Source organism: Palleronia pontilimi (assembly GCF_016412875.1).
GTDB classification, from domain to species: domain Bacteria; phylum Pseudomonadota; class Alphaproteobacteria; order Rhodobacterales; family Rhodobacteraceae; genus Palleronia; species Palleronia pontilimi.
The window spans coordinates 1-111,455 of sequence record NZ_JAEKPD010000008.1; the positions used below are offsets into that span (position 1 = coordinate 1).

Annotated in this window: 111 protein-coding genes and 3 tRNA genes (1 of these 114 running past the window's edge); 69 read left to right on the forward strand and 45 right to left on the reverse strand. The window is 67.4% G+C overall.

Annotation, left to right across the window (positions count from 1 at the left end):
- The first annotated feature begins 189 nt into the window (after positions 1-189).
- On the forward strand, positions 190-1,209 hold the full coding sequence (locus tag ILP92_RS18835) for a tyrosine-type recombinase/integrase (protein WP_198916029.1): 1,020 nt from the start codon (positions 190-192) through the stop codon (positions 1,207-1,209).
- A gap of 224 nt (positions 1,210-1,433) precedes the next feature.
- On the opposite strand, the gene ILP92_RS08840 is transcribed toward ILP92_RS18835, so the two are convergent.
- A tRNA-Ser gene (locus tag ILP92_RS08840) sits at positions 1,434-1,523 on the reverse strand.
- A gap of 173 nt (positions 1,524-1,696) precedes the next feature.
- On the opposite strand from ILP92_RS08840, the gene ILP92_RS08845 reads away from it, so the two are divergent.
- The 9 genes from ILP92_RS08845 (at position 1,697) to ILP92_RS08885 (ending at position 9,360) form a co-directional block, all read left to right on the forward strand.
- Entirely contained in the window at positions 1,697-2,518 is an 822-nt protein-coding gene (locus ILP92_RS08845; RefSeq protein WP_198916030.1) for a DUF2059 domain-containing protein, read from the forward strand.
- Positions 2,519-2,699: 181 nt separating this feature from the next.
- Positions 2,700-3,416, forward strand: coding sequence for a 50S ribosomal protein L21 (locus ILP92_RS08850; RefSeq protein WP_198916031.1), 717 nt, complete (start codon positions 2,700-2,702; stop codon positions 3,414-3,416).
- Positions 3,417-3,429: 13 nt separating this feature from the next.
- Positions 3,430-3,699 (forward strand): 50S ribosomal protein L27, encoded by a 270-nt coding sequence (gene rpmA / locus ILP92_RS08855; RefSeq protein WP_198916032.1) that lies wholly within the window; start codon positions 3,430-3,432, stop codon positions 3,697-3,699.
- Positions 3,700-3,812: 113 nt separating this feature from the next.
- Positions 3,813-4,412, forward strand: coding sequence for a LysE family translocator (locus ILP92_RS08860; RefSeq protein WP_198916033.1), 600 nt, complete (start codon positions 3,813-3,815; stop codon positions 4,410-4,412).
- Positions 4,409-4,933, forward strand: coding sequence for a GNAT family N-acetyltransferase (locus tag ILP92_RS08865; protein WP_198916034.1), 525 nt, complete (start codon positions 4,409-4,411; stop codon positions 4,931-4,933). The genes ILP92_RS08860 and ILP92_RS08865 overlap by 4 nt, the downstream gene beginning before the upstream one ends.
- A gap of 3 nt (positions 4,934-4,936) precedes the next feature.
- A complete protein-coding gene (locus ILP92_RS08870; RefSeq protein WP_198916035.1) occupies positions 4,937-5,947 on the forward strand; it encodes a GNAT family N-acetyltransferase in 1,011 nt (336 codons plus the stop codon).
- Positions 5,944-6,978, forward strand: a complete 1,035-nt coding sequence (gene obgE, locus ILP92_RS08875) for a GTPase ObgE (protein ID WP_198916036.1) — start codon at positions 5,944-5,946, stop codon at positions 6,976-6,978. The genes ILP92_RS08870 and obgE overlap by 4 nt, the downstream gene beginning before the upstream one ends.
- The gene (gene proB / locus ILP92_RS08880) at positions 6,966-8,084 is read left to right on the forward strand and encodes a glutamate 5-kinase (protein ID WP_198916037.1); all 1,119 of its coding nucleotides are present in this window, start codon (positions 6,966-6,968) and stop codon (positions 8,082-8,084) included. The genes obgE and proB overlap by 13 nt, the downstream gene beginning before the upstream one ends.
- Before the next feature lie 10 nt (positions 8,085-8,094).
- Positions 8,095-9,360 carry a glutamate-5-semialdehyde dehydrogenase gene (locus tag ILP92_RS08885; RefSeq protein WP_198916038.1) on the forward strand — a complete coding sequence of 422 codons (1,266 nt, stop codon included), beginning with the start codon at positions 8,095-8,097 and terminating at the stop codon, positions 9,358-9,360.
- Between the two features lie 4 nt (positions 9,361-9,364).
- On the opposite strand, the gene ILP92_RS08890 is transcribed toward ILP92_RS08885, so the two are convergent.
- A complete protein-coding gene (locus ILP92_RS08890) occupies positions 9,365-9,961 on the reverse strand; it encodes a histidine phosphotransferase family protein (protein ID WP_198916039.1) in 597 nt (198 codons plus the stop codon).
- Between the two features lie 36 nt (positions 9,962-9,997).
- On the opposite strand from ILP92_RS08890, the gene ILP92_RS08895 reads away from it, so the two are divergent.
- The 3 genes from ILP92_RS08895 to olsA all read left to right on the forward strand — a co-directional run bounded on the left by ILP92_RS08895 (position 9,998) and on the right by olsA (position 11,902).
- Positions 9,998-10,174, forward strand: coding sequence for a DUF3553 domain-containing protein (locus tag ILP92_RS08895; protein ID WP_198916040.1), 177 nt, complete (start codon positions 9,998-10,000; stop codon positions 10,172-10,174).
- Positions 10,175-10,322: 148 nt separating this feature from the next.
- On the forward strand, positions 10,323-11,087 hold the full coding sequence (olsB, locus tag ILP92_RS08900) for an L-ornithine N(alpha)-acyltransferase (RefSeq protein WP_198916271.1): 765 nt from the start codon (positions 10,323-10,325) through the stop codon (positions 11,085-11,087).
- Positions 11,084-11,902: a lyso-ornithine lipid O-acyltransferase gene (olsA, locus tag ILP92_RS08905; protein WP_198916041.1), complete on the forward strand. Its 819-nt coding sequence runs from the start codon at positions 11,084-11,086 to the stop codon at positions 11,900-11,902. The genes olsB and olsA overlap by 4 nt, the downstream gene beginning before the upstream one ends.
- On the opposite strand, the gene ILP92_RS08910 is transcribed toward olsA, so the two are convergent.
- Positions 11,894-12,508 (reverse strand): thiamine phosphate synthase, encoded by a 615-nt coding sequence (locus ILP92_RS08910; RefSeq protein ID WP_198916042.1) that lies wholly within the window; start codon positions 12,506-12,508, stop codon positions 11,894-11,896. The two genes, olsA and ILP92_RS08910, sit on opposite strands and share 9 nt — an antisense overlap.
- Before the next feature lie 90 nt (positions 12,509-12,598).
- Here ILP92_RS08910 and ILP92_RS08915 point away from each other — a divergent pair, with 90 nt between their 5' ends.
- From ILP92_RS08915 to ILP92_RS08925, 3 genes are read left to right on the forward strand one after another with little or no spacing between them, the layout of a single operon-like run.
- A complete protein-coding gene (locus ILP92_RS08915; protein ID WP_198916043.1) occupies positions 12,599-13,339 on the forward strand; it encodes an RNA methyltransferase in 741 nt (246 codons plus the stop codon).
- Positions 13,340-13,393: 54 nt separating this feature from the next.
- Positions 13,394-14,545, forward strand: a complete 1,152-nt coding sequence (gene ctaA, locus ILP92_RS08920; protein ID WP_198916044.1) for a heme A synthase — start codon at positions 13,394-13,396, stop codon at positions 14,543-14,545.
- Positions 14,542-16,011: a carboxypeptidase M32 gene (locus ILP92_RS08925; RefSeq protein WP_198916045.1), complete on the forward strand. Its 1,470-nt coding sequence runs from the start codon at positions 14,542-14,544 to the stop codon at positions 16,009-16,011. The genes ctaA and ILP92_RS08925 overlap by 4 nt, the downstream gene beginning before the upstream one ends.
- On the opposite strand, the gene ILP92_RS08930 is transcribed toward ILP92_RS08925, so the two are convergent.
- The 5 genes from ILP92_RS08930 to ILP92_RS18710 are packed head-to-tail and all read right to left on the reverse strand — an operon-like array spanning position 16,008 to position 20,680.
- Positions 16,008-16,763 (reverse strand): glycerophosphodiester phosphodiesterase family protein, encoded by a 756-nt coding sequence (locus ILP92_RS08930; RefSeq protein WP_198916046.1) that lies wholly within the window; start codon positions 16,761-16,763, stop codon positions 16,008-16,010. The two genes, ILP92_RS08925 and ILP92_RS08930, sit on opposite strands and share 4 nt — an antisense overlap.
- Positions 16,763-18,052: an HlyC/CorC family transporter gene (locus ILP92_RS08935; protein WP_198916047.1), complete on the reverse strand. Its 1,290-nt coding sequence runs from the start codon at positions 18,050-18,052 to the stop codon at positions 16,763-16,765. Before ILP92_RS08935 ends, ILP92_RS08930 begins: the two co-directional genes overlap by 1 nt.
- A 60-nt stretch (positions 18,053-18,112) precedes the next feature.
- A complete protein-coding gene (locus ILP92_RS08940) occupies positions 18,113-19,045 on the reverse strand; it encodes a site-specific tyrosine recombinase XerD (protein WP_198916048.1) in 933 nt (310 codons plus the stop codon).
- The gene (locus ILP92_RS08945; protein WP_198916049.1) at positions 19,042-20,556 is read right to left on the reverse strand and encodes a hypothetical protein; all 1,515 of its coding nucleotides are present in this window, start codon (positions 20,554-20,556) and stop codon (positions 19,042-19,044) included. Before ILP92_RS08945 ends, ILP92_RS08940 begins: the two co-directional genes overlap by 4 nt.
- Positions 20,546-20,680 (reverse strand): hypothetical protein, encoded by a 135-nt coding sequence (locus ILP92_RS18710; RefSeq protein ID WP_268968526.1) that lies wholly within the window; start codon positions 20,678-20,680, stop codon positions 20,546-20,548. The genes ILP92_RS08945 and ILP92_RS18710 overlap by 11 nt, the downstream gene beginning before the upstream one ends.
- A 132-nt stretch (positions 20,681-20,812) precedes the next feature.
- Here ILP92_RS18710 and ILP92_RS08950 point away from each other — a divergent pair, with 132 nt between their 5' ends.
- Both ILP92_RS08950 and aroB read left to right on the forward strand, forming a co-directional pair.
- The gene (locus ILP92_RS08950) at positions 20,813-21,367 is read left to right on the forward strand and encodes a shikimate kinase (RefSeq protein WP_198916050.1); all 555 of its coding nucleotides are present in this window, start codon (positions 20,813-20,815) and stop codon (positions 21,365-21,367) included.
- A complete protein-coding gene (gene aroB, locus ILP92_RS08955) occupies positions 21,364-22,473 on the forward strand; it encodes a 3-dehydroquinate synthase (RefSeq protein ID WP_198916051.1) in 1,110 nt (369 codons plus the stop codon). Before ILP92_RS08950 ends, aroB begins: the two co-directional genes overlap by 4 nt.
- Positions 22,474-22,512: 39 nt before the next feature.
- On the opposite strand, the gene ssb is transcribed toward aroB, so the two are convergent.
- Positions 22,513-23,019, reverse strand: a complete 507-nt coding sequence (gene ssb / locus ILP92_RS08960; protein ID WP_198916052.1) for a single-stranded DNA-binding protein — start codon at positions 23,017-23,019, stop codon at positions 22,513-22,515.
- A gap of 180 nt (positions 23,020-23,199) precedes the next feature.
- Between ssb and ILP92_RS08965 the strand changes: the two genes are divergently transcribed.
- Complete coding sequence (locus tag ILP92_RS08965) at positions 23,200-23,802, forward strand: lytic transglycosylase domain-containing protein (RefSeq protein WP_198916053.1); 603 nt, start codon at positions 23,200-23,202, stop codon at positions 23,800-23,802.
- Here the strand turns inward: ILP92_RS08965 and ILP92_RS08970 are convergent.
- The 7 genes from ILP92_RS08970 to miaA form a co-directional block, all read right to left on the reverse strand.
- The gene (locus tag ILP92_RS08970; protein ID WP_198916054.1) at positions 23,799-24,638 is read right to left on the reverse strand and encodes a DUF1206 domain-containing protein; all 840 of its coding nucleotides are present in this window, start codon (positions 24,636-24,638) and stop codon (positions 23,799-23,801) included. The two genes, ILP92_RS08965 and ILP92_RS08970, sit on opposite strands and share 4 nt — an antisense overlap.
- A 57-nt stretch (positions 24,639-24,695) precedes the next feature.
- Positions 24,696-26,780 (reverse strand): dipeptide ABC transporter ATP-binding protein, encoded by a 2,085-nt coding sequence (locus tag ILP92_RS08975; protein WP_198916055.1) that lies wholly within the window; start codon positions 26,778-26,780, stop codon positions 24,696-24,698.
- A 68-nt stretch (positions 26,781-26,848) separates the two neighbouring features.
- Entirely contained in the window at positions 26,849-28,054 is a 1,206-nt protein-coding gene (locus tag ILP92_RS08980; RefSeq protein WP_198916056.1) for an ABC transporter permease, read from the reverse strand.
- A 10-nt stretch (positions 28,055-28,064) separates the two neighbouring features.
- Positions 28,065-29,111: an ABC transporter permease gene (locus ILP92_RS08985; RefSeq protein ID WP_198916057.1), complete on the reverse strand. Its 1,047-nt coding sequence runs from the start codon at positions 29,109-29,111 to the stop codon at positions 28,065-28,067.
- 103 nt (positions 29,112-29,214) lie between these two features.
- Complete coding sequence (locus ILP92_RS08990; RefSeq protein WP_198916058.1) at positions 29,215-30,876, reverse strand: ABC transporter substrate-binding protein; 1,662 nt, start codon at positions 30,874-30,876, stop codon at positions 29,215-29,217.
- Positions 30,877-31,076: 200 nt separating this feature from the next.
- Entirely contained in the window at positions 31,077-31,883 is an 807-nt protein-coding gene (locus ILP92_RS08995; protein WP_198916059.1) for a helix-turn-helix transcriptional regulator, read from the reverse strand.
- Between the two features lie 93 nt (positions 31,884-31,976).
- Positions 31,977-32,846, reverse strand: a complete 870-nt coding sequence (gene miaA / locus ILP92_RS09000; protein ID WP_198916060.1) for a tRNA (adenosine(37)-N6)-dimethylallyltransferase MiaA — start codon at positions 32,844-32,846, stop codon at positions 31,977-31,979.
- Positions 32,847-32,924: 78 nt separating this feature from the next.
- Here miaA and pyrH point away from each other — a divergent pair, with 78 nt between their 5' ends.
- The 13 genes from pyrH (at position 32,925) to lpxB (ending at position 45,194) form a co-directional block, all read left to right on the forward strand.
- Positions 32,925-33,656, forward strand: a complete 732-nt coding sequence (gene pyrH, locus ILP92_RS09005) for a UMP kinase (protein WP_198916272.1) — start codon at positions 32,925-32,927, stop codon at positions 33,654-33,656.
- A gap of 236 nt (positions 33,657-33,892) precedes the next feature.
- Positions 33,893-34,456 (forward strand): ribosome recycling factor, encoded by a 564-nt coding sequence (gene frr, locus ILP92_RS09010; protein WP_198916061.1) that lies wholly within the window; start codon positions 33,893-33,895, stop codon positions 34,454-34,456.
- A 189-nt stretch (positions 34,457-34,645) separates the two neighbouring features.
- The gene (uppS, locus tag ILP92_RS09015) at positions 34,646-35,371 is read left to right on the forward strand and encodes a polyprenyl diphosphate synthase (RefSeq protein ID WP_198916062.1); all 726 of its coding nucleotides are present in this window, start codon (positions 34,646-34,648) and stop codon (positions 35,369-35,371) included.
- Positions 35,368-36,162 (forward strand): phosphatidate cytidylyltransferase, encoded by a 795-nt coding sequence (locus ILP92_RS09020; protein WP_198916063.1) that lies wholly within the window; start codon positions 35,368-35,370, stop codon positions 36,160-36,162. The genes uppS and ILP92_RS09020 overlap by 4 nt, the downstream gene beginning before the upstream one ends.
- Positions 36,162-37,325, forward strand: a complete 1,164-nt coding sequence (dxr, locus tag ILP92_RS09025) for a 1-deoxy-D-xylulose-5-phosphate reductoisomerase (RefSeq protein ID WP_198916064.1) — start codon at positions 36,162-36,164, stop codon at positions 37,323-37,325. The genes ILP92_RS09020 and dxr overlap by 1 nt, the downstream gene beginning before the upstream one ends.
- Positions 37,326-37,349: 24 nt before the next feature.
- Entirely contained in the window at positions 37,350-38,702 is a 1,353-nt protein-coding gene (rseP, locus tag ILP92_RS09030) for an RIP metalloprotease RseP (protein WP_198916065.1), read from the forward strand.
- Positions 38,703-38,791: 89 nt separating this feature from the next.
- A complete protein-coding gene (locus ILP92_RS18715; RefSeq protein WP_268968519.1) occupies positions 38,792-38,917 on the forward strand; it encodes a hypothetical protein in 126 nt (41 codons plus the stop codon).
- Between the two features lie 147 nt (positions 38,918-39,064).
- Positions 39,065-41,401: an outer membrane protein assembly factor BamA gene (gene bamA, locus ILP92_RS09035; RefSeq protein ID WP_235971285.1), complete on the forward strand. Its 2,337-nt coding sequence runs from the start codon at positions 39,065-39,067 to the stop codon at positions 41,399-41,401.
- Positions 41,376-41,966 carry an OmpH/Skp family outer membrane protein gene (locus ILP92_RS09040; protein WP_198916066.1) on the forward strand — a complete coding sequence of 197 codons (591 nt, stop codon included), beginning with the start codon at positions 41,376-41,378 and terminating at the stop codon, positions 41,964-41,966. Before bamA ends, ILP92_RS09040 begins: the two co-directional genes overlap by 26 nt.
- A gap of 78 nt (positions 41,967-42,044) precedes the next feature.
- Complete coding sequence (gene fabZ / locus ILP92_RS09045; RefSeq protein WP_198916067.1) at positions 42,045-42,491, forward strand: 3-hydroxyacyl-ACP dehydratase FabZ; 447 nt, start codon at positions 42,045-42,047, stop codon at positions 42,489-42,491.
- Positions 42,488-43,285 (forward strand): acyl-ACP--UDP-N-acetylglucosamine O-acyltransferase, encoded by a 798-nt coding sequence (gene lpxA / locus ILP92_RS09050; RefSeq protein ID WP_198916068.1) that lies wholly within the window; start codon positions 42,488-42,490, stop codon positions 43,283-43,285. Before fabZ ends, lpxA begins: the two co-directional genes overlap by 4 nt.
- A complete protein-coding gene (locus ILP92_RS09055) occupies positions 43,282-44,082 on the forward strand; it encodes an LpxI family protein (protein WP_198916069.1) in 801 nt (266 codons plus the stop codon). The genes lpxA and ILP92_RS09055 overlap by 4 nt, the downstream gene beginning before the upstream one ends.
- Positions 44,079-45,194 (forward strand): lipid-A-disaccharide synthase, encoded by a 1,116-nt coding sequence (lpxB, locus tag ILP92_RS09060; RefSeq protein ID WP_198916070.1) that lies wholly within the window; start codon positions 44,079-44,081, stop codon positions 45,192-45,194. Before ILP92_RS09055 ends, lpxB begins: the two co-directional genes overlap by 4 nt.
- Before the next feature lie 81 nt (positions 45,195-45,275).
- Here lpxB and trpE read toward each other — a convergent pair whose 3' ends face one another.
- From trpE to hemB, 5 genes are all read right to left on the reverse strand, one after another.
- The gene (gene trpE / locus ILP92_RS09065) at positions 45,276-46,787 is read right to left on the reverse strand and encodes an anthranilate synthase component I (RefSeq protein ID WP_198916071.1); all 1,512 of its coding nucleotides are present in this window, start codon (positions 46,785-46,787) and stop codon (positions 45,276-45,278) included.
- Positions 46,787-48,652, reverse strand: a complete 1,866-nt coding sequence (locus ILP92_RS09070) for a peptidylprolyl isomerase (protein WP_198916072.1) — start codon at positions 48,650-48,652, stop codon at positions 46,787-46,789. Before ILP92_RS09070 ends, trpE begins: the two co-directional genes overlap by 1 nt.
- Before the next feature lie 77 nt (positions 48,653-48,729).
- Entirely contained in the window at positions 48,730-49,290 is a 561-nt protein-coding gene (locus tag ILP92_RS09075) for a lipid-binding SYLF domain-containing protein (RefSeq protein WP_198916073.1), read from the reverse strand.
- A gap of 124 nt (positions 49,291-49,414) precedes the next feature.
- Positions 49,415-50,749: a WD40 repeat domain-containing protein gene (locus ILP92_RS09080; protein WP_198916074.1), complete on the reverse strand. Its 1,335-nt coding sequence runs from the start codon at positions 50,747-50,749 to the stop codon at positions 49,415-49,417.
- 68 nt (positions 50,750-50,817) lie between these two features.
- Positions 50,818-51,810, reverse strand: a complete 993-nt coding sequence (gene hemB, locus ILP92_RS09085; RefSeq protein WP_198916075.1) for a porphobilinogen synthase — start codon at positions 51,808-51,810, stop codon at positions 50,818-50,820.
- Between the two features lie 106 nt (positions 51,811-51,916).
- Between hemB and ILP92_RS09090 the strand changes: the two genes are divergently transcribed.
- Entirely contained in the window at positions 51,917-52,444 is a 528-nt protein-coding gene (locus tag ILP92_RS09090; RefSeq protein WP_198916076.1) for a component of SufBCD complex, read from the forward strand.
- A 26-nt stretch (positions 52,445-52,470) separates the two neighbouring features.
- On the opposite strand, the gene ILP92_RS09095 is transcribed toward ILP92_RS09090, so the two are convergent.
- Entirely contained in the window at positions 52,471-52,647 is a 177-nt protein-coding gene (locus ILP92_RS09095; protein ID WP_198916077.1) for a hypothetical protein, read from the reverse strand.
- The gene (gene hpt / locus ILP92_RS09100) at positions 52,644-53,198 is read right to left on the reverse strand and encodes a hypoxanthine phosphoribosyltransferase (protein ID WP_198916078.1); all 555 of its coding nucleotides are present in this window, start codon (positions 53,196-53,198) and stop codon (positions 52,644-52,646) included. Before hpt ends, ILP92_RS09095 begins: the two co-directional genes overlap by 4 nt.
- A 66-nt stretch (positions 53,199-53,264) precedes the next feature.
- On the opposite strand from hpt, the gene ILP92_RS09105 reads away from it, so the two are divergent.
- Positions 53,265-53,723, forward strand: coding sequence for a type II toxin-antitoxin system RatA family toxin (locus ILP92_RS09105; protein ID WP_198916079.1), 459 nt, complete (start codon positions 53,265-53,267; stop codon positions 53,721-53,723).
- A gap of 93 nt (positions 53,724-53,816) precedes the next feature.
- Positions 53,817-54,317 carry a hypothetical protein gene (locus tag ILP92_RS09110; RefSeq protein ID WP_198916080.1) on the forward strand — a complete coding sequence of 167 codons (501 nt, stop codon included), beginning with the start codon at positions 53,817-53,819 and terminating at the stop codon, positions 54,315-54,317.
- Between the two features lie 75 nt (positions 54,318-54,392).
- Here the strand turns inward: ILP92_RS09110 and ILP92_RS09115 are convergent, their stop codons facing one another.
- The 4 genes from ILP92_RS09115 to ILP92_RS09130 form a co-directional block, all read right to left on the reverse strand.
- Positions 54,393-55,571 carry an ammonium transporter gene (locus ILP92_RS09115; protein ID WP_198916081.1) on the reverse strand — a complete coding sequence of 393 codons (1,179 nt, stop codon included), beginning with the start codon at positions 55,569-55,571 and terminating at the stop codon, positions 54,393-54,395.
- A gap of 167 nt (positions 55,572-55,738) precedes the next feature.
- The gene (locus ILP92_RS09120; RefSeq protein WP_198916082.1) at positions 55,739-56,215 is read right to left on the reverse strand and encodes a CinA family protein; all 477 of its coding nucleotides are present in this window, start codon (positions 56,213-56,215) and stop codon (positions 55,739-55,741) included.
- Entirely contained in the window at positions 56,212-56,700 is a 489-nt protein-coding gene (locus tag ILP92_RS09125; RefSeq protein WP_198916083.1) for a phosphatidylglycerophosphatase A family protein, read from the reverse strand. The genes ILP92_RS09120 and ILP92_RS09125 overlap by 4 nt, the downstream gene beginning before the upstream one ends.
- Positions 56,697-57,857, reverse strand: a complete 1,161-nt coding sequence (locus ILP92_RS09130; protein ID WP_198916084.1) for a bifunctional 2-C-methyl-D-erythritol 4-phosphate cytidylyltransferase/2-C-methyl-D-erythritol 2,4-cyclodiphosphate synthase — start codon at positions 57,855-57,857, stop codon at positions 56,697-56,699. Before ILP92_RS09130 ends, ILP92_RS09125 begins: the two co-directional genes overlap by 4 nt.
- A gap of 205 nt (positions 57,858-58,062) precedes the next feature.
- Between ILP92_RS09130 and dusB the strand changes: the two genes are divergently transcribed.
- From dusB to ILP92_RS09185, 11 genes are all read left to right on the forward strand, one after another.
- Positions 58,063-59,034 (forward strand): tRNA dihydrouridine synthase DusB, encoded by a 972-nt coding sequence (gene dusB, locus ILP92_RS09135; protein ID WP_198916085.1) that lies wholly within the window; start codon positions 58,063-58,065, stop codon positions 59,032-59,034.
- Entirely contained in the window at positions 59,031-60,107 is a 1,077-nt protein-coding gene (locus ILP92_RS09140; RefSeq protein WP_198916086.1) for a two-component system sensor histidine kinase NtrB, read from the forward strand. Before dusB ends, ILP92_RS09140 begins: the two co-directional genes overlap by 4 nt.
- Positions 60,108-60,122: 15 nt before the next feature.
- Positions 60,123-61,493, forward strand: coding sequence for a response regulator (locus ILP92_RS09145; protein ID WP_198916087.1), 1,371 nt, complete (start codon positions 60,123-60,125; stop codon positions 61,491-61,493).
- 100 nt (positions 61,494-61,593) lie between these two features.
- On the forward strand, positions 61,594-63,870 hold the full coding sequence (locus tag ILP92_RS09150) for a sensor histidine kinase NtrY-like (protein WP_198916088.1): 2,277 nt from the start codon (positions 61,594-61,596) through the stop codon (positions 63,868-63,870).
- Positions 63,870-65,276, forward strand: coding sequence for a nitrogen assimilation response regulator NtrX (ntrX, locus tag ILP92_RS09155; protein ID WP_214650006.1), 1,407 nt, complete (start codon positions 63,870-63,872; stop codon positions 65,274-65,276). Before ILP92_RS09150 ends, ntrX begins: the two co-directional genes overlap by 1 nt.
- A 3-nt stretch (positions 65,277-65,279) precedes the next feature.
- The gene (locus tag ILP92_RS09160; protein WP_198916089.1) at positions 65,280-66,134 is read left to right on the forward strand and encodes an alpha/beta fold hydrolase; all 855 of its coding nucleotides are present in this window, start codon (positions 65,280-65,282) and stop codon (positions 66,132-66,134) included.
- Positions 66,135-66,192: 58 nt separating this feature from the next.
- The gene (trkA, locus tag ILP92_RS09165) at positions 66,193-67,569 is read left to right on the forward strand and encodes a Trk system potassium transporter TrkA (protein ID WP_198916090.1); all 1,377 of its coding nucleotides are present in this window, start codon (positions 66,193-66,195) and stop codon (positions 67,567-67,569) included.
- Between the two features lies 1 nt (position 67,570).
- Positions 67,571-69,079, forward strand: coding sequence for a TrkH family potassium uptake protein (locus ILP92_RS09170; RefSeq protein WP_198916091.1), 1,509 nt, complete (start codon positions 67,571-67,573; stop codon positions 69,077-69,079).
- A gap of 126 nt (positions 69,080-69,205) precedes the next feature.
- Positions 69,206-69,445: an RNA chaperone Hfq gene (gene hfq, locus ILP92_RS09175; RefSeq protein WP_198916092.1), complete on the forward strand. Its 240-nt coding sequence runs from the start codon at positions 69,206-69,208 to the stop codon at positions 69,443-69,445.
- A gap of 31 nt (positions 69,446-69,476) precedes the next feature.
- Positions 69,477-70,730 carry a GTPase HflX gene (hflX, locus tag ILP92_RS09180; RefSeq protein WP_235971286.1) on the forward strand — a complete coding sequence of 418 codons (1,254 nt, stop codon included), beginning with the start codon at positions 69,477-69,479 and terminating at the stop codon, positions 70,728-70,730.
- Between the two features lie 179 nt (positions 70,731-70,909).
- On the forward strand, positions 70,910-71,335 hold the full coding sequence (locus tag ILP92_RS09185) for a PaaI family thioesterase (protein WP_198916093.1): 426 nt from the start codon (positions 70,910-70,912) through the stop codon (positions 71,333-71,335).
- Here ILP92_RS09185 and ILP92_RS09190 read toward each other — a convergent pair.
- The 5 genes from ILP92_RS09190 to ILP92_RS09210 are packed head-to-tail and all read right to left on the reverse strand — an operon-like array spanning position 71,308 to position 75,198.
- Positions 71,308-72,108, reverse strand: coding sequence for a pyrroline-5-carboxylate reductase family protein (locus tag ILP92_RS09190; RefSeq protein ID WP_198916094.1), 801 nt, complete (start codon positions 72,106-72,108; stop codon positions 71,308-71,310). The two genes, ILP92_RS09185 and ILP92_RS09190, sit on opposite strands and share 28 nt — an antisense overlap.
- A complete protein-coding gene (ocd, locus tag ILP92_RS09195; RefSeq protein ID WP_198916095.1) occupies positions 72,105-73,154 on the reverse strand; it encodes an ornithine cyclodeaminase in 1,050 nt (349 codons plus the stop codon). The genes ILP92_RS09190 and ocd overlap by 4 nt, the downstream gene beginning before the upstream one ends.
- A gap of 1 nt (position 73,155) precedes the next feature.
- Positions 73,156-74,073 (reverse strand): arginase, encoded by a 918-nt coding sequence (rocF, locus tag ILP92_RS09200; RefSeq protein WP_198916096.1) that lies wholly within the window; start codon positions 74,071-74,073, stop codon positions 73,156-73,158.
- Positions 74,074-74,131: 58 nt separating this feature from the next.
- Positions 74,132-74,623: a disulfide bond formation protein B gene (locus ILP92_RS09205; RefSeq protein ID WP_198916097.1), complete on the reverse strand. Its 492-nt coding sequence runs from the start codon at positions 74,621-74,623 to the stop codon at positions 74,132-74,134.
- Positions 74,620-75,198: a YqaA family protein gene (locus ILP92_RS09210; protein WP_198916098.1), complete on the reverse strand. Its 579-nt coding sequence runs from the start codon at positions 75,196-75,198 to the stop codon at positions 74,620-74,622. Before ILP92_RS09210 ends, ILP92_RS09205 begins: the two co-directional genes overlap by 4 nt.
- Positions 75,199-75,302: 104 nt before the next feature.
- Here ILP92_RS09210 and ypfJ point away from each other — a divergent pair, with 104 nt between their 5' ends.
- Positions 75,303-76,163 carry a KPN_02809 family neutral zinc metallopeptidase gene (gene ypfJ / locus ILP92_RS09215; protein WP_198916099.1) on the forward strand — a complete coding sequence of 287 codons (861 nt, stop codon included), beginning with the start codon at positions 75,303-75,305 and terminating at the stop codon, positions 76,161-76,163.
- A 10-nt stretch (positions 76,164-76,173) separates the two neighbouring features.
- Here ypfJ and ILP92_RS09220 read toward each other — a convergent pair whose 3' ends face one another.
- Positions 76,174-76,635, reverse strand: a complete 462-nt coding sequence (locus ILP92_RS09220) for an NUDIX hydrolase (protein WP_198916276.1) — start codon at positions 76,633-76,635, stop codon at positions 76,174-76,176.
- Positions 76,636-76,714: 79 nt separating this feature from the next.
- On the opposite strand from ILP92_RS09220, the gene ILP92_RS09225 reads away from it, so the two are divergent.
- From ILP92_RS09225 to ILP92_RS09270, 8 genes are all read left to right on the forward strand, one after another.
- Positions 76,715-76,800 (forward strand) — tRNA-Leu (locus tag ILP92_RS09225).
- Between the two features lie 56 nt (positions 76,801-76,856).
- Positions 76,857-76,943: transfer RNA gene (locus ILP92_RS09230), tRNA-Leu, on the forward strand.
- A gap of 50 nt (positions 76,944-76,993) precedes the next feature.
- Positions 76,994-77,728, forward strand: coding sequence for a molybdate ABC transporter substrate-binding protein (gene modA / locus ILP92_RS09235; RefSeq protein ID WP_198916100.1), 735 nt, complete (start codon positions 76,994-76,996; stop codon positions 77,726-77,728).
- Positions 77,725-78,387 (forward strand): molybdate ABC transporter permease subunit, encoded by a 663-nt coding sequence (gene modB / locus ILP92_RS09240; RefSeq protein WP_198916101.1) that lies wholly within the window; start codon positions 77,725-77,727, stop codon positions 78,385-78,387. The genes modA and modB overlap by 4 nt, the downstream gene beginning before the upstream one ends.
- Complete coding sequence (locus ILP92_RS09245) at positions 78,380-79,366, forward strand: ATP-binding cassette domain-containing protein (protein WP_198916102.1); 987 nt, start codon at positions 78,380-78,382, stop codon at positions 79,364-79,366. Before modB ends, ILP92_RS09245 begins: the two co-directional genes overlap by 8 nt.
- 579 nt (positions 79,367-79,945) lie before the next feature.
- Positions 79,946-85,309, forward strand: coding sequence for a Hint domain-containing protein (locus tag ILP92_RS09260; protein ID WP_268968520.1), 5,364 nt, complete (start codon positions 79,946-79,948; stop codon positions 85,307-85,309).
- A 482-nt stretch (positions 85,310-85,791) separates the two neighbouring features.
- Positions 85,792-86,358, forward strand: coding sequence for a Hint domain-containing protein (locus tag ILP92_RS09265; protein WP_198916103.1), 567 nt, complete (start codon positions 85,792-85,794; stop codon positions 86,356-86,358).
- Between the two features lie 60 nt (positions 86,359-86,418).
- Positions 86,419-86,850, forward strand: a complete 432-nt coding sequence (locus ILP92_RS09270) for a hypothetical protein (protein WP_198916104.1) — start codon at positions 86,419-86,421, stop codon at positions 86,848-86,850.
- Between the two features lie 55 nt (positions 86,851-86,905).
- Here ILP92_RS09270 and ILP92_RS09275 read toward each other — a convergent pair whose 3' ends face one another.
- The 8 genes from ILP92_RS09275 to ILP92_RS09310 form a co-directional block, all read right to left on the reverse strand.
- On the reverse strand, positions 86,906-87,496 hold the full coding sequence (locus ILP92_RS09275; protein WP_198916105.1) for a nucleotidyltransferase family protein: 591 nt from the start codon (positions 87,494-87,496) through the stop codon (positions 86,906-86,908).
- Between the two features lie 40 nt (positions 87,497-87,536).
- Complete coding sequence (locus ILP92_RS09280; RefSeq protein ID WP_198916106.1) at positions 87,537-88,829, reverse strand: branched-chain amino acid ABC transporter permease; 1,293 nt, start codon at positions 88,827-88,829, stop codon at positions 87,537-87,539.
- The gene (locus tag ILP92_RS09285; protein ID WP_198916278.1) at positions 88,826-89,836 is read right to left on the reverse strand and encodes a branched-chain amino acid ABC transporter permease; all 1,011 of its coding nucleotides are present in this window, start codon (positions 89,834-89,836) and stop codon (positions 88,826-88,828) included. Before ILP92_RS09285 ends, ILP92_RS09280 begins: the two co-directional genes overlap by 4 nt.
- A complete protein-coding gene (locus tag ILP92_RS09290) occupies positions 89,836-90,228 on the reverse strand; it encodes a hypothetical protein (protein ID WP_198916107.1) in 393 nt (130 codons plus the stop codon). The genes ILP92_RS09285 and ILP92_RS09290 overlap by 1 nt, the downstream gene beginning before the upstream one ends.
- 68 nt (positions 90,229-90,296) lie before the next feature.
- Positions 90,297-91,010, reverse strand: a complete 714-nt coding sequence (locus ILP92_RS09295; protein ID WP_198916108.1) for an ABC transporter ATP-binding protein — start codon at positions 91,008-91,010, stop codon at positions 90,297-90,299.
- The gene (locus tag ILP92_RS09300) at positions 91,007-91,783 is read right to left on the reverse strand and encodes an ABC transporter ATP-binding protein (protein ID WP_198916109.1); all 777 of its coding nucleotides are present in this window, start codon (positions 91,781-91,783) and stop codon (positions 91,007-91,009) included. The genes ILP92_RS09295 and ILP92_RS09300 overlap by 4 nt, the downstream gene beginning before the upstream one ends.
- A gap of 116 nt (positions 91,784-91,899) precedes the next feature.
- Positions 91,900-93,096: an ABC transporter substrate-binding protein gene (locus ILP92_RS09305; RefSeq protein ID WP_198916110.1), complete on the reverse strand. Its 1,197-nt coding sequence runs from the start codon at positions 93,094-93,096 to the stop codon at positions 91,900-91,902.
- A gap of 107 nt (positions 93,097-93,203) precedes the next feature.
- Positions 93,204-94,190, reverse strand: coding sequence for a GlxA family transcriptional regulator (locus tag ILP92_RS09310; RefSeq protein WP_198916111.1), 987 nt, complete (start codon positions 94,188-94,190; stop codon positions 93,204-93,206).
- Between the two features lie 182 nt (positions 94,191-94,372).
- Between ILP92_RS09310 and ILP92_RS09315 the strand changes: the two genes are divergently transcribed.
- On the forward strand, positions 94,373-95,743 hold the full coding sequence (locus ILP92_RS09315; protein ID WP_198916112.1) for a class II 3-deoxy-7-phosphoheptulonate synthase: 1,371 nt from the start codon (positions 94,373-94,375) through the stop codon (positions 95,741-95,743).
- A gap of 19 nt (positions 95,744-95,762) precedes the next feature.
- Here the strand turns inward: ILP92_RS09315 and ILP92_RS09320 are convergent, their stop codons facing one another.
- Positions 95,763-96,452, reverse strand: a complete 690-nt coding sequence (locus ILP92_RS09320) for a PAS domain-containing protein (RefSeq protein WP_198916113.1) — start codon at positions 96,450-96,452, stop codon at positions 95,763-95,765.
- Positions 96,453-96,605: 153 nt separating this feature from the next.
- On the opposite strand from ILP92_RS09320, the gene ILP92_RS09325 reads away from it, so the two are divergent.
- From ILP92_RS09325 to ILP92_RS09380, 12 genes are all read left to right on the forward strand, one after another.
- Positions 96,606-97,499, forward strand: coding sequence for a YicC/YloC family endoribonuclease (locus ILP92_RS09325; protein ID WP_198916114.1), 894 nt, complete (start codon positions 96,606-96,608; stop codon positions 97,497-97,499).
- Positions 97,500-97,502: 3 nt separating this feature from the next.
- Entirely contained in the window at positions 97,503-98,153 is a 651-nt protein-coding gene (gene gmk, locus ILP92_RS09330; protein ID WP_198916115.1) for a guanylate kinase, read from the forward strand.
- Positions 98,150-98,686, forward strand: a complete 537-nt coding sequence (locus ILP92_RS09335; protein ID WP_198916116.1) for a gamma carbonic anhydrase family protein — start codon at positions 98,150-98,152, stop codon at positions 98,684-98,686. The genes gmk and ILP92_RS09335 overlap by 4 nt, the downstream gene beginning before the upstream one ends.
- Positions 98,683-99,861 carry a trans-sulfuration enzyme family protein gene (locus tag ILP92_RS09340; protein WP_198916117.1) on the forward strand — a complete coding sequence of 393 codons (1,179 nt, stop codon included), beginning with the start codon at positions 98,683-98,685 and terminating at the stop codon, positions 99,859-99,861. Before ILP92_RS09335 ends, ILP92_RS09340 begins: the two co-directional genes overlap by 4 nt.
- Positions 99,862-99,867: 6 nt before the next feature.
- Entirely contained in the window at positions 99,868-100,896 is a 1,029-nt protein-coding gene (locus tag ILP92_RS09345; RefSeq protein ID WP_198916118.1) for an ATP-binding protein, read from the forward strand.
- A 117-nt stretch (positions 100,897-101,013) separates the two neighbouring features.
- Entirely contained in the window at positions 101,014-102,060 is a 1,047-nt protein-coding gene (locus ILP92_RS09350; RefSeq protein ID WP_198916119.1) for a substrate-binding domain-containing protein, read from the forward strand.
- 79 nt (positions 102,061-102,139) lie between these two features.
- Positions 102,140-103,603 (forward strand): phosphate ABC transporter permease subunit PstC, encoded by a 1,464-nt coding sequence (gene pstC / locus ILP92_RS09355; protein ID WP_198916120.1) that lies wholly within the window; start codon positions 102,140-102,142, stop codon positions 103,601-103,603.
- Positions 103,600-104,946 (forward strand): phosphate ABC transporter permease PstA, encoded by a 1,347-nt coding sequence (gene pstA, locus ILP92_RS09360; RefSeq protein WP_198916121.1) that lies wholly within the window; start codon positions 103,600-103,602, stop codon positions 104,944-104,946. The genes pstC and pstA overlap by 4 nt, the downstream gene beginning before the upstream one ends.
- A gap of 13 nt (positions 104,947-104,959) precedes the next feature.
- The gene (pstB, locus tag ILP92_RS09365; RefSeq protein ID WP_198916122.1) at positions 104,960-105,757 is read left to right on the forward strand and encodes a phosphate ABC transporter ATP-binding protein PstB; all 798 of its coding nucleotides are present in this window, start codon (positions 104,960-104,962) and stop codon (positions 105,755-105,757) included.
- A gap of 3 nt (positions 105,758-105,760) precedes the next feature.
- Positions 105,761-106,471, forward strand: a complete 711-nt coding sequence (phoU, locus tag ILP92_RS09370; protein ID WP_198916123.1) for a phosphate signaling complex protein PhoU — start codon at positions 105,761-105,763, stop codon at positions 106,469-106,471.
- Positions 106,472-106,476: 5 nt separating this feature from the next.
- A complete protein-coding gene (gene phoB / locus ILP92_RS09375) occupies positions 106,477-107,166 on the forward strand; it encodes a phosphate regulon transcriptional regulator PhoB (protein ID WP_198916124.1) in 690 nt (229 codons plus the stop codon).
- Positions 107,167-107,211: 45 nt separating this feature from the next.
- Positions 107,212-108,303 carry an AI-2E family transporter gene (locus ILP92_RS09380; protein ID WP_198916125.1) on the forward strand — a complete coding sequence of 364 codons (1,092 nt, stop codon included), beginning with the start codon at positions 107,212-107,214 and terminating at the stop codon, positions 108,301-108,303.
- On the opposite strand, the gene xylA is transcribed toward ILP92_RS09380, so the two are convergent.
- Positions 108,300-109,613 (reverse strand): xylose isomerase, encoded by a 1,314-nt coding sequence (gene xylA, locus ILP92_RS09385; protein ID WP_198916126.1) that lies wholly within the window; start codon positions 109,611-109,613, stop codon positions 108,300-108,302. The genes ILP92_RS09380 and xylA overlap by 4 nt on opposite strands.
- 196 nt (positions 109,614-109,809) lie before the next feature.
- On the opposite strand from xylA, the gene aroQ reads away from it, so the two are divergent.
- A complete protein-coding gene (gene aroQ / locus ILP92_RS09390; RefSeq protein WP_198916127.1) occupies positions 109,810-110,247 on the forward strand; it encodes a type II 3-dehydroquinate dehydratase in 438 nt (145 codons plus the stop codon).
- A 91-nt stretch (positions 110,248-110,338) separates the two neighbouring features.
- Here the strand turns inward: aroQ and tsf are convergent, their stop codons facing one another.
- Together tsf and rpsB are read right to left on the reverse strand one after the other, a co-directional pair.
- On the reverse strand, positions 110,339-111,214 hold the full coding sequence (gene tsf, locus ILP92_RS09395) for a translation elongation factor Ts (protein ID WP_198916128.1): 876 nt from the start codon (positions 111,212-111,214) through the stop codon (positions 110,339-110,341).
- An 81-nt stretch (positions 111,215-111,295) separates the two neighbouring features.
- Positions 111,296-111,455 carry the 3' portion of a 30S ribosomal protein S2 gene (rpsB, locus tag ILP92_RS09400; RefSeq protein ID WP_198916129.1) on the reverse strand. The gene runs 701 nt beyond the window's last position, so the window shows 160 of its 861 coding nt (coding positions 702-861); its start codon lies beyond the right edge, outside the window; the stop codon is at positions 111,296-111,298.

Below are 111,455 nucleotides of genomic sequence, written 5' to 3' on the forward strand. Positions count from 1 at the left end.
TTGCGAGACAGCCCGGTCCGCCGTGAAATCTCGCGGATGGGCATCTTGTCCCGCAACGCCCAACGTCGAATGACGCTTAAAAATTCCATGTCGATCACTCCAATAACCCCCGACAAATCCCGTCAGGGGCAAGGTTCCACATGGGTCAGTTCTCAGTGACAATTTCGACTGCTGCCGGGTCAGTTCTCAGTGACATCCAACAGCGAGTCCCTTCGCACAACGTCTAAGCGGGTCACGGAAAAGAAAGCGCGAGAACGGATCAAAGAGCTGAAAGGCAAGGCCGAGCGAGGAGAGACTGACTGGCTCTTCCATGCGGGTTTTACCAGCTTTTACGACAGTCTCGATCACTTCGACGAGAATCACGGTTGGAGCGAACAGACCCGCATCAGATATCAGACCAGTCTGAGGCAGATCGGTCTGACGCTCATCGACGTTTTTGAAGAGCGCGGTGAAGATATCGAATTGGCAGGCGCTTGGGAAGTCGATCTGAAGACCGTCACCGAATTCGTCGCCATGCGGAAGGATCAAGGCGTGTCGGTCGCGACGATCAATCGAGATTTTACGGCGTTCAATCACCTAATGTCGCATATCAGGAACCTGGAGTGGATCGAAATGAACCCGGTTCTGCAATTCGAGAAACAAGGAATGAAAGAGAACTTGCCGGATATTGCCCTTCCGACCGAAGCAGCAATCCAAAAGCTGGGTCAGCGCGCACCCGGAACGCTGGCCTTTTTTCCTGGGTTTCTGGATGCGACCGGCGGCCGTGTCACCGAGCTATCGATGATCAAGTGGAGCGATTTGAACGGCATGGATCGTCCGGTCGAAGGGAACGTGACGCTGACCCTGCGACACACAAAGGGTCGCAAGGTTCGGACGATCACGCTTCGCCAGCAGGCCATCGATATCCTGACACAGATCCGGCGATCCAATCGCTCGCCTTACGTCTTCTGTAACAAGACCGAAGACGGCTTCTACCGTTCTGCCGCCAATCTGTTCGGGGACTATGCTCAGGAGACGGGCTTCGGAGCGCGGCTTCACGACATCCGACACAAGTTCGCCATCGAGCGGCTGAAGGAGGGCTGGTCTGTCTATTGCGTGCAGCGCTACATCGGACACGGGTCGGTGAAGACGACCGAGCGATATTACTTCCGCTATCTGTCCCAGGAGCAACAGGAGGTCGCCAACGCCGATGGCAACGTCGGCCTCTGAGACAATCTCATCGTGGCAGATGAGAGGCCCCGCCCGAAACGGCGGGGCTTTGTCGTTTGGAACCGTTCGAACCCGTAGCCACCGATCATAATTCCGCGCTCTGACGGCATAGTCGGCTCGTGCGGAGACGCAAAAAGACGGCATACTATGCCGTGTCTGCTACTGACCGAGGCCAAGCACCCGTCAGGGCGCTGGCGCATAAATTGTCTGATTTCAGGAGCTTATGGCGGAGAGACAGGGATTCGAACCCTGGGTGGGCTTGCACCCACAACGGTTTTCGAGACCGCCCCGTTCGACCACTCCGGCACCTCTCCGCGGGGGTCTTGGTGGGGCGGCGTTTAGTGGGGTGGGGCGGCGCGCGCAAGCGATTTCTTCGGACCATGCCCCGCCCGTATCGGCGGGTGGGCTTGGCAGCCGGTCGCGTGAAACCTACGTTAACCTGATGCGTGTGATGAACCGTCATGCCCCCCGGCCCGGAGCCCTTGCCATGTCGACCCGATATCTCGTCCCCCTTCTGCTGGTGCTGGCCCCTCCCGCGCTGGCCGCGCCCAGTGCCGCGACCCAGGCCCTGTTCGACGCGCTGCGCCTGGGCGACGTGATCGCGATCATGCGCCAAGAGGGCGTCGAATACGGGGCCGACCTCGAGGCCGAGATGTTCCCCGGCGATGGCGGGCCCGCTTGGGCGGCCGCGGTGGATACCATCTATGACGCCGCCGCCATGGAGCGCGGCATCCTCGACGGGCTCGATACCCGGCTCGAAGACGACGACGCGGAAGAACTGGCCGATTTCTTCACCTCCGAGCCCGGCCAGACCATCGTCGACCTCGAGATCGAAGCCCGCCGCGCCATGCGCGACAGCGACGTCGAAGAGGCCGCCGAGGAACGCGCCATGCAGATGCGCCAGGACGGCTCCGAGCGGATGGACCTGATCGAGGACTTCATCGCCGCCAACGGCCTGATCGAGCAGAACATAGCGGGCGCGCTCAATTCGAACTTCGCCTTCTACCGCGGCCTGGACGAGGGCAACGCCTTCGAGGTGCCGATGACCGAGGACCAGATGATCATGGATGTCTGGGCGCAAGAGCCCGAGATCCGCGACGATACCGAGCAATGGGTCTACGGCTACCTGACGCTGGCCTACCAGCCCCTGAGCGACGGCGACCTGGAAGCCTATATCGCGCTGTCGCAGACCGATGCGGGCCAGGCGCTGAACGACGCGCTGTTCGCCGCGTTCGACGTGGTTTACAGCGATATCTCGCGCCAGCTTGGCGCGCGCGCAGCGGATTTCATGCAGGGCGAGGATATTTGACCCGCCGCACCGCTTGACAGGCGGGCCGATCCCAAGGATACACCGCCGACCTGCGGACGGGGCGACTCGGGACCCGCGGGCTATGACATGACGCCCTGACCGGGGCGCGCCGTCCGAGGCGGGGAAACCCGAAACACCCGGTATCCGGGGGCCACAGGACGCGGAGCAGAAGGAAGACGATATGTTCGCGGTTCTGAAAACCGGCGGCAAGCAATACAAGGTCCAGTCGGGCGATGTCCTGCGCGTGGAAAAGCTTGCGGCGAATGCTGGCGAAAAAATCCAGTTCAACGAAATCCTGATGATCGGTTCGACCGTCGGCACGCCGCTCGTGCAAGGTGCCGGCGTCCAGGCCGAGGTGATCGAGCAGATCAAGGGCGAAAAGGTCATCCACTTCGTCAAGCGCCGCCGTAAGCACGGCTCGAAGCGCACGAAGGGCCATCGCCAGCAACTGACGCTGCTGCGCATCGGCGACATCCTCGAGTCGGGCGCCGACAAGTCCGGCGTCAAGGAAGCGATCGGCGCGGGCATCGCGGGCTTCAAGGGCGTCGCGGCCGACAAGGGCGACTACGTCCAGAACCGCTCTGGCCAGTCCGAGATGAAGAAGCGCGTCGAGGAAGGCGAGGCCAAGGAAAAGGTCGCCGCCAAGACCGCTAAGGCTGACGACGGTGCGACCGCCAAGCCCGGGAACCTGCTGACCGAACCCCGCGACGGCGCGGCGGACGATCTCAAGACGCTGAACGGCGTGGGCCCGGCGATGGAAAAGAAGATGAACGCCGCGGGCGTCTATCACTTCGACCAGATCGCCGCCTGGACCGAGGCCGAGATCGACTACATGGCGGACCAGATCGGCGCCGGCGGCAAGCTGGCCGACTGGGTCGCCGAAGCGAAGACCCTGTAAGGAGGATCGACAGATGGCACACAAGAAAGCAGGCGGTTCATCCCGCAACGGTCGCGACTCTGCCGGGCGTCGGCTGGGCGTGAAGCTCTTCGGCGGTCAGGAAGCGATCGCGGGCAACATCATCGTGCGCCAGCGCGGCACCAAGTGGTGGCCGGGCGATGGCGTGGGACTGGGCCGGGATCACACGATCTTCGCCACCGTCGACGGTCGCGTGACCTTCCACAAGGGCCTGAAGGGCCGCACCTTCATTTCGGTGCTGCCTGAAGCCGAAGCCGCCGAGTAAGCCGCGCTTCTTCACGTTCTTCGGGGGACCGGCCGCGCAGGCTGGTCCCCTTCGCGTTTCCGGAGAAGGGATTGCGTGATTTACTGTGGTTTTCATGTATCGGACCGGCGGGCATGAGCGTCTCGGCGCTCAGCTTTGCCGTGTTCGCCGCCAGCCAGGTGGGAACGCCCGGACCTGCCAACATGGCGCTTCTGGCGACGGGGGCCGCGCATGGGCTGCGGCGCGCGCTGCCCTTCGTGGGCGGTGTGGTGCTGGGCAAGCAGCTGATCATCTGGCCCATCGGCTTCGGCCTGATGGGGGTGGCGGCGCAGGTGCCGTGGCTCTTTGCGGCGCTGAAATGGGCCTCGGCCGCCTACATCTGCTGGCTCGCCTGGCGCGTGGCTGGCATGAAGCTGCAGCCCGGCGACGCCGCGGGCGACGCGCCGGGTTTCGCCGCCGGGCTGGCCGTCCACCCGCTCAATCCGAAGGCCTGGGCGATGATCGCCACCGGCTTCACCAGCTTCACCGCGCCCGGCACACCGCTTTTGCAGGCGACGGCGACCGTCGCCGTCATCCTGCTGGCCATGCAGCTGCTCCTGCACCCGGTCTGGGCGGGCGCGGGCCAGCTCATCGCACGCACGGTCGCGGGCACGCGGGCGGAACGCACGCTGATGGTCACGCTGGCGCTTCTGACGGTGGCGAGCGTCTTTTACGCGATTTGGGGAACATCATGACCGAACAGATCCCGATCCGCACCGAGCGGTTGCTGATCCGGCCCGTCGTCATGGCCGATCTGGGCCTTCTCGAACTGCACCGTGCCGACCCGCGCGTGGCCCGCGCCACCCAGACCGTGCCGCATCCGCTGCCCCCCGGCGCGACCGAGGCGATGATCCGTCGCGCCCACGATCCCGCCCGCATCGAAGATATCTGGATCATCGACGCCACCCCCTGCGGCGGCGCGTCGGTCAGCGGCGTGATCCGGCTGAAACGGCTGGACCGCGCCCAATCCGACATCCGTTACTGGGTCGCGCCCGACGCCTGGGGCTACCATATCGCGTCCGAAGCGGTGATGGCCATCGTGACCCACAACCCGCACTTCGCCGCGACGCTGTTTGCCGAAGTGTTCCAGGACAACCCGGCCTCGGCCCGGGTGCTGACCAACGCGGGCTTCCAGTGGCTGGGCGACGCCGAGACGTTCTCGGTGGCCCGCAACGCGCTGGTGCCCACCTGGACCTACACCCGCAGAATGGTGTGACCCGTGGCCCGCGTGGCCACCACCATCCGCACCGCGCGGCTGCTGCTGCGCCCGCTCGACCCCGGTGACGCCGACGCCCTCGCGGCGGGGATCGGCAATTACAACGTGGTGCGCTGGCTCGCCGCGCCGCCCTATCCCTACGGCGTCGACGATGCGGCCGCGTTCATCGCCGCGACGCTGGGGCAGGGCGATCCGGTCTGGGCCATCACCGACGCGGACGGGCTACGCGGTGTCATCGGCATCGACCCCGAGCTTGGCTTCTGGCTGGCCCGCGACGCCTGGGGCCAAGGCTACGCGACCGAGGCGGGCGACGCGGCGATCGACGCCTGGTTCCGCGGCACCCGCGCCGACCGCCTGCAGGGCAGCCATTTCGAAGGCAACGACGCCTCGGCCCGCGCGTTGCGGAAGATGGGTTTCGTGGATGCCGGGCCGCGCCTGGTCCATTCGCTGCCGCTGCGCCAGGACGTGCGGGCCCGCGCGATGCTGCTGACGCGCGACCGCTGGACCGCGCGCCGCAGCTACAGGCTGCGCACGCGCCGATTGTCGTTGCGCGAACTGCAAGATGCCGACTGGCGCGCGCTGCAGCGCATCGGCCATGCGGCACCAATGTCCGAGGCCGCCGCGAAATCCATGCTGCAGGCCTTCCGATACCGCGGACGTCCGGGCTTTCTCGCAGCGGTGCGCCGCTGGGGCCGCACGATCGGCTTTGCGGGCCTGCAAGATACGCCCGGCCGGGCGCACCCCTCGCTCACCTGGACCTTCGATCCCTCCCTCCGCGGCCGCGGCTTCGGGCCCGAGGCCCTCGGCGCGCTGCTCGAAGACGCCTTCCCGCGGTTCGAGCTCGATGCCGTCGAGGCCGAACGGGCCGCCCATGACCCAGAACGGGACGAGATCCTGCGCCAGCTCGGATTCGTCCAGATCGGGCCCGACACGCGCACGGATCCCGCGCCGCTTGAGCCTTCGCCCATTGTGATCTATCGGCTGGACCGTCCCAATTTGAAAGCGCCGCGATGAAATTCCTCGATCTTGCCAAGGTGCATATCCGCTCGGGCGCGGGCGGGGGCGGCGCGATCTCGTTCCGGCGCGAGAAATACATCGAATACGGCGGACCCGATGGCGGCGACGGCGGCGCGGGCGGCGACGTGGTGGTCGAGGTCGTGGACGGCCTGAACACGCTGATCGACTTCCGCTACCAGCAGCATTTCTTCGCCAAGAACGGCCAGCACGGCATGGGCAAGCAGCGCACCGGCGCCGATGGCGACGACATCGTGCTGCGCGTGCCCGTGGGCACCGAGATCCTGGACGAGGATCAGGAAACCGTCATCGCCGACCTGACCGAAGTGGGCCAACGCGTGACGCTCGCCAAGGGCGGCAATGGCGGCTGGGGCAACCTGCATTTCAAATCCTCCACCAACCAGGCCCCGCGCCGCGCCAATCCCGGCCAGCCGGGCATCGAGCGCACGATCTGGCTGCGGCTGAAGCTGATCGCCGATGCGGGCCTTCTCGGCCTGCCCAATGCGGGCAAATCCACCTTCCTGGCCGCGACCTCCAACGCGCGGCCCAAGATCGCCGATTATCCCTTCACCACGCTGCACCCGAACCTGGGCGTCGTGGGCGTGGACGGGGCCGAGTTCGTGATGGCCGACATTCCCGGCCTGATCGCGGGCGCGCATGAGGGCAAGGGGATCGGCGACCGGTTCCTGGGCCACGTGGAGCGGTGCTCGGTCCTGCTGCACCTGGTGGACGCCACCAGCGACGACGTGGCGGGCGACTGGCGCACCATCATCGACGAGCTCGAAGCCTATGGCGGCGTGCTGGCGACCAAGCCGCGGGTCACCGCCCTGAACAAGGTCGACGCACTCGACGACGACGAACGGGCCGAAAGGCGCGCCGAGCTCGAAGCGGTGGCGGGGCCGGTCATGCTCATGTCCGGGGTCAGCGGCGAAGGACTGACCGAGGTGCTGCGCGCGGTGCGGGCCCAGATCTCGCAGGACAAGCTGCGCCAACGCAAGGCCGACGAGGAGCCGGAACCGTGGCGGCCGTGACACCGTCGCTGGCGCAGGCGCGGCGGCTGGTGGTCAAGATCGGCTCGGCGCTGCTGGTGGACCGCGGCACGGGCGATCTGCGCGCGGGCTGGCTTCGGGCGCTGGCCCGGGACGTGGCGCGGCTGAAGGCGCGGGGCACGGACGTGGTGCTGGTGTCGTCGGGCTCGATCGCGCTGGGGCGCGGGGCCTTGGGCCTCGGCGACGGCGCGCTGCCGCTGGAACGCGCGCAGGCCGCCGCCGCGGTGGGCCAGATCCGCCTGGCCCGCGCCTACGAGGAAGTGCTGGCCCCCCACGGGCTGGTCGCCGCACAGATCCTGGTGACGCTGGAAGACAGCGCCGACCGGCGACGCTATCTCAACACCCGCGCGACGCTGGGCACGTTGCTGGGTCTTGGCGCGGTGCCCATCGTCAACGAAAACGACACCGTCGCCACCGATGAGATCCGTTTCGGCGACAACGACCGGCTGGCCGCGCAGATGGCCGTGACCGTGGGCGCCGACCAGCTGGTGCTGCTGTCGGACGTGGACGGGCTTTACACCGCCAACCCGCAGACCGACCCGGACGCGCAGCACCTTCCGGTGATCGACGCCATCACGCCCGACATCGCAGCCATGGCGGGCGAGGCCGCGTCGCACCTGTCGAAGGGCGGGATGCGGACCAAGCTGATGGCCGCGCGCACCGCCACGGGGGCGGGCTGCGCCATGGCGATCACGTTAGGTGCGGGCGACAACCCGCTGAATGCGCTGGAAAACGGCGCGCGCTGCACCTGGTTCCTGCCGGGCACCGATCCCCAGGCCGCGCGCAAGGCGTGGATCGCGGCGATGAAGCCGCAAGGCGTCCTGGTCGTCGACGCGGGTGCGGCGCGGGCGCTTTCCTCCGGCAAATCGCTGCTGCCCGCCGGTGTCACCGGGGTCGAGGGCGAATTCGGCCGCGGCGATCCGGTGGCCATCATCGGGCCGGACGGCGCGGCGCTCGGCCACGGCCTTGCGCGCTATACCGGCGACGAGGCGCGCGCCATCGCGGGCCGCCGTTCCGGTGACATCGAAGCCGTGCTAGGCTATCCCGGTCGCGCGGCGCTGATCCACCGCGACGACATGGCTGTGTAAGGACCAGGACATGAAGGACATGGACGATATCCCGGCCCTGATGGCCGAGATCGGCACCCGGGCCCGCGCGGCGGCCGCGAAACTCGCCCTGGCCTCGTCCGGGGCCAAGCGCGCCGCAATCGAAGCCGCGGCCGACGCGCTTATGGCCGCCAGGGACGACGTGATCGCAGCCAACGTGCAGGACATGGCCTACGGGCGCGACAAGGGCCTGAGCCCCGCCATGCTCGACCGGCTCATGCTGGACGACGCGCGGGTGGCGGGCATCGCCGACAGCCTGCGCGCCGTGGCGGCGCAGGACGATCCCGTGGGCGCCGTGCTGGCCGAGTGGGACATGCCGTCGGGGCTGTCCATCCAGCGGGTGCGCACGCCGCTGGGCGTGATCGGCGTGATCTACGAATCGCGGCCCAACGTGACGGCGGATGCGGGCGCGCTGTGCCTGAAATCCGGCAACGCCGTGATCCTGCGGGGCGGCTCCGAATCGTTCCATTCGAGCCGCGCGATCCATGCCCGCCTGGTCGAAGGACTGCACAAGGCGGGCCTGCCCGAAGACGCGATCCAGCTGGTGCCCACCCGCGACCGCGCGGCGGTCAGCGAAATGCTGGGCATGACCGGCGTGATCGACGTCATCGTGCCGCGCGGCGGCAAGGGTCTGGTGGGACTGGTCCAGCGCGAAGCGCGGGTCCCGGTCTTCGCGCATCTCGAAGGCATCGTGCATATCTACCTCGACCGCGACGCGGACCCCGAGATGGCGCTGAAGATCGTGCTGAACGCCAAGACACGGCGCACGGGCATCTGCGGCTCGGCCGAGTGCCTGCTGATCCACCGCGACATCGAGGACACGATCGGGCAGGGCGTGATCCGGGCGCTGCTGGATGCGGGCGTCGAGGTGCGCGGCGACGCGCGACTGGCGGGCATCGACGGCGTCGTCGCGGCGTCCGACGACGATTGGGGCCGCGAATACCTGGACAAGATCATCGCCGCACGCGTCGTGGACGACATGGACCAGGCGATGGCGCATATCGCGCGCTACGGCTCGGACCACACCGATTGCATCATCACCGATGACGCCGACACCGCGGCGCGCTTCCTGAACGAGGTCGACAGCGCCATCGTCATGCACAATGCCTCCACCCAATTCGCCGACGGGGGCGAATTCGGCATGGGCGCCGAGATCGGCATCGCCACCGGTCGGCTGCACGCGCGCGGCCCGGTGGGCGCCGATCAGCTGACCAGCTTCAAGTACAAGGTCCGCGGGCAGGGCAACATCCGGAACTAGGCGCTCAGGCGTGGATGTCGATCCGGGTGTCGCCGGTCACGACCTCGATCCTGCGGCCGATATCGGTCGCGGCCTGGCGGGCCAGCGGGAAGTGGATGTCGGACGCCAGCGGCATCGGCAGGTCCGCCCTGGACATATGCGCCCACAGCTCCGGCGTCTGGCGCAGGCGCGGCGCTTCGGCCGAGATGTGCAGCGTGTCGCCCGTCGCATCCACGGCGATCGCGCCGCCATAGGGCAGGGCCGTTTCGCAGCAGAGCAGCAGAAGGAAAACCAGCCGCGCCAAATCCCGCGGCATGTCGGCGGGCGGATCCCACGCGATGTCCAGCTTGCGCGCCGACGAGATCGGCGCCAGCACGGACTGAACCTCGCTCCGGGCGATGTGCTGCTCGGGGCTGGGCGCGCCGAACGCGACGCGGAACAGCCGGATGCGGGCATTCGCGTGCTCGACGCTTTCGCTGATCAGCGACAATTCGGGGCTGTCGCCCAGTCCCGACATCTGCAAAAGCTCGACACCGTTGCCAATCGCTCCCAGGGGTGAGATCAGGTCGTGACAGATGCGCGATCCGAGCAATGCCGACAGGCGGGTATCAACCATGTTCATGGACGCATCCTTGCATCGTTAACCGGAGGTCTCGAGATGTCGGACATGAATGCGCTGCTCGAGCCGGGAATGATCGTGCGCCATCCCGACCAGCCCGATTGGGGCGACGGCCAGGTGCAGTCGAATATCGGCGGCAAGGTCACCGTCATGTTCCAACACGTGGGGAAAGTGGTCATAGATGGCCGCAAGGTGGATCTGGTCCCCGTTTTCTGACGCTTTGCATTCTATGCGCGCCCAAGTGGCCCAAAGCTATCCCCCAGAAGGTTAACGATCTGTAAACATGCGGACGGGGCGGCTTGTCATGGCGTGGACCGACCCATAAAACTGCCGCGCCCCATCCGGAAGCCCCCCCGTGCCGTTCATGCTTCAGCCGAACTTCAAGATCTCTCTCGCCTGCGACGACGCGGACCTGCGCGAAGCGCAGCGGCTGCGATTCGACGTGTTCGTCGACGAACTGGGCGGCGACGGTCCCCTGGTCGATCACCACGCCCGGCTGGAGCGCGACGCGTTCGACCCCCATGCCGACCACCTGATCCTGCGCGATCTGAACCGGCCACCGGGCGCGCAGGTCGTCGGCGCCTATCGGCTCTTGCGCGGCGACGCGGCAGAACGGGCGGGCGGCTTTTACAGCGCGCGCGAATTCGACCTGGCCCGCCTGCAGCACTCGGGTCGCTCGCTGCTGGAACTGGGGCGCTCCTGCGTTCACAGCGACTATCGCGGCGGCACGGCGATGCTCGAGCTCTGGTCGGGCCTTGCCGACTACGTCACCCGCCACGGCATCGAGCTGCTGTTCGGCGTCGCGTCCTTTCACGGCACCGACCTGGACGCGCTGGCGCCGCCGCTGTCGATCCTGCACCACCGGCACCTGGCACCCCCCGACCTGCGCGTGCGCGCCGCAGGCCCGCAAGCCGTGGCGATGGACCGCGTTCCCGTCGAGACGCTGGACCGCGTGGCCGCGATGCGGGCGGTGCCGTCCCTGATCAAAAGCTACCTGCGCCTGGGCGGCTTCGTGGGGCAGGGCGCCTGGGTCGACCAGGCCTTCCGCACCACCGATGTCTGCCTGATCCTCGACACCGCCCGGATGAGCGCGGGGCGCACCGATCGGATCGCACGGGGCCGCGGATGACCACCTGGCACGGCCCTCCGCCCCCGAACCGGCCCGCGCTCGATCTTGCGGCGCGGCTTCGGATCGGAGTGCGCCTCGTCCCGCTCGCGATCCTGATCTTCGGCGGGCTTGCCCTGCTGCTGATCTGTCGCCTGATCGAACGGCCCTTCTACGGTCTGCGGCGCCCGGTCACGCCGCGCATCACGCAGACCGTCTGTCGCGGGGCGCTCGGGCTGGTGGGGCTGCGGCTCGACATCGCGGGCCGCCCGATGACGGGCACCGGTGCGATGGTGGCCAACCATTCGTCCTGGCTGGATATCTTCGCGCTGAATGCCTGCGCGCCGGTCTATTTCGTCTCCAAGGACGAAGTCGCGGACTGGCCCGGCATCGGCTGGCTGGCGCGGGCGACGGGCACCATCTTCATTCGCCGCAATCCGCGCGACTCGCGGGCCCAGCGCTACGTTCTTGCCCAGCGCCTGCGCGCGGGTCACCGGCTGCTGTTCTTCCCCGAAGGCACGTCGACCGATGGCCGCCGCGTGCTGCCCTTCAAAACGACCCTGTTCGCGGCCTTCTTCGACGACGACCTGCGCGACAGGATGCAGGTCCAGCCCGTCGCCCTGCGCTACCATGCCCCCCAGGGCGCGGATCCGGCGGTCTATGCGTGGTGGGGCGACATGGCGTTCGGCCCCCATCTGATCGGCGTGCTCGCGCTGCCTTTGCGGGGCCGCGTCCAGGTGACATTCCACGACCCGCTGGCCGTCGCGGCGTTTTCCGATCGCAAATCGCTGGCGCGCGCGGCCGAGACCCGCGTGCGCGGCGCTGAGCTGTCAGAGTAGCGCGGCCAGCTCGGACAACCGCCCAGCGGGATCGTCGTGGCGCCAGATCTCGTCGCCCAGGGAAATGAAATCCGTGATTTCCGAAAGGCTTGCGATCGTTTCTTCAACCAGTCCGCCTTCGGCCACCACGGGCAGCTCGATCACTTCGGACCACCAGGCGAACAGGTCTGGATCGGCCAGGACCTCGGCCCCGGCACCCGCGCCGCCGAGCGGGCCGAAGGTGATGTAATCGGCCCCCGCTTCGCCCGCGGTGATGGCGTCGTGGCGGGTATTTCCGCAGAAGGCGCCCACGATGGCGTCGCCGCCCAGGGCCTTCCGGGCCGCGCGCACGTTGCGCGCGCCGTCGGCCAGGTGAACCCCGTCCAGGCCCGCGCGCTGCGACAGCTCCCAGTGGTCGCGCAGCACCAGCGCCACGTCGCGCGGCTCGGTGACCGCGCGCACCGCGTCGGCGGCGCGCAGGATCGTGTCCTCGTCGCGGGTCGCGAGGTCCAGGCGGGCGCAGGCCACGGCTTCGGCATCGAGCACACGGGCAAGCATGTCGGGAAAGCTGCTCAGCTCGATCTGCGGCGGCGTGATCAGGTAGATCTGCGGGCGGTCGTCGGCCATCTTTGGTCTTTCGGTCTTGGCATATATCCGCGGCTATAACGCGGGCCGCGGCGTTTGACCACGCATCCCGCGCGCCCTAAGACGCGGGGCATGAGCGATCATCGTCCCGACACGCCCGCCTGCATCCTGGTGCGCCCGCAACTGGGCGAAAACATCGGGGCGGCGGCGCGCGCCATGCTGAATTTCGGCTGGCACGACATGCGCCTTGTCGCGCCGCGCGACGGCTGGCCGAACCCGCGGGCCACGGCGCTGGCCTCGGGGGCGCGCGACGTGCTCGAGCGCGCGCGCCTGGCCGACACGCTGGCAGAGGCGGCCGGGGATTGCCACTTCACCTTCGCCACGACCGCCCGCACCCGCGACATGAGCAAGCCCGTCTTCACCCCCGAGACGGCCGTGGCCGAAGCGCGGGCACGGATGGCGGCGGGGCAACGGGTGGGCTTCGTCTTCGGGCCGGAACGGGCCGGGCTGGAGAACGACGACATCGCGCAGGCCAGCGCCATCGTGACGGTGCCGGTGAACCCCGGTTTCGCGTCCTTGAACCTGGCGCAATGCGTGCTGCTCGTGGCCTACGAATGGATGCGCCAGGGCGATGCGGCCGTGCGCCAAGCGCCGGTGCCCGCGTCGGCCAGCGTGGCCGAGGTCACCCAATGGGCGACCCATCTGGAACACGAGCTGGACGCCGCGGGCTTCTTCTTTCCGCCCGCCAAGGCGCCGCACATGAAGCGGTCGCTGCGCAACCTGTGGTCGCGGATGCCGCTCGAGCAACGCGACATCCAGATCCTGCACGGCGCCCTGCGGCAATTGGTGCGGGGCAAGGCCGGGGGTGGCTGACTTGCGGGCACCGGCCCGGACGCATAGCTTGCCGCCAACACGCGAGGAACGATCATGAACACCAAGAAACGGTCGATTTTCGAAGAGGTTGGCGAGACCGCGAAGCCCGCGACCGCCCCCAAGGGCGGCATGATCGACGCGCGGCCCCGCGGCGCGCGCAAGGCCGTGCGGGCCTGGCTGATGGTCCTGTTCGCGCTGGTGGTCGTGATGATCGCCGTGGGTGGTCTGACCCGGCTGACCGACAGCGGGCTTGCGATCACCGAATGGGCGCCCGTGACGGGCGCCGTGCCGCCGCTGAGCGCCGAGGATTGGGAAGCCGAGTTCGAGCTCTACCGCCAGATCCCCGAATACCAGTTGCAGAACAAGGGCATGACCCTTTCCGAGTTCAAGACGATCTACTGGTGGGAATGGGGCCACCGGCAACTGGGCCGGGTGATCGGGCTGGTCTGGGCGGTCGGCTTCGTGGGCTTCCTGGTCGCCCGCAAGATCCCGCCGGGCTGGACCGGTCGGCTGATCGGCATCGGCGCGCTTGGCGGTCTGCAAGGCGCGATCGGGTGGTGGATGGTCAGCTCAGGGCTGGACGGGACCATGCTGGACGTGGCGTCCTACCGGCTGGCCACGCATCTGGGGCTGGCCTTCGTGATCTTGGGCCTGATCGCGTGGTGGGTCTTCACCCTGGGCCGGTCCGAGGCCGAGCTTCTCCAGGCCCGCCGCGCGCGCGAGCCACGGCTGATGAGCCTGGGCGGCTGGCTGGTCGGGCTGGCCTTCGTGCAGATCCTGCTGGGCGCGCTGGTCGCGGGCATCGACGCGGGCCGCGGCTACACCGACTGGCCGCTGATGGCCGGGGGCTTCCTGCCGCCGGGTGCGTTCGAGATCCAGCCGCTCTGGCGCAACTTCTTCGAGAATGACGGGCTGGTGCAGTTCATGCACCGGATGGCGGGATACGTGCTGCTGGTATTCGGAATCTTCGTGTTCTTCCGGGCGCGCCGATCGTCCTTCACCGCCACGCGCGGTGCCTATGGCGCCATGCTGGGGATGCTGTTTCTTCAGATGCTGCTGGGCATCGTGACGGTCATGTATTCCGCGCCCGCCCATATCGCGATCTTCCACCAGTTCGGCGCGGTGGTGCTGTGGGTGCTGATCCTGCGCGCGCGGCACCAGACGGCCTATCCGCGGTCGCAATCCGTCCGGGGTGCGGCGGCGTGACTGCCTATGACGCGCTGATGGCGCACCAGCGCGAGCTGGCGGCGCTGGAACAGGTGTCGGGCAGGCTGGGCTGGGACCAGGAAACCATGATGCCGCGCGGCGCCGCCGAGCAGCGGGGCGAGGAGATGGCGGCCATGTCGGGCGTGCTGCACGCGCGCCGGACTGATCCGCGCATCGGCGACTGGCTGGACGCGGCGGAGCCCGCAGACGAGGTTGCGCGCGCGCAGTTGCGCGAAGTGCGGCGCGCGTTCGAGCGGACGTGCCGTGTGCCCGCGGGCCTGGCCGCCGAGATCGCGCGGGTCACGTCGATCGCGCAGGGCCAATGGGCCGAGGCGCGGGCGAACGAGGCTCCGGCCGACTTCCTTCCCGTCTTGGACCGCGTGCTGGCGCTGCGCCGCGAGGAAGCGCAGTGCCTGGCCGACGGGGGCGATCCCTACGACGCGCTTCTGGACGCCTACGAGCCGGGGGCGACGGCGGCCACGCTGGACCAGATGTTCGGCGCGTTGCGGCCGCGCCTTGTGGCCTTGCGCGACCGGGCCCTGGGCGCCGCGCGGCAGCCCGCGACGCTGCAGGGCACGTTCGATCCGGCCGACCAGCTCGAGATCAGCCGCGACCTGGCGGCCGCCTTCGGCTATGACTTCCGGCGCGGACGGATCGACCGGGCGGTGCATCCGTTCAGCTCGGGCTCGGGCGATGACGTGCGGATCACGACGCGCACCGTGGCGCATGACCCGTTCAACTGCTTCTACTCGACCATCCACGAGGTCGGCCACGCCACCTACGAGCAGAACGTGGATCCCGCGCTGGCGCTGAGCCCACTGGGGCGGGGCGTGTCCATGGGCGTCCACGAATCCCAATCGCGCATCTACGAAAACCAGCTGGGCCGCGGTGCGGCCTTCACCGGCTGGCTGCACGGCCGGATGGAAGGCGCGTTCGGCGACCTCGGCATGGACGCCGACGGCTTCTACGGCGCGGTGAACCGGCTGCAGAAGGGTTATATCCGGACCGAGGCGGACGAGGTGCAATACAACCTGCACGTCCTGCTGCGCTTCGACCTGGAGCGCGCGCTGATCGGCGGAACGCTTGCCGTCGCCGACATGGAAGAGGCCTGGAACGCACGGTTCCTGCGCGATTTCGGCTACGCGGTGGACACGCCGTCCAACGGATTCCTGCAGGACGTGCATTGGGCGGTGGGGCTGTTCGGCTATTTCCCGACCTACACGCTGGGCAATGTCTATGCCGGGTGTCTGTACCGCGCGCTGACGGCGGCGGTGCCGCAGATCGACCGGTCGCTGGCATCGGGCGACGCCACCCCCGCGACCGACTGGCTGCGCGACAGCCTGCAACGCTTCGGCGGTCAGTTCCCGCCGCGCGAGCTGATCGAGCGGGCGACGGGGCAGGCGCCCACGGAAGCGCCGCTATTGGATTACCTGGACGCCAAGTTCGCGGAGATCTACGGGCTCTAGTCCCAGTGGCCCCGCGCGCGCATCACGTCGCGCAGCACCTGCGGGCGGTCGGTCATCAGGCCGTGGACGCCCATGTCCAGCAGCGCTTCCATCTGCGCCGCCTCGTCGATGGTCCAGACATGGATCTGGCAGCCTTTCTTGTCGGCCACGCGCACGAGGTTGGGGGTGACGACCGGGATGCCCTTCCAGTGGGTGGGCACCTGCAGGCAGGGCGGGAACCGCGCGGGCAGGTGCAGGTGCGAGGCGAGATAGACCGCCGAGACGCCGCCCATGGCGGGCGACCAGCACAAATCGTCGCCCAGCCGCAGCCGCAGCGCGTAGGTGCGGGACGACCGGAACGACGCGGCGCAGATCCGGTCGACGGCATTCGCGGCCAGCACGGCGTCGCCGATGGGCCGCACCGCGTCGTCGGTCTTGGCGTCGAGGTTCAGCTTGAGCCGCGGGAAGCTGCCCAGCACCTCGTCCAGCCGGGCGACGCGGCCGCCGCCCGAAAGCTCCATGCGCGACAGTTCGTCCCAGCTGAGATCCGAGATCGTGCCGCGGCGACCCAGAAGCCGGTCGGTGCGGTCGTCGTGGAACAGCACCGCCACCCGGTCCGAGGTCGACTGGATATCGGTTTCCAGATGCGTGAACCCCATGGCCGCGGCGCGTTCGACCGCCTCGATGCTGTTCTCGGCGCAACCCTCGGCGGCGCCGCGATGGGCGAAGGCGATGGGGCCGGGGGCGTCGAGATAGGCGAAGCGATGGGCCATCAGAGCGGCCGGATTTTCAGCTTCGTGATGCGGTTGTCGTTGCGCTCGATCACCTCGAAGCGGAAATCGTGGAAGCTGAAGACCTGGCCTTCCACGGGGATCGTCTGCGCCTCGTGGATGACGAGCCCGGCGATGGTGTTGGCCTCGTCGTCGGGCAGCGACCAGTCGGCGGCGCGGTTGAGGTCGCGGATCGTCATGCCGCCGTCGACGATATAGTCGCCGTCATCGGTGCGCTTCAGCGACTGGTCTTCGTCCAGGTCGAACTCGTCGGTGATCTCGCCCACGATTTCTTCCAGGATATCCTCGAGCGTGATGAGGCCCTGGAGCGTGCCGTATTCGTCCACCACCAGCGCGAAATGGGTGTGACGGTGCAAGAACTGACGCATCTGGTCGTCCAGGGTCGACGTCTCGGGCGTGAAATAGGGCACCATCGCCACCTCGGTGATGTCGAACCCGTCAAAGGCGTTCTCGGCACCGCCCGCGGCCAGCCTGCGTGCATAGAGCGCGCGCAAAAGGTCCTTGGCGTGGATGACGCCCAGGATGTTCTCTTGCTTGTCGCGGTAGATCGGCAGGCGGGTATGCGGGCTTTCCAGGCATTGCTGCAGGATCTCGGATGCGGGCTTGTCGGCATCGACCATTTCGATCTTCGAGCGGTGCAGCATGATCTCTTCGACCGTGCGCTCGCTCAGGTCCAGCGCGCCAAGGATGCGGTCACGCTCTTCCTTTTCCACCGCGCCTTCGGAATGGCCCAGGTTCAGCGCGCCCTCGATTTCCTCGCGGATGGCCAGGATGTGGCTGTCTGGGTCGGTCTGCACGCCGAAGAGCCGCAGGATGGCGCGCACCAGGGCGCGCACGGCGCCGACCACCGGCGAAAAGACGCGGATCACGATGGCGATGGGGGCCGACACGCCGGCGGCGGCGGTTTCGGCGTTGGTGATGGCGTAGGTCTTGGGCAGGACTTCCGCGAAGATCAGCACCAGAAGCGTCATCACCAGCGTCGCCAGCGCCACGCCGGATTCGCCGAAGAGCCGGGTAAACAGCGCGGTGGCCAGCGACGTCGCCAGGATGTTGACCAGGTTGTTGCCCAGCAGGACCGACCCGATCAGGCGCTCGTTGTCCTCGGTGATCTTCAGCGCGCGTTCGGCGCCCTTCGATCCCTTGTCCGCCTGCGCGCGCAGCTTGCCCCGCGAGGCCGCCGTCAGGGCGGTTTCCGAGCCCGAGAAGAAGCCCGAGCAGATCAGCAGGGCAAGGATCGCGGAAGTGGTCAGCCAGAATGCGGCGTCGAACATGTCGAATGGGCTTTGCTTGATTGGGTCAGGGACAGGTTATGGGGTGCTGCGGGCGCGGCATCAAGGCTTGGTCTGCGCCAGCGGATGATGGTCGAGCACCAGTTCCTGCAGCCGCGCGTCCAGGATGTGGGTGTAGATCTCGGTCGTCGCGACATCGGCATGGCCCAGAAGCGCCTGGATCGCCATCAGGTCGGCCCCGCCCGCCAGCAGATGCGTGGCGAAGGCGTGGCGCAGGGTGTGGGGCGTGACCTGTGCCGGGTCGATTCCGGCCGCGACCGCCAGTTCCTTGATCAGGACGTAGAAACGGTGGCGCGTCAGGTGGCCCGATTTACCGCGCGACGGGAACAGGAATTTCGACCCCGGCGCGCCCTTGGACTGGGCGTCCTGGTCCGCGCGGTCGCGCTCGGCCAGCCAGACCGCCAGCGCGTCGCGGGCCGGGCCCGACAGCGGCACCATGCGCTCGCGCCCGCCCTTGCCGGTGATGAGCAGCATCCGCGGGTCGCCCCGCGCGGCGGCGGCGGGCAGCGAGACGAGCTCGCTGACGCGCATTCCGGTGGCGTAGAGCAGTTCGGTCAGGCACGTGTTGCGCAACCGGTCCAGCTTGGTGCGGCCGGTTTGCCGCGCGGCGTCGAGCAGCCGCTCGACCTGCGCGACCTCCAGCGTCTTGGGCAGGCGGCGCGCGCGGCCCGGCCCCTTGATCTGGATCGCGGGATGGTCGTCGCGCCAGCCTTCTTCCACGGCGAAGCGGTAGAGCTGCTTGATGGCCGACAGGCGGCGCGCGCGGGTGGACACGGCAAGCCCCTGCGCGTCGCAATGCACCAGGTAATCTTCCACGTGGGCGCGCGAGGCGGCCAGGAAATCGGCGTCGCGGTCCTTCAGCCACCCCGCGAAATCGCGCAGGTCGCGCGCGTAGGCGAGCTGCGTGTTGGTGGCCGCGTCCAGCTCGGCGGCCTGGGCGTCGAGGAACGTGGCGATCTGGCGCTCCATGCTCATGCGGGCGGCTCGAGGATGGCGATCTCGATGGCGGCGCGGCGGGCGCGCTCGGGCTGACCCGCGGCGCGCATCAGCGCCAGGCCGTGACGCAGGGCGTCGAGATTGCCGGTCGCGCCCTGGTCGAGCAGGTCGATGGCGTCCAGGAGGGCGATGCCGATGCGCCCCTCGTCGATCATCGCGACCGAGGCGGCGGGCATGTCTTCCGTGTTCAGCCCGTCGGCGATGGCCACCTGCAGGGGCGTTTCGGCCACGGTGTCCAGCGCGCTTGCATCGTGCAGGGCGGTCAGGAACGGCGGCAGCGGCGAGACCGGGTCGCGCCCGTCGATCAGCGCCATTTCGGCGGCGATCCGGCTGGCATCGCCGGTCAGCGGCAGTCGGCCCAGCGCCCCGGCGTGCTGCCGGGCCAGGGCCTGCCCCAGATCCGCGTCGCGCAGGGCGGCCCAGGCAAGCGGCAGCGCGGAGCTGACGGCGCCGGGATCCCCGGTCTCGAGCGCGCGATCCAGGCGTTGAACGGCGTCGACCCGGTCCCACACCCCGCCCGAGGCGGCGGGCAGGCGTTCGCCGTAAACCTCCCACAACCTGCGCGCGGGAATGGCGCCCGCGCGCGTCAGGCGTTCGGCGGCTTCGATGCGGGCCTTCCAGCCCGTGATCGGGCGCAGATCGGCATGGGCGAAGGCCAGCGGCAGGGACGCGGTGCGCAACGGTTCGCCCACCGCGCCGTAGATCGCGAAATCCAGCGGCGTCGGCCTGGAGGGCGGCGGCAGGGTCGGCGTATCGGCCAGGTCGTCGAGAAACAGGCGCAGCCTTTCTGCGGCGGCGGCGTCGATGACGTCCAGCGATGTCGCGGTCTCGAGCGTCAGCGCGGCCGCGGGCCAGTCGCCGCCGCGCGCCAGGCAGAAGACGCGGGCCGTGTAGGTGGGCGTGATCTCGGGCAGGCGGCGCATCGCCGAACAGCCAGCGTTTTCCTGACCCGTCAGCAGCGCGATGTCGAACCAGCGGCGGAAGTTGCGGGGCTTTTCGCGCCCGGCCAGGTCCAGAAGCGTCCGGGCCGGATCGACGGCGCCCACGGCCAGCAGGCCGTCGATGCGCGCCAGGAACGCAAGCTGGGCGTCGTCCGGGGATCCGGGCCAGTCCGTCTGGGCGGCCAGCAGGTCGTGCAGCAGGTCCTGGGTCGTGGCCAGGTGCGGCGGGCGCAACGTCCCCATGCGCGCCTGTAGTTCGGACAATTCGGTTGCAGACCAGGGGGCTTGCGGCAGATCGCGCGCGGCGGCCGGAAACAGACCCGGGGGGGCCGCGTCGAGATCCTCGAGCCGGGTGACGGTGATCGCCTCGGGCAGCGCGTTGTCGGTGACGGGCGGCTCGGGCGCGGACGGGGCCTCGGGGATCGGCATGGCGGCGGGAAGGGCCACGGAATCCGACAGCCAGTCGATGGCCGACAGCGGCGCGCCGCCTTGGGCGGTCGCGGATCCGGCGGTCAGAAACGCCAAGGGGATCAGCAGCTTACTGCGCATCCAGTGTCACGGGCACGGACTGTTGGGCGGCGTCGGGTCGCATGTCGCCCAGATAGGCGTATCCCGTCAGCCCGATGAAGGCGACGATTGCCAGGAAAACCAGCAGCTTGAGAAGTCTCAGCACGATGTCGGTCCCTTGGGTTGCCTGTCATCCCTCCGCGTCTGTCGCGCGGATTGCCCGCTTTATATCTGGTCTTTTCGGCAAGTTCACGCCATTCAAGCGTTAATTGTAATAATATGAGCGGGACGCTGCCAGTTGCGCACAGGCTTGGCGAAAACGGTGGCCCTTGTGGGCATGATGGGCGCCGGCAAGACTGCCGTGGGCACCGCCATGGCGCGCATGCTGGACGTGCCGTTCCTGGACTCGGACGCCGAGATCGTGGCCGCGTCGAACCTGAGCATCGCCGAGATCTTCGAGCGCGAGGGCGAGGCGTATTTCCGCGACAAGGAAAGCCAGGTGCTGGCGCGACTTCTGAGCGGTCGGCCCTGCATTCTGTCCACCGGCGGCGGCGCCTTCCTGTCCGAGCGCAACCGCGCCGAGATCGCGGCGCGCGGCGTGGCGGTCTGGCTGAAGGCGGACCTGGATCTGCTGTGGTCGCGGGTGCGCCACAAGAACACGCGCCCGCTTTTGCGGACCGAGAACCCCAAGCGCACCCTGGCCGCGCTCTGCGACGCGCGCGAGCCGCTTTACGCCAAGGCCGGCATTTGGGTCGAGGCGGATCGGCGGCTGTCGGTCGAGCAGATGGCGCAGAAGGTCATCGGCGCGCTGCAAGAGCGCGCGGATCTCTGGGACGAAAGGGCGGTGCCGTGAGCCGTGTGGTCCCGGTCGATCTGGGCGCGCGATCCTACGAGGTGCATATCGGGCCGGGTCTTCTGGCGCGCGCGGGCGCGCTGATCGCGCCGCTTCTGGCGCGCCCCCGGGTGGCGGTGCTGACCGACGACACCGTGGCCGCCGCGCATCTGGACGCCTTGCGCGCGGGGCTGGGCGATATCGACATGGTGGCGCTGTCGCTGCCGCCGGGCGAGGGCACCAAGAGCTGGTCGGCCCTGCAGCGATCGGTGGACTGGCTGCTGGAGCAGCGCGTGGAACGGCGCGACGTGGTCGTGGCGCTCGGGGGCGGCGTGATCGGCGATCTCGCGGGCTTTGCCGCCGCGATCCTGCGGCGCGGCGTGCGGTTCGTGCAGATCCCCACGTCGCTGCTGGCGCAGGTCGACAGCTCGGTGGGGGGCAAGACCGGGATCAACGCGGCCGCGGGCAAGAACCTGGTGGGCGCGTTCCACCAGCCCAGCCTGGTGCTGGCGGACACGGATGTGCTGGACACGCTGACGCCGCGCGATTTCCTGGCGGGCTACGGCGAGGTGGCGAAATACGGGCTGCTGGGCGACGCGGAGTTCTTCGCCTGGCTCGAGACGCATGGCCCCGCGCTGGCGCGCGGCGACGGCGATCTGCGGGCGCAGGCGGTGGAACGGTCGGTGCGGATGAAGGCCGATATCGTCATGCGCGACGAGACCGAGCAGGGCGACCGCGCGCTGCTGAACCTGGGCCACACGTTCTGTCACGCGCTCGAGGCGGCGACGGGCTATTCGGACCGGCTGCTGCACGGCGAGGGCGTGGCGATCGGCTGCGCGCTGGCGTTCGAGCTGTCGGCGCGGATGGGCTTGTGCGCCCAAGAGGATCCCAGCCGCGTGCGCGCGCACCTGGCGGCCATGGGGATGCGCAAGGACCTGTCCGACATCCCTGGCGATCTGCCCGGCGCCGACGCGCTGATCGAGCTGATGGCGCAGGACAAGAAGGTGGTGGACGGGCAGCTGCGCATGATCCTGGCGCGCGGCATCGGGGATGCCTTCGTGACGGGCGACGTGCCGCCCGCCGTGCTGCGCGATGTTCTGCGCGATGCGCTGGGCAAGAAAATCTGAGATTTTCTTGCCCGGATTATCCTTGATAATCTGCGCCGTTCAGAACGGGATTTCGTCATCCATGTCGCTGGCGGGCGGCCCGCCATAGCCACCGCCGCCGCTGCCACGGCTTCCGCCGCCGCCGCTGCTTCCACCGCCGTAGCCGCCGTCGCGATCGTCGGAATAGCCGCCGCCACCACCCGAGCCGCCGCCGTCACGCCCATCCAGCATGGTCAGCTCGCTGCGATAGGGGCGCAGCACGACCTCGGTCGAATAGCGGTCCTGGCCCGACTGGTCCTGCCATTTGCGGGTCTCGAGCTGGCCCTCGATATACACCTTCGAGCCTTTCTTCAGATACTGCTCGGCCACGCGGGCCAGCGGTTCCGAGAAGATCGCGACCGAGTGCCATTCGGTCCGCTCTTTGCGCTCGCCGCTGCTTTTGTCCTTCCACGTCTCCGAGGTGGCGATGCGCAGGTTGCACACCTTGCCGCCATTGCTGAATGTCCGCACCTCGGGGTCGCGACCCAGATTGCCGATCAGGATGACCTTGTTCACCGATCCCGCCATGGGTTTCCTTCCTTTCCTATCGCCGATTTGCCGCGACCGTATCGCCTTGGACGCCCCGTTGCGAGGGCGAAAGATCACCCTTTTCGACGCCGAAAGACCCGTCCTTTCGAACGGGGTTCAAAAATTCGGGCGACCGGGTATAGTCGGGTTCATAAAATCTGCCGAACCTGGGACAGCGAAATGAAATTGCTCTGCATTCTCGCAGCCTGTGGCGCGTGTCTGGCCCTTGGGCCCGTTGCGGCCGACAGCCTGAGCTTGTCGTCGAAAGGCCGCGTGGCCATCTTCAAGAATCAGCTCGACGTTCTGGACAGCCGCGCGTCGGCTCAATACGCCGGATCGGCCAAGCTGAAGCCGAAGATCGCCACGGTGCCCACGCGCGCCGTGGCCGAAGGGTCGCCCAAGCGGTTCACCGGCAAGTATCGCGGCCAGTACCTGCCGCTGGCCAAGCAGGTCGCGCGCAAGCACGGCGTGCCCGAGGACCTGTTCCTGCGGCTGGTGCAGCAGGAATCGGGCTGGAACCCCGGCGCGGTGTCGCACAAGGGGGCGATCGGACTGGCGCAGCTGATGCCGGGAACGGCCCGCACGCTGAAGGTCAATCCGCACGTCCCCGAGCAGAACCTGGATGGCGGTGCGCGCTACCTGCGCCAGCAGTTCAACAAGTTCGGCAATTGGCGCCTGGCGCTGGCCGCCTATAACGCGGGCCCCGGCGCGGTGGAAAAGCACGCGGGCATCCCGCCCTACCGCGAGACGCGCGATTACGTGCGGATCATCTTCGGGTCCTAACCCGCCTTCTGCTTGATCCGGGCCGCCAGCGTGTCCAGGCTGCCGTGGCTGGCTTTCGGCACGATTCGGTAGGCTGCGTTGACCGCGCAGAACAGCGCGAAGCCCAGTAGCCCGACGCAGAGCAGTCCCACCAGGACCCGGCCATAGGGCTGGCCGCCCAGCCAGTCGAACGCCTTGCCGACGCCGCCCGCCTCGGAGCCGGAGGTGGTGAGCGCGGCGTAGCAGAGCAGAGCGCCGATCACCGTCACGACGAATCCCTGCGAGGCCACGCCGCCCCTGAGGGCAGGATCCCAGTTGCGGGTGAAGTGGTTGCCGATCAGATGCGCGCGGTAGGCCCGTTTCCACGCCTTGCGCATGTAGTAGAGACCGGCGCCGACGGTGACGACACCGGCAAGCGCGACCGCGATCCGCCCGCCGGGCCATGCCATGACCGCGTCCGCCGCCTTGCCGATGGTCGACCCGCTGCCGTCGCCACCGGCCGAGAACACCAGGATCAGCGCGCCGATGCCGATGCCTAGATGCAGCAGGCCTGTGACGACCATGCCCAGCCGCGCGATGCGGCCTTCGCCGTCCGACCCGTAATCCTCAAGGTCGTAGGCCGCGTCGATCAGCCGCCAGATCGCATAGCTTGCCATTCCCGCGAAGATCGCCAGCAGCACGAAAGTGCCGCCGGTGCTGCGCTCGAGCGTGGCGAAGGCCGACATGGTGCCCTCGGCCTGCCCACCACGGCTGACGGCCCAGAGCGAAAAGCCCGTGACCACCAGGTAGACCAGCGCGCGACCGGCATATCCGGCCCGCATGAAGGGGATCGCCCAGTCGAAATCGTCCTTCGCCATGCCGTGCCCCTTTGCCGCTGTGCTGACAGGCCAACAGGCACGCGGCACTTGCGTTCCCTACTCGGCTGCCAGGGTGATGACCGGCTCCATCCCATCCAGCTTCTCGCGGGTCAGGTGGCACTTGATCTTGTGGCCATCGCCCATGTCCAGGACCGGCGGCATCTCGGTCTCGCATTTCGTGCCGGGCACCTGCGATTTCCAGGGGCAGCGCGTCTGGAACGGGCATCCGGGCGGCGGGTTCATGGCCGACGGGATATCGCCTTCGAGCACGATATGCTTCTTCTGCACGCGGGTGTCGGCGATGGGGACGGCGGACAGCAGCGCCTCGGTATAGGGGTGATAGGGGGGCGCGAAGACCTGGTCGGTGGTGCCGATCTCGACCACGTGGCCCAGATACATGACCAGCACCCGGTCGCTGAGATAGCGCACGATCGACAGGTCGTGGCTGATGAACAGCAGCGTGGTCTTCTGGCGGCGCTGGATTTCCATCAGCAGGTCGGCCACGGCGGCCTGGACGCTGACGTCGAGCGCGCTCACGGGCTCGTCCGCGACGACGATCCGCGCGTCCCCCGCGAAGGCGCGGGCGATGCCCACGCGCTGCTTCTGCCCACCGGAAAGCTGGCGTGGCATCCGGTCGGCGAATTCGCGCGGCAGCTTCACCAGGTCCAGCAGGTCCAGCATGCGTGCGCGGCGCTCGGCCTCGCTGTTGCCGATCCGGAAGATCTCGAGCGCGCGGATGATCTGGCGGCCCACCGTCATGGAAGGGTTCAGCGTGTCGAAGGGGTTCTGGAACACCATCTGGACGTCCGCCACCGTCTGCGTGTCGCGCTCGGCGATGGGGGTGTCGCCGATGGCCTTGTTGTCCAGCGTGATGTCGCCGCTGGTGGCTGTCTCGAGCCCCAGCAGGACCTTCGCGAAGGTGGATTTCCCGCAGCCCGATTCGCCCACGATGGCCAGGGTCTCGCCCTCGTGCGCCTCGAAGCTCAGCGATTCGTTGGCCTTCACCACCTTTGTCTCGCCGCCCGAGAACAGGGCCGAGGCCGCGACCTCGTAGTACTTCTTCAGATCGTCCATCCTCAGGATCACGTCGCCGGGCTCGGACGTCTCGGTCCGGTCGGCGCCGAGGGCCAGCATCTCCCAGTCGATTTCCTTGAACTTCACGCAGCGCGACCGATGCCGCTCATCGCCCGGCACCGGCTCCATGGGAATGTCGCCCGCATCGCAGCGCCCGGCCTCGAAGTAGTCGCAGCGCGGGCCGAAATTGCAGCCCCGGGGGCGCTCGTGGGGCAGGGGGAAGTTGCCGGGGATGGCCACCAGGGGCTTGGCGTTCTTGTCGGCGCCCGGCAGCGGGATCGAGCGGAACAGCGCCTGTGTGTAGGGGTGGCGCATCTTGTCGAAGACGTCGCCGATGCTGCCGGTCTCGACCGCCTCGCCGGAATACATCACGCAGATCCGGTCGCAGGTCTCCAGCACCAGGCCGAGGTTGTGGCTGATGAACAGCATGGAGGTGCCGTATTTCTTGCCCAGGTCCTTGACCAGTTCGACCACCGCCGCCTCGACGGTGACGTCCAACGCGGTCGTGGGCTCGTCCAGGATCAGCAGCGACGGGTTCGCCATCAGCGCCATGGCGATGACGATGCGCTGCTGCTGGCCGCCCGACAGCTGGTGGGGATAGCTCGCCAGGATCCGCTCGGGATCGGGCAGCTTCACGTCGGTGACGACTTCCAGCGCGCGGGCGCGGGCCTCGGCCTCGGACACGCCTTCGTGGATGATCGGCACTTCCATCAGCTGGCGGCCGATCTTCATGGCCGGGTTCAGCGACGCCATGGGTTCCTGGTAGATCATCGCGATCTCGCTGCCGCGGATGTCGCGCAGCTCGGCATCAGACATCGCGTTCAGCTCGCGCCCCTTGAACTTGATCGACCCGCCGACGACGCGCCCGTTGACGCCCAGGTCCTGCATGACACCCAGCGCCACAGTGGACTTGCCGCAGCCCGACTCGCCCACCAGCCCCATGGCTTCGCCCGGCATGACCTTGCAGGAAAAATCCATCACGGCCGGGATCTCGCGCAGCCGGGTGAAGAAGCTGATCGACAGCTGGTCGATCTCCAGGATCGGACCGTCATACGCTTGCTTGACCATCACCGTTCCTTCATCTTTCCAGAAATACCTCACGGGGGTCCGGGGGTGTGAAACCCCCGGCGGCCCGCCTAGTCACGCAACGATTCCTCGCGCAGCCCGTCGGCCAGCAGGTTCAGCCCCAGCACGAGGCTCAGGAGCGCCAGCGCCGGCGGCAGGGCAGGGTGCGGGTAGATCGACAGAAGCTTGCGCCCCTCGTTGATCGTCGAGCCCCAATCGGGGCTTTCGGGCGGCAGGCCCAGCCCGAAGAAGCCCAGCGTGCCCAGCAGGATCGTGGTGTAGCCCACGCGCAGGCAAAAATCGACGATGAGCGGGCCGCGCGCGTTGGGCAGGATCTCCCACAGCATGATGTACCACGGGCCTTCGCCGCGGGTCTGGGCGGCGGCAACGTAATCGCGCGTCTTGATGTCCAGCGCGATGCCGCGGACGATGCGGAACACGGTGGGCGCGTTCACGAAGACCACCGCCACGAACACCACCAGGATGCCGCCGGGGATGTCGAAGAGGTCGAGCCACGCGGGCAGCCAGCGGATCGGGCCGGAGCTGTCCGAGATCAGCGACAGGTACAAAAGACCCAGCACGGCGATCACGGCCGCCAGCAGCGGCGCCCGGACCTTCGGCTGGGTGTGGTAGCGCGCGTTCAGCAGGATCACGATGAAGACCAGCGGGAAGATGAAAAGCACCATCGCCATGTAGGTGGGGATGCCGGTGGCCACGATCTCGGGCGTGACCAGCAGGTAGAAGAGCAGGATCACCGGGAAGGCCAGCACCAGGTTCGCCAGGAAGGTCAGCGACGTGTCGAGCTTCGATCCGTAATAGGCGGCCGGAAGGCCCAGGGTGATCCCCGCCATGAAGGCGAAGAGCGTCGCCAGCGGGCCGATCTGCACCACGATCCACGCGCCCGCGATCATCCGGCTGAACACGTCGCGCCCCAAATTGTCGCCGCCCAGCAGGTAGTAGGGATAGGCCCCGTCGGCCGCCTCGCCGATCATCTTGGTATAGGGCGTGCCGGGCACCTTGTTCTTCATGTTGCCCGACTGGGCCAGCGGATCGTGGGTCAGGATCAGGTCCATGGCCCCGAATACGGCGGCGAAGACCCAGAACATCACCAGCGCGAAGCCCATCATGCCGATCACGCTGTCGAAGAGCTTGCCGTAAAGGCCCAGCCGCCGCTTGAAGGTGATCGACAGCGCGAAGGTCACGGCAAGCGCGATCCAGACCGGTGTCAGCTGCACGATGATGCGGGGGATGATTTCGCCCCAGGTCAACGGATCCATGGCGGCCCCCTCAGGTCACGCTGATGCGCGGGTTCAGATAGACGTAGCCGACATCCGAGATCAGCTGCGTCACAAGCACCACGATGACGGAGACGATCGAGACGCCCAGCAGCAGCTCGATATCGTTGTTGCCCGCGGCCTGAACCAGCGTCCAGCCGAAGCCCTTGTAGTTGAACAGCGTCTCGACGATCACCACGCCGTTCAGCAGCCACGGGAATTGCAGCATGATGACGGTGAAGGGGGCGATCAGCGCGTTCCTGAGCGCGTGTTTCAGCACCACGTTGCGGAAGCTCACGCCCTTCAACCGCGCGGTGCGGATGTATTGCTGGGTCATCACCTCGGCCATGCTGGCCCGGGTCATCCGCGCGATGTAGCCCATGCCGTAAAGCGCGATGGTCAGGACCGGCAGGAAGAAATTGTCGAAGGTCGCGGATTCCATGGCGCTGGTGGCGGTGCCCTTGAACCATTTCAGACCCACCGCCGAGGACGCGAAGACCGCGATCAGGATCACGCCCGAGACGTATTCGGGCGTCGCGGTGGACACGATGGACACCGTCGACAGCGTCCTGTCGGTGCGCGAGCCTTCGCGCATCCCCGCCAAAACGCCCAGGATCAGCGCCGACGGCACCATCAGCACCATGACCCAGAACATCAGCTTGCCGGTCAGCGCCAGCCGGGTGGACACGATGTCCCAGACGCCGTCCTGGAAGACCGTCGAATAGCCCCAATTGCCCTGAAGCACGCCGCAGAAGGTGGGCGCTTCCTCGGGCTCCATGCCGGTGTCGATGCAGCGGCCGCGCACCGCGCCTTCGGGATCTTCGGTGACGTAGCCGGGCAGCACGCCGAGCCATTGGCCGTATTTCACCGGAAGCGGCTCCAGGTAGCCGCGGTTTTCCAGCCAGCTGTCCACCTGCGTATCGGTCATGCGCATGTTGCCCTGGGTCTTGGCCAGCTTTTCCAGGTTCGGATACAGGTTGGTCAGGAAGAAGACGATGAAGGTCAGGCAAAGCGCCGTCAGGATCATCACGGCGATCCGGCGGAGGATGAAAAGGCCCATGTGAGTCCCTGTTCCTGGGTCGGGGTGGGTCGCGGGCGGCGCGTCCAGGCGTCCTGTCGCCGGGGCCGCCCCGACGCGGGGTGCGGCCCTGTCGATCCGTCGATTACGAGGCGAAGGCGATCTTGTAGGGGTGGATTTCGAACGAGATGTGCATGTCGGCCCCCACCAGCCCGTCCACGTGATGGCGGTAGAGCGAGCGCCAGTAGGGTTGGATGGTCACGCCTTCTTCCTGCATGATCTGCTGCAGGCGCTTCGACTTCTCGCGCCTTGTGTCGGCATCGGCGATGGACAGGGCTTCGGACAGGACGCTGTCGAATTCTTCGTTCGAGAAGCCCGTCTCGTTCCACGCCTCGCCCGAGCGGTAGGCCAGGGCCAGGATCTGCACGCCCAGCGGGCGGTGGTTCCAGTTCGTGGACGAGAACGGGTATTTGACCCAGTCGTTCCAGAACGTGTTGCCGGGCAGGATCGTGCGCCTCACGTTGATGCCCGCATCGCGCAGCTGGGCGGCCACGGCGTCGGAGGTGTTCTTGCGCCAATCGTCGTCGATGGAAATCAACTCGTGCTCGAAATCGGCCATCCCGGCCTCTTCCAGAAGCTCCAGCGCGCGTGCCGGATCGTATTCGATGGGCGGCAGTTCGGCGTATTCGGGGTGCACCGGGGCGACGTGGTGGTTTTCGGCCGGGATGCCGCGGCTGCCATATCCGAGCTCGAGACAGACGGCGTTGTCCACCGCCAGTTGCAGCGCCCGGCGGACGCGCACGTCGGCATAGGGCCTGGTGCCGTCGATCTCGGCCTGCTGGTTGGGCCGGATGACGATGGTGGCACCTGTGACGATCTCGGACTTGCGCAGGCCGATGGCGTCCATGATGTCGATGAATTCGCCCACGGATTCGTAGTTCATGTCGACCTCTTCGGCCTCGAACGCGGCCAGCCAGGCCGAAGGGTCGGTGCCGTAGTCGATGAACTCGATGCTGTCGAGGAACGGGCCGCCATAGACCTCGGTGCCCCACCAGGTGTGGTCGGGGTTGCGGGTGATGACGCCCTTCACGCCGACTTCGAGGCTGGACATCAGGTAGGGTCCGGTGCCGACGGCGTTCTGCGTGTCCTCGGGGTCGTAGCTGGAATGCACGATGGCCGCCGGGTAGTCGGACATGCCCGCGATGATCGAGATGTCGGCCTTGGGCAGGGCCAGCACGACGGTCATGTCGTCAGTCGCCGTCGCCGCGCCGTCGATCAGCTTGCCCGTATCGGGATCGACCAGCGTCGCCATGCGGCCGGCCATGGAGTTGCCTTCGGCTTCCCTGTCGCACCACCGCTCGATGTTGCGCACCACGTCGGCGGCGGTGAAGGGGTCGCCGTTGTTCCAGGTCACGCCGGGGCGGACCCGCAGGGTGTATTCGGTGGCGTCGTCGTTGACGTCCCAGCTTTCCAGCAACATGCCGCGGAAGCTGCCGTCATTGTTGTATTCGACCAGGTATTCCAGTGTTCCGCGGGCGTAATTGGCGATCTGCGACCAGTCCCACGTGCGGGTGTCCTTCAGGGGGCGCACTTCCATCTGGATGCGCAGCGTGCCGCCGTCGCGCACGTGGCCCGCGGCCTGCGCCGGGGCCGCGGCGCCGATCAGGCCGTAGGCGGCGGTGGCGCTGACGCCCAGCGCGGTCGTGCGGGCCAGGAATTCGCGGCGGTCGAGTTTGCCGTCCTTGTATTCCCGGGCGTACATCCGTCCGGCAGGGTGGATCCCGTCGCGGGTCTTGGTGGTGGTCATCTTATCCTCCCTTCGGGGCGGCTTTTTCTTGCGTATCCGTCGCCCGTCGACGCAACTTTCGTACCCGCGGGCATCGGCGTCGGCGCATACGATACAGAAAGCCCGGTGGCGTCAACCGACGCTTCCGTCACCGAAGGAAACAAATGCGACATCGCGGATGTCGGAAACGGACCGGCTGTCGGCCGACCCCCGGGGCCGTGTCAGGCGCCGCGGCGGAAGGCGCTGGGGGTCATGCCGGTCTTTTGCTGGAAGGCGCGCGTGAAATAGGCGGCCGAGCGGAAGCCCAGCGCCTGCGCCACGTCCTTGACCGGCATCCGCGTCTCGCGCAGCAGCTTGCGGGCCTCGTAATGCACCCGATCCTGCACCAGCGCCGAGGCGGGACGGCCCGACGCGGCCTTGCAGGCGCGCGACAGGTGGGTGGGCGTGATGCCGAGCTGGGCCGCGTAATCGGCCACGTTGCGCCCGTTGCGGAAATCGCGCTCGAGCAGCGATGTGAACGCGGCGGCCAGCCGTTGCGATGCGCCGCCCCCGGTCTCGAGCGCATCGCGCCAGTCGGGTCCGGCCTGCCGCTCCAGCCAGACGCCCAGAAGACCCGCATGGTGGTTCAGCGCCCGTTCGGACGCATCGGGCCCGAGATCGAGCTCGCGCTGGATGTTTTCGACTTGGTGGGACATCTCGGCCTGGGCCTGTCCGTCGCGCAGCCGCAGGTGCATGGGCTCGTCGGGCAGGTTCAGCTCGGGATCGTTGGGAAAGAAGATGACCACCCCCGCCACTTGTCCCAGCGTGTCGAAGCCGTGCATCGTGCCCGCGGGCAGCATCACCGCGTTGTGCGCCCCGTAGCCATGGGTGACGCCCTGCACGGTCAGGCGGCCCTGGCCGCGCGTGAACCAGTAGAGCACCGGCTGCGAATAGGCGCGCATGGCCTCGGTCCGCCAGCGGCCCCCCTTGGCGATCTGTTGCAAGGGCGTAATGCGATAGGGCGGAGGCGTGATCCCCGTCTCGATCATGGCAGCGATGTCTCCGATTGGCAGCGGACAGCGTCGACGTTAGCCGCAATCGGGCGCGGGTCAAAGAAAAAGCGGGACGTGTCGCCGGGGGCGCTACAATGCGACCCGGTGCCAGTCTTTCATCCGTTTGCGGAACCACGTGCGCTGCCGTTTGGCGTATTGCCGCGTGGCCAGCGTTGCGGCGTCGCGCGCCTGGTCCAGCGAGAGCGCGCCGCGCAGATAGGCGATCAGTTCGGGCGCGCCGATGGCCCGGTCGGCGGGCCGGGCGGGGTCGAAATCGGGCAGGGCGGCGCGGGCCTCGTCCAGCGCGCCGTGTTCGAGCATCGACGCGAAACGCCTAGCGATGCGGGGGTTCAGCCGCTCGGGCGGGGCGTCGATGATCACGCGCAGGCAGGCGTCGGGGGCCAGAAGCGGCGCGGGCGTGTTTTTTTGCCAGTGTGCCAGGCCGCGGCCCGTGGCGCGCTGCACTTCCCAGGCGCGCTGCACGCGGGCCCGGTTGGCCGTGTCGATCCGGGCTCGGGTGTCGGCGTCGAGCGCATCGCGCAGCGCGTCCAGGGGCAGGGCGTCCGCCTCGGCGCGGATGGCGGCGGGCACGGGCGGGATCTCGGCCAGCCCTTCGATCAGGGCGGTGAAATACAGCCCGGTACCGCCCACGATGATGGGACGGGACGCGGCGCGTGCCAGCGGCGCCACGTCGCGCAGCCAATGGCCGACCGAATACTCCTGGTCCGCCGCGACGTGGCCGTAGAGCGCGTGGGGCGCACGGGCCAGCTCGTCCGCGTCGGGCCGCGCGGTCAGCACCCGCCAGCGGGCGAAGACCTGCAGCGCGTCGGCGTTGACGATGGTGCCGCCATGGGCTTCGGCGATGGCCAGCGCCAGCGCGGATTTGCCCGACGCCGTCGGACCCGCGATCAGCACCGGGCGCGGTTGGGCGGCGCGCGCGATCACGTCGCTGATTTGCATGGCATGGCCGCCCTGTCAGGTGTTGTGGTCCGGCCCCTTTTGCGACAGTTTGCGGCCCAAGCAAAGACCGGGGGCATGATGGGCGAAGATGGTGCAATTCGGACCTACGACCGGGTCCTTCTGAAGATCTCGGGCGAGGCCTTGATGGGCGATCAGGGCTACGGCCTGCATCCCCCCACCGTGCAGCGCATCGCGCGCGAGGTCGCCATCGTCCACGAGATGGGCGTCGAGATCTGCATGGTGATCGGCGGGGGCAACATCTTCCGCGGGTTGCAGGGCAGCGCGCAGGGGATGGAGCGGACCACCGCCGACTACATGGGGATGCTGGCGACGGTGATGAACGCGCTGGCGATGCAGTCGGCGCTGGAAGAGCTGAAGATCCACACCCGCGTGATCTCGGCCATCACCATGAACGAGGTGGCCGAGCCCTATATCCGCCGCCGCGCCGTGCGCCACCTTGAGAAAAAGCGCGTCTGCATCTTCGCGGCCGGCACCGGCAACCCGTATTTCACCACCGACACCGCCGCGACGCTGCGCGCGTCCGAGATGAACTGCCAGGCGATCTTCAAGGGCACGAAGGTGGACGGCGTCTATGACAAGGACCCCGCCAAGCACGCGGACGCCAAGCGCTACGACAAGGTGAGCTATGACGAGGTGCTGCAGAAGCGCCTGGGGGTGATGGATGCGTCGGCGATCGCGCTGGCGCGTGACAACGACCTGCCGATCATCGTCTTTTCGCTGGACGAGCCCGGCGGCTTCCGCGGCATCCTGGAAGGCAGGGGCACCTGCACCTGGGTGGGCGGCGCGTAGCCGGTCGGCACCAGGGGCCGGTTCACGCGATCTTCACGCCTTGGCGCGCAAGTGACACGCAGCGGTAGATGGGCTGAAATCCCGGCAGGGGCGCACCCTCGGGCCACTGGGCGAGGCGGCGCCGACCGTCGGGGCGGGTGCCCGGTGGGACGATCCCCCGGCGATCTTGATCTGGCATTGCGCGCGCGGCTGGACTAGAAGTCGCCCGAACCACGTCACGACAGCAAAGAGGCACCATGGCCGACGATTTCGAGCTCGACACCGACGATCTGCAACGCCGGATGGACGGGGCGATCGCCAACCTGCGCACCGAATTCGCGTCGCTCCGGACCGGGCGGGCCTCGGCCTCGATGCTGGAGCCGGTGATGGTGGATGCCTATGGCGCGACCACGCCGATCAACCAGGTGGGCACGGTCAACGTGCCCGAGCCGCGGATGGTCACGATCAATGTCTGGGACAAGGCCCTTGTGGGCAAGGTCGAGAAGGCGATCCGCGAGTCGGGGCTGGGCATCAATCCGCAGCTGAACGGCACGATCATCATGCTGCCGATCCCGGAACTGAACGAAGAGCGGCGCCGCGACCTGACCAAGGTCGCCGGCCATTACGCCGAAAACGCCCGCGTTTCGATCCGCAACCTGCGCCGCGACGGGATGGACCAGATCAAGAAGGCCAAGGCGGACGGATTGTCCGAGGACGACCAGAAGTTCTGGGAAAGCGAAGTGCAGGACCTGACGAACACCTACATCAAGAAGGTGGACGAGGCGCTGGAGAACAAGCAGGAAGAAATCATGCAGGTGTGAGCTTCGGCTTGCACGCGCATTTCGGTGGTGCCCGGATCGTCCGGGATGATGTGATCCCGCGGGAGGCTTGTCGAAAGCGGTGCGGCCCGCGTGGGTTTGGCGACGCGGGCTTCCCTTTTCTCGGCTCGCGGGTGGACGCAGCGCTCCAAAACGGGGTAGATGCAGTCAAAATGGGCAGGAGCTTCCGCTATGACCGCTACCCAATCGACCGCGCCTGGTCCGCGCCATGTCGCGTGCATCATGGACGGCAACGGCCGCTGGGCGACCCAGCGTGGACGACCGCGCCTGTTCGGTCACCACGCAGGCGCGCGCCGGGTGAAGGAAATCGTCCGGGCCTGCCCGGATTTCGGTGTCAAGTACCTGACGATCTTCGCCTTTTCGACCGAGAACTGGAAACGCACCCAGTCCGAAGTGGCCGGACTGATGAAACTTTTCCGCCGCTATATCCAGAAGGAAGCGCGCGATCTTCTGGCCGAAGGCGTGCGGGTCCGGTTCATCGGCGACCGCATCCGCCTGGATGACAAGCTGGTGCGGCTCATGGACGAGCTGGAGCTTCTGACCAGCTCGAACGACAAGGTCCACCTGACCATCGCGCTGAATTACGGCGGACGCGACGAGCTGGGCCGCGCCACCAAGCGCCTGGCCCACGAAGTCGCCGCCGGACGACTGAGCGCTGCGGACGTGGACGAAACCACGCTGGCGCGCTTTCTGGACACCCACGTCCTGCCCGATCCGGACCTGGTGATCCGCACCTCGGGCGAAGCGCGGATTTCTAACTTCCTGCTGTGGCAGTCGGCTTACGCGGAATACGAATTCATCGACACGCTTTGGCCCGACTTCAACCGCGCCGAGTTTGCCCGCGTTCTGGCCGGATATGGTGCGCGCGAGCGGCGCTTCGGTGCGATACGCGCATGAGCGCATCCACGCGCTGGTCGGATCTGGGTCCACGCTTCGGGGTCGGCGCGCTGATCGCTGCCGTCGGCCTGATCTGCCTGTGGCTTGGCGGCTTGGCGTTCCTGGCGCTGACGGTGCTCATCAGCGGCGTGATCGTGTGGGAACTGGTGCGGATGCTCGACCCCGAAGCGCCCGCCGTCGCGCTGGCATGTGCGTCGGGCGTGGCGTTGCTGATCGCCGATCTGCTGCCGACCGGATACGCGCTGCCGCTGGTGCTGGCGCCGATTTTCGTGGGCATCGGTCAGCTGAAACGGCACCGCGCGACCTTTTCGATCTTCACGCTCATGATCGTGCTGGCGGGCTTCGGGATGTATTCCATCCGCGAGGAATACGGCCCCACCTGGATGCTGTGGATGGCTTTGGTCGTCATCGCCACCGATGTCATGGGCTATTTTGCGGGCCGGTTCCTGGGCGGGCCGAAGATGTGGCCGCGGATCAGCCCCAAGAAGACCTGGTCGGGCACCATTGCCGGGTGGCTGGGGGCGGTCGTCGTGGCCATCGTGTTTTTGCAGATCACCGATGCGAACGGGCAACTGATCGGTCTGGCCGTGGCGCTGTCCATGGCGTCGCAGCTGGGCGATATCGCGGAATCCGCCATCAAGCGGCGCGCGCAGGTCAAGGACAGCTCGTCGCTTCTGCCAGGGCATGGCGGGCTGTTCGACCGCTTCGACGGCATGCTGGGCGCGTCTGTCTTCCTGCTGATGACCGCCGCCATCATCGATTTCCCGCCGGGCACGGTGACGGGCTTTTGATGAGGCGAATCAGTGTCTTCGGTGCCACCGGCTCGATCGGTGGCAACACCCTTGATCTTGTCGCGCGGCGCCCGGACGATTTCGCGGTGGTGGTTCTGACCGGCGGGCACAACATCGCCGGGCTGGCCGAACTGGCCCGTCGGCACCGCCCCGAACTGGTGGTCACCGCCCACGAAGACCGGCTTGGCGATCTGCGCGCGGCGCTGGACGGCACGGGGCTGGCCTGCGCTGCCGGGGCAGGGGCCATCGCCGAGGCCGCGTCCCGCCCCGCGGATTGGGTGATGTCGGGCATCGTCGGCGCGGCAGGGCTGCCACCGGGGCTGGAGGCTTTGAAGCAGGGGGCGACGCTGGCGCTGGCCAACAAGGAATCGCTGGTCTGCGCGGGCCCGCTTCTGATGGCCACGGCGCGTGAAAACCGCGCCATCGTCCTGCCGGTCGACAGCGAGCATTCGGCCGTTTTCCAGGCGCTGATCGGCGAAGACCTGGCGGCGGTCGAGCGGGTCATCATCACCGCATCGGGCGGCGCGTTCCGGGACTGGCCGCTGGAGCGGATGCGCGCGGCCACGCCCGAGCAGGCGTCGAGCCATCCCAATTGGGACATGGGTCAGCGCATCACGATCGATTCGGCATCCTTGTTCAACAAGGCGTTGGAACTGATTGAGACCCATGAATATTTCGGGATCGAGCCGCACAGGATAGAAGCCCTGATCCACCCCGAATCGATGATCCACGCCATGGTCGGCTTCAACGACGGCGCCCTGATGGCCCATATCGGGCCGCCCGACATGCGCCACGCCATCGGCTTCGCGCTGAACCATCCCGAACGGCGCCACCTGCCGGTGGAACGGCTGGATTTCGCGGCGCTGGGGCAGTTCAGCTTCCGGGCCCCCGACGAGACCCGCTATCCCGCCTTGCGCCTTGCCCGCGAGGTGATGGAGGCCGGGGGCCTGGCCGGCGCGATCTTTAACGCGGCGAAGGAAACGGCGCTCGACGCGTTCATCGCGCACCGCATCGGATTCATGCAGATGGCCGAGGTCGTGGAAGAGACGCTTGTCAAACTGTCGTCAACGGGTCTTGGAAATGCCGTGATGACCCTTGATATGGTGCTGGACGCCGATCGCCGGGCGCGCGACTGCGCATCCTCGGTCGTTAACCAATTGTAAGAACGGTCACGGGTAAGAGCTCTCATGGATATTGCGACACTGATCCCGACCTTCGGCTCGGCCGCCTACACCATTGCGGCCTTCATCGTCGCCCTGAGCATCATCGTCGCCATTCACGAATACGGCCATTACATCGTGGGCCGGTGGTCGGGGATCCATGCGGACGTGTTTTCGCTGGGCTTCGGTCCGGTGCTGTTCAAACGCACCGACAAGCGCGGCACGCAATGGCAGATCGCGGCCCTGCCGTTCGGGGGCTACGTCAAGTTCGCGGGCGACGCCAACGCGGCCAGCGTGGGCAAGGCGGCCGCTGCCGACACCGAGGACGGCAAGCCCGCGCGCAACACCATGCACGGCGCGCCGCTATGGGCGCGCGCGGCGACGGTGGCGGCGGGCCCGGTCTTCAACTTCATCCTGTCCTTCCTGATCTTCGCGGCCGTCTTGCTGTTTCGCGGTGTCGCCAGCGATCCGCTGACCATCGACGAGGTGCGTCCCCTTCCGAACGCCGTCGAGGGCCTGCAGCCGGGCGACCGGCTTTTGTCCATCGCCGGAATCGAAACGCCGCCCCTGGAAGAGATGAACGGCTATATCGCGTCGCTTCCGGTCGAGCCGGTGCTGGACTACGAAATCCTGCGGGGCGGCGCCGAGCGCGTGGTGCAGGGCGCCTATCCCGAACCGCCGCTGGTCGGCGGCATCACCCCGCAATCGGCCGCGCTGGACGCGGGCATCGAGCGGGGCGACGTCATCACCGCCATCAACGGGCGCGAGATCTTCGCCTTCTCGCAACTGCGCGAGGCGGTCGGCGCCTCGGACGGCCAGCCCCTGGATCTGACCATCTGGCGTCCCACGGAGGACGGGCAGGGCGAAGAGCTGACCCTGACCATGGCGCCCAAGCGGATGGACCTGCCCCTGCCCGAAGGGGGGTTCGAGACGCGCTGGCTGATCGGCATTTCGGGCGGGCTTTACTTCTCGCCGCGGACCGTGACGCCCGGACCGTTCGAGGCGGTCAGCTACGGTGTCGAGCAGACCGTCTATATCGTGCGCTCGTCGCTGTCGGGGCTGTATAACATGGCCGTGGGCGCGATCAGCAGCTGCAACCTGCGCGGACCCATCGGCATCGCCCAGACCAGCGGCGCCATGGCGAGCCAGGGCGCCACCAGCTTCGTGTGGTTTATCGCCGTGCTCAGCACCGCGGTGGGCCTTCTGAACCTGTTCCCGATCCCGGTGCTCGACGGCGGGCACCTGGTCTTCCACGCCTACGAGGCGGTGCGCGGAAAACCGCCAGGCGACTGGGCGCTGAACGTGCTGATGGCCATCGGCCTGGCGCTTCTGGGCACCCTGATGCTGTTCGCGATTTTCAACGATCTTTTCTGCCCCTGAGCCACGGGCGTGACCAGAAGCGGTCTAAATCTTGTCACAATCGCCCGATAGACCCGACTCCACGCCCAAACGGGGATTAGGGGAAGATCATGGAATATATCCAGGCGGGATCTCGCAGTCTGTCACTGCTTTACCGGATCAATTTCGACCGGCTGCTTTACCCGGCGACCATCGCCTTCGCCTTGTGCTTCGGTGCGTTCATCGGTTCGCTCTGACTTCAGGCGCCCAGGCGCGCCATTCCCCGATCGGCCCCAAAAACACACCCCGTCGCAGCTTGCACCGACGGGGTGCTTGCCGTTTTGACAAGGTCTGACAATCCCGCTACTCAACCAATGACAGGGACGTCAGAATTGGATTTATACATGCTGACTGCGATGGGGGCGGGCGGCCGCAAAGGTCTGGATTTCAACGGTTTGTGGCGCGCTGGACTTGGAGCCTTGCTGTTGGCGCTGGTCAGCCTGACGCCCCTGCCGTCGCAAGCGCAGTCCTTCAGTTTCTCGAACGTCTCGATCGAAGGCAACGCCCGGGTCGAGGACGCGTCGATCCTGTCGTTCCTGAACCTTCCGCGCGGGCAGGCGGTCAGCGCGGGCGATCTGAACGCCGCCTACCAGCGCCTGGTCAATTCGGGGCTGTTCGAGACGGTCGAGATCGCGCCGCAGGGCAGCACGCTGGTCGTGCGCGTGGCGGAATGGCCCGTCATCAACCGCATCAACATCGAAGGCAATTCCCGGCTCGACGACGAAGAGCTTCTGGCCGTGGTCGAGACGACGCCCCGTCGGATCTATTCGCCGTCGCAGGCCGAAGCCGACGCAGCGGCCATCGCGGCCATCTACGAGGAGCGCGGGCGACTGGCGGCAAGCGTCACGCCGCGCATCATCCGTCGCTCGGAAAACCGCGTGGACCTGGTGTTCGAAGTGGCCGAAGGCGGCGTCGTCGAGATCGAGCGCCTGTCCTTCGTCGGCAACCGCGACTATTCCGACGCGCGCCTGCGCCGGGTGCTGGCCACCAAGCAGGCGGGTCTTTTGCGCCGGATCATCGGCCGCGATACCTTCGTGGCCGACCGCATCCAGTTCGACCGCCAGCTTCTGACGGATTTCTACAGCTCGCGCGGCTATATCGACTTCCGCATCCTGTCGGTGAACAACGAATTCGCCCGCGATCGCGGCGCGTTCTTCATCACCTTCAACCTGCAGGAAGGGCAAAGCTACGATTTCGGGTCGATCACCGCGTCGTCGCAGGTGCCGGGGATCGATCCGCAGGAATTCGCGGCCGTCGCCCAGATCCGGCGCGGCCAGACCTATTCGCCCCAGGCGATCGACAACGCCATCACCCGGATGGAGCGCCTGGCGATCCGCAAGGGGCTGAACTTCATCCGCGCCACGCCGCAGATCACCCGGGACCAGCGCAACCTGATCCTGAACGTGAACTTCGAGCTGGAACGCGGGCCGCGGATCTTCGTGGAGCGCATCGACATCGAGGGCAACGCCACCACGCTGGACCGGGTCATTCGCCGCGAATTCAACGTGGTCGAGGGCGACCCCTTCAATCCCCGCGAAATCCGCGCCGCGGCCGAACGGATCCGGGCCCTCGGGTTTTTCGCGAATGCCGAGGTCGAGGCGCGCGACGGCACCGCGCCGGGCCAGGTCATCGTGGACGTGGACGTGGAAGAGCAGCCCACCGGAAGCCTGACCCTGGGCGGCGCTTACAGCACCGACAGCGGCATCGGGTTCAATGTCGGCTATTCCGAGCGCAACTTCCTGGGCCGCGGCCAGACGCTGGCCTTCGACATCTCGACCGGCGCCAACAGCCAGCAATCGCAGCTGACCTTCATCGAGCCCTACTTCCTGGGCCGCGACCTGTCCGCTCGGATCAGCGTCTTCTACGAGACCACCGATCTGGACGAGGCCGATTACAACACCCGCGTGGCGGGCTTCAGCCCGGCGCTGAGCTTCCCGGTCAGCGATAACGGGCGGCTGCAATTGCGCTATCGCCTGGCGAAGGAATCGATCCTGGACGTGGACGAGGAAAGCTCGCCCATCATCCAGGCCGACGAGGGGTCGGAATACAACTCGTCCATCGGCTACACCTATACCTGGGACAGCCGCCGCACGGGGCTGGATACCGAAAGCGGCGTGGTGCTGCGCTTCGGCCAGGACCTGGCGGGGCTGGGCGGTGACTCGGAATACCTGAAGACGACCCTGACCGCCCGCGCCCAGCGCCAGGTCTGGAACGAGGAAGTGACCCTGCGCGCCATCTTCGAGGCCGGGACGATCAATTCGCTCGGGGATCGCAACAACCGGATCATCGACCGCTTCTTCCTGAGCTCGCGCCAGATGCGCGGCTTCGAGCCGCTGGGGCTTGGCCCGCGCGATCTGGCCGCGCCGAACGAGGATGCCTTGGGCGGCAACGCCTTCGCCGTGGCCCGCTTCGAGGCCGACTTCCCCCTGGGCATCCCCGAGGAATACGGCATCTCGGGCGGAGTCTTCCTGGATGCGGGCACCGTCTGGTCGCTGGACGAGACCACGGGTTTCGACGGTGTCGAGGTCGACGACGATCTGAACGTGCGGGTCGCGGCCGGGGTGTCGGTGTTCTGGACCACGCCGCTGGGACCGCTGCGCTTCAACTTCTCGAAGGCGCTGAAGAAAGAGGATTACGACCGCACGCAGTCGTTCAATGTCAGTGTCCAGACCACGTTCTAGGTCCTTCCGCCGCCTGGCCGCCGCGCTGTGCCTGTCGCTTGCATCCGGCGTTACGGCTGCGGCACAGGATGCGCGCGAGACCGACGCGCCGCTGCGCCTGCCGGTGGTCGTGGTGGACCAGGAGCGGCTTTTCGATGACAGCGAATACGGCCAGCGCGTCTTGGCCGAGATCGACAGCCGCAGCGAAGAGCTGGCCGCCGAGAACCGCCGGATCGAGGCCGAGCTGACCGCCGAGGAACGCGCGCTGACCGAGCTGCGCAAGACCGTGTCGCAGGACGTCTTTCGCGCCCGTGCCGCCGCGTTCGATGCCCGCGTGACGCAGCTTCGCGCCGAACAGGATGCCAAGCTGCGCGCCGTCAGCCGCCTGCGGGACGAAGCGCGCCAGACGTTTTACGGGCTTATCGGGGACGTCCTGCGCCAGATCCTGGCCGAGCGCGGCGCGCTGGTGCTGCTGGACCGGCGGGCCGTCCTGTCGGCGGTGGATGCCGCCGATATCACGCCGCTGGCGATCCGCCGGATCGACGCCGAAATCGGCGATGGCGTGCCCGACGAGACGCAGGAATAGACGACCCGGCGTTTCTTGCGCCCCGGCATGGCGCTTGCTACCCATGCGCAGCCATGCCACCGCGCGAAAGGGGTCTCCATGACGCAATCGGCCGATATCCACCTGATCCAGCGGATCATTCCGCATCGCTATCCCTTTTTGCTGGTTGACCGGGTCGAAGATATCGAAGGCCATGACAGCGCCCGCGGCATCAAGAACGTCACCTTCAACGAGCCGCATTTCCAGGGACACTTCCCCGGCAGCCCGATCATGCCGGGCGTCACCATCATCGAGGCGATGGCGCAGACCGCGGCCGTGATGGTGGGGGTTGCCCAAGACTTGGCCGACAAGAATTTCCTGGTCTATTTCATGGCCATCGACAGTGCCAAGTTCCGCCGCAAGGTGATCCCCGGTGACCGGCTCGAGATGCACATCACCACCAAGCGCGGCGGCGGCAAGGTGTGGAAGTTCCACGGCCGCGCCGAGGTCGAGGGCGAGCTGGCCTGCGAAGCCGAGTTCACCGCCATGATGGACCTGCCGAAGTGACCGTCTCGCCCACCGCGCAGATCCACGCCCAGGCCCTGGTCGAGGATGGCGCGGATATCGGCGATGACGTCAAGATCGGCCCCTTCGCGGTGATCGGTCCCGAGGTCACGCTGGGTGCGGGCGTCGAGATCAAGAGCCATGCGGTCGTCACGGGCCAGACGCGGATCGGCCCGGGAACGGTCGTCTTTCCCTTCGCCAGCATCGGCGAGATCCCCCAGGATCTGAAATTCGCGGGCGAGGTCACGCGGCTGGAAATCGGCGCGCGCTGCCGCATCCGCGAGCACGTGACCATGAATACCGGCACCGAGGGCGGCGGCGGGCTGACCAAGGTGGGCGACGATTGCCTGTTCATGACCGGCTGCCACGTGGCCCACGACGCCATCGTCGGCGACCGGGTCATCATCGTGAACCACTCGGCCGTGGCGGGGCATTGCCGTATCGGCGACGACGTGATCATCGGCGGGCTTTCGGGCGTGCACCAATGGGTGCGCATCGGCACCGGCGCCATCATCGGCGCGGTGACCATGGTTACCCATGACGTGATCCCCCACGCGCTGGTGCAAGGGCCGCGCGGCGAGCTGGACGGGCTGAACCTGGTGGGGCTGAAGCGCAGGGGCGTGGATCGCAGCGACATCACCGCCCTCAGGGCCGCGTTCCAGATGCTCAAGCAGGGGGAAGGCGCGTTCCAGGACCGCGCGAGGCGGCTTTCGGACGAGACGGACAGCGACTACGTGCGCCTGATCACCGATTTCATCCTGGCGCCCAGCGACCGCGGCTTCCTGACACCGTCATGACATTGTGCCTGGTGGCCGGGCAGGGGCGCCTGCCGCAGGTGCTGGCCGAGCGTGCCCGGCCGCAATTGATCGCGGCCGTCGAAGGGTTCGCGCCCGAGGGGCTGGAGGTGGCGCGCAGCTTCCGGGTCGAAACGCTGGGCGGCTTCATCAAGGGGCTGAAGGCCGACGGCATCACTCGGATCTGCTTTGCCGGGGCGATCCGGCGCCCGGCGCTGAACCCCGCCAAGGTCGACGCGGCGACGCTGCCGCTGGTGCCGAGGATGCTGAAAGTGCTGGGGCAGGGCGACGATGCGGCGCTGCGGCTGGTCTTGTCCCTGTTCGAAGATGCCGGGATCGCCCCCGTGGCCGCGCACGACCTGGTGCCCGACCTGTTGCCGCCCGCGGGTGTGCTTGTCGGGACGCTGCCGAAAACGGCCGAACGCGATGCCGCCCGCGCGGCCGCCATCGTAGCGGCCATGGGGCAGGCGGATGTGGGGCAGGCCTGCGTCGTGGCGGGCGGCCAGGCGCTGGCGATCGAGGCGATGCCGGGTACGGACTGGATGCTGGGCAGCGTGGCGCAGGCGCGCCGCGGCGACCTTCGGCTGCCCGAGGGGGGGCTCCTCTACAAGGGGCCGAAACCGGGGCAGGACCGCCGGGTGGACCTGCCCGCGATCGGTCCCGAAACGGTCCGCGCGGCAGCCGAGGCCGGGTTGCGCGGCGTGGTGATCGAAGCTGGCGGCGTGATGATCGTCGACCGCGACGCGACGCTTGAGGCGGCGCGCGCGGCGGGCCTGTTCGTCTGGGTGCGTCCGGCATGAAGGTCTTCGTGATCGCGGGCGAAGCCTCGGGCGACCGGCTTGGCGCGGCGCTGATGGAGGGGTTGAAGAGCCTGCGGCCCGACGTGACCTTTGACGGCGTGGGCGGGCCCTTGATGCAGGCGCAGGGCATGGAAAGCCTGTTCGCCATGGACGAGCTCAGCGTCATGGGACTGACCGAGGTGTTGCCCCAATACCTGCACCTGCGCCGCCGCATGATTCAGACCGCCGATGCGGTCCTGAACGCGCGCCCGGACGTACTGATCACCATCGACAGCCCCGATTTCTGCCTTCGGGTGGCCGCGCGCGTGCGCAGATCCGCGCGCATCCGGACGGTGCATTACGTGGCGCCATCGGTCTGGGCCTGGCGGCCGGGGCGCGCGCGGAAGATGGCGGCGCATGTGGACCAGGTGCTGGCCCTGCTGCCGTTCGAGCCGCCTTACATGGAAGCGGCCGGGATGCGCTGCGATTTCGTGGGCCACCCGGTGGTGTCGGGACCGGACGCCGACGCAGACCTCGTGGCCGCCTTCGGCGACGGCCCGCTGCTGCTGGCGCTGCCCGGGTCGCGAAAATCCGAGGTCAGCCGCCTGATGCCGGTCTTCGGCGACGCGCTCGGGCGTCTGAAGGCCCACCGGCCAGATCTGCGCATCGTCCTGCCCGCCGTTCCCCACGTGGCGGGACTGATCCGCGACCACCTTGCCGACTGGCCGGAGACGCGGGTGATCGACGCCTCCGATACCGCGCTGAAGCGCGCCGCCTTCGCCGCCGCCGACCTGTCCCTCGCGGCCAGCGGAACGGTGTCGCTGGAGCTGGCCCGCGCCCGCACGCCGATGGTCGTGGCCTACGACATGAGCTGGCTCAGCTGGCAGATCATGCGGCGCATGGCCCTGATCGACACCGTGACACTGGTGAACCTGGTGGTGGGCGAAAAGGTGGTGCCGGAATTCCTGGGACCCGCCTGCAAGGGCGAAGCGATCGCCGACGCGCTGCGCACCCTGATGGACGATCCGACATCCCAGGAACGGGCGCTCGAGCAGACCATGCATGCGTTGGGCGAAGGCGGCGATCCGCCCGGCTTGCGCGCCGCCCGCGCCGTTCTGGACGGGCTGGGCTGAGGGCTACGCCCGCCCTGCCTAGACACCTTTCCCCATCTTTGTTCTTCCAAATATCCCGGTGCCAGGCCCGCAAAGGGCGGATCAGCCGGAATTGCGCCCGCCCGCGAAGCGCGCCGCGTCCTCGGCCGCGCGGCGCAGGGCGCGGGCCTTGTTCACGGTCTCTTGGAACTCCGCCTCGGGGTCGCTGTCATAGACGACGCCACCGCCCGCCTGGATATAGAGCGTGGCGTCCTTGACCACCGCGGTGCGCAGCGCGATGCACATGTCCATGTCGCCGCGCGCGCTGAAATAGCCCAAGCCTCCGCCGTAGATGCCGCGCTTTTCCGGCTCGAGCTCGTCGATGATCTGCATGGCGCGGACCTTGGGCGCACCCGATACGGTGCCCGCCGGAAGACCGGCCAGCAGCGCCGACAGCGCGTCGTGCTCGTCCGAAAGCTCGCCCACGACGTTCGACACGATATGCATGACGTGGGAATAGCGCTCGATGATGAATTCCTCGGTGGGGCGCACGGTGCCGATCTTGCTGACCCGGCCGGTATCGTTGCGGCCGAGGTCCAGCAGCATCAGGTGTTCGGCCAGCTCTTTCTCGTCGGACAGCAAATCGGCTTCGAGCGCCCGATCCTCTTCGGGCGTGGCACCACGGGGCCGCGTGCCCGCGATGGGGCGGATCGTCACTTCGCCGTCCATCACGCGGACCAGGATCTCGGGCGATGCGCCCACCACCTGGAAGCCGCCGAAATTGAAGAAGAACATGAAGGGCGACGGGTTGGTGCGCCGGAGCGAGCGGTAGAGCGCGAAGGGCGGCAGGTCGAAATCCTGCGTCCAGCGCTGCGATGGCACGACCTGGAAGATGTCGCCCGCCGCGATGTAGTCCTTGGCGCGCGCCACCGCGTCCAGATAGCCCTGGTGGGTGAAGTTCGAGCGCGGCTCGCTCAGGGCGACCGCGTCGCCTAGGTCGCGCTCGACCGGCGCGGGGCGGTCGAGATCGCGCAACGCGTCCATCACCCGCTCGGCGGCCTGCACGTAGGCCGCGCGCGCCGACAGGCCCTGCCCGGCCCAGGCGGGCGCGACCACGGTCACCTCGCCCTTCACGCCGTCCAGCACCGCCACGACCGACGGGCGCAGCATCATCGCGTCGGGCACGCCCAGAGGATCGGGATTCACGTGCGGCAGATGTTCGACCAGCCGGATCATGTCGTAGCCCAGGTAGCCGAACAGCCCCGCGGCCGAGGCGGGAAGCTCGGACGGCAGGTCGATCCGGCTTTCCGCGATCACGCCGCGCAGGGTCGCCAGCGGATCGCCGGTCAGATCGGTGAAGGCGTCCGGATCGAAGCGCGCCTGCCGATTGATCCGGCTGGACGTGCCGCGGCATTCCCAGACCAGGTCCGGCTTCAGGCCGATGATCGAGTAGCGCCCGCGCACTTCGCCGCCGGTGACCGACTCGAGCATGAACGTATCGCGCCCGGCCTGTCCCAGCTTCAGCATCAGCGACACCGGCGTGTCCAGATCGGCGGCGATCCGTGTATAGACCACCTGGGACTGGCCCGCGTCGAAAGCCGCCTGGAACGCGTCGAACTCGGGCGTGAGGCGCATCAGTTGAACTGCGCGTTGACGGCCTGCACCGCCTGGCTGTTCAGCCGGATGCCTTTCTGCCTCTCGAGCGCGCTGGTGAAGGCTTCGGTGATGTCCTGCGCGATGCCTTGCCCGGCGGATTGACGGACGCTGTCCTTGATCTGTTGGGCCTCGTTGCTGTCACCCGCGGGCGGGTTGATCGCATCCACGCGCAGGATCAGGGCGCCACCGTCGGTCGGGATCACGCGCAGAGCGCCTTCTTCTATCTCGAAGGCCGTCAGGACCAGGTCGGTGGGCGTGTCTTCCAGGAAGGCGTCGCGGAGCACGCCGGTTTCCCGGATCTCGACGCCGCCCTGCGACGCGAGGTCCGCGCCGTCGCCCACGGCTGCGAAGATTTCGTCGGCCTTGGCCTGCAACCGCTCGGTCAGCTGGGCGCTATCCCAGGCTTCGATCACCTGCACCTCGACCTCGTCCAGGGGATGCAGGGTCGGGTCCACGACCTCGTCCACGCGCAGGGCGAAAAGACCGCCATCAGCCAGCTCGCCCAGCTCGGGGAAGTCGCCGACCTCGGCCGCGGCGGCGGCGCTGCGGAATTCTTCGTAGGCGTCGATATCGTCGCCCGCGATGCTGGCGATTTCCGGGGAATACAGAATCTCGCCTGCCTCGAACGGAGTCTCGTCGGCGATTTCTTCCAGCGTGGCGCCGCCCGCCAGCAGGTCTTCGACCGGGTCGATCTGGTCTTCGATCATGCGGCGCGCGGCGTCCAGCGCGTATTCGCTTTGCAGGTCGTCGCGCACGTCCTCGAACGGGGTGGTGACCGCCTGCAGGATGGCGTTGATGCGGAAGAGCGCGGGGCCCAGGTCGGTGTCGACCGGCCCGACGATTCCGGCCGTTTCCGCGTCGAACACTGCGTCGCGCGCGGCGCCGTCCAGGTCGTCGCGGGTCAGCTCGCCCAGGTCGATATCGGCCAGCTCGAGGCCGCGCTGATCGACCAGCTGGTCGAAATCGGTGTCGCCCGCGGCGATGGAGTCGGCGGCGGCCTGGGCGGCCTCGTCGCTTTCGAAGATCAGCCGCTCGACCAGCCGCCGCTCGGGGCGGTCGTAGAGCTCGGCGCGCTCGTCGTAGAGACGGCGCAGGGCGTCGTCATCCACCGCCACGTCGTCCACCAGCATCTCGGGGCGCAGCCACGCGTAGGTGATGCGCTTGCGTTCGGGCAGGGTGAACTGGTCGGGATTGGCGTCGTAATAGGCCTGCAGATCGGCGTCCGACGGCTCGCCGATGGGGGTGTCCAGATCGGCCCGGCCCAGGCGCAGCAAGGTCAGATCGCGGGTTTCGCGGGCGTAGTCGTAAAGCGCGTCGACGAAGGCATCGGGCGGCTGGATGCCGGACACGACGGCGCCCTGCAGCAGTGTGCGCGAAATCTCGTCGCGCAGGTCACGCTCGTATTCGGCGACGCTGACGCCCGCGCGGTCCAGCGCGAATTCGTAGGCTTCACGGTCGAATTGACCGTCGAGCCCCTCGAACGCTTCTGTCTGCAGGACTTCGCGCCGGATTTCGGCGTCGCCCACCGAGATGCCGAGCTCGTCGGCTTCGTCTTCGAGCGCCGCAAGGGCCACCATGCGTTGCAGCACGATCCGGTCCAGACCGAATTGCTGCGCCTGCTGGAAGGTCAGGCGCTGGCCGGTCTGCGCTTCGAAGCTGCGGATTTCCTGCTGCACCGCGCGCGCGTAGCGGTCGATGTCGATCTCGGTGTCGCCCACGCTGCCCAGCGAGCGGACCGAGCCGCCGAAACTGCCCGCGCCGAAGCCCGCAAGGCCCACGATCAGCAAAAGCAGGATCACCCAGACGATGCCCTTGGACACCGCGTTGCCGCCGCTTTTGGCCATGGTCGATCACTCCGCCCGAAATTCTTGTTGCGGGCGGTCTATCGGGCCTTGGGGCGGCCCGCAAGATCAGCCGCCGATCAGGGGATGATGCGGGTGTATTTGGTGCCTTCGACGGACGCGCCCGCGATGGCACCGGCCTGTCCGAAGACCACGCCGATCACGGGTGTCAGCGACGATGTCGTGGTGGCCGACAGGTTGCCGCCCTGGTCGCGGAAGGCGTATTCGATGTCGGCGCCGGCCTCGTAGCCGCTGGAATTGCGGAAATCGTAGAGCGCGTCGTTGGTCATGAAGAACAGCACGTGCGCGTATTGCTGCGCGCCGATCTGCAGTCCCAGCGTAGCTTGCGTGGCCGAGTAGTAGTCGATGGGCGAGCCGTTCACCAAGAGCGCACCGCGCCCGTAGCTGCCGCCCACGCCAAGCCCCGCCTTGGTGATCAGCGGCATGACCAGGATGCCGCTGGCCTTGTCGCGCAGATCCTGCGTCGCGGGATAGGTGGAGTAGAGATAGTTCAGCGTGGATTGCACGCGCGCGTCGATCTGGGCGCTGCCGCGGCTGGAGACGCCGTTGCCGCAGCCCGCGGTGGCCAGTGCCATGGCGGCACCTCCGGCCAGAACCGCCCGGCGGGTTGGAAATGTCATGGGATGTCCCTTGTTACTGCCGATAGCCTCAGGTGGCGGCCTTGGGCGACCGCTCTGGTGAAGGTTATATCGGCGGGAAGCCGCTCTGTCATCCCAAATGGTTTTTTTCGGCGGGGACGTGCCGCTACTGGCCCGGCAAGCGATCGCTTTCGACCAGATCGCGCACCTGTTGCGGCAGGTTCGTCCAGACGAAATCGTAGAGCGCGCGGCCGGTGGGCAGATCGGCGCCCGTGTAGGTGGCGTTCCCGAACCGGTTCAGCCCGATCCCCAGGCCTTCGCCGTCCATGTCGCAGACATAATGCAGGAAGGGGATGGAATCGTGTGGCTGCACCGGGACCTCGGATCCGTCTATCAGGGAAAACCGCCGGACACGGGCATCGGCCGCGTCCGGGTTCCAGGCGGTCACGCCCTTGCCGTCCGGCGTGAACACCACGTAGCCGAACCCCATGGGAACTTCACCGATCCGCGTTCCGTCCAGGGTCCAGGTTTGCAGGACCGGCCTGCCGACCGGGATGGCCATGTGGGCGGTCCGGGGCGACAGGTGGGTGAAGAGCGGGCCCACGGTCTGCTCGACGGCCGAGGACAAATCCAGCAGCGGCTGACGGGCCCCGGTGTCGTCCCAGATCTCGATCACCTGGCTGGTGTAGCTTTGATCGTCCGAGCGCCCCGACTGGACGCTGACCAGCAATCGGTCCAGGTGATCCCACCCGACGGGATAGATGGACGGATCGTTCGACAGCGGCACGTCGTGCTGCACGACGATCTGCCCCGTCGCCACGTCCCAGACCAGGATCATGCCGATGCCGTAGGCCGCGTAGCGGGAGCCGTCGCCGTTGAAGCCGACCGGAAGGATGGTCGCGCCGATATTTCCGCGCTTCTGCAGGCCCGTCAGGCGCCGCAATTCGCGCCCGTCTTCCGCCGCAAAGAGCCGGATGCTGGCATCCGAGATGACCGGGACCGCGATCAGGCTACCGTCTGGTGAAAAGACCGGGGGCTCGGACAGCATCACGCCGGTGTCGTTTGCTTCGTCGAACGGGACCAGGTCGGCCACCAGAGCACCGGTCTGCGGGTCGAACAGCGACCAGGGCTGGCCGTCCTCGACCGCCGCGTCGAAGCGTTGCTCGCCCGCGAAGACGCGCCGTCCGTCGGGGCTGACGGAAGTGATCTGTCTGAATGTCCGCGGAATGCGCAGCGCCCGGGACCCCACCGCGTTCAGCAGGGCCTGGGCGGCCGCGTCGAAGGTCTGCATGTCGTCGGCAGAAGGGTCGGCGGGAAGACCGCGCAACGCGTCGATGATCGCCGTGCCCCGGTCGCAGCGCGTCAGATGTCCGTGGGAGCTGCGGGCGAAATCCTCGCTCAGCAGTTTCAGAAGCCGCGCGTCCTGCGCGTGGGCGGCGCCCGACAGACCCAGAAAGATCGCCAATGCCCCGCAGATGGCAGGCTTGCGAAGGTGTCTCATGGCCGTTGCCCCAACCGCTTCCCTGGGGGCATCTTACCCGGAAGCCCGAACGGGTCAAACGGCCGGGATCAGGCGTTCAGAAGCCGCGCCACGTCGGGGGCGAAATAGGTCAGGATGCCGTCGCAGCCCGCGCGCTTGAACGCCATCAGGCTTTCCAGCATGACCCGCTCGCCGTCGAGCCAGCCGCGCTCGGCGGCGCCCTTCAGCATCGCGTATTCGCCGCTGACCTGGTAGGCGAAGGTCGGCACGCCGAATTCGCGCTTCACGCGCGAACAGATGTCCAGATACGGCATGCCCGGCTTCACCATGACCATGTCCGCGCCTTCGGACAGGTCGCGGGCGATCAGGCGCATGGCCTCGTCGCTGTTGGCCGGATCCATCTGGTAGGTCTTCTTGTCGCCCTTCAGTGCGCCCGATGCCCCCACCGCGTCGCGGAAGGGCCCGTAGAAGGCGCTGGCGTACTTGGCCGCGTAGGACATGATCGTGACATCCGTGTGCCCTTCGGATTCGAGCGCCGTGCGCATGGCGCCGATGCGCCCGTCCATCATGTCGGACGGCCCCAGGATGTCGGCGCCCGCCGCGGCCTGGGCCAGCGCCATCTTCACCAGCGCCTCGACCGACTCGTCGTTGACGATCACGCCGTCGCGCACGATGCCGTCATGGCCGTTGGCGTTGTAGGGGTCGAGCGCCACGTCGGTCATCACGGCGATGTCGATGCCTGCGTCCCGGATCGCGCGGACGGCCCGGTTGGACAGGTTGTCGGGGTTCCAGGCCTCTTCGCAGGTCTCGGATTTCAGGGCGGTGTCGGTATAGGGAAAGAGGCAGATCGCCGGGATGCCGAGCGATGCCGCCTCGCGCGCCGCGTCGACCAGCAGGTCGATGCTCAGCCGCTCGACACCCGGCATCGACGGCACCGCGTCACGCTCGGCGTGGCCGTCGCGCACGAAGGCCGGCCAGATCAGATCCCCGGTGCCAAGCGCGGTTTCGCGCACCATCGCGCGCAGCTGGGGCGTGCGGCGCAGACGGCGGAAGCGGGTGGCGGGGAAGGGGGCCTGCGTCATTATCTGATCCATATGCAACGAATTCCGGTTTCCGAGCGTGGGTTGCATGGATTTCCCCGTGGCTCAAGTGTAAGTCCGACCCACAAGACCCCGAACGAGGCCTCCCTTGAACTGGTACGAAATCGTCTTCGAGCTGATCGACATGCGCTCGTTCTCGAACCTGTGGTTCTGGATTGCCCTCGCAGCGGTCTGGTCCACGACCAGCCATTACGTGCTGGGCGTGCCCTTCGACATGGTCGGCCGCGCGGCGAAACATGGCGGCCAGTCCGAGCGCGACCTGGAAACGCTGGTGCGGATTAGGGTCAACCGGCTGCTGTTCATCGCCCGTGTGTCCGGGCTGTGGATCGTGGGGTTCGGCGCGGCGATCCTGACGGCGCTGATGATCCTGGGCTTCGTCTATCAGGTCGAATTCGCGCAGGCGGTGTTCCTGATCGCGGCCCCCATGACGCTGGTGGGCCTGCTGAGCCTGTCGACCGCACGGCTGATCGAGATGGCGGATCTGAGCGGTGCTGCCCTGCGCCTGCGCCTGACCCGTCACCGCCAGATGGTGCAGGTGATCGGCATGGTGTCGATCTTCGTCACCGCCGTGTGGGGGATGTACCAGAACATGAATGTGGGCCCGCTGGGCGGTTAGCGGCGCGTCGGCTAGCGGCGCGGCGGCTAGCGCGGGGCGCGGCCGACGGGGTCCGGGGTCAGCCAGTCGGGCCAGCCCATCACCCGCTCGTAGGCGAAGAGCGCGATGCAGACCGCGATGACGACCAGCACGAGCTTCACCTGTTTCGCCGATGGCGGGTTCTGCGCCCAGCGCTTGGCGCGCATCATCCAGTGGAAGTTCATGCGTCGTCGGCCTTGTCCAGGAACCGCACCGTCCCGATGAAGGGCAGGTTGCGGTTGCGCTGCGCGTAATCGATGCCGTAGCCCACCACGAATTCGTCGGGGATCTCGAAGCCGGTCCAACTGGCCTTCACGTCGACCTCGCGCCGGGACGGCTTGTCCAGAAGGGCGATGGTTTCCAGCCGGGCCGGTTCGCGCGCGCGCAACAGGCCCAGCACGTGGTGCAGGGTGAAACCGGTATCGACGATATCTTCGACCACCAGCACGTCTCGGCCCGCGATCTCGCCGCGCAGATCCTTCAGGATCCGCACCTCGCGGCTGGATTTCATGGCATCGCCGTAGGAAGACGCTTCCAGGAAATCCACCTCGACCGGCAGATCGAGCTCCCTCACCAGATCCGCAATGAACACGAAGGACCCGCGCAGCAGACCGACGACCACCAGCTTGTTCGTGCCCTTGAAATGGTCGTGGATGTCGTGGCTCAGCTGCTCGATCCGGGCGGCGATGCGCTTGGCCGAGATCAACTCGTCGATGACATAGGCCGGCTGTGACATGATCGCCCCCTTGAAATCCGCGGCGCCCGGGTGACATCTAGCCCCAGGGGAAACGCGAGAAGACTTATGCCGAGCCACCACGAGACCCGCAAGCTGCCCTATAGCGCGCAGCAAATGTTCAATCTTGTGGCCGATGTCGAAAGTTATCCGAAATTCCTGCCCTGGACCGCCGCCGCGCGAATCCGCGAACGGCGCGAGACGCCCGACGGCGAGGTCCTGAAGGCCGACCTGGTGATCAGCTTCAAGGTCTTCCGCGAGCGGTTCGGCAGCCGCGTCGTGCTGCACCGCGACACCATGCAGATCGACACCGAATATGTGGAAGGCCCTTTCAAGCACATGAATTCCACGTGGAATTTCAAGGATCTGGGCTCCGGTTGCGAAGTGCGGTTCCACGTCGATTTCGAATTCAAGAGCCGCATCCTGGGATCGGCCGCCAACATGTTCTTCAATGACGCGATGCAGCGGATCGTGCGCGCCTTCGAGCGGCGGGCGGATGCGCTCTACGGATCGAAGAGCGGCCGTTAACCAACTGTTCGCAAATCATTTTCGCGCCACATTCCTGCTGGATTTCGCCACCAAAACCCGGCGGCAATCGAACGCGTAAAAAGGAGTGAAACGATGATTGGCGGAATTACCCTGGGCACGAATGGGGGCACGCAGCCCAAGCCCAGCGACACGACCAACGAAACGGATGGCAGCGACGAGCCGAAAGCCGACAGCGGGACCGATCAGACCGACGGCACCAGCGACCCGCAGACCAAGCCTGCCGAAGGGCCGGATACGTCGACCGGGACCAAACCCGTCGAGGCCAGCACCGACACGACGGGTGCCGGCGCGACCTTCGGCTATCCCGCGACACAGGATGCGACGGCCCGCTCCGCCGAGGCGGATGGCCTCGGTATCGCGCCGGACCTGGCCCCCGCGGCAGGCTTCGGTCTGAGAGCGGCGGCCAGCCAGATGCGTCTGCAAACCCAGGCGGTCCTGCAGATCCAGGCCATGGCCGACCCGGTCTTCGGGCCCCCGGCGCCGGGCGGACCCATCCTGGACATCGTCTACAACGAGGGGGTAGAGGCCGCGCGCCCGCCCGAACAGCCCGAGTCGCTGAACATGGTCGGCTGACCATCCGGGTCGGACAGGACAAGGCCCCGGACGTGATCCGGGGCCTTTTTCGTGCGAGCGCTTCAGCGGCGTGGCTCAGGACGCGATGTCGTATGCCCGCTCGCCGTGCACGGCGATGTCCAGGCCCGAACGCTCGATCTCGGGATCGACGCGCATGGGCACGAACATCCTGACCACCTGGACGAGGACGACCGTCATGACGACCGTGAAGGCGCCCACGATGACCAGCGCGCCCAACTGGGCGAACCACGCGCCCGCGCCGAAGGCCGCGATCATGATCGTGCCGAAAATGCCGCCCACGCCGTGCACCGCGAAGACGTCCAGCGTGTCGTCGATGCCGAAGCGGTTGCGGATCAGGTTCACGGCCTCTTGGCAGAGCACGCCCGCGACCGCGCCGATCACCAGCGCCTCGATCGGGCCGACGAAGCCCGAGGCGGGCGTGATCGACGCGAGCCCCGCGATGGTACCGGTGACGATGCCCACCAGCGACGCCTTGCCGTATTTCATCCGCTCCCACAGCGCCCAGCTGAGCGACGCGGTGGCGGCCGAGATATGCGTGACGGTCAGCGCCATGGCGGCACCGCCATCGGCAGCCAGCTGGCTGCCGCCGTTGAAACCGAACCATCCGACCCACAGCATCGCGGCCCCGATCATCACCATGCCGGGATTGTGCGGCGGCTTGCTGCGGTCCGAGCGCGGGCCCAGCATCACCGCGATGACCAGCGCGGCCAGACCGGCGGTCTCGTGCACCACGACGCCGCCCGCGAAGTCCTTCACGCCGACCGCGCCCAGGATGCCGCCATCCGACAGCATGCCGCCGCCCCAGATCCAGTGCACCACGGGTGCATAGACCAGCAGCATCCACAACGATGAGAAAAGCAGCACGAAGCCGAAGCTGATCCGCTCGACGAAGCAGCCGACGATCAGCGCGGGGGTGATGATGGCGAAGGTCATCTGGAAGGCGAAGAACAGCACCTCGGGCAGGGTGCCCGACAGGCTGTCGGCGTCGACGCCCATCAGGAACATCTTGCCCAAGCCCCCCCAGAGCGCGCCCCCGTCGCCGAACGCGATGGTGTAGCCGAAGGCCAGCCACAGCACGCTCATCAGGCAGGCGATGGCGTAGCATTGCATGAACACGCTCAGCACGTTGCGCGCGCGCACCAGCCCCCCGTAGAACAGCGCCAGGCCCGGCAATGTCATGAACAGCACGAGCGCGGTGGCCACGATGATCCAGGCGGTATCGGCTCCGACCATGGTTGAGTTCCTCCGAATTGATTTTCCCGGCGCATAGGGCTTGGGCCGGTGGTCGAACGGAAGGCAGCGGTTGCACAAGAATCGGGCTATCTGGGAAGCGCACAATTTTTCGGCGAAAAATTGGGTCGCCGCCCGATTCGTGCGCGCGAATGGGACGGGTGGTGCGCTCAGTCGCTTTCGGTCAGGGCCTTCAGGATCAGGCCGAGCGCATGGTCGCGGGCCGCGCGGCGCACCGCGTCGCGTCCCAGTGGGCCGAATTCCACCGTCTCGAGGCGAAGCGTGTCGGGCGATGCCAGTGCGAAGCAGACCCGGCCTTCGGGCTTTTGCGCGCTGCCGCCCGGGCCCGCGATGCCGGTGATCGCCACGGCGATCTGCGCGCCCGCCCGGACGCGCGCGCCTTGCGCCATTTCGGCCGCCACGTCCTCGCTGACCGCGCCATGGGCGTCGAGCGTTGCCTGGGCGACGCCCAGGAGCGCGACCTTGGCCGCGTTGGAATAGGTGACGACGCCGCGCTCGAAGATGTCCGACGCCCCCGGGGGATCGGTCAGGGCCGCGGCGACCATGCCGCCGGTGCAGCTTTCGGCGGTAGTGATCGTTGCGCGGGATTTGCGCGCGGCCTCAAGGATTTGCGCGGCGAGGCTCATGCAAGAACTCCGTGGGCCAGCGCCGCCAGGGCGATTACGCCCAGGGCCGCGAAGACGCCCGCGATCACGTCGTCGAGCATCACCCCCAGCGGATCACCCCGCCGGTCTGCCCATCCCACGGGGCCGGGTTTCAGGATGTCGAACAGGCGAAACAGCGCGAAGGCCGCGATCCAGCCGGGCCAGAGCGCGGTGATCGCGACCCCGGCATGGGCCGCGCCGATGCTGATGGGCAGCAGCGCGATCCACTGGCCCACGACTTCGTCGATGACGATTTCGGAAGGGTCTTCCTGCCCGAGCCGCGCGACCTCGGTCGTCGTTGCCTTCAGGCCCCAAAAGAACGCAACCCCCGCACCCAGCGCCAACAGCCACGGCCCCCCGACGACATGCAAAAGCCACGCCACCGGCAGCGCCGCCGCCGAGCCCCAGGTTCCCGGCGCGGGTTTCAGGAGGCCCGCGTAGAAGAAGGTGGTGACCAGCCGGTTCATGCGCCCACCAGCGTGGCGGTCGCCAGCGCCGCGATGCCTTCGCCGCGCCCGGTGAAGCCCAGGCGCTCGGAGGTCGTGGCCTTCACGCTGACGCGGCCCATGTCCAGCCCCAAGCATTCTGCGACGCGCGCCCGCATGGCGGCGGCGTGGGGCCCGATCTTGGGCTGCTCGCAGATCAGCGTGAGGTCCACATGCCGGATCGCAAAGCCCCGCGCGGCGGCCAGATCCCGCGCGTGGTCCAGGAAAACAACGCTGTCCGCGCCTTTCCAGCGGTCGTCCGAGGGCGGGAAATGCTGTCCGATATCGCCTTCGGCCAAGGCGCCGTAGATCGCATCGCTGATCGCGTGCAGTCCCACATCGGCGTCCGAATGGCCGGTCAGCCCGTGGCTGTGGGGCACCGCGATGCCGCAGAGCGTGACGGAATTGCCCGGCCCGAACGCGTGCACGTCGAAGCCGTTGCCCATGCGGATATCGGGGATCTGCGACATGCGGCGCTCCAGGATAGCTTCGGCACGGGCGAAATCTTCGGGCCCGGTGATCTTCAGATTGTCTTCATCGCCCGCCACGATCGCGACCTCAAGCCCCGCCGCGCGGGCCACGCCCACATCGTCCGCGGCGTCGCCTTGCCGGGCGCGGTGGGCCGACAGGATCGCGTCGAAATGGAAGCCCTGGGGCGTCTGGGCGCGGAACAGGCCGTCGCGGTCATGCAGGCCCGTCACGCGGTCCCGCTCGCCGCGCCAGAGCGCATCGCGGATCGGCAGGGCCGGGGCGGCGGCACGGTTGGTGTCGAGCGCGTCGATCACGCGGTCGATGAGCTCGGCGCTGACGCAGGGGCGGGCGACATCGTGGATCAGGATCCGGGCGGGGGGATGGTCCGACAGCGCCTCGAGCCCGGCGCGGACCGACGCGGCCCGGGTCTGCCCGCCGCTGACCACCGCCACGTCGCCATGGGCGGTGTAGGCCGCGGCCATGTCCATGTCCTGGGGGTGAAGCACCAGCACGATGTCGTCGATCCGCGCCATGCTCCGGAAGGCGTCCAGCGTATGGGCCAGCACCGTGCGTCCGGCCAGCATGCGCCATTGCTTGGGGATGCCGGGCCCCGCGCGCGTCCCGCGTCCCGCGGCCACGATCAGCGCCGTGGTCCGGTATTCTGCCATGTCGAAAGACCCCCCACTCTTCGGTCGGAATTTCTACGGATTGTCACTGTGGCTGACAATCCCACGCGATCGACCCGGCAGGCGCCTTATTTTTAGGCAGGATGAGATTTCGGGCAGTTTTCGGCTCGTCAGGTTTGAACAAAGGCGCGGGCGACGATACGAAAGTCAGCAATTGCTTATTTCTTGCGCAAAGTCATCCGGTCTAATGCCGCTACCCCTCGATCTGACGCCGCCCGTGCTGCTGGCCCCGATGGCAGGCATCACGGATCTGCCTTTCCGCGACATCGTCGCGGGATTCGGCGCGGGCCTGGTCACGTCCGAAATGGTCGCCAGCCGCGAGATGGTCTGCGACAGCGTGGGGGTCGTGGCCCGTGCGTGTCCGGGCCGCGGCCGGGGGCAGGGCGCGGTGCAACTGGCGGGCTGCGAGGCATACTGGATGGCCGAGGCCGCGCGCCGGATCGAGGCGGCGGGCGCGCGCCTGATCGACATCAACATGGGCTGCCCGGCCAAGAAGGTGGTGAACGGCGCGTCCGGCTCGGCGCTGATGCGCGATCTGGATCACGCGCTTTCGCTGATCGACGCGGTGGTGGGCGCGGTATCGGTCCCGGTGACGTTGAAGACGCGGCTGGGCTGGGACGATGCGTCCCGGAATGCCGCCGCGCTTGCACGCCGGGCCGAAGCCGCGGGCATCGCCATGATCACCATCCACGGGCGCACGCGCTGCCAGTTCTACAAGGGTCGCGCGGACTGGGCGGCGATCCGGGCGGTCAAGGACGCGGTGTCGATCCCGGTCATCGCCAATGGCGACATCACGGACGCCGACACCGCCCGCGCGGCCCTGGCGGCGTCGGGCGCGGACGGCGTGATGGTGGGCCGCGGGGCGCAGGGGCGGCCCTGGGCGCTGGCGGGGATCGCGGCCGATCTTTACGGCACGCCGCGTCCGCTGATCCCCGCGGGCGGCGCACTTGCCGATCTCGTGGCGGGCCATGTCGAGGCCTCGTGCCGTTTCTATGGCCGCGCGCTGGGAACCCGCGTCGTGCGCAAGCACCTGGGATGGTACATGGACCACGCGGGCACGCCGACCGAACTGCGCCGCGAGGTTCTGACCGGGCCCGATCCGCTGGCCTGCCACGGCCTGCTGGACCTGGCCTTCGACACCGAACGGCAGGCGGCATGAGCGACCTGGGACAGATCGTTTGGCATTCGCTGCCGGTCCCGATCCTGCTGGTCGATGCCGAGGACCGCATCACCGACGTCAATTCGGTGGCCGAGGACTTCCTGATGAGCTCGGCGCGCAGCCTGGCGGGCCAGCCGCTGTTCGACCGGTTGCTGGTCGACGCGCCGCTCGACGACGCGTTCCGGCGCGTCCGCGAAAACCGCGCGGCCCTTTTCATCAACAATGTCGACGCGGGCGGCGGCAATCGCCCGCCAGAGACATGCGACCTGCAGATCGCACCGCTGGACGGACGGGACGGGGGCGTCCTGGTGATGCTCACGCCGCGCCAGATGGCGGGCCGTCTGAGCCAGGCGGGCACTGCGCGGTCGTCCGCGCGCTCGGCCATCGGCATGGCCGAGATGCTGGCGCACGAGATCAAGAACCCGCTGGCGGGCATCACCGGCGCCGCACAGCTTCTGTCCATGGGTCTGAGCAACGGCGACCTAGAGCTGACGGACCTGATCGTCGCGGAATCGAAGCGCATCGTGGCGCTGCTCGAGCAGGTCGAGCAATTCGGCAACCTGCGCCCGCCCCAGCGCCGACCGGCCAATATCCACGACATCACCGACCGGGCGTTGCGGATCGCCGGCGTGGGCTTCGCGTCGCACATGAAGCTGAAGCAGGATTACGACCCGTCGCTGCCGCTGACCTATGTCGATGCCGACCAGATCCAGCAGGTGATCGAGAACCTGATCCGCAACGCAACCCAGGCGGCCAGCCCCGAAGGCGGCACCATCACGGTGCGCAGCTTCTACGATCATTCGCTCCGCCTGCGCCGCCGCGATGGCAGCGGCGCCGCGCTGCCCCTGCAGCTCGAGGTTATCGACGATGGCAAGGGGCTGCCGCAGGAACTGGCCGACGCCATCTTCGATCCCTTCGTGTCGGGACGCGAGAATGGCACGGGCCTTGGCCTGGCACTGGTCAGCAAGATCATCAGCGAACACGACGGCCTGATTTCGGTCGAAAGCCGTCCGGGGCGCACCGCGTTCCGGATATCCCTGCCGATGGCCCCGCGGTCAGACGCGTCTTCCTAGGAAAGGACCCAAACGATGGATGGCACAGTCCTCGTCGCCGATGACGACCGCACGATCCGAACCGTTCTGACCCAGGCGCTGACCCGCGCGGGCTGCAAGGTCCACGCCACGTCGTCCATGGTGACGCTCATGCGCTGGGTGGACGAGGGCAAGGGCGACCTGGTGATCTCGGACGTGATCATGCCCGACGGCAACGGGCTCGAGGCCTTGCCGCAGATCGGCGAGCGGCGGCCGGGCCTGCCCGTGATCGTCATTTCGGCGCAGAACACCATCATGACCGCGATCCAGGCGGCCGAGGCCGAGGCCTACGACTACCTGCCCAAGCCCTTCGATCTGCCGGACCTGATGAAGCGGGCCGCCCGCGCGCTGGACACGCCCCGCCGCGTCGCGCCCCCGGGCCCGCCGCGCGACGTGCAGGCGGGTGACGGCGATCTGCCGCTGGTGGGGCGCACACCGGCGATGCAGGCGCTTTACCGGCTGGTGGCGCAGGTGATGAACACCGATCTGCCGGTGCTGATCTCTGGCGAATCGGGCACCGGGAAATCGCTGATGGCGCGTGCGATCCACGATTTTTCGGACCGCCGCAACCAGCCCTTCGTCGTCGTCGGGGCCGCCGACCTGGCGCAACCTGACGCCATCTCGGCGATCGTGGCGCGCGCGCGGCTGGGCACCATCCTGTTCGACGAGGTGGGCGACCTGGACGCAGACGCGCAAGCCCGGATCGTGCGGATGCTGGACAGCTTCACCGACGACGCGCCGCGGGTCATGGCCACCAGCCAGGGCGATCTGTCGGATCGGCTGGAGACCGGCGAATTCCGGGCGGACCTGTTCTATCGGCTGAGCGGCGTGCCGCTGAGCGTGCCGCCGCTGCGCGACCGGGTCGAGGACATCCCGCTTCTGGCCGAGCATTTCCTGGCCCGCGGCGAGCGCGACGGCCTGCCCGCGCGCGCCATGGACGACGAGACAACCGCCCTGATCCGCCGCTATTCGTGGCCCGGCAACGTGCGCCAGCTCGAAAACACAGTGCGCCGTCTGCTGCTGACCGCCAGCCACGAAAGCATCAGCCGCGAAGAAGTCGAAACCGTGCTGGGCAACCAGCCTGCCATGGAGCCCCTGCGCAGCGGCGGGCAGGGCGACCGGTTGCAAGCCTCGGTCCACCAGCACCTGCGCCGCTATTTCGATCTGCATGGCGGCGTGCTGCCGCCCGCGGGGCTGTACCAGCGAATCCTGCGCGAAGTCGAAGCGCCGCTGATCGAGATCGCGCTGGATGCCACCGGCGGAAACCAGGCGAAATGCGCCGATCTGCTGGGGATCAATCGCAATACGCTGCGCAAAAAGATCACCGACCTCGATATCCGCGTGACACGGCGCCGCAAATTGATGTAAAAGCGCAACAGAAGCGTGGCAGTCGGGCAAAGTCCGACAGAACGATCACGCCAGAGCGGTGGGCGCCGGAACAGGCGCCACGGTATTTCGGAGGTTCCCCATGGTGCATCCGCGCAGGATGCTGAACTGGGATACGCTCGCCCGCCTGCGACGGCAGAGGCGGGTGCAGAACGCGGCGACAGTGGGATTGGGCATTCTCGGCCCGCTGCTGGCGTTCGCGACGTATCTGGTGCTGGGCCCGTTGGGCCAAGGCGGCTCGTCCGTCGCCTTGAGGTTCGTCATCCTGGCGGACCTGATCTACGTCATCGTGCTGGTCGCGCTGGTGCTGAGCGCGCTGGCCCGCGTCGTCGCCGCCCGGCGGGCGCAATCGGCGGGGTCGCGCCTGCATCTGCGGCTGACGGGCGTTTTCGCACTGATCGCGCTGGTGCCCACGGTGACGGTCGCCGTCTTCGCGGCCCTATCGATCAATTTCGGACTGGAAGGCTGGTTTTCCGAGCGAGTCAGCCGCGTGGTCGGCGCGTCGCTGGCTGCCGCCGAGGCCTACGAGGAAGAACACCGCGGCGACCTGTCCACCGACGCCGAGGCGCTGGCCAATTTCCTGCGCGGCGCACGGACCAACACGTTCCTGCTCAGCGACGGCGAATTGCGCCAGCTTCTGAGCCAGGGGCAGGCGCAGATCCAGCGGGGCCTGCGCGAAGCCTATGTCATCGACGGCGCCGGCGAGATCGCGGCACGCGGCGAACGGTCCTACCTGTTCGACTACGAAGAGCCCCCCGCCGAGGCGCTGAATCTGGCCGCCGACGGCGAGACGGTCATCATCGAGGACTGGGACAACAACGAATTTCGCGCGCTGGTGCGGCTGCAGGGGCTGGCCGACCGCTATCTGTATGTCAGCCGCGCGGTCGATGGCGATCTTCTGGCGCTGCTCGATGACACCCAGGAATCGGTGCAGCTTTACAACCAGCTCGAAGCCGATCGCGGGCGGCTGCTGTTCGAATTCGGGCTGCTGTATCTGGGCTTCGCGGTGATCCTGATCCTGGCGGCGATCTGGGTGGGCCTGTGGTTCGCCGAGCGACTGTCGCGGCCCGTGGGCCGCTTGGCCGGGGCCGCCCAGCGGGTGGGCGCGGGCGATCTGGACGTGCGCGTGCGCGAGGAAGACGGTGACGACGAGATCTCGATGCTGGGGCGCCTGTTCAACCAGATGACCACCCAGCTGAAGGCGCAGCGCGACACGCTTCTGGCCACCACCGACCAGATCGAACGGCGGCGGCGGCTGTTCGATTCGGTCCTGGGCTCGGTCACGTCGGGCGTGGTCGGCCTGGACGCAGACGGGCGGGTGGCCTTCGTGAACCGCTCGGCCGAGCGGCTTTTGCAGCTGGACGAGGGCGCCGGTCAATCGGTGCCGCTGTCGGTGGCGGTGCCCGAGTTCGGGCCGATGTACGACAAGCTGGTCGAAGGGGCATCGGACGTTGTGCAGGGCGAGGTGAAGGTCAGCCGCAACGGCGCGCTTGAAGCATTGCTGGTGCGCATGGCCACGCGGCAATCCGAGGACGGCACGCTGGAAGGCTACGTGGTCGCCTTCGATGACGTGACCGACCTTGTGGCCGCGCAGCGCATGGCGGCCTGGGGCGACGTGGCGCGGCGCATCGCGCACGAGATCAAGAACCCGCTGACCCCCATCCAGCTGAGCGCGGGGCGCATCCGGCGCAAGTTCGGACCCGAAGTCGCGGATTCCGCCGCGCTGGAGCAGATGACCGACGTCATCGTGCGCCAGACCGAGGGACTGCGCCGCATCGTCGACGAGTTCAGCCAGTTCGCCCGGATGCCCGAGCCCGACCGCCGGCGACACGACCTGGTGGCGCTGGTGCGCGAGGCGGTCCTGTTGCAGCAATCGGGCCAGGAAGGGGTGAAGATCTCGGCCGACCTTCCCGACACGCCGCTGATGGCCGACCTGGACGAGACGATGATCGGCCAGGCGCTGACGAACCTGATCAAGAACGCGGGCGAGGCGACCGAGACGCGGATCCGGCAGGGCGCGCCCGAAGGCTACCAGCCCGAAATCCGGGTCAGCCTGAAGGCGCGGCGCGGCCAGGCCTTCCTGTTCATCTCTGACAACGGGATCGGTCTGCCCGAGGACCGCGCGCGGCTGTTCGAGCCCTACGTGACCACAAGGGAAGAGGGCACCGGGCTGGGTCTGCCCATCGTGCGCAAGATCATCGAAGAGCATGGCGGCACCCTGGTGCTGACCGATGCCAAGCCGTTTTCCACCGGCGCGCATCCCGGCGCGCGTGCCGAAATCCGCCTGCCGCTTGACGTGGCGGGCGACCTGACAGCCGACAGGCATACAAAGACTTTGACCGAAGAGGACGCAGCATAATGGGCGATATTCTGATCGTTGACGACGAACGCGACATCCGCGAACTGATCTCGGACATCCTGAAGGACGAAGGCTACACCACGCGGCTGGCCGGCACGTCTTCGGAATGCATGGCCCAGATCGAAAGCGCGCCCCCCAGCCTGATGATCCTGGATATCTGGCTGAAAGACAGCGACATGGACGGGATCGACATCCTGAAGATCGCCAAGCGCGACTATCCCGGTGTGCCCGTCATCATCATCTCGGGCCACGGCAATATCGAGATCGCGGTGGCCGCGATCAAGCAGGGCGCTTACGACTACATCGAGAAGCCGTTCAACATCGACCAGCTGATGGTGGTGATCGGCCGCGCCATGGAAACGTCGCGCCTGCGCGAGGAAAACGTGCAGCTCAAGCGCCGCGATGCCGAACCGGCCGTCCTGGTGGGCCAGAGCGCCGCGTTCAAGTCGCTGAAATCGGCGCTGGACAAGATCACCAAGTCCAACGGGCGCGTCATGCTGACCGGCCCCGCGGGCTCGGGCAAGGAACTGGCGGCGCGCTACATCCACGCCAATTCTGGCCGGTCCGACAAGCCCTTCGTCAGCGTCGGTGCCGCCAGCGTCGAGCCGGACCGCATGGAAGAAGTGCTGTTCGGCCGCGAATCGCGCGACGGCACGGTCGAGCCGGGCCTGCTGGAACAGGCCGATGGCGGCATCCTGTTCTTCGACGAGGTGGCGGACATGCCGCCCGGCACCCAGTCCAAGATCCTGCGCGTGCTGGTGGACCAGACCTTCCAGCGCGTCGGCGGCACCGAGAAGGTGCGCGTGGATATCCGCGTCATCAGTTCGACCAACCGCGACCTGTCCGCCGAGATCGCGGCGGGCAATTTTCGCCAGGAGCTGTATCACCGGCTGGCCGTGGTGCCGGTCGAGGTGCCGTCGCTGGACGACCGGCGGGAGGATATTCCCCTGCTGGCCGAGTTCTTCCTGGAGCTGTTCAACAAGACCCAAGGTCTGCCCGTCCGCAAGCTGGGCGACGAGGCCGCGGCGCTTTTGCAGACGATGGTCTGGCCGGGCAACGTGCGCCAGTTGAAGAACATGATGGAACGGGTGCTGATCCTGGGCGACGGCAAGGGCGATATCGCGTCGTCCGAGCTGCCGGGATCCGAGACGCCGGATGACGGCGACGGCGACCGGGTGGTGCTGGCAGGCTCGCTTGCGACGCTGCCGCTGCGCGAGGCGCGCGAGCTTTTCGAGCGGGAATACCTGCTGACCCAGATCAACCGGTTCGGTGGCAATATCAGCCGCACCGCCAGCTTCGTCGGCATGGAGCGCAGCGCGCTGCACCGCAAGCTGAAATCGCTGGGGGTCGTGACGTCGAACAAGCAGGGCAGCCGCGTCGCCTACCTGGAGAACTCGGCGGACTAGGCCATGCCCTATACCGACCGCTTCATCACCGTCGAGGGGCGGCAGGTGGCCTATGTGGACGAAGGTCCACGCGACGCGGCGGTGCCGGTGGTGCTGCTGCATGGCGGCGGCTTCGACCACGCCGAGTTGACGTGGCGGCTGACCACCCGCGACCTGCGCGACCGGTTCCGGCTGGTGGTGCCCGACATTCCCGGCTATGGCCGCTCGCCCGGCTTCGACGGCCCCCACGACCTGCCGCGGCTGGGGCGCTGGCTGGTGGCGTTCCTGGACGCGATGGAGCTTCAGACGGTCGACATCTCGGGCGTGTCCATGGGCGGCGGCATGGCGCTGTGGCTGGCGCTCGAGCATCCCGAACGGGTGCGCAAGCTGGTCCCGGTCGGCTCCTACGGGCTGATGCAGCGCGTGCCGCTGCACCGGCTTGCGCATTTCGTCGCACGCTCGGGGCTGTCGTCGGTGATCTACAGCGGGGCGGCGCAATCGCCCATGCTGGCCCGGCTGGGTCTGGGCGCGTCCTACGGCAAGCGGCAGCGGGTGACGCCGCGCGCGGTGGCCGAGCTGATGGCGGTTGCGCGCGACCAGCGCCAGCGCCGCACGTTCGATGCGTTTCTCGAGGCCGAGATGGACGCGAACGGGCTGAAATCCGACCTGAGCGCGCAATTGTCGCGGCTGAGCCAGCCCACGCTGCTGGTCCACGGGGCCGCCGACCGGGTCGTGCCCGTGCGCCATGCGCGCGCAGCGGTGCCGAAGATCGCCGATGTGCGCTACCTGGAGCTGCCCACGGGCCATTGGCCCATGCGCGAGCGGCCGGATCTCTTCAACCCCGAACTTGCGCGCTTTCTTGACCCGAGCGGCGCTTGAGCCGCCGCGGCCCGCGTGTCACAACGGCGTCTGAGAAGCAGCGCGTGGCGGAATCCCCATGAAGATCATCATCTGCGGCGCGGGCCAGGTCGGCTGGCAGATCGCGCGGCACCTGGCGGGCGAACGCAACGACGTGACGGTCGTAGACAACAATGCCGAGCTGGTGCGCCAGGCCACCGACGCGCTGGACGTGCAGGGCATCGCCGGTCACGCGTCCTATCCCGACATCCTGGAACGGGCGGGCGCGCGCGACGCCGACATGATCATCGCCGCCACCCATTCCGACGAGGTCAACATGGTTACCTGCCAGGTGGCCCATTCGGTCTTCGCCGTGCCGCGCAAGATCGCGCGGCTTCGGGCGCAGAGCTACCTGGACGCGATCTATTCCGATTTGTACCGGCGCGATCACATGCCCATCGACGTCGTGATCTCGCCCGAAAAGGAGGTGGCGGAAGCCGCCTTGCGACGGCTGTCGGCGCCCAATTCGTTCGATACGCAGAACTTCGTGGGCGACAAGGTGCAGCTTCTGGGCATCCTGCTGGAGGCGGACTGCCCGGTGCTGAACACGCCGCTGAAGCAGCTGACCGACCTCTTTTCCACGCTGCGGACGCTGGTTGTGGGCATCCGCCGCGGTGGGCAGCTTTTCGCGCCCAGCCCCAACGACCAGCTGTTCGCCGAGGACCAGATCTACATCATTTCGCACCGCGAGGACGTGCCGCGCGCTTTGGAAATCTTCGGCAAGCAATCGCACACCCACGAGCGTGTCGTCATCATCGGCGGCGGCAATGTGGGCCTGGCGGTGGCAAGGGCGCTGGAGGCCAGCACCAAGCGGATCCGCGTCAAGATGATCGAGCGCAATCGACTGTGCGCCGAGCGCGCCGCGGACGCGCTGGAGCGGACCATCGTGCTGCATGGCGACGGCATGGATATCGAGCTGCTGAACGAGGCCAATATCGCCCGCGCCGACGCGGTCCTGTGCGTCACGGACGAGGACAAGGTGAACCTGCTGGCGTCGGTCCGCGCCAAGCAAGCGGGGTGCAGCATGTCGATCTGCCTGGTCAACGACCCGACGCTGCAACCGCTGATGCAGCCGCTGGATATCGACGCCTTCATCAATCCCCGCTCGACGACGGTCAGCTCGATCCTGCGCCATATCCGCCACGGCCGGGTGCGCAGCGTCTATTCCATCGGCGACGCCGAGGCCGAGGTGATCGAGGCGCAGGTGCTCAGCACGTCGCCGATCTCGGGCGAGCTGATCCGCGACATCGACTTTCCCGAAGGGGTGCTGGTCGGCGCGGTCGAGAAGGGCGGCAAGGTCGTGCGGCCCACGGGCACGACGCGGATCGAAGAGGGCGACGTGATCGTGCTGTTCGCGCTGACCTCGGACGTGCCCGCGGTCGAGCGCCTGTTCCAAGTCTCGATCGACTTCTTCTAGGATGTTCGCGCGGATCGAGCGTCTGCCGTTTCTGCTGGTGCTCATGGGCATCGGCGCCTTCGCCATGCTGGTGCCGGCGATCCATGCCTACCAGGTGCGCGATCTCGACGTGGCGCGCTCGTTTCTCTACAGCGCGTGCCTGTTCGGGGTGCTGACGGTCCTGTTGGCCCTGGCCGTGGGCGACGCGCGCCCCGACCGGCCGGTGCGCGACGATCTGATGGCGTTGGTGGGTGCGCTCATGGTGCTGCCGGTGATGCTGGCGATCCCGTTCCAGCAGGCGGGCACCGATATCACCCTGCTCGACGCGTGGTTCGAGATGGTCAGCTCGCTAACAACCACCGGCGCCACGATGTATCCGGGCGCCGATCGGCTGCCGCCATCGCTGCACCTGTGGCGCGGGATCGTCGGCTGGCTGGGCGGGCTGTTGTTCTGGGTGTCGGCACTGGCGATCTTCGCGCCGCTGAACCTGGGCGGCTTCGAAGTGGTCGCCGCCGAGCAGAGCAACGCCGCGCGCGCGCGCCTGCGCGAAACCCGTCAGCGCGATGCCTCGCAGCGGCTGGGGCGCTATTTCACGCGGCTGGTGCCGATCTACGTCGCGCTGACGCTGACGCTCTGGGTGATGCTGGTCGCAACTGGAATGACGCCCCTGCGCGGGGCGATCCACGCCATGTCGACGCTGTCGACGTCGGGGATCATCCTGCGGCCCGCCACGGATACGAGCCTGGCATCGGAGTTCTTCATCTTCATCTTCCTGCTGTTCGCGATTTCGCGGCTGAGTTTCAGCTCCGATAACATGCGCCGCACGCCCGGCTATCTTTGGCGCGATCCCGAGGTGCGGCTGGCGGCGACCATCATCGCTTTGGTGCCGGTGTTCCTGTTTCTGCGGCACTGGATCGCGTCGTTCGAATATTCCGGGCAGGAAAGCCTGGGCCAGGGGATCCGCGTGCTCTGGGGCGGCGTGTTCACCACGCTCAGCTACCTGACGACGACGGGCTTCGAATCGTCTGCCTTCGTGGACGCGCGCAACTGGTCGGGGCTCGAGACGCCGGGACTGATCCTGATGGGCCTTGCCCTGATGGGCGGCGGCGTGGCGACGACCGCGGGCGGGGTGAAGCTGCTGCGCGTCTATGCGCTTTATCGCCATGGCGCGCGGGAAATGGAGCGTCTGATCCATCCCTCGTCAGTCGGTGGCTCGGGCTCGACGGCGCGCAGGCTCAGGCGCGAAGGGGCCTTCGTGGCCTGGATCTTCTTCATGCTTTTCGCGATGTCCGTGGCGGTCGTGACGGCGGCCTTGTCGCTGGTGGGATCGGGATTCGAGCAGGCCATCGTGCTGGCCGTGGCGTCGCTCAGCACCACCGGCCCGCTGGCCCATTCGGCGCCGGCCTCGCCCGTGCTTTACGGCACGTTGACGGATGCGGCCCGCGTGATCCTGGCGCTGGCCATGGTGCTGGGCCGGTTGGAGACGCTGGCCTTCATCGCGCTCTTCAACCGGGACTTCTGGCGCGATTGACCCACCCGCGCGGGATGCGTCTTTTACGTCTGGTATGTCGCGCGCTTGATCTTCATACTGCGCCTGCAAAGCCGCGCCGATTTCAAGTTTGGCGCCAAGAACAATTGGTAATCAGGGACTTATTCGATGGCTTCCGAAAAGCAGAATTTGCAGGAGACATTTCTCAATCACGTTCGCAAGACCAAGGTGCCGGTCACGATCTTTCTGATCAACGGCGTCAAGCTGCAGGGTGTCATCACCTGGTTCGACAATTTCTGCGTGCTGCTGCGTCGCGACGGCCAGTCGCAGCTGGTCTTCAAGGGCGCGATTTCCACGATCATGCCATCGCAGCCGATCCAGCTTTACGAAGGCGATGACGGGAATTGAACCGCCGCGTGACCGCTGACGTTACCCGGGCATGATGCGCGTCTGGGTGATCCACCCCGAATTTACAGCCGACCGATCCCGCCGCGACGCAGCCCCCGCGCTGGAAGAAGCCGTGGCGTTGGCCGCCGCCTTGCCCGACCTCGTGGTCTCGGGCAGCGAGATCGTGCGCCTGCAGCGTCCGCATCCCGGCCACCTGTTCGGCTCGGGCAAGCTGGACGAGATCAAGGCGCGGCTCGAGGCGGACGAGGTCGGGCTGGTCCTGATCGACGGTCCGGTCAGCCCCGTGCAGCAGCGCAACCTGGAAAAAGCCTGGGGCGTGAAGTTGCTGGACCGCACCGGTCTGATCCTTGAGATCTTCTCGGACCGCGCCCGCACCCGCGAAGGCGCGTTGCAGGTCGAGATGGCCGCTTTGTCCTATCAGCGCACCCGCCTGGTGCGGGCCTGGACCCACCTGGAGCGTCAGCGCGGTGGGCTGGGCTTCGTGGGCGGCCCGGGCGAGACGCAGATCGAGGCAGATAGGCGGGCCATCGACGAGCAGCTGAACCGCCTGCGCAAGCAATTGGCCAAGGTGGTGAAAACGCGCGAGCTGCACCGCGCCGCGCGTGCCAAGGTACCGTTCCCCATCGTGGCGCTGGTGGGCTATACCAATGCCGGGAAATCCACGCTCTTCAACCGCATGACCGGCGCCGAGGTGATGGCCGAGGACATGCTCTTCGCCACGCTGGACCCGACCATGCGCGCGGTCGATCTGCCGTCGGGCAAACGGGTGATCGTGTCGGACACGGTGGGCTTCATCAGCGATCTGCCGACCCAGCTTGTCGCCGCCTTCCGCGCCACGCTGGAAGAGGTCCTGGCGGCCGACCTGGTGGTTCATGTGCGCGACATCAGCCACGCCGAGACCGAAGAACAGGCCGCCGACGTGCGCGCGATCCTGTCTGAGCTCGGCGTGGACGAAGCGACGCCGCAGCTGGAGGTCTGGAACAAGATCGACCTGCTGGACCCCGACGCGCGCGCAGCCGCCCACGCCATTGCCGCGCGGCGGGACGATGTGCTGACGCTTTCGGCGCTGACCGGCGAAGGGATGGACGCGCTGGCCGATGCGATCGTGGTGGTGCTGGACGAGACCCGGACCCGCAAGGTGCTGACCCTGCCATTCGAAGCCGGCCGCCGCCGCGCCTGGCTCTACGAGCAGGGCGTGGTCGAGGACGAGGCACAGACCGAGGACGGCACCGCGCTGACCGTCCACTGGACCGCCCGCCAGGCCCGCGCGTTCCACGACCTCTAGTCCCGCCCGGCCGGGACCGATCCTGCGCCATGTGTATTTCAAGAACAGGGATTCGCGGGACAAGTCGAGCCCATCGCCGCGCAAGAAATTCCCACGGTGCGGCCGGTCCCGGGATTGCCGCCTTGCCCCCGGGCGCCCCTCGGTCCAATCCTTGCGGCGGAACGGGGAAAGGAACCGACATGCCCATCGTGATGGATGCCGCCGCGCTGACCGACTTCCTGCGTGCCGAGTTCCCCCAGGTGGCCACAGATTACGAGGTGGCCGCGGTGACCGAGGACGAGCTTGTCGTGCGCCTGGTCGTGGCCGACCGGCACCTGCGTCCCGGCGGGACGGTGTCCGGACCCACGATGTTCGCGTTGGCGGATGTGGGAGTCTACCTCGCCATCCTCAGCCGGATCGGCCCCAAGGCGCTGGCGGTGACGACGAATTGCTCGATCGACTTCATGAACAAGCCCGCCGCCGGGCGTGACTTGTTTTCGCGGACCCGCATCCTGAAGCTGGGCCGCGTGCTGGCGGTGGGCGATGTGCTGCTCTATTCGGACGGGCAGGCGGCGCCGGTGGCTCGCGCCTCGCTGACCTATTCGATCCCGCCCGACGCGTCCTGACCCATATGGCGCGCCTTGCGGCGCGCGGCTTCCAGCCCGGTGGCGACGACATCTCCCAGACCCGCGGCCTCCATGGCTTCGATCCCCGCAGCCGTCGTCCCGGCATAGGCGATCATCGCGTCGACGGCAGCGCGGGGGGGCGCGTCGGATCCGGACAGGCTGTCGCCCGCCGCCGCGAAAAGCTGCCGGATAGCGCGGTGGGCGATGGCCTCCGGCACGCCCTGCGCGGTCGCGTAATCGGCCATGGACGCGGCGAACAGGGCGACGAAACCGGGCACCGGGCCGGTCATGGCGGTGAAGACGTCCAGCAGATCCTCGGCCCCGACGCGGTCGGTCAGGCCGAGTGCGCCCAGCAGCCGTTCGGCGGTCGCGATGTCGGCGCCGGTCGCGGACGGGCCGGGGCAGAACGGGGAATAGGCCATGCCGGCAGCCGCCGCGGGGCTGGACATGGCGCGGATCACCCGTGCGCCGCCGCTTGCGTCCGACAGATGCGCGAGCGAAATGCCCGCCATCACCGACAGGACCAGCCGGTCCGGCAGCGCCGCCCGGAACGTGGCCATCGCGGCGGGGGGCAGGGCGAGCAGCACGGTGTCGCAGGCCCGCTCGACGCGCACGAGATCGGTGGTGACGGCGACCGCGGGCCAGTCCGCCGCGCCCGCCCAGTCGCCGCTGCGATTGAGCAGGATCAGATCCCCGGCGGCCACGGCGCCCGAGCGCAACCAGCCCGTCGCGATGGCCGCGCCCAGGTCGCCGGTGCCGATCAGGCCGATCACGGCGCCGCGCGCAGAAGCATCCCGAACAGGTCGCGCGGCTCGTCCGGATCGGCCAGCAGGTCGAGCTTTTCGTAGAGATCCGTGCCTTCGAGCCGGTCGCGCACGTAACAAAGCGCGGTGAAATCCTCGATCGCGAAGCCCACGCTGTCGAACAGCGTCACCTGGCCGGGACCCGTGCGCCCGGGTTTCGCGCCCGTGATGACCTGCCACAGCTCGGTCACGGGGTGATCCGGGTCCAGTTGCTGGATCTCGCCCTCGATCCGGGTCTGCTCGGGGTATTCCACGAAGATGTCGCTGCGCATCAGGATGTCCCGGTGCAGCTCGGTCTTTCCCGGGCAGTCGCCGCCCACCGCGTTCAGATGCACGCCCGCGCCCACCATGTTGTCGGTCAGGATCGTGGCGAACTGCTTGTCGGCGGTGCAGGTGGTGACGATCTGCGCGCCCTCCATCGCCTCTTGCGCGGTGTCGCAGGCCACAAGGTTCAGATCCAGCCCGTCGAGATTGCGCAGCACCTTGTCCGTCGCCGCCCGGTCGATGTCGTAAAGCCGCACCGTATCGATGCCGCAGACGGCCTTCATGGCCAGCGCCTGGAACTCGGCCTGCGCGCCGTTGCCGATCATCGCCATGCAGGCCGCGCCTTCGGGGGCCAGATGGCGCGCCGCCAGCGCCGACATCGCCGCCGTGCGCAGGGCGGTCAGCACCGTCATTTCCGACAGAAGGATCGGATAGCCGGTGCCTACGGACGCCAAAAGACCAAAGGCGGTAACGGTTTGCAGGCCTTCCTTGATGTTCTTCGGGTGGCCGTTGACGTATTTGAAGCCGTAGAATTCGCCGTCCGAGGTCGGCATCAGCTCGATCACGCCTTCTTCCGAATGGGCCGCCAAGCGCGGGGTCTTGTCGAAGCTCTCCCAGCGGCGGAAATCGGCCTCCATGGCGTCGGTCAGTTCCAGCAAAAACGTCTCGATCCCAACGTGATGCACCAGCTTCATCATGTTGGCGACCGACACGAAGGGCACATAGGCCAGCGGGGACGGGGTCAGGGCCATGTCAGCCTCCGAAACTCTGGGTGGGCCGGTCGAAGATGCGCCGCCCCATCAGCGACGCGGTCAGGTCCACCATCAGCGCGGCGGTGCGCCCGCGCTCGTCCAGCGCCGGGTTCAGCTCCACCAGGTCCAGCGACGTGACGACGCCTGCCTCGCTGAGCATCTCCATCACCAGGTGCGCCTCGCGGAACGTGGCGCCGCCGGGGACGGTGGTGCCCACGGCGGGCGCGATGGCGGGGTCCAGGAAATCCACGTCCAGCGACACGTGCAGATCGCCCCCGGCCGATTGCACATGGGCCAGGAACGACCGCAACGGCCGCGCGATCCCGGTCTCGTCGATCTCGCGCATGTCGTGGGTGGCGACAGCGGCGCTTTGCAGAGCGTCCTTCTCGGCCGGATCGACCGAGCGCAGTCCGATCATGCAGACCCGGTCGGCGGGCACCGGCACGGGCGGTGCGGGGAACGCGTCGAAGCCGGGCTGGCCGGTGAAATAGGCCACCGGGCAGCCATGCAGGTTGCCCGATGCGGTGGTCTGGGGCGTGTGGAAGTCGCTATGGGCGTCCAGCCACAGAACGAAGAGCGGCCGGTCGCGCCGCTCGGCCCGGGCGGCCATGCCCGCGACGCTGCCCATGGCCAGGGCGTGATCGCCGCCCATGAAGATCGGCATGCCTGTCGCCTCGGCGCCCCAGGTGATGAGCGCCTCGGTCCAGGCGACGACCTGGGGCAGGGCGACCAGATGGTCCGGACCGCGCACGTCCCGCAAGGGCGCGGGCGTCAGGTTGCCCGCGTCGTGGACGTCGTGTCCAAGCTCGGCCAGGGCGCCCGCCAGGTCGGCCACGCGGTAGGCATCGGGCCCCATCAGGCAGCCGCGCCGCGCCTTTCCGCAATCCAGGGGCACGCCCAGAAGGGTTATGTCGGCCATCACGCTTTCCTTTCGTGGGACGGGACGGCCCGAGGTGCCGTCTTGCCCATCTTTGTTCTCAGAAATATCCCGGCACGCCATGCGACGCCCGGACCGACCTGACCGCGGCGGCGATCCAGATTGCCGCAAGGACGAAGGACAGGGCCGCGTTCCAGCTGGCCATCGACAGACCCAGGAAGGCCCAGCTGACCTCGTCGCACATGACGACCTTGTCCAGCACGTCCGTGGACAGAAGATCCGTCCCCGACAGCCCGCCTAGATCGCTGCCGCCGGAACAGGACGACGGGCCGGGCCACCAGCCGCGCTCGACCCCGGTGTGAAAGACGCCGATGCCGCCCGTCGTCAGCGCGGCCAGCCCGCCCGCCGCGGCCACGGGCCAGGTCGGGGCGAACCAGGCCAGCAGGCCAAGGCCGATGGCGATCCAGTGCGGCCAGCGCTGCCACAGGCACATCTTGCACGGTGCGTAGCCCAGCGCCTGGAACAGATAGGCCCCCGCCAGAAGCGCGAACGAACCGAAGGCCGCCGCCAGCATCAACCGTTTCGCGCTCATACGAATTTCACCAGCGCGAAGCCGCCCAAGAGCAGCACCAGGCAGGCCGAGAAGACCAGGCCCAGCCGCCGCTCGATGAAGTCGCGGATGGCGGGGCCGAATTTCCACAGCAACGCGGCCACGATGAAGAAGCGCGCGCCTCGCGCCACGATCGACGCCACCAGGAACACGCCCAGCGACAGCCCCGTGGCCCCCGACAGGACGGTGATGACCTTGAATGGGAAAGGGGTCAGCCCCGCGATCAGCACCGCCCAGGCGCCCCAGGCATTGTAGGTCTGGGAAAACTCGTCGAACCGCGCGTCCTTGCCGTAGAATTCCAGCACCGGTCGGCCCACCTGCTCGAAAAGGCCGAAGCCGATCCAGTAGCCTGCCAGCCCGCCCACGACCGAGGACACTGTGCAGAGCGCCGCGATGACGAAGGCGCGGTTCGGCCGCGCGATGACCATGGGGATCAGCAGCAGGTCCGGCGGGATCGGAAAGACGCTCGATTCGATGAAGGCGACGATGGCCAGCGCCCACATGGCGTGGGGGTGGGCGGCCAAGGACAGGGTCCAGTCGTAGAGGCGTCTGATCATGGCGCCCATCAACACGCAGCCAGCGGGACGGTCAAGCGGAACCCGCTTGGCCTGTGGCGCGCTATGGCTCAGACTGGTGTGATCCGTCAGGGGGGCTTTCGGCGATGAAATGGCGCGGGCGGCGCGGAAGCGCGAATATCGAGGACCGTCGCGGACGGCGCGGCGGTGGCGGCGTGGCCCTTGGCGGCGCGGGCGGGCTGGGCCTGCTGGCGGTGGTGGCCATCGGCTGGTTCCTGGGCATCGACCTGACGCCGCTGCTGCGGGACGGCGCCATCCAGGTCGGCCAGCCCCAGGGCGGCGGCGAGATCACCGAAGCCGACCAGCAGGCGGCCGAGTTCGTGTCGGTCACGCTGGCCGACACCGAAGAGGTCTGGGACGGCATCTTCCGTGAACAGGTGGGCGAACTTTACCAGCCCGCCACGCTGGTGCTGTTCAAGGGGGTCACGCAAAGCCCTTGCGGCGGGGCCTCGGGCGCGACCGGCCCGTTCTACTGCCCCGCCGACGAGAAGGCGTATCTGGACACCGCGTTCTTCACCACGCTGTCGCAGCGGTTGGGGGCGTCGGGCGATTTCGCGGCGGCTTACGTGGTGGCGCACGAGATCGCGCATCACGTCCAGAACGAGCTGGGCATCCTGGGTCAGGCCAACCGCATCCGCGCGCAATCCTCGCAGGAGCAGGCCAACGCGATCAGCGTCCGGATTGAGCTGCAGGCCGACTGCCTGTCGGGCATCTGGGCGCGCGCGGCGCAAGAGCAGTTCGGCTCGCTCGAACGCGGCGATGTCGAGGAAGCGATGAACGCCGCGGCCAGTATCGGCGACGACACCCTGCAGCGCGGCGCGGGACAGGTGCCGCGGCCCGAAAGCTTCACCCACGGCACGTCCGAGCAGCGCCAGCGCTGGTTTGCCGCCGGGTTCGACAGCGGCCGGATCGCCGATTGCGACACGTTCAGCGCCGAGCGGCTGTGACGCGCCGGTTTCAGGTATTTCTGGAAAGGTGAACCAGGGGCACCGCGCCTGGGGCGGTGGGCGTGGCGCGCGTGGCGAGCGCGATGATCTCGGCCACGTGGGCGCTGCAGCGCATCCCGTCCAGCGCGTCCGGTGCGATCCACGCGGCCTCGAGCGCGTCGTCCGCGGCGCGCGGCGTGCCCGAGACGTAGTCGCAGACCACCCCCGCCAGCAGGTAGTGATGGCGGAGCGCGCCGTCTTCGCCGCGCCGGATGATGTCGAGATTGGTCAGGTAGCCGCGCGGGGTCGCGATCACGCCGGTTTCTTCGAGCAATTCGCGCGCGGCGGCGGCCAACGCGGTCTCGCCCGGCTCGACATGGCCGCCGGGAAAGCCCCAAAGCCCCTTGTCGGGCGCCTTCGAGCGGCGCACCAGAAGCGCGCGGCCCGCGTGCAGGACCACGGCCATCGCGCCCAGTTTCGGAAAATCGGCCATGTCGGCTGCCCAACCCAAGTCTTTGCCCCTTTTCTCACAGCGCGAGCTTCGATACACCCCGCTTCGGTGGCTATCCCGTGCCCGTGTGGCGGAATGGTAGACGCAGGGGATTCAAAATCCCCCGCTGGTGACAGCGTGCCGGTTCGAGTCCGGCCACGGGTACCACCGCCCCGTTTTTGCCCTTGTCCCCGGCCGCGTCGCTGTGGAACACCAAGCGCCATGCGGGCGTGATGGAATGGTAGACATACCAGACTTAAAATCTGTTGGGGCGTAGCCCCGTGTGGGTTCGAGTCCCACCGCCCGCACCAGACCATCTGCGCAGTTGCATCGCCCCGGGACGCGTGGCTAAACCGCTGGGATGCTACGCGCGCTGGCCCTTATCCTGTCGTTTCTGCTGCCGGTCTGCGGGCAGGCGGGCGAGGTCCGCCTGGCCGTCGCGTCGAACATGCTGCCCGCCGCCCGCGACCTGGCCGACGCCTTCGCCGCGGCGACCGGCCATAGCGCAAGCATTGCCCATGGGGCCACGGGGCGGCTTTTCACGCAGATCACCCAAGGCGCGCCGTTCGACGTCTTCCTGGCCGCCGACCGGGCCCGGCCCGATGCGCTGGAACAGCGCGGTCTGAGCCATGCGCGCCGAACCTATGCGCTGGGGCGGCTGGTCCTGGTGGGGCGGGACGCCATCCGGGCGGACGGGCTGGCGGCGACGTTGGTCGGGCGGCGGGTGGCCATTGCGGATCCGGCGCTGGCGCCCTACGGCGTCGCGGCGATGGAGGTGCTGGAGGGCGCGGGCGTCGATCCGGCCGCCATGACCGTGCTCTGGGCCGAAAGCGTCGCGCAGGTGGCCGTCTGGGTGCAGACCGGCAATGCCGAATACGGGTTCCTGGCCGCGTCGCTGGTGCCCGGCCTGGAGGCGCGCGGCCCGCTGGTGATCGAGCCGGTGCCGAGCTCGGCCCACGCGCCCATCGCGCAGGATGCCGTCTGGCTGGCCGGTGCCGCCGACAGCGCCGCCGCGCGGGCGTTCTGGGACTGGTTCGGCGGTGCCGAGGCCGCGCGCATCCTGTCGAATCACGGCTACGACGTGCCCGCCCCATGATCTGGGACGCGGTGTGGCTGTCTTTGCGGCTTTCGGCGCTGACGACGCTGATCCTGCTGGCGCTGGGGATGCCGCTGGCGTGGTGGCTGGCCACGACCCGGTCGCGCCTGCGTCCGCTGGTCGAGGCGGTGACCGCCCTGCCGCTGGTGCTGCCGCCGACGGTCCTGGGCTTCTACCTGCTGCTGCTGATGAGCCCCGACGCACCGCTGGGCGCTTTCTGGCTGCGCGCCACCGGCGACACGCTGACCTTCAACTTCGCCGGGCTTGTGGTGGCGTCGTGCCTCTATTCACTGCCCTTCGCCGTCCAGCCGCTGCAGACCGCGTTCGTCGCGGTGGGGCCTGGCATCCTGCAGGCCGCGGCCACGCTGGGCGCGGCACCCTTCGACGCGTTCCGGTCGGTGGCCCTTCCCATGGCGCGGCGGGGTGTGCTGACGGCGGCGGTGCTGAGCTTCGCGCATACCATGGGCGAATTCGGGGTGGTCCTGATGGTGGGCGGGAACATCCCCGGGCGCACGCGCGTGATTTCGGTCGAGATCTATTCGGCCGTCGAGACGCTGGATTATCGCACCGCCCATATCCTGTCGGCGGGATTGCTGGTGTCGTCGCTGCTGGTCCTGCTGGTGGTCTATGGCTGGAACCGGGGGCGCTGGCGTGTCTGAGGGGCTGTCATTCGACCTGGCGCTGGGGCACCCCGGCTTCACGCTCAGCGCATCGGCGGATCTGCCGGGGCAGGGGATCACCGCGCTGGTGGGTCCGTCGGGCTCGGGCAAGACGACGCTGCTGCAGGCCATCGCGGGGCTGGAAGCGGCGGCGGGCCACGTCACGCTGAACGGCCGCGCCCTGCACCCGCTGCCGCCGCACAAGCGCGGGGTCGCGGTGGTGTTCCAGAACGCGCGTCTGTTCGGCCACATGGACGTGGCAGGCAATATCGGCTTCGGGGCGCGGCGGCGCGGCACCGATCCCGCCGCGGTCGCGCGCATCGTGGCGGCGCTTGACCTGGGGCCGCTGATGGGGCGCTCCGTGTCCCGCCTGTCGGGCGGCGAGACGCGGCGCGTGGCGCTGGCGCGGGCCCTGGCCGCGTCGCCGGATCTGCTGCTTCTGGACGAGCCGCTGAGCGGGCTGGACGCTGCGCGCCGCGACGAGATCCTGCCCTACCTGTCCCGCGCCATCCGTGCGGCCGGGTGCCCAGCCCTGTTCGTGACCCATGATCTCGAAGAAAGCCTGCGCCTGGCGGACCGGCACCTGGCGATGGATGGTGGCCGGATCACCGGCGCCGCGCGCCGCCCGCTGGCGCTGCGCCTGGACGACATCCCGGACGATCACATGGCGCGTCGCCTGGGCGCGCAGGTCTTGCGTCCGTCCCAAGCGATGCGGGCCGCCGAGCGGTGGTCGCTGGTGATTGATCCGGCAAGCGCCATCGTGATGCGCGCCGAGCGCCTGCACGCGCCCGATGCGCTGATCCTGCCCGCGCGACTTGGGAACGCGCAGGGCGCGGGGCGCGCGGTCGAGATTTGCGGGCAGGATGTCGTCTGGCCATCGTCCTTGAGCGATTTCGCGTCCGTCGCGGGTGGTTTGGAGTGTCAGATCGCGATCCGGCGGCCGTTGTTCCGGCTGGACGGGACCGGCGATGATTCGTGATTCAGCCCCGACGGAAGCGAAATCCAGCCTGTTTGGCCGCCATTGAGGCCGAATCGTGGACAATCCGGGAACATGATCTTGCCACGATCCGGACGGCGGGAACCGCTGCACAAATGTGTGATCGTTCAGGTTCGGGAAACAATCGCCGCTGCGGCTTGATCCGCACCTGGGAGTGGGAACTCCGAAATAGTCAAATTTTATTCGCATTTTCCGACATTCCGGCGGAAGTTCGCCCGCGGGTGTCATGAACAATAACGTGGCGGAAAAAAGGTTAACGGATCCTGAGTGTGGCGATCGCTTGGCGCATGTGCCCCGGTTCATTCAATTTATCCCTATGTCCGCCCCGAACTTGGCCGTAAAAGACAGTCGTCGGAAAGCCGACCGGTCGTTTGGGGACGTCCGTTTCTGTTTGCGAAGAGAGTCTGCCAAGGACGCAAAACACTCACAGCCTAAAGAGAGGTCGCTCGTTCAGAGCGGGTTGTCTCGTGGGTTCCGTGTGCCGGGTTGACGGGGAAATGAAGGCATCAGCTGTTCGGCACCCTTATCCGGGTTCGGCGACCAGCGGACGAGGGGTAAGACATGACTGCCACGACGAACATCAACCTCATCTATTTCGGCAAGTTCGCCAGCACCGACGTGCACGAAGGCGACTACAAGTCCGAACATGCCTCTTTGCTGAACGCCAAGACCGCGGATTTCACCACGCTCAAGATCGTCGCCGTTACGACGACCGACCCCCAGCACGACGGCGTCATCAACGACGACGAATGCGACGCCCATGACCGCTTCACCTACACGCTGAACGGCGTCACAACCAAGGCGACCACCGACAGCACCATGACGTTCCAGGCGACGCTGACCCTGGCAGATGGCTCGACCCTCACCGAGGAAGTGCTGGTGGTGCAGGCCACCAATGGCGACGTGTTCATCAGCGACCTGCTGAACGGCGGCACCATCGACAACCTGAAGATCTCGTCGATCACCCTGGACCACGCGACGGGCACGAACTTCCGCGGCTGGTATTCCAACCAGAGCGTCGACGGCTCGTCCATCGTGGCCCCCGCCCAGCTCGACGGCATCGTCGAAGGCACCGCGGGCGACGACGTGATCGACGCGGCCTATACCGGCGATCCCGAGGGCGACAGGATCGATTCGGGCGACGCCATCGGCGGCGTCTTCGGCGCCGATGGGTCGGACGACGACCTTGTGCTTGCGGGTGCGGGCAACGATTTGGTGGATGCGGGCACCGGGAACGACAAGGTGCTGGGCGGCGCGGGCAACGACACGCTGCTGGGCGGCGACGGCGACGACACGCTGCTGGGGGACGCCGACCTGGAGCAATCAACCGTGTTGGGTGAGCGCGCGCTGTTTGACTGGGAAAAGGGTCCCGGTTTCGGCGACCGCAGGGACGTGCCGAACTTCACCCAGGACACCGGCGCGGTGAAGGTGAGCTTCACCACCACGCGGCTGAAGGACAGCGACGGCGACTCGCAGCACCGATACGAGACGACGCACCAGAACACCTCGGACCTGGATGCGGTCGTGTCCGAAGGCAGCTCGTTCAACTCCGAGCTCGAAGACCAAGGTGACAAGTATCGCTATGATTTCGCCTTCGACGCGCCCGTGGCCGATGTCGAGTTCCGCGTGAACGACATCGACGGGGGCGGCCGCGTGACGATCACCGCCATGGGACCCGACGGTCCGGTGACCGTGACGCTGACACCCGGCAGCCGGCTCACGCTGTCGAACGGTAACCAGACGGTCACGTCCAAGGGCGGCTACCTGCCGGATTCGTCGGAAGAATACTCGACGCTGGTCAACATCGCGGGCCCGGTCACGTCGGTCTCGGTCGTGCATGAGCAGATCGACGGCAACGACAGCGGCATCAACATCACCGATATCGCCTTCAACCCGCTCGAGACCGTCAATTCCATCGTCGAGGTGGGCGCGGGCAATGACGTGCTGATCGGCGGCAAGGGCGACGACAGCGCCGAGGGCGGCGCGGGCGACGACACCATCGAGGGCGGCGACGGCGACGACACACTGAAGGGCGGTGACGGGACCGATGTCCTGGATGGCGGCGAGGGCAAGGACCACATCTTCGGCGGCGCCGATGCCGACACGATCCTGGGCGGCACCGACGGCGACATCATCGACGGCGGCGCGGGCGGATTCTCGGACGATCCGCTGCTGAACACCGATGACGACACGCTGGACCTGCGCGGTGTGGGTAACTTCAAGATCATCGACGAGACACCCGACGGCAACGGCAACGGCTTCAACGGCACCGTGGTGCTGCTCGACGCCGACGGCAACGAGACCGGCAGGTTCGACTATTTCGAGATCGAGAACTTCCTGGGCCGCGTCGAGGCGCCCATCGCCAATGACGACAGCGCCACGACCGACGAGGACACGCCGCTGTCCAACATCGACGTGCTGGGCAATGACAGCGACCCCGATGGCGACGCATTGGCGCTGAAGGTGATCGCCGCCACCGCCGAGAACGGCACGGTCGCGATCAACGCGGACGGCACCCTGACATACACGCCCGACGCGGATTTCAACGGCGAGGACACGATCACCTACACGATCGAGGACGCGGACGGCCTGACCGACGAGGCGACCGTCAGCGTCACCGTAAACCCGGTGAACGACGACCCGGTCGCCGTGGACGACAGCGCCACGACGGACGAGCAGCAGCCCGTCAAGATCGACCTGATCGGCAACGACACCGACGTGGACGGCGACGCGCTGGAGCTGGTCGGCTTCGACCAGCCCGCCAACGGCGTGGTGACCGGTAACGGCGACGGGACCGTGACTTACACGCCCAACAAGGGCTTCTCGGGCGACGATACGTTCAGCTACACCGTGGGCGACGGCAAGGGCGGCACCGACACCGGGACCGTCACCGTGACCGTGAACGACACGATCCGGCCCGACGGGATCGTGACCAACGGCGACGAGGCCGCGCTGATCGACACCGCCTATGACGGCGATCCGAACGGCGACTTCATCGACAACAACGACGCGATCCTGGGCAATGCGGGCTCGAACGACGACATCGTGCTGGCCGGTGGCGGCAACGACACGGTGCTGGCGGGCGAGGGCAACGATACCGTTAAGGGCGAGGACGGGGACGATTCGATCCTGGGCGGCGCGGGCGACGACAGCCTGAGCGGCGACGCGGGCAACGACACGATCGACGGCCAGTCGGGCGCGGACACGATCGACGGCGGCGACGGCGACGACAGCCTTGTGGGCGGCGGCCAGGGCGACCTGATCTTTGGCGGTGCGGGCAACGACACCCTGCGCGGTGGCGGCGGCAAGGATACGCTCGATGGCGGCGACGGCGACGACAGCATCCGTGGCGGGTCGGAAGACGACCTGATCCTGGCGGGGGCGGGCAACGACACCGTGGACAGCGCCGGTCCGGGCAACGACACCGTCGATGGCGGTGCGGGCGACGACGAACTGTCGGGCGGCGCGGGTGATGACAGCATCGATGGCGGCACCGGCAACGACGCGATCCACGGCGGTGACGGCAACGATACCGTCAATGGCGGCGACGGGAAGGACACCATCGCGGGGCAGGACGGCGACGACGTCCTGCTGGGCGGGGCCGACGACGATTCGATCACCGGCGGCAACGGCTCGGACTTCGCCGATGGGGGCGACGGGGCCGACTTCATCGACACCTCGGGCCATGATCCGTCCATCGACACGGACGCGCCGCTGGTGCCGACGCCCTTCGACCAAGATCCGCAGCCCGGCAACGACAAGGACACGGTCCTGGGCGGCGCGGGCAACGACACCATCCTGACCGGCGACGACGCCGACTTCATCGACGCGGGCGCGGGCGACGATTCGATCGAAAGCGGCATCGACGACGACGAGGTGCTGGGCGGCGACGGCAACGATACCATCATCGACATCCAGGGCTCGGACACGATCCTGGGCGGCGCCGGCGACGATGTGATCAACGCGGGAACCAACACGTTCTCGGACTTCGCGAACGACCAGCCGACCCTGCCGAATGGCACGCCGAACCCCTTCGCGGGTGTCGGGGATCCGAATACCGGGGACGGGCGCGATTTCGTGGATGGCGGTGATGGCAACGACACCATCACCACCGGCGACGATGCCGACACGATCCTGGGCGGCACCGGCAACGACGTGATCGACGCGGGCATCGACAACGACGAGGTGTCGGGTGGCGACGGCGACGACAGCATCATCGGCAGCCACGGCGCCGACACGCTGCGGGGCGATGCGGGGGCCGACACGATCTATGGCGGCTTCGGTCCGACCCCGGGCATTCCCGGCCTCATCGACGAGGTGGTGGACGCGGATGATCCCGAGCCGGGCAACGACACCGACCTGATCATCGGCGGCGCGGGCAATGACGTGCTGTTCGGCGAAGACGACGACGACACCATCTATGGCGGCGCCGACGACGATTATATCGACGGCGGTATCGACGAGGATTACCTGGACGGCGGCGATGGCAACGACACCATCCTGGGCGGGCAGGGCGACGATACCGTGGTGGGCGGCGACGGCGACGACTCGATCGACGGTGGCGACGGCGACGACCTGCTGTCGGGCGATGGGGGCAACGACACGATCATCGGCGGTGGCGGCAACGACACCATCGACGGCGGTGACGGCGACGACCTGCTCACCGGTCGCGAGGGCAACGACACCATCTTGGGCGGCAGCGGCAACGACAGCCTGTTCGGCCGCAGCGGCGACGACCTGATCGACGGCGGCGACGGCGACGACGTGATCTCGGGGGGGCTGGATGCCGATACGCTTCTGGGCGGTGCCGGGAACGACACGATCTCGGGTCGCCAGGGCGATGACAGCATCTCGGGCGGCGATGGCGACGACAGCATCGACGCGGGCGGCGGCCGGGACACGGTCGACGGCGGCGCGGGCAACGACACGATCATCGGCGGCACCGGCGACGACACGATCACCGGCGGCACCGGGAACGACCGGATCGACGGCTTCGGCGGCAACGACCTGCTGGAAGGCAACGACGGCGACGACACCATCACCGGCGGGAGTGGCAAGGACACCATGCTGGGCGGCGCCGACCAGGACACCTTCTTCGGGGTGGGCCCGGGCGACAGCATCGTCGGCGGCAATACCGGGACCGATTTCGACGTCATCGACCTGACCGGGTCGCTGAACGGCGGGTCGTACAAGATCGTCAACCTGACGGATGACGACGATCCCGGCGACACCGACAACACCGACGGCCCCAATGACGGCTTCGACGGCGAGATCCGGTTTTTCGATGCCGACGGCAAGTCCACTGGGACCCTGACCTTCGAGAATATCGAGAAGATCATCCCCTGCTTCACGCCGGGCACCCTGATCGCCACGCCGAAGGGCGAGCGTCGGGTCGAGGATCTGCGCGAGGGCGACCGGGTCATCACCCGCGACAACGGCATCCAGGAAATCCGCTGGATGGGCGAAAAGCGCCTGACCCGCGGCGAGCTTGCCAAGCAGCCCGAGTTGAAGCCCGTGCTGATCCAGGCGGGCAGCCTGGGCAACGGCCTGCCCGAGCGCGACATGCTGGTCAGCCCGAACCACCGGATGCTGGTCGCCAACGACAAGACGGCGCTTTACTTCGAGGAACGCGAAGTGCTGGTGGCCGCCAAGCACCTGACCGGCGGCGCCGGGATCGACCAGGTCCAGGCGCTGGGGGTGAGCTACATCCACTTCATGTTCGAGCAGCACGAAGTGGTGCTGTCGGACGGGACGTGGTCGGAAAGCTTCCAGCCGGGCGACTACACGCTGAAGGGCATCGGAGACGCGCAGCGCGACGAGATCCTGAAGCTCTTCCCCGAGCTCGAGCATCACGAAGGAATCGAGGGCTACCAGTCCGCCCGCCGGACCCTGAAACGGCACGAGGCGAAGCTGCTGCTGAAGTAGCCTTTCGGGGGCATGTAGCTTCGTGAAATGGCGCGGGCGGTGATCTTTCCGCCCGCGCTTTTTCTTTGCGCGGGGTGGGGCACGACGACGGCGCTGGGGCTGCCCCGATTTCGCCCCATTCGCCGAAGGGCCGGGGATTGCGCCGCGCGATTCGTCTTTGCAAGGCGCTTTCGGCGAAACAATCGTCCCGGTCGTGCCCTGCGTGTTCCCGGATGGAAACAACTGCCCCATCGCCTGCCACATTGCACTGTCGATCCACGGTCTTAAATCCTGCGAACTTTTCTAAATTATTGAGCGAATTGGCGACAATCGACGCGATTTCGGATGAAATCGGGCGCAATTGTGGCGGCCGCGACCGAGCGCGCACCACAATCGTGACACTTTTCTGGCCCCCGCTGCCCCATTTCAGCTAGAACGAATTCAACGAAAATTCGACGGACCTTGCGGGATGCTTCGGTCCCGACCCCGAAAGGAAGACATTGATGCCCCTGTCCCAGATCGCCCCGCAAGCTGCCGACACCACGGCTTTCGCCGGTGAGCTGACGCGCGCGACGGGCATCGCGGGCTCCACTTTGGTCGCCACGATGACGGGCGAGCGCAAGGCGGCCGATCTGGCGGTGGGCGACAAGGTTTTCACTCGAGACAACGGCGCCCAGCCGATCCGCCGGATCGAGCGGATGGGGGCCAAGATGGGCGCGAGATCCGCGGTCTGCATCGAAGCGGGCGCGCTGGGTCACGGGTTGCCGCAACAGGACATGGTCGTGTCGCCGGACCACCGGCTGCTGATCTGTTCCGAGCGCGCCAACCTTTTGCTCGACGACACGGAAGTGCTGGTCGCGGCGCGCGACATGGTCGGCCAGCCCGGCTTCGCCTGGAGCGACGCGCCCGAGGGCGGTTTTCTGTCGATCGTGCTGGATTTCCACGAAGTCATGCTCTGCGATGGCTGCTGGACCGAAAGCGCCGAGACGCGCCGCGTGGCCCACGGCCATGGCGCGCCCGCGCGCCGGGTGCTGAAGCGTTTCGAGGCGCAGCTGGTCGCGGGCGCCTGAGCACTGGACCTTCCGCGCGCGCCGGGGCAGATTGCCCCGAACCGCACACGGAGCTTCCCCATGTATTACGACACGCCCTGGCACTTCTGGCCCGTTCTGACCGTCGCCTTCATCTGGCACCTGGTCGGCGTCATCGACTACACCGCCACCCAGTACGAGCTTGAATTCTGGCTGGCCATGGCGACCGAGCGTCAGCTGACCTTCATCGACAGCATGCCGGACTGGGTCGACGGTGGCTGGGCCATCGCGGTCTGGAGCGGTTTGCTGGGCGTGATCCTGGCGGCGTTCCGCACCAACTTCGCGCCGCTGGTCCTGTCGATCAGCTTCATCGCGACGCTGGTCGTGACGATCTGGCTCGTCACCGTGTCGGATCCGTCCCTGACCGAGATCGCAGGCTGGCCGGGCGCTGCCGTCATGGCGGGGGCCTGCGTCATGGCGCTGCTTTTGTGGCTTTACGCGCGCGCCATGCACCAGGAAGGCGTGATCGACTGATCCGCGCGATCCAGAACCGGAACGGGGCCGCCGACGATCCGTCGCGCGGCCCTTGTCAATCCGCGATCCCGGTCGCGGCGCGCCACGCCGCCCAGTCTTCGGGCGTGTCCAGATCGGTGACGGCACGTCGACCGGGCAGGGGGACAAGTCGCGGCCGCTCGCCTTCGAGCAGGGTTCGGGCGCCGGCATCGCCCGCAAGCGTGCCGAAGCGCGCCACCAGCCGCGCGGGGAACACGACCGGCTGACCCGGCGTCCCGTCCTCCGTCGCCGCGCGCACCGGTCGGTCGGGCTGTTCCCGCCACGCGTCGATGAGGGCCAGCATATCCCCGGTCTCGATCTCGGGCATGTCCGCCAGCACGATCATCACCGCTTGGCCGCGCGCCTGCGGACCGATGCTGCGGAACGACGCCGCCATGCCGTCGGAGGCGTCGGCGACCTCGATCAGCCGCGCATCGAGACCTTCCAGCATGTCGCGGCGTGGACCCGGGCCCGGCACCGTCACCAGCACCGGCTGGCCCGTTGCCAAGGCCCGCTCGACCATGAGGCGCAGCAAGGGGACGCCCTGCAGCGTCTCGGCCAGCTTGTCGCTGGCCCCCATCCGTGTCGATGCCCCCGCCGCCAGGACGGCGATCTGCAGCGGCGCCATGGCTGGTCCATCACTGTTCTTCAAATACTCAGATCCCGACCTAGCGTTCCGGGATCAACCCCCGCGGCGAGAAGCGTAGCACGAGCAACAGCAGGATCCCCATGGTGAAGAGCCGCATATGCGCGGCCGACTCGAGCATCCGTGCGCGCAGCACCGACCCTTCCGACAGCCCGGCGCTCAGCGTCTCCATCAGCCAGATGCCGATCGGCTCGACCTGCACCCACAGGAACCAGACCAGGAAACCACCCAGGATCGCACCCAGGTTGTTGCCCGAGCCGCCGACGATCACCATGACCCAGACAAGGAAGGTGAAGCGCAGGGGCTGGTAGCTCGACGGCGTCAACTGCCCGTCCAGCGTCGTCATCATGGCACCCGCCAGCCCGCAGATCGCCGAGCCCAGGATGAAGATCTGCAGGTGCCGCGCCTTCACGTCCTTGCCCATCGCTTCGGCCGCGACCTCGTTGTCGCGAATGGCACGCATCATCCGGCCCCAGGGCGACGCCAGGGCAGCCTGTGCCAGCCACAAGAGCACCACCAGCACCACTGCGAAGAGCGCGGAATAGCCGAGCTTCACGGCGATGGACGACGCCAGCACCGGGTCCGCGCCGATCTCGGCCGTGCGCTGCAAAAAGGCCTCGGATTGCTGCAGATCGACCTCGTAGGGGACGGGGCGGGGCAGGCCGATGACGTTCTTCACGCCGCGCGCCAGCCAGTCCTCGTTCTTCAGCACGGCGATGACGATCTCGGCGATGCCCAGCGTCGCGATGGCCAGGTAGTCGCTGCGCAGCCCCAGCGCCGTCTTGCCGATCGCCCAGGCCGCGGCCGCCGCCAGCGCACCGCCCACGGGCCAGGCGATGAGGATCGGCAGTCCCAGCCCGCCCAGGTAGCCCTGGGTGGCCGAGTTCACCGCCTCGACCGCCGTCACGCCCGCGTCGAAGACGAAGCGGAACACGAAGAACCCGGCGACCAGCAGCACCAGCATCGCCAGCGCCCGCGCGCGTCCCGGCGCCATGCGGCCCCACAACACGACCGCGCCCACGATGACCCCCAGCCCGACCAGCAGACCGCCGATCACCCGTGCGCCGCCCGCCGCCCAGGCCTCGGCCACGGGCGGCATGCCGATCAGCACCGCGCCAAGACCGCCCAGCGCCACGAAGCCCATGATGCCCACGTTGAACAGACCCGCGTAGCCCCATTGCAGGTTCACCCCCAGCGCCATGATCGCGCTGATCAGCCCCATATTGATGATCCCCAGAGCGACGTTCCAGCTTTGCAGAAACCCGGTCAGGGCGATCAGGCCGAACACGGCGGCGAACAGCAGGACGGCTCTCATACCGATTTCCCCTTGAATAGCCCGGTGGGCCGGAACAGCAGCACGATCACCAGGATCGCGAAGCTGACGGCGAACTTGTAGTCGGTGCTCAAAAGCTGCACTAACCCGTCCGGCTCGAGCGGTCCGGGCAGCCAGTATTCCAGCACCTTCTTCCAGGCGTAGGTGACCGTGACCTCCGAGAACGCCACCACGAATCCGCCCGCGATGGCACCGATGGGCGAGCCCAGGCCACCGACGATGGCCGCCGCGAAGATCGGCAGCAGCAGCTGGAAATAGGTGAACGGCTTGAACGACTTGTCGAGCCCGTAAAGCACGCCCGCGACCGCGGCCAGCGCCGCGACGATGACCCAGGTGATGGTGACGACACGCTCGGGATTGATGCCCGAGAGCAGGGCCAGGTCCTCGTTGTCGGAAAACGCCCGCATGGATTTGCCGGTGCGGGTGCGGTTCAGGAACCAGAACAGCGCCGCCACGACGATCACCGCCGTGACGATGGTCATCGCCTGGCTGGTGCGGAAGGCCAAGCCCTCGTCCAGCCCGGTGATCTCGCGGAAATCGCGCGCCGAGATCAGGAAGCGGGCGCCATCGGCGAAGTTGCGGTCGTCGGGCCCGATGATGAAGCGCACCAGGCCATTGGTCACGAACATCACGCCCATGGACACGATCACCAGGATCACCGGCGCGACCCTCTGTCGACGGTAGAAGCGATAGACCAGCTTGTCGGTGCCCAGGACCAGAAGCGCGGTGATCGCGATGCCGAAGGGCAGGGCCAGCAGCGCGGTGGGCAGGGGGCCCAGCGACACGCCCCATCCCTGCAAGAGCCACGTGACAAGGATCGTGGACATCGCGCCGAAAGCCATGGTGTCGCCATGGGCGAAGTTGGAAAACCGCAAGATGCCGTAGATCAGCGTGACCCCCAGCGCCCCCAGCGCCAGCTGCGCGCCGTAGGCGGTGGCGGGGATCACGACGAAATTCAGCAGCGCGACCAGCCCGTTCAGGAAATCGATCATTCCGGCGCCTCGCAGCGGCCGAGATAGGTGATGACCAGCGGCCCGTCCTCCATCGTCACGGTGTAGACCGCGTCGCCGTCCGGTTCGCGGGCGATGGTGTGGAACGCGCCCGCGCCCTTGCCCGCGAAGGTGGCGCCCGTCTGCGCCATGTCTCCGAACGCATCCGCGTAGAGCGTCAGGTCGACCGAGCCGGACACGCTCGACAGCACCGCATCCGGTGCAGATCCGGTCAGCCGCGGATCCACCGCCAGCTGGGCTTCGAAGGTCGTGTCACTGCACCCGCCAGGTGCGAGGCATTCGACCTTGAAGGCACACGAGAACGTAATGGCCGAACCGGCCTCTTGCGCGGGGGCGTCCGTCGCCGCGGCCAAAAGCGCGGCACCCAGCATAAGCGCCGCGCCACCCCCATCTTTGTTCTTCCAAATATCCAAATCCCGTCCCCTCAAGCGTCCGTCCCTCAGCCCCCCAGAAACGACCGGCGCACATTGTCGTCAGCCAGCAATTCCGCGCCCGTCCCGGTGAAGGCATTGGCGCCCTGCACCAGCACGTATCCCTTGTGCGCGATGGCCAGCGCCTGGCGCGCGTTCTGCTCGACCATCAGGATCGAGATGCCGGTCCGCGCCACCTCGATGATCCGGTCGAAGAGCTCGTCCATGACGATGGGACTGACCCCCGCCGTGGGCTCGTCCAGCATCAGCACCCGCGGCCGGGTCATCAACGCGCGGCCCACGGCCACCTGCTGGCGCTGGCCGCCCGACAGCTCGCCCGCCGCCTGCCGCCGCTTGTCGCGCAGGATCGGAAACAGCTCGTAGATCTGCTCGATGGTCTTGGCGATGTCGTCACGGCGCAGGAACGCGCCCATTTCCAGGTTCTCTTCGACCGTCATGGACGTGAAGATGTTGTTTGTCTGCGGCACGAAGGCCATGCCCTTGGCGACGCGTTCCTGCGGCTTCAGGGCGGTGATATCCTCGCCGCCCAGCCGCACGGACCCCGATCGCAGGTTCAGCATCCCGAAAACGGCCTTCATGGCGGTGGACTTGCCCGCGCCGTTGGGACCGACGATCACCGCGATCTCGCCATCCTCGACCGCGATCGTGCAGTCATGCAGGATGTCCGCGCCGCTGCCGTAGCCGCCGGTCATCGCTTCGCCGATCAGGAAGGGTGCGCTCACGCGGGCACCTCGTTCTTCAGACCGGTGCCCAGATAGGCCTCGATCACGGCATCGTTATTCTTGATCTCGTCGATGGTGCCCTGCGCCAGCACCTTGCCCTCGGCCATGACGATGACCGGATCGCAAAGACGACCGATGAAATCCATGTCGTGCTCGATCATGCAGAAGGTGTAGCCGCGCTCGCGGTTGAGCCGCAGGATCGCGTCGCCGATGGTGTTGAGAAGCGTGCGGTTCACGCCCGCGCCGACCTCGTCCAGGAACACGATCTTGGCGTCCACCATCATGGTGCGGCCCAGTTCCAGCAGCTTCTTCTGGCCGCCCGAGAGGTTGCCTGCCTTTTCATCCTTCAAGTGATCTATGGTCAGGAAATCAAGCACTTCGTCGGCCTTCTTCAGAAGCGCGCGTTCCTCGTCTGCGATGCGCGCGCGCTGGAACCATGCCGCCATCAGCCCTTCGCCGGATTGCCCGCCCGGCACCATCATCAGGTTCTCGCGCACGCTCATCGAGCCGAACTCGTGCGCGATCTGGAACGTCCGAAGCAGCCTCTTGTGAAACAGGGTGTGCGGCGGCAGGCCGGTGATATCGTCGCCGGCCATGGTCACTTTGCCGCTGGTCGGGGGCAGCACACCCGCGATCACGTTGAACAGGGTCGTCTTGCCGGCGCCGTTCGGCCCGATCAATCCCGTGATGGAACCTTCCTTGATTTCCAGGGTTGCTCCATCGACGGCGCGGAAGCCCCCGAAATGCTTATGGACGTCGGTAACGACGATCATTTTCCCTGCTCCCCCTGGGGTCCGATTTGTCCCGATCGGTGCATTTGGCCAAGCCCTGTCGCAGTTCAGCCCGGCACGCTCGCGTGCCGGGCTGTTCCTTGTCTGCCAGGAAGGACTTAGCGGATTTCCACCTGGCTGAACGCGCCGTCCTCGACGGTGTATTCGAGGTAGGTTCCGGCGGCTTCGCCCGGCCCGATCAGCTCGACATTGGTGGCGCCCACGTAGTCGATGTCGCCGCCTTCGGCCAGGATGTCGAACGCCTTCTTCAGATCGCCCGGCAGGATCGGCTCACCCGGTGCGTTGGCCACGTCCAGGATCGACGCCTTGTACTCGTTGGGATCGGACGAACCGGCGGCCTGCATCGCCAGCGCGATCAGCGCGGCGGCGTCATAGCTTTCACGGGTGTAGGACGACGCGGGATCGAAACCGGCCGCATCGGCCAGGCCCGCGAACGCCTCGGTGCCTTCGCCTTCCGACCACGGCACGGCGCCGTACGAGCCGTTGAGATCCGGCCCGATCGAGGCCAGCAGATCCTCGGAATACATGCCGTCGCCCATCATGAACGTGTCGAACGCGCCGGAGTCCAGCGCGCCGCGGATCATGCCCTGGCCGCCCTGGTCGGCATAGCCCAGCACCACCAGCACGTCGCCACCGGCCGAGGCCAGCGCGCCGACTTCGGCCGAATAGTCGCCCTTGCCGTCCTCGTGGCTGGCATTCAGCGTCACGGTGCCGCCATTGGCCTCGAAGGCCGCGATGAAGCTGTCCGACAGGCCCTGGCCGTAGTCGTTGTTGGTGTAGGTCACGGCGACTTCGGTGACACCCTTGCTGTCCAGGATGTTGGCCAGCACTTCGCCCTGGCGCGCGTCGCTGGGCGCGGTGCGGAAGAACAGGCCGTTATCCTCGGCTTCCGACAGGCCGGGCGACGTGGCGGAGGGCGAGATCATGACCATGCCGTTGGGCACGGCCACGTTGGCCAGGATCGCACCGGTCACGCCCGAGCAATCGGCGCCCATGATGCCGGAAATGCCGTCCGAGGTGATCAGGCGTTCGGCCGCGGCGGTGGCGGCGGCGGCGTCGACGCAGGTGCTGTCGGCGGTCACGGCCTCGATCATCTTGCCGTCCAGGATGCCGCCCGCGTCGTTGATCTCGGACACGGCCAATTGAGCCGATTCCGACATGCTGGGGGTGATGGATTCGATGGGTCCGGTGAAGCCCAGGATGATCCCGAGCTTGATGACGTTCTCATGGGCTGCGCCGAAGGCGGCGGTGCCCGCGACGGCGGTTACGGCCGAGGCCATAAGCAGTTTCTTCATTGCAAAGACTCCCTGTCTTTTTTTGTTTGCGGGCGGATGATTGGCAGTTTTGATGTGGTTTTGCAATCGGTCCCGATGGCCAGGTGACCCAAGGTCGGGTCTGCCGATCAGGCCGACGCCGCGTGGCTGCCCCGCTCGCGATAGGGCGTCTTGTCGTAATGGGCGCGGTAGCATTTCGAGAAATGCGACGGCGAGGTGAAGCCGCAGGCCAGCGCCACGTTGATGACGCTCATGTCGGTCTGCATCAGCAGGTTGCGCGCCTTCTGGAGGCGCAGTTCCATGTAATACCGCTTTGGGCTGCGGCTGAGATACCGGCGGAACAGCCGTTCCAGCTGCCGGGTGCTCATGCCCACGTCGCGTGCCAGGGTGGCCGGGCTGATCGGGTCTTCGATGCTGGCCTCCATGATCTGGATGACCTGGGCCAGCTTGGGGTGGCGCACCCCGATGCGGGTCGGCACGCTCAGCCGCTGGGTGTCCTGGTCGGTGCGGATCGAGCTGTAGATCATCTGGTCCGCCACCCCGTTTGCCAGGTCTTCGCCGTGGTGATCGGCGACCAGCTTCAGGAACAGGTCGATCGACGACGTGCCGCCCGCCGTGGTCATGCGGTTGCCATCGGTGGTGAAGACCGACCGCGTCAGGGTCACGTCCGGGAAATCTTCGAGAAAGCTGTCCTGGTTTTCCCAGTGGATCGTGGCGCGCTTGCCGTCCAGAAGACCGGCCTTCGCCATCGCGAAGGATCCCGTGCACAGCGCCGCGACCGAAACGCCGCGCCGTGCCTCGCGGCGCAGCCAGTTCAAAAGCTTGCGGGTGGTGGCAGCACCGATGTCCACGCCGCCGCACAGCACGATCATCGAATCGCGCCCCAGATCCGGCAGGTCCGAGTCGAGCACGAAGGACGTGCCCGCCGAACAGGCGATCTGGGTGCCGCCTTCGCCCACCAGCGTCCAGCGATACAGCGTCTTTCCCGATAACCGGTTGGCGATGCGCAGACATTCCATGGCGCCGGCGAAGCTGATCAGGCTGAAATTCGGCAGCAGGGTGAAGGCGACGTGTCGCGTGGCGGGATTGATCGTGGCGTCGGTCGCGTGGGTCATGTCGGCTTGCGCCCCGGTCCTTGGATGCAGTGTTGCCCGGAATCCATACACCTATCGCCTTGCCCCGCAAGAATTTCCGACCCGCGGGCCCGATCGCGGCGATGCGTTTTGGCGGTTTGCAAGGCAAATGGATCGGCCTATACAGCCTATTCTACGCAAAACACCTCCGAAGGAGCCATCCCATGGCTGATTGGCAGAAATCGTCCTGGCGCACCCGCGAGCGGATCCAGATGCCCGATTACACCGACGCGGCCGCGCTGCAGGCGGTCGAAGCGCGGCTGGCCAAGTTCCCGCCGCTGGTCTTCGCGGGCGAGGCGCGCACCCTGCGCGAAGAGCTGGCGGCCGTGTCGCGCGGCGAGGCCTTCCTGCTGCAAGGCGGCGATTGCGCCGAGTCCTTCGCGGAATTCGCCGCCGACACGATCCGCGACACGTTCAAGGTGATGCTGCAGATGGCGATGGTTCTGACCTACGGCGCCAAGGTGCCCACGGTGAAGGTCGGCCGCATGGCGGGGCAATTCGCCAAGCCGCGCAGCGCGCCCACCGAAACGGTGCAGGGCACCGAGTTGCCCAGCTATCGCGGCGACATCATCAACGGCTTCGACTTCACCCCCGAAGCGCGGATCCCCGATCCCAACCGGATGCTCGAGGCCTATACCCAGGCGGCCGCCACGCTGAACCTGCTGCGCGCGTTCTCGAAGGGCGGGTTCGCCGACGTGCACCGCGTGCATGCCTGGACGCTGGGCTTCACCGACGACGACGAGGCCGGCAAGTACCGCGACATGGCGAACCGCATCCAGGACACGCTGGATTTCATCACCGCGGCGGGCCTGACCTCGGACAACAATGCCGAGCTGTCGACCGTGGATTTCTATACCTCGCACGAAGCGCTGCTGCTGGAATACGAAGAGGCGCTGACGCGGGTCGACAGCACCTCGGGCCAGACGATCGCGGGCTCGGGGCACCTGATCTGGATCGGCGACCGCACGCGGCAGCCCGACGGCGCCCACGTGGAATATTGCCGGGGCGTGTCGAACCCCATCGGGCTGAAATGCGGACCCAGCATGACCGCGGACGATCTGAAGAAGCTGATGGCGACCTTGAACCCCGACAACGATCCGGGCCGACTGACCCTGATCGCGCGGTTCGGCGCGGGCACCGTGGGCGATCACCTGCCGCGCCTGATCAAGACGGTGCGCGACGAGGGCGCGAACGTCGTCTGGTCCTGCGATCCCATGCACGGCAATACGATCAAGTCGGCGTCGGGCTACAAGACCCGGCCCTTCGACAGCGTTCTGCGCGAGGTGCAGGAGTTCTTCGCCGTCCACAATGCCGAAGGCACCATCCCCGGCGGCGTGCATTTCGAGATGACGGGCAAGGACGTGACCGAATGCACCGGTGGCGTGCGTGCCGTCACGGACGAGGATCTGTCGGACCGCTATCACACCGCCTGCGATCCGCGTCTGAATGCCAGCCAGTCGCTGGAACTGGCGTTCCTGGTGGCCGAAGAGCTGCGCAACCGCGGCGACGCCGAGCGTCAGCGCGCGGCGGGCTGACAGCGCGGCCCGCGCGCCGTCAGGCGTCGTTGGAAATCACGGTCAGCTTGCCCCGCATCCGGTCGCGATCCCGCAGCCGGTCGCGCGCGGCATCGGCTGCGGTGAAATCCGGCCCGGGCGTGGCAGGGCCGAAATCGGGACGCGAGCCGTAGCCCAGCAGCGTCCGCCGATCCTGGCCCACCAGGTCGAAGCGCTGCGGGGCGCGCACGTCCTTGCCGCCCGCGCTCATGCACCCGATGACGCGGCTGACCTCGCCCGCGCGGTCGCGCAGCGGCAAAAGCAGCATCCGCGCGGCAAGTCGGCCGCGCAGGCCCTGGCGACGGCTCTGCAGGACCAGCTCGACCCGTGCGGGTTCATCGAAGATGGCCGACAGGCTGTCCTTCAGCTCGTCCCGCGCGCCGGGCGTGAACAGCGCCGAGAACGGCATCCCGCGCAGATCCATGCCCAGCAGCGACGAGACCTGCTGCCCGGCCAGCCGGAACCGGGCCATGCCGGGCGCGATGCGTTCCAGCAGGAAGGTCTGGTCCAGCGTCTGCTCCAGCCCGCGCGGATCGACCTCGTCGCGGTAGGGCATGATGCGGCCCGCCGAAAGCGCGGTCCAGTAGGTTTCCAGCGCGTGGAAGCAGTCGATGCCGTCCGCCTTCGGACGGCGCGAATTGAGCGCGACGATCTTGTCGTCCTTGCCGTGGTCGGGCGTGTATCCGAACATGCCTATCCCCTGTCTCTTTCCGGGTGGACCCGCGTTGTCGTGCGCTGAAGGCTCTGCTAACGCTGGTCCGATACTGAATGCCGCCCCCGAATGTGACCATATAATGTCTTGCGCCGGATTTCCGCCTTATTTTGTTCAAAAGGTTAACACCCGATGATCCATTCGATGACGGCCTTCGCGTCGGGAACCGGTGCGCGGGACGGCTTGAGCTGGACGTGGGATCTGCGCAGCGTGAACGCGCGCGGGCTGGACCTGCGGATCCGGGTCCCGGACTGGATCGACGGGCTCGAGCCGGGGTTGCGGGCCCTGCTGCAAAAGGGGCTGTCCCGGGGATCGGTGACGCTGGGCCTCAGGCTGATCCGGGACACGGGCCCCGAGGACGGGCCGGATGCCGATGCGATCGACCTGACACTGGCGCGGATCGCCGCCGTCCAGGGGCGCGCCGCGGCGCAGGGGATGTCGTTGGCCCCGTGTTCGGCGGCGGACGTGCTGGAGCTGAGCGCGGGGCAGGGGCCGCGCCAGTCGAGCCCGGACGAGGTGGCATCCCTGCGCGCCGCGCTGCTGGCCGAGTTCGAGGCGACGATCCTGCCCGCGTTCCTTGCGATGCGCGCGACCGAGGGCGCGGCCCTGAAGACCGTGCTGCTCGACCAAGTCGCGCAGGTGGCGGCCCTGACCGATACCGCCGCCGCGCAGGCCGAAGCCCGCCTGCCGCAGGTGCGCGAAACCCTGAAAGCGGCGCTGGCACGGGTCGTGGACAACACCGACGGCGCCGATCCAGACCGCGTGGCGCAAGAGCTCGCGTTGCTGGCGGTCAAGGCCGACGTGACCGAGGAAATCGATCGTCTGCGGACCCATGTCGCTGCCGCGCGCGATCACCTGGCGGGCGACGGGCCCACGGGCCGCAAGCTCGATTTCCTGACGCAGGAGTTCAACCGCGAGGCCAACACGCTCTGCGCCAAGGCGCAGGACGCCGCGCTGACCGCCACCGGCTTGCAACTGAAGGCCGTCATCGACCAGATGCGCGAGCAGGTCCAGAACGTGGAATGATGCATGGCTGAGAAAACGGCCCGGCGCGGGCTACTGATCATCCTCAGCTCGCCTTCGGGGGCGGGCAAGTCGACGCTGGCACGGCGGCTGCGCGACTGGGATCCGAGCATCGAGTTCTCGATCTCGGCCACCACGCGCAAGCCGCGCGAGGGCGAGCAGCACGGCCGCGAATACTTCTTCGTCAGCGAGCCCGAGTTCAAGCGTTCGGTCACCGATGGCGCAATGCTCGAGCATGCCCATGTCTTCGGCAATTTCTACGGCTCGCCCCGCGGTCCGGTGGAAGCGGCCATCGGGGCGGGCCGCGACGTGCTGTTCGACATCGACTGGCAGGGCGCGCAGCAGATCCGCAACTCGCCCCTGGATACCAACACCCTGTCGATCTTCCTGCTGCCGCCGTCGATCCGCGAGCTGCGCCGCAGGCTGGAAGAGCGCGGCCAGGACGACGCCGCCACCATCGACCGGCGCATGCAGAAAAGCTGGGACGAGATCAGCCATTGGGACGGCTACGATTTCGTCCTTGTGAACGAAGACCTGCAAGCGACGGAAGAAAAACTGAAATCCATCATCACCGCCGCGCGTCTGCGCCGCACGCAGCAGCCCCGGCTGACCGAGCATGTGCGCAAACTGCAGGCCGAATTCGAGGACCGCCCATGATCTACGACCTGGATGGCAATACCCCATTGATCGACCCCGACGGCACCGTCTGGATCGCGCCCGACGCCAACATCATCGGCAAGGTGGTGCTCGGGTCGAAAGCGTCGGTCTGGTTCTGCGCCACGCTGCGCGGCGACAACGAGGAAATCCGCGTGGGCGCCGGGTCGAACGTGCAGGAAAACTGCGTGCTCCACACCGACATGGGCTTCCCGCTGACCATCGCCACGAACTGCACGATCGGCCACAAGGCGATGCTGCATGGCTGCACGATCGGGGACAATTCGCTGATCGGCATGGGCGCCACGATCCTGAATGGCGCCAAGATCGGTCGGAACTGCCTGATCGGGGCCGGGGCGCTGGTGACCGAAGGCAAGGAGATCCCCGACGGATCGCTGGTCATGGGCGCGCCGGGAAAGGTGGTCCGTCAGCTCGATGACGATGCCATCGCGGGGCTGGAAGCGTCGGCTTTGCACTACCAGCAGAACGCCGCCCGCTATGCCAAGGGTCTGACCGCGCTGGGGGATGGTCGATGACCGACAAGACCCTGGTCCGCCGCACGCCCTGGCCCGCCAGCGACAGCTGGCCGGTCTGCACGCCGCTGCAGCCGTCGGTGGTGTATGCCTCCGAATCGCCCGACGCGCTGGACGACATGTATGAAGGCCGCGCCGAGGGCTACGCCTATGCGCGCGAAGCGCATCCCAACGCCGACGTGCTGGCCGCCAAGCTGGACGGCATGGAAGGGGTGCAGGGCGGGATCGTGCTCGGATCGGGCATGGCCGCCGTGACCGCCGCGCTGCTGGGCGTGCTGAAGGCGGGCGATCACCTGCTGGGCGGCAACCAGCTTTACGGGCGCTCTTTGCGGATGATGTCCACCGAGTTGCCGCGCATGGGCATCGCCACGTCGCTGGCCGACCCCACGGACGTTGCGGCGATGGAGGCGGCGGTCCGCCCCGAGACGCGGATGATCCTGATCGAAGTGGTGTCGAACCCGACCCTGCGCGTGGCCGATCTGGAGGGCATCGCGGCTTTGTGCAAGCGGCGCGGGCTAGTGCTGGCGGTGGACAACACCTTCACGACGCCGCGCGCGGTGCGGCCCTTGGAGCACGGCGCCGATATCGTCATCCATTCGGTCACCAAGCTGCTGGCGGGCCATTCGGACGCCACGCTGGGCTATGTGGGCGCGCGCGATGCCGACCTGAACGACGCGATGCTGGGGGTCGCACAGACCCTGGGTCTGACCGCCAGCCCGTTCGATTGCTGGCTGGCCGAGCGGGGGCTCTATTCGTTCGAGCTGCGCTATGACCGGGCCGAGGAAAACGCCCGCGCGCTGGCCGACCATCTGCACGGGCTGCCGGGGATGACGCGCGTCATCTATCCGGGCCGCCCCGACCACCCCGACCACAACCGGGTCCAGGGGCTTCTGGGATCGCGTACCGGCAACATGGTCACGTTCGAGATCGAGGGTAGCCGCGATGCCGCCAACCGGCTGGTGCGCGCCGCGCGCAACATCGCCTTCGCGCCGACGCTGGGCGATATCGGCACCACGCTGTCGCACCCCGCAACGTCGTCCCATCGCGGCCTGACGCCCGAGGGTCGCGCCGCCCTGGGGCTGTCGGAGGGCTCGTTCCGCGTCTCGGTGGGGGTCGAGCCTGCGGATCTGCTCTGCACGGAATTTGAGGCAGCGGTGCGCGCGGCGGCGCGGGACTAGCGTCAGATGGATGTCGAGGCGCTGGGCAATCTGCTGGCCGCGCTGCCACTGCCCGCGGTATTGATCGGACCCAGCGAGCGGGTGCTTCGCATGAACCTGCCCGCCACGACCCTGCTGGGAACGGGGCTGGAAGGACGGCACTACATCACCGCGCTGCGCCAGCCGGGCCTGCTGGATGCCGTCGAGGCCACGCGCGCCAGCGGCATCGCGCGGCAGGTGGAATACCTTGCCCATGACGGCGCGCAGGACACGACATGGAACGTCACCGTGGCGCCGGTGGGCGTGGGCTTGCTGCTGAGCTTCGAGGATCGCACGGCCGCGCAAGAGGTCGGGCAGATGCGCCGCGATTTCGTGGCCAATGTCAGCCACGAGCTGCGTACGCCCCTGACGGCGCTGATCGGCTATATCGAGACGCTGCAGGGCCCGGCCAAGGACGATGCCGTCGCGCGGGCGCGCTTCCTGGACACCATGGCGCGCGAGGCCCAGCGCATGAACCGGCTGGTGAGCGATCTGCTGTCGCTCAGCCGGGTCGAGGCCGATGCCCGCGTGCGCCCCACGGCGACCGTCGAACTGGTCGGGCTTCTGCAGCAGGTGGTGGGCCTGCTGCGCACCATCGCCGACGAGGCGGGCGCCACCATCACGCTCGACTGCGACGTCGAGGCCGCCGCCGTCGCAGGCGACGGGGACCAGTTGCGCCAGGTCTTCGTCAATCTGACCGAGAACGCGATCAAATACGGCGGCGGCACCGTGCGGATCACGCTGTCGAGCGATCCGCAGATGCGCGTGCTCCGCGGCCCCGGCGTGCGCGTCGACGTGACCGATAACGGACGCGGCATCGATCCGGTGCATCTGCCGCGCCTGACCGAGCGATTCTACCGAATCGATACCCACCGCTCGCGCGAAGTGGGGGGGACGGGATTGGGGCTTGCGATCGTGAAACACATCCTGAATCGCCACCGGGGACGGCTGCGAATCTCGTCCCAACCCGGTCAGGGCAGCCGGTTCTCGGTTCTTTTGCCGTTGAAAAACGCCTGAGCGGGCCATTTGTCATAAAACCGTTACACGGTTGTTACAGAAGCGTTTCCAATGATCCCTAACTACGCAGTCACAGCCGCCGAGGACGCGCGGCCCGAGATGACCACAGGAGACATCATGTCCATCACCAAGCTTACAACAGCTTCGACCGTGATCGCGCTGGCAGCCAGCGGTGCCGCGCTGGCGCAAAGCCGCGACAACGTGCAGATCGCAGGTTCGTCCACCGTGCTGCCCTACGCATCCATCGTGGCCGAAGCCTTCGGCGAGAATTTCGACTATCCCACGCCGGTCGTGGAATCGGGCGGCTCTTCGGCCGGCCTCAAGCGGTTCTGCGAAGGCGTGGGCGAGAACACCATCGACATCGCCAACGCGTCGCGCGCCATGCGCGAAGGCGAGATCGAAGCCTGCGCCGCCAACGGCGTGGACGAGATCATCGAAGTGCGGATCGGCTATGACGGCATCGTCTTCGCCAGCCAGATCGACGGCCCCGAATTCACCGCGTTCGAGCCGTCGGACTGGTTCCTGGCGCTGGCCGCCGAGTTGCCGCAGGACGGCGCCATGGTGACCAACCCGAACGCCCAGTGGTCCGACGTGAACGCCGAGCTTCCGGCGGTCGACATCGCCGCCTTCATCCCCGGCACCAAGCACGGCACCCGCGAAGTGTTCGAGGAAAAGGTGCTGCTGCAAGGCTGCGAAGATACCGGTGCCATGCAGGCCATGATGGACATGGGCATGGAAGAAGACGCCGTCGAGTCCGCCTGCATGGCGGTGCGCACCGACGGGGCGTCGGTCGATATCGACGGCGACTACACCGAGACGCTGGCCCGCATCAGCTCGAACCCCGATGGCGTGGGCGTGTTCGGACTGGCGTTCTACGAGAACAACACCGACACGCTGAAGGTCGCCACCATGGGCGGCGTCGAGCCCAACGTGGACACGATTTCCTCCGGTGAATACCCGGTGTCGCGTCCGCTGTACTTCTACATCAAGAAGGCGCACCTGGGCGTGATCCCGGGCCTGAAGGATTACGCCATGTTCTTCGTGGCCGACGAGGTCGCCGGCGATGGCGGGCCGCTGGCCGAATACGGCCTGGTGCCCGATCCGGAACTGGCCGCGACCCAAGAGAAGATCGAGAACGAGACGACCATGGGCGAAGGCTCCTGATCGTAAATCCATAAGCGGCGGGGCGTCCCTTGCGGGGCGTCCCGTTGCATTGCGTACTGGCTGTGGGGGACAGCGCGACATGCCGTTCTACTGGACATTGGCGACCATACTGGGCCTGGCGGCGCTGGGATTTTTCCTGGGGCGACACCGCGCGGTGGCAAGCGTGGGCGGCGAGCGGCGCAAGCTGCATTCGCTGCGCAAGTATTATGGCATCAACGTCGCGATGAAGACCCTTACGCCCGCGCTCGGACTGCTGGTGGTCTGGCTGATCGCGCAACCGGTGATCGTCGAATGGCGCGTCTCGGACCTGGTGGCCGGAACGGACGTGGCCGATACGCGCGTCCAGACCCTCGTGATGGTCGACGTGCGCCGCGTGGCCAACGGGCTGGACACCGCCGTCGCCGCGGGCGTGCTGAGCGAAGCGGACGCGGCCAGCCTGACCGCGGACAGCGGCACGATCCGCGACACGCTGGGCGACGCGGGCGTGGCGCTGGGCTCGGATGTGAGCGCGCCGGTCCTGGCCGCCGCCCAGCGGTATCGCACCCTGTCCGCGCGCGCCGACCTGACCCGCACCGTCGCGGTGCTGGCCGTCGCGTTGCTGGGCCTGGGCTGGTCGCTGCGCGAAACCGACGGCGACTTCCGCGCCCGCAACGTGGTCGAGCAGGGCGTGCGGGGCCTGCTGATCGGCGCCGCCTGCATCGCGATCCTGACCACGCTCGGGATCGTTCTGTCGCTGGTCTTCAACACGATCGAGTTCTTCCGCATCTATCCTGCGTCCGAGTTCTTCTTCTCGACCACCTGGTCGCCGTCCTTCGGCGGCGGCTCGCAGCTGGGCATCCTGCCGCTTCTGTGGGGCACGATGTATATCTCGCTGATCGCGCTGGCCGTCGCGGTGCCCATCGGGCTTCTGGCCGCGATCTACCTGTCGGAATACGCCAGCAAACGGGTCCGCTCGGTCGCCAAGCCCGCGCTTGAGATCCTGGCGGGCATCCCCACCATCGTCTACGGCCTATTCGCGCTGCTGACCGTGGGCCCGATGCTGATGAAGGTCTTCGGTGACGGGGGACTGGGCTGGATGCAGGCGGGCACGGCCGTGATGACCGCGGGTCTGGTCATGGGGATCATGCTGATCCCCTTCGTCTCATCGCTCAGCGACGACATCATCAACGCGGTACCGCAGGCCATGCGCGACGGATCCTACGGGCTGGGCGCCACCCAATCCGAGACGATCCGCCATGTGATCATCCCCGCCGCGTTGCCGGGCATCGTGGGCGCGATCCTTCTGGCCGCCAGCCGCGCCATCGGCGAGACGATGATCGTGGTGCTCGGGGCAGGGGCCGCGGCCCGCATCTCGGGCAACCCGTTCGAAGCGATGACCACCGTCACCGCCAAGATCGTCAGCCAGCTGACCGGCGACGCCGATTTCTCGTCGCCCGAGGCGCTGGTGGCCTTTGCGCTGGGGATGACCCTGTTCGTCCTGACGCTGGGGCTGAACGTCCTGGCGCTTTATATCGTGCGCAGATTCCGGGAGCAGTACGAATGACCGACGCAACCGCCGCGGCAGCGCTCGCCCCGAAAAAATCGATCATCACCGTCGATGACCGTACGCAAAAGCGCAACGCCGCCGAGAAACGCTTCCGCGCCTACGGGATCGCGGCGATCGCGGCGGGCATGGTGTTCCTGGTGGTTCTGCTGGGCTCGATCCTGCTGAACGGGGTCACCGCGTTCCAGCAGACCTTCATCCAGGTGCCGGTGTACCTGGACCCCGCGAAGGTGGACAAAGAGGGCAACCGCGATCCGGAGGAAATGGCGAAGGTCAGCACCTTCGGCTACAAGCCCCTGCTGATCGAGGCGATGGCGGAACTGGTCACCGAGCGCGGGATCGAGACCGAGATCGCGCCGGGCGACATGGACGCGCTCTTTTCCAGCTCGGCGGTGGCGCAGCTGCGCGACCGGGTGCTGGCCAACCCGGACCTCGTGGGCGAAACGGTCAGCTTCAACATCCTCGCCGCCAGCCGGGTCGACGGCTACCTGAAGGACCGCGTCAGCCGCGACAGCGTCGCGCGCGACAAGAACATCGACGCCGGGCACCTGGACATCGTCGACGCGCTGCGTGCCGAAGGCGACGTGGTGAAACGCTTCAACTGGGACTTCATCCTGGGCAGCGACGCCTCGGAGTCCCGCCCCGAGCAGGCCGGCATGGGCGTGGCGATGCTGGGCTCGTTCTTCATGATGCTGGTGGTTCTGGGCCTGTCGTTGCCCATCGGCGTGGCCGCGTCGATCTACCTAGAGGAATTCGCGCCGCAGAACCGGCTGACGGACGTGATCGAGGTGAATATCTCGAACCTGGCCGCGGTGCCGTCCATCGTGTTCGGCATCCTGGGCCTTGCGGTGTTCATCCAGTTCATGGAGTTCCCGCAATCCGCGCCGCTGGTGGGCGGCCTGGTGCTGACGCTGATGACGCTGCCCACGATCATCATCTCGACCCGCGCCGCGCTGAAATCGGTTCCGCCCAGCATCCGCGACGCGGCTTTGGGCGTGGGCGCCAGCAAGATGCAGTCGGTGTTCCACCACGTGCTGCCGCTGGCCATGCCGGGCATCCTGACCGGAACCATCATCGGGCTGGCGCAGGCTTTGGGCGAAACCGCGCCTTTGCTGCTGATCGGCATGGTGGGCTATATCGCCACCAATTATCCCGACGGCATCTCGTCGGGATTCCTCGATCCCAACTCGGCCATGCCCGCGCAGATCTACGAATGGGCCAAGCGTGCCGACCCGGCCTATTACGAACGGGCCTGGGGCGGCATCATCATCCTGCTGGTGTTCCTGTTCGCCATGAACGCCATCGCAATCCTTCTGCGCCGCAAGTTTGAGCGTCGCTGGTGAAAGGGGTAAGACCATGTACGACAGGACTTTTCCGGAGAACGCCGTGACCGCCCAGGATATCAAGATCGAAGCCAAGGGCGTGAACGTGCATTACGGGGACACCCACGCGATCAAGGACGTGAGCGTGGATATCCAGGACAAGACCGTCACCGCCTTCATCGGCCCGTCGGGCTGCGGCAAGTCCACGTTCCTGCGGTGTTTCAACCGGATGAACGACACGATCGACTCGGCGCGCGTCACCGGCGACATCCGCATCGACGGCGAAGACATTTACGACAAGCGGGTCGATCCGGTGCAGCTGCGCGCCAAGGTCGGCATGGTGTTCCAGAAGCCCAACCCGTTCCCGAAATCCATATACGACAATGTGGCTTACGGGCCGAAAATCCACGGGCTGGCGCATACGCGCGCCGACCTGGACGATATCGTGGAAAAGGCGCTGCGCCGCGGCGCCATCTGGGACGAGGTCAAGGATCGCCTGCAAGCGCCGGGCACGGGCCTGTCCGGCGGCCAGCAGCAACGCCTGTGCATCGCGCGCGCCATCGCCACCGAGCCCGAGGTGCTGCTGATGGACGAGCCGTGCTCGGCGCTCGACCCCATCGCGACGGGCCAGGTGGAAGAGCTGATCGACGAGCTGCGCCGCGACTATTCGGTGGTGATCGTCACCCATTCCATGCAGCAGGCCGCCCGGGTCAGCCAGAAGACCGCCTTTTTCCACCTGGGCAACCTTGTGGAATACGGCGACACCGACGAGATCTTCACCAACCCCCAAGACCCCAAGACCGAAAGCTACATCACCGGACGGATCGGATAAGCCATGTCCCATACCCATATTTCCTCTGCCTTCGACCGTGACCTGGAAGCGATCCAGGCGCTGTTGATGAAGATGGGCGGACTGGTCGAAGAAGCGATCATGGAAGCCGCCAAGTCGCTGGAAACCCGCGACGAAGACCTTGCGATGAAGGTGCGCGAGGGCGACAAGGCCATCGACCAGCTGGAAGAGCAGATCAACGACGAGGCCGCCAAGCTGGTGGCGCTGCGCGCGCCCATCGCGTCGGATATGCGGCTGGTGCTCAGCGTCATCAAGATCAGCGCCAACCTGGAACGCATCGGCGACTATTCCAAGAACCTGGCCAAGCGGACCACGGTCCTGAACCAGCTGCCGCCGCAGGACGGCGCCCCCCAGGCCATCCGCCGCATGGCGCGCGAAGTGCAGCGGATGCTGCACGACGTGCTCGACGCCTATATCCAGCGCGACGCGGATCTGGCGCTTGAGGTGCGCGATCACGACGCGGATGTGGACCAGATGTACAACGCGCTGTTCCGCGAATTTTTGACCTTCATGATGGAAGATCCGCGCAACATCACCGCCTGCATGCACCTGCATTTCATCGCCAAGAACATCGAGCGGATGGGCGACCACGTCACGTCGATCGCCGACCAGATCGTGTATTCCGTCACCGGCCAGAAGCCCGAGGAATCGCGCCGCAAGGGCGATATTACCTCGACCGCCTCGTTCGAGAAATAGACCCGATGCCTGTCGCGACACCGCGTGTCCTGATCGTCGAGGACGTCGCATCGCAGCGCGATATCCTGGCCTATAACCTGGAAGCCGAAGGCTATGCCGTCAGCCATGCCGAAACCGGCGACGAGGCGATGGAGATGTTTCGCGAGGTCGATCCCGACCTGGTGGTGCTGGACTGGATGCTGCCGGGCGTCTCGGGGATCGAGATCTGTCGCCAGCTGAAGCGCGCGGGGCGCGGACGCGACGTGCCCGTGATCATGCTGTCGGCCCGGACCGAGGAACAGGATCGCGTGCGCGGGCTGGAAACTGGCGCCGACGATTACGTGACCAAGCCCTATTCCGTGGCCGAGCTGATGGCGCGCGTCCGGGCGCATCTGCGCCGGACCAGGCCCGCGGCGGTGGGCGCACGGCTCGAGGTCGGCGACCTGACGCTGGATCCCGAAGGCCACCGCGCCTATCGCGGCGAGGCCGAGCTGAAACTGGGCCCGACCGAGTTCCGGCTTCTGACGACGCTGATGGAGACGCCGGGCCGCGTGCTGTCACGCGATCAGCTTCTGGACCGGGTCTGGGGCCGCGACATCTATGTGGATAGCCGCACGGTCGACGTCCATGTGGGCCGCTTGCGCAAGGCGTTGACCGCCCACGGGCACGACGACCCGATCCGCACCGTGCGCGGCTCGGGCTACGCGCTCGGCTGATCGGGCGCTGTCGGAACCCGCGACAATCTGTCCGCGTTGGCCGTGATGCAGACGCTTCAAACCGAACGGATCCGCACCGCCGCCCATGTCTGCCTGATCGTGATCGGCGTCATCGCCGTGGCCGCAGCCATGCGTGTCGCGCAGAACGTGCTTGCCCCTACGATCCTGGCCTTCGTCGTGGGCATCGTGCTGTCGCCGATTTCCGACTTCTGGGAGCGGATCGGCGCACCCCGCGCGGTGGGCGCGCTGATCAGCCTGCTTCTGACCCTTTCCATCATCGCGCTGATCGCGTCCCTGATGCTGCCGATCATCGGCCAGGTGGTGGATGCGTGGCCCGTGATCCGCGCGGAATTGCGCGGCTTCATGTTCGAAATCCAGGGCACGTTGCGCGGGATCGAGGATGCGGGCGAGGAAATGGAGCGCGCCATGGGTGGCGACGGGCAGGACGAGGGCGACGGGGATGGTGGCTTTTCCATCCCCAGCACCACCGACGCGCTGTTTCTTGCGCCATCGGTCGCGGGCCAGACGATCACCTTCGCCGGTGTGCTGTTCTTCTTCGTGCTGACGCGGCGTGACATCTACGGCTGGGTCGCCCGACGCCTGGCACCCAAAGGGGCCGAGGAGACGACGGCCCTGCGCCTGCTTCTGGCCGAACGCCAGGTCGCCCGCTATTTCCTGACCATATCGCTGGTCAATATCGTCTTCGGCCTGGCGGTCGCGCTGATCTTCTACCTGATCGGGATGCCCAGCTTCTATATCTGGGGCGCGGCGACCACCTTGCTGAACTTCGTGCTCTACCTGGGCCCGGCGGTCCTGTTCGTGTCGCTCTGCATCGCGGGCGTCGTCGTCTTCGAGGGGGCGATGTCGGCGGCCCCGGCGCTCAGTTTCCTGGCGCTCAACCTGATCGAAGCGCAGTTCCTGACACCGGCGGCAATCGGCGCGTCGCTGTCTCTGAACCCGCTGATGGTGTTCGTGTCGCTGGTGTTCTTCCTGTGGCTCTGGGGGCCGCTGGGCGGCTTCATCGCGATTCCGCTGGTCCTTTGGGTGCTGGTGATCTCGAACATGGGCGAGAACGCAACGACCGCCGACCTGGAAGAGGTCGCGGCGTCGCAGGACAGGCAGCCGGGCGCGTCCTAGATGTAGCGGTTGACGATGTTTTCCAGCAGTTCCTGCTGGCCTGACCGCGGGGCAGGGGACAGGCCTTGCGCTTCGGCGCGGTTCGCGATGTCGTCCAGCGCGGCGCCGGGCCGCAGCATGGCGCGTGCCGCGTCGCTGTCCCAACCGGCATAGCGCGCATCCAGCGGGCCTTGCAGGGCGCCGTCCTCGATCATCGCGGCGGCTGCTTTCAGGCCCCGCGCGCAGGTGTCCATGCCGCCGATGTGTGCGATCAAAAGGTCCTGGGGATCAATGGATTGGCGGCGCAACTTCGCGTCGAAATTGGTGCCGCCCCTGGTGAAGCCGCCGCCCTTCAGGATGTGGTAATAGGCCAGCGCCACCTCGGGCACATTGTTTGGGAACTGGTCGGTGTCCCAGCCGGACTGGTAATCGTTGCGGTTCATGTCCACCGATCCGAAGATGTCCAGCGCCTGGGCCAGCGCGATCTCGTGCTCGAAGGAATGGCCCGCCAGGATGGCGTGGCCTTGCTCGATATTCACCCGCACTTCGCCCTCGAGCCCGTAGCGGCGCAGGAAGCCGTAAACCGTCGCCACGTCGTAGTCGTATTGGTGCTTCGTGGGCTCCTGCGGCTTCGGCTCGATCAGGATCTGGCCCGGAAAGCCGATCTTGTGCTTGTACTCCACGACCATGCTCAGAAACCGGCCCATCTGGTCCAGCTCGCGCGCCAAGTCGGTGTTGAGCAGCGTCTCGTAGCCTTCACGGCCGCCCCAGAGCACGTAGTTTTCACCGCCCAAGCGGTGCGTCACGTCCATGCAGGCGCGCACGGTGGACGCGGCGTAGGCGAAGACATCCGGGTCGGGATTGGTCGCGGCACCGGCCATCCAGCGCGCGTGCGAGAACAGGTTGGCGGTGCCCCAGAGCAGCTTGACGCCGGTGGCGTCCATCTTGCGCTCCAAGTAATCCGCGATTTCGTTCAGGCGCGCGTGGCTTTCCTGCAAGGACGCACCTTCGGGACGCACGTCGTGGTCGTGGAAGCAGAAGAACGGCACGCGCAGCAGGCGGAACATCTCGAACGCCACATCGGCGCGGCGCTTGGCCTTGTCCATGGTGTCGCCGGGGAACCAGTCGCGCTGGAAGGTCTGGCCGCCGAAGGGATCGCTGCCGTCCCAGACAAAGCTGTGCCAATAGGCCACCGCGAAGCGCAGATGCTCGGCCATGGGTTTGCCCATGACGATCTGATCCGGATCGTAATGGCGAAACGCCAGGGGGTTCGTGCTGTCGGGGCCTTCGAACGGGATCGGCGTGTCGATCGGAAAAAACGAGGCGGTCATGGCAAATCCCTGAAATGCTGCGGCTTTACCGAAGTGCTACCGAAGTCGGTCGAGGCTGACCAGCGTGAATGCAGTAATTACATAATCAGGATTACCGGACTTAAGGGTGGGCCGGACGGATCCCCTGCAGGCCGATGATTGCATTGATGCGGCTGCGGGTCGATAAGCGACGCCAGATGACTTGAGAGGTTCCGCCATGCCGAAGATCCTGATCCTGAACGGACCAAACCTGAACATGCTGGGCACGCGCCAGCCCGAGATCTACGGGTCCGAGACGCTGACCGACGTCGAAGCCGCCTGCCAGGCCCTGGGCACGGAGCTGGGCTTCGAGGTCGACTGCCTGCAATCGAATTCCGAAGGCGGACTGGTCGATGCGATCCAGCAAGCGCGCGGCACGTCCGAGGCGATCGTCATCAACGCCGGCGCCTACACGCATACGTCCGTGGCGATATTCGACGCGCTGAGCCTGTTCGACGGCCTGGTGATCGAGGTTCATATCTCGAACATCCACAAGCGCGAGGCATTTCGCCATCATTCCCACATCTCGGCCCGCGCGGACGGCATCATCGTGGGCTGCGGCACGCACGGCTACCTGCTGGCGATCAACCAGGTCGCGTACCGCTTGGCGAACTGAGGGATTTTCGTTTCATATCAGTGGATAGAACGACGTATTTCAACAAAAAAGGCGCCCCAAGTGGGCGCCTTTTCCGTGTATCGCATGGGGCTTAGCCCTGGGCGGCCTTGGCGACCTCGGCGGCGAAGTTTTCCTTCTCGACCTCGATCCCCTCGCCCACTTCGACGCGGGCGAAACCGGTGATCTCGATGCCCGCTTCCTTGGCGGCGGCGCCGACGGTCAGGTCGGGGTTCACCACGAACGCCTGGTTGACCAGCGTGACTTCGGCCAGGAACTTCTTCATCCGGCCTTCGATCATCTTCTCGATCACCTGCTCGGGCTTGCCGCTTTCGCGCGCGATGTCCATCTGGACCTGCTTTTCCTTGTCGACGATCGACTGGTCCAGCTGATCCTCGTTCAGGGCGGCTGGCTTGACGGCGGCGATGTGCATGGCGACTTGGCGCGCGAGGGCGGTGTCGTCACCGGTGAAGGCGACCAGGACGCCGATCTTGCCCATGCCGTCGGCGGCGGCGTTGTGCACGTAGGCGGCCACGTTGGCGCCTTCCAGCGTCTCCATCCGGCGCAGCGTCATGTTCTCGCCGATCTTGGCGATGGCATTGGTCAGCTGTTCCTTGACGGGCTTGCCGTCCATGTGGGCCTCGGCCAGCGCGGCCACGTTGTCGACCGTCAGCGCCACGTCGGCGATGCCCGCGACCAGCGACTGGAACTGCTCGTTCTTCGCCACGAAATCGGTTTCCGAGTTCACTTCCACGGCGACGCCCTTGCCGCCTTCGACCTTGACGGCCACCAGGCCTTCGGCCGCGGTGCGGTCGGCCTTCTTCGCGGCCTTCGCCAGGCCCTTGGTGCGCAGCCAGTCCACGGCGGCGTCCATGTCGCCGTCGTTCTCGGTCAGCGCCTTCTTGGCGTCCATCATGCCCGCGCCGGTGGATTCGCGGAGTTTCTTCACGTCTGCTGCGGTGATCGCCATCTCGGGCTCTCCTCGTCTGTCATTTGAATGATTGGGGGCGGACCCTTGCCCGCCCCTTGGTCCGTCGGATCAGCGCGGGTCTCAGACCTCGCCCTTTTCCTTGTTGTCCAGATCCAGCGGCGCGTCCTTGACGACGGCGTCGTTGGCCACGGCCTCGTCGGTGACGGCGATGGGTTCCTCGGCGTTGACGGGCGTCTCGAGGGCTTCCTCGGCGGCGTCTTCCATGGCGCCCATGTCGACA

What these genes read in the sequence shown, in the direction of transcription:
- ILP92_RS08845 (WP_198916030.1), top strand. Translation starts at nt 1,697, where the DNA reads ATGTCGACCCGATATCTCGTCCCCCTTCTGCTGGTGCTGGCCCCTCCC.
- ILP92_RS08850 (WP_198916031.1), top strand. Translation starts at nt 2,700, where the DNA reads ATGTTCGCGGTTCTGAAAACCGGCGGCAAGCAATACAAGGTCCAGTCG.
- rpmA (WP_198916032.1), top strand. Translation starts at nt 3,430, where the DNA reads ATGGCACACAAGAAAGCAGGCGGTTCATCCCGCAACGGTCGCGACTCT.
- ILP92_RS08860 (WP_198916033.1), top strand. Translation starts at nt 3,813, where the DNA reads ATGAGCGTCTCGGCGCTCAGCTTTGCCGTGTTCGCCGCCAGCCAGGTG.
- ILP92_RS08865 (WP_198916034.1), top strand. Translation starts at nt 4,409, where the DNA reads ATGACCGAACAGATCCCGATCCGCACCGAGCGGTTGCTGATCCGGCCC.
- obgE (WP_198916036.1), top strand. Translation starts at nt 5,944, where the DNA reads ATGAAATTCCTCGATCTTGCCAAGGTGCATATCCGCTCGGGCGCGGGC.
- ILP92_RS08885 (WP_198916038.1), top strand. Translation starts at nt 8,095, where the DNA reads ATGAAGGACATGGACGATATCCCGGCCCTGATGGCCGAGATCGGCACC.
- ILP92_RS08890 (WP_198916039.1), bottom strand. Translation starts at nt 9,961, where the DNA reads ATGAACATGGTTGATACCCGCCTGTCGGCATTGCTCGGATCGCGCATC.
- ILP92_RS08895 (WP_198916040.1), top strand. Translation starts at nt 9,998, where the DNA reads ATGTCGGACATGAATGCGCTGCTCGAGCCGGGAATGATCGTGCGCCAT.
- olsB (WP_198916271.1), top strand. Translation starts at nt 10,323, where the DNA reads ATGCTTCAGCCGAACTTCAAGATCTCTCTCGCCTGCGACGACGCGGAC.
- olsA (WP_198916041.1), top strand. Translation starts at nt 11,084, where the DNA reads ATGACCACCTGGCACGGCCCTCCGCCCCCGAACCGGCCCGCGCTCGAT.
- ILP92_RS08910 (WP_198916042.1), bottom strand. Translation starts at nt 12,508, where the DNA reads ATGGCCGACGACCGCCCGCAGATCTACCTGATCACGCCGCCGCAGATC.
- ILP92_RS08915 (WP_198916043.1), top strand. Translation starts at nt 12,599, where the DNA reads ATGAGCGATCATCGTCCCGACACGCCCGCCTGCATCCTGGTGCGCCCG.
- ctaA (WP_198916044.1), top strand. Translation starts at nt 13,394, where the DNA reads ATGAACACCAAGAAACGGTCGATTTTCGAAGAGGTTGGCGAGACCGCG.
- ILP92_RS08930 (WP_198916046.1), bottom strand. Translation starts at nt 16,763, where the DNA reads ATGGCCCATCGCTTCGCCTATCTCGACGCCCCCGGCCCCATCGCCTTC.
- ILP92_RS08935 (WP_198916047.1), bottom strand. Translation starts at nt 18,052, where the DNA reads ATGTTCGACGCCGCATTCTGGCTGACCACTTCCGCGATCCTTGCCCTG.
- ILP92_RS08940 (WP_198916048.1), bottom strand. Translation starts at nt 19,045, where the DNA reads ATGAGCATGGAGCGCCAGATCGCCACGTTCCTCGACGCCCAGGCCGCC.
- ILP92_RS08945 (WP_198916049.1), bottom strand. Translation starts at nt 20,556, where the DNA reads ATGCGCAGTAAGCTGCTGATCCCCTTGGCGTTTCTGACCGCCGGATCC.
- ssb (WP_198916052.1), bottom strand. Translation starts at nt 23,019, where the DNA reads ATGGCGGGATCGGTGAACAAGGTCATCCTGATCGGCAATCTGGGTCGC.
- ILP92_RS08965 (WP_198916053.1), top strand. Translation starts at nt 23,200, where the DNA reads ATGAAATTGCTCTGCATTCTCGCAGCCTGTGGCGCGTGTCTGGCCCTT.
- ILP92_RS08970 (WP_198916054.1), bottom strand. Translation starts at nt 24,638, where the DNA reads ATGGCGAAGGACGATTTCGACTGGGCGATCCCCTTCATGCGGGCCGGA.
- ILP92_RS08975 (WP_198916055.1), bottom strand. Translation starts at nt 26,780, where the DNA reads ATGGTCAAGCAAGCGTATGACGGTCCGATCCTGGAGATCGACCAGCTG.
- ILP92_RS08980 (WP_198916056.1), bottom strand. Translation starts at nt 28,054, where the DNA reads ATGGATCCGTTGACCTGGGGCGAAATCATCCCCCGCATCATCGTGCAG.
- ILP92_RS08985 (WP_198916057.1), bottom strand. Translation starts at nt 29,111, where the DNA reads ATGGGCCTTTTCATCCTCCGCCGGATCGCCGTGATGATCCTGACGGCG.
- ILP92_RS08990 (WP_198916058.1), bottom strand. Translation starts at nt 30,876, where the DNA reads ATGACCACCACCAAGACCCGCGACGGGATCCACCCTGCCGGACGGATG.
- ILP92_RS08995 (WP_198916059.1), bottom strand. Translation starts at nt 31,883, where the DNA reads ATGATCGAGACGGGGATCACGCCTCCGCCCTATCGCATTACGCCCTTG.
- miaA (WP_198916060.1), bottom strand. Translation starts at nt 32,846, where the DNA reads ATGCAAATCAGCGACGTGATCGCGCGCGCCGCCCAACCGCGCCCGGTG.
- pyrH (WP_198916272.1), top strand. Translation starts at nt 32,925, where the DNA reads ATGGGCGAAGATGGTGCAATTCGGACCTACGACCGGGTCCTTCTGAAG.
- frr (WP_198916061.1), top strand. Translation starts at nt 33,893, where the DNA reads ATGGCCGACGATTTCGAGCTCGACACCGACGATCTGCAACGCCGGATG.
- uppS (WP_198916062.1), top strand. Translation starts at nt 34,646, where the DNA reads ATGACCGCTACCCAATCGACCGCGCCTGGTCCGCGCCATGTCGCGTGC.
- ILP92_RS09020 (WP_198916063.1), top strand. Translation starts at nt 35,368, where the DNA reads ATGAGCGCATCCACGCGCTGGTCGGATCTGGGTCCACGCTTCGGGGTC.
- dxr (WP_198916064.1), top strand. Translation starts at nt 36,162, where the DNA reads ATGAGGCGAATCAGTGTCTTCGGTGCCACCGGCTCGATCGGTGGCAAC.
- rseP (WP_198916065.1), top strand. Translation starts at nt 37,350, where the DNA reads ATGGATATTGCGACACTGATCCCGACCTTCGGCTCGGCCGCCTACACC.
- ILP92_RS18715 (WP_268968519.1), top strand. Translation starts at nt 38,792, where the DNA reads ATGGAATATATCCAGGCGGGATCTCGCAGTCTGTCACTGCTTTACCGG.
- bamA (WP_235971285.1), top strand. Translation starts at nt 39,065, where the DNA reads ATGCTGACTGCGATGGGGGCGGGCGGCCGCAAAGGTCTGGATTTCAAC.
- ILP92_RS09040 (WP_198916066.1), top strand. Translation starts at nt 41,376, where the DNA reads ATGTCAGTGTCCAGACCACGTTCTAGGTCCTTCCGCCGCCTGGCCGCC.
- fabZ (WP_198916067.1), top strand. Translation starts at nt 42,045, where the DNA reads ATGACGCAATCGGCCGATATCCACCTGATCCAGCGGATCATTCCGCAT.
- ILP92_RS09055 (WP_198916069.1), top strand. Translation starts at nt 43,282, where the DNA reads ATGACATTGTGCCTGGTGGCCGGGCAGGGGCGCCTGCCGCAGGTGCTG.
- lpxB (WP_198916070.1), top strand. Translation starts at nt 44,079, where the DNA reads ATGAAGGTCTTCGTGATCGCGGGCGAAGCCTCGGGCGACCGGCTTGGC.
- trpE (WP_198916071.1), bottom strand. Translation starts at nt 46,787, where the DNA reads ATGCGCCTCACGCCCGAGTTCGACGCGTTCCAGGCGGCTTTCGACGCG.
- ILP92_RS09070 (WP_198916072.1), bottom strand. Translation starts at nt 48,652, where the DNA reads ATGGCCAAAAGCGGCGGCAACGCGGTGTCCAAGGGCATCGTCTGGGTG.
- ILP92_RS09075 (WP_198916073.1), bottom strand. Translation starts at nt 49,290, where the DNA reads ATGACATTTCCAACCCGCCGGGCGGTTCTGGCCGGAGGTGCCGCCATG.
- ILP92_RS09080 (WP_198916074.1), bottom strand. Translation starts at nt 50,749, where the DNA reads ATGAGACACCTTCGCAAGCCTGCCATCTGCGGGGCATTGGCGATCTTT.
- hemB (WP_198916075.1), bottom strand. Translation starts at nt 51,810, where the DNA reads ATGACGCAGGCCCCCTTCCCCGCCACCCGCTTCCGCCGTCTGCGCCGC.
- ILP92_RS09095 (WP_198916077.1), bottom strand. Translation starts at nt 52,647, where the DNA reads ATGAACTTCCACTGGATGATGCGCGCCAAGCGCTGGGCGCAGAACCCG.
- hpt (WP_198916078.1), bottom strand. Translation starts at nt 53,198, where the DNA reads ATGTCACAGCCGGCCTATGTCATCGACGAGTTGATCTCGGCCAAGCGC.
- ILP92_RS09105 (WP_198916079.1), top strand. Translation starts at nt 53,265, where the DNA reads ATGCCGAGCCACCACGAGACCCGCAAGCTGCCCTATAGCGCGCAGCAA.
- ILP92_RS09110 (WP_198916080.1), top strand. Translation starts at nt 53,817, where the DNA reads ATGATTGGCGGAATTACCCTGGGCACGAATGGGGGCACGCAGCCCAAG.
- ILP92_RS09115 (WP_198916081.1), bottom strand. Translation starts at nt 55,571, where the DNA reads ATGGTCGGAGCCGATACCGCCTGGATCATCGTGGCCACCGCGCTCGTG.
- ILP92_RS09120 (WP_198916082.1), bottom strand. Translation starts at nt 56,215, where the DNA reads ATGAGCCTCGCCGCGCAAATCCTTGAGGCCGCGCGCAAATCCCGCGCA.
- ILP92_RS09125 (WP_198916083.1), bottom strand. Translation starts at nt 56,700, where the DNA reads ATGAACCGGCTGGTCACCACCTTCTTCTACGCGGGCCTCCTGAAACCC.
- ILP92_RS09130 (WP_198916084.1), bottom strand. Translation starts at nt 57,857, where the DNA reads ATGGCAGAATACCGGACCACGGCGCTGATCGTGGCCGCGGGACGCGGG.
- dusB (WP_198916085.1), top strand. Translation starts at nt 58,063, where the DNA reads ATGCCGCTACCCCTCGATCTGACGCCGCCCGTGCTGCTGGCCCCGATG.
- ILP92_RS09140 (WP_198916086.1), top strand. Translation starts at nt 59,031, where the DNA reads ATGAGCGACCTGGGACAGATCGTTTGGCATTCGCTGCCGGTCCCGATC.
- ILP92_RS09145 (WP_198916087.1), top strand. Translation starts at nt 60,123, where the DNA reads ATGGATGGCACAGTCCTCGTCGCCGATGACGACCGCACGATCCGAACC.
- ILP92_RS09150 (WP_198916088.1), top strand. Translation starts at nt 61,594, where the DNA reads ATGGTGCATCCGCGCAGGATGCTGAACTGGGATACGCTCGCCCGCCTG.
- ntrX (WP_214650006.1), top strand. Translation starts at nt 63,870, where the DNA reads ATGGGCGATATTCTGATCGTTGACGACGAACGCGACATCCGCGAACTG.
- ILP92_RS09160 (WP_198916089.1), top strand. Translation starts at nt 65,280, where the DNA reads ATGCCCTATACCGACCGCTTCATCACCGTCGAGGGGCGGCAGGTGGCC.
- trkA (WP_198916090.1), top strand. Translation starts at nt 66,193, where the DNA reads ATGAAGATCATCATCTGCGGCGCGGGCCAGGTCGGCTGGCAGATCGCG.
- ILP92_RS09170 (WP_198916091.1), top strand. Translation starts at nt 67,571, where the DNA reads ATGTTCGCGCGGATCGAGCGTCTGCCGTTTCTGCTGGTGCTCATGGGC.
- hfq (WP_198916092.1), top strand. Translation starts at nt 69,206, where the DNA reads ATGGCTTCCGAAAAGCAGAATTTGCAGGAGACATTTCTCAATCACGTT.
- hflX (WP_235971286.1), top strand. Translation starts at nt 69,477, where the DNA reads ATGATGCGCGTCTGGGTGATCCACCCCGAATTTACAGCCGACCGATCC.
- ILP92_RS09185 (WP_198916093.1), top strand. Translation starts at nt 70,910, where the DNA reads ATGCCCATCGTGATGGATGCCGCCGCGCTGACCGACTTCCTGCGTGCC.
- ocd (WP_198916095.1), bottom strand. Translation starts at nt 73,154, where the DNA reads ATGGCCCTGACCCCGTCCCCGCTGGCCTATGTGCCCTTCGTGTCGGTC.
- rocF (WP_198916096.1), bottom strand. Translation starts at nt 74,073, where the DNA reads ATGGCCGACATAACCCTTCTGGGCGTGCCCCTGGATTGCGGAAAGGCG.
- ILP92_RS09205 (WP_198916097.1), bottom strand. Translation starts at nt 74,623, where the DNA reads ATGAGCGCGAAACGGTTGATGCTGGCGGCGGCCTTCGGTTCGTTCGCG.
- ILP92_RS09210 (WP_198916098.1), bottom strand. Translation starts at nt 75,198, where the DNA reads ATGATCAGACGCCTCTACGACTGGACCCTGTCCTTGGCCGCCCACCCC.
- ypfJ (WP_198916099.1), top strand. Translation starts at nt 75,303, where the DNA reads ATGAAATGGCGCGGGCGGCGCGGAAGCGCGAATATCGAGGACCGTCGC.
- ILP92_RS09220 (WP_198916276.1), bottom strand. Translation starts at nt 76,635, where the DNA reads ATGGCCGATTTTCCGAAACTGGGCGCGATGGCCGTGGTCCTGCACGCG.
- modA (WP_198916100.1), top strand. Translation starts at nt 76,994, where the DNA reads ATGCTACGCGCGCTGGCCCTTATCCTGTCGTTTCTGCTGCCGGTCTGC.
- modB (WP_198916101.1), top strand. Translation starts at nt 77,725, where the DNA reads ATGATCTGGGACGCGGTGTGGCTGTCTTTGCGGCTTTCGGCGCTGACG.
- ILP92_RS09260 (WP_268968520.1), top strand. Translation starts at nt 79,946, where the DNA reads ATGACTGCCACGACGAACATCAACCTCATCTATTTCGGCAAGTTCGCC.
- ILP92_RS09265 (WP_198916103.1), top strand. Translation starts at nt 85,792, where the DNA reads ATGCCCCTGTCCCAGATCGCCCCGCAAGCTGCCGACACCACGGCTTTC.
- ILP92_RS09270 (WP_198916104.1), top strand. Translation starts at nt 86,419, where the DNA reads ATGTATTACGACACGCCCTGGCACTTCTGGCCCGTTCTGACCGTCGCC.
- ILP92_RS09275 (WP_198916105.1), bottom strand. Translation starts at nt 87,496, where the DNA reads ATGGCGCCGCTGCAGATCGCCGTCCTGGCGGCGGGGGCATCGACACGG.
- ILP92_RS09280 (WP_198916106.1), bottom strand. Translation starts at nt 88,829, where the DNA reads ATGAGAGCCGTCCTGCTGTTCGCCGCCGTGTTCGGCCTGATCGCCCTG.
- ILP92_RS09290 (WP_198916107.1), bottom strand. Translation starts at nt 90,228, where the DNA reads ATGCTGGGTGCCGCGCTTTTGGCCGCGGCGACGGACGCCCCCGCGCAA.
- ILP92_RS09300 (WP_198916109.1), bottom strand. Translation starts at nt 91,783, where the DNA reads ATGATCGTCGTTACCGACGTCCATAAGCATTTCGGGGGCTTCCGCGCC.
- ILP92_RS09305 (WP_198916110.1), bottom strand. Translation starts at nt 93,096, where the DNA reads ATGAAGAAACTGCTTATGGCCTCGGCCGTAACCGCCGTCGCGGGCACC.
- ILP92_RS09310 (WP_198916111.1), bottom strand. Translation starts at nt 94,190, where the DNA reads ATGACCCACGCGACCGACGCCACGATCAATCCCGCCACGCGACACGTC.
- ILP92_RS09315 (WP_198916112.1), top strand. Translation starts at nt 94,373, where the DNA reads ATGGCTGATTGGCAGAAATCGTCCTGGCGCACCCGCGAGCGGATCCAG.
- ILP92_RS09320 (WP_198916113.1), bottom strand. Translation starts at nt 96,452, where the DNA reads ATGTTCGGATACACGCCCGACCACGGCAAGGACGACAAGATCGTCGCG.
- ILP92_RS09325 (WP_198916114.1), top strand. Translation starts at nt 96,606, where the DNA reads ATGATCCATTCGATGACGGCCTTCGCGTCGGGAACCGGTGCGCGGGAC.
- gmk (WP_198916115.1), top strand. Translation starts at nt 97,503, where the DNA reads ATGGCTGAGAAAACGGCCCGGCGCGGGCTACTGATCATCCTCAGCTCG.
- ILP92_RS09335 (WP_198916116.1), top strand. Translation starts at nt 98,150, where the DNA reads ATGATCTACGACCTGGATGGCAATACCCCATTGATCGACCCCGACGGC.
- ILP92_RS09340 (WP_198916117.1), top strand. Translation starts at nt 98,683, where the DNA reads ATGACCGACAAGACCCTGGTCCGCCGCACGCCCTGGCCCGCCAGCGAC.
- ILP92_RS09345 (WP_198916118.1), top strand. Translation starts at nt 99,868, where the DNA reads ATGGATGTCGAGGCGCTGGGCAATCTGCTGGCCGCGCTGCCACTGCCC.
- ILP92_RS09350 (WP_198916119.1), top strand. Translation starts at nt 101,014, where the DNA reads ATGTCCATCACCAAGCTTACAACAGCTTCGACCGTGATCGCGCTGGCA.
- pstC (WP_198916120.1), top strand. Translation starts at nt 102,140, where the DNA reads ATGCCGTTCTACTGGACATTGGCGACCATACTGGGCCTGGCGGCGCTG.
- pstA (WP_198916121.1), top strand. Translation starts at nt 103,600, where the DNA reads ATGACCGACGCAACCGCCGCGGCAGCGCTCGCCCCGAAAAAATCGATC.
- pstB (WP_198916122.1), top strand. Translation starts at nt 104,960, where the DNA reads ATGTACGACAGGACTTTTCCGGAGAACGCCGTGACCGCCCAGGATATC.
- phoU (WP_198916123.1), top strand. Translation starts at nt 105,761, where the DNA reads ATGTCCCATACCCATATTTCCTCTGCCTTCGACCGTGACCTGGAAGCG.
- phoB (WP_198916124.1), top strand. Translation starts at nt 106,477, where the DNA reads ATGCCTGTCGCGACACCGCGTGTCCTGATCGTCGAGGACGTCGCATCG.
- ILP92_RS09380 (WP_198916125.1), top strand. Translation starts at nt 107,212, where the DNA reads ATGCAGACGCTTCAAACCGAACGGATCCGCACCGCCGCCCATGTCTGC.
- xylA (WP_198916126.1), bottom strand. Translation starts at nt 109,613, where the DNA reads ATGACCGCCTCGTTTTTTCCGATCGACACGCCGATCCCGTTCGAAGGC.
- aroQ (WP_198916127.1), top strand. Translation starts at nt 109,810, where the DNA reads ATGCCGAAGATCCTGATCCTGAACGGACCAAACCTGAACATGCTGGGC.
- tsf (WP_198916128.1), bottom strand. Translation starts at nt 111,214, where the DNA reads ATGGCGATCACCGCAGCAGACGTGAAGAAACTCCGCGAATCCACCGGC.